96 protein-coding genes (1 of these 96 running past the window's edge) are annotated in these 115,343 nt (G+C 34.3%); 71 read left to right on the top strand and 25 right to left on the bottom strand.

Annotation, left to right across the window (positions count from 1 at the left end; all coding sequences use genetic code 11):
• Positions 1 to 235, top strand: the end of a protein-coding gene (locus APR43_RS15170; RefSeq protein ID WP_053470256.1) for a DUF2130 domain-containing protein. The gene continues 1,046 nt to the left of window position 1, outside the view; only the last 235 of its 1,281 coding nucleotides appear in the window; its start codon lies off the left edge, out of view; it ends in the stop codon at positions 233 to 235.
• A gap of 162 nt (positions 236 to 397) precedes the next feature.
• On the opposite strand, the gene APR43_RS15165 is transcribed toward APR43_RS15170, so the two are convergent.
• A complete protein-coding gene (locus APR43_RS15165; protein ID WP_053470257.1) occupies positions 398 to 829 on the bottom strand; it encodes an META domain-containing protein in 432 nt (143 codons plus the stop codon).
• A 114-nt stretch (positions 830 to 943) separates the two neighbouring features.
• Positions 944 to 1,723 (bottom strand): META domain-containing protein, encoded by a 780-nt coding sequence (locus APR43_RS15160; RefSeq protein ID WP_053470258.1) that lies wholly within the window; start codon positions 1,721 to 1,723, stop codon positions 944 to 946.
• 268 nt (positions 1,724 to 1,991) lie between these two features.
• Between APR43_RS15160 and nirB the strand changes: the two genes are divergently transcribed.
• The 12 genes from nirB (at position 1,992) to APR43_RS15100 (ending at position 15,325) form a co-directional block, all read left to right on the top strand.
• Positions 1,992 to 4,505 carry a nitrite reductase large subunit NirB gene (gene nirB / locus APR43_RS15155; protein ID WP_053470259.1) on the top strand — a complete coding sequence of 838 codons (2,514 nt, stop codon included), beginning with the start codon at positions 1,992 to 1,994 and terminating at the stop codon, positions 4,503 to 4,505.
• A gap of 225 nt (positions 4,506 to 4,730) precedes the next feature.
• Positions 4,731 to 5,108, top strand: coding sequence for a nitrite reductase small subunit NirD (nirD, locus tag APR43_RS15150; protein WP_053470260.1), 378 nt, complete (start codon positions 4,731 to 4,733; stop codon positions 5,106 to 5,108).
• Positions 5,109 to 5,373: 265 nt separating this feature from the next.
• Positions 5,374 to 5,958 (top strand): DUF4202 domain-containing protein, encoded by a 585-nt coding sequence (locus APR43_RS15145; RefSeq protein WP_053470261.1) that lies wholly within the window; start codon positions 5,374 to 5,376, stop codon positions 5,956 to 5,958.
• A 9-nt stretch (positions 5,959 to 5,967) separates the two neighbouring features.
• Positions 5,968 to 7,776 carry an ATP-binding protein gene (locus APR43_RS15140; RefSeq protein ID WP_053470262.1) on the top strand — a complete coding sequence of 603 codons (1,809 nt, stop codon included), beginning with the start codon at positions 5,968 to 5,970 and terminating at the stop codon, positions 7,774 to 7,776.
• Between the two features lie 552 nt (positions 7,777 to 8,328).
• Entirely contained in the window at positions 8,329 to 8,988 is a 660-nt protein-coding gene (locus tag APR43_RS15135; protein ID WP_053470263.1) for a response regulator transcription factor, read from the top strand.
• A gap of 99 nt (positions 8,989 to 9,087) precedes the next feature.
• Entirely contained in the window at positions 9,088 to 10,587 is a 1,500-nt protein-coding gene (locus tag APR43_RS15130) for an MFS transporter (RefSeq protein WP_053470264.1), read from the top strand.
• Between the two features lie 79 nt (positions 10,588 to 10,666).
• Positions 10,667 to 11,932, top strand: a complete 1,266-nt coding sequence (locus APR43_RS15125; protein WP_053470265.1) for an alginate export family protein — start codon at positions 10,667 to 10,669, stop codon at positions 11,930 to 11,932.
• A gap of 141 nt (positions 11,933 to 12,073) precedes the next feature.
• On the top strand, positions 12,074 to 12,439 hold the full coding sequence (locus APR43_RS15120; RefSeq protein ID WP_053470266.1) for a hypothetical protein: 366 nt from the start codon (positions 12,074 to 12,076) through the stop codon (positions 12,437 to 12,439).
• A gap of 155 nt (positions 12,440 to 12,594) precedes the next feature.
• Positions 12,595 to 13,374: a DUF6896 domain-containing protein gene (locus APR43_RS15115; RefSeq protein ID WP_053470267.1), complete on the top strand. Its 780-nt coding sequence runs from the start codon at positions 12,595 to 12,597 to the stop codon at positions 13,372 to 13,374.
• Positions 13,375 to 13,385: 11 nt separating this feature from the next.
• A complete protein-coding gene (locus tag APR43_RS15110) occupies positions 13,386 to 14,099 on the top strand; it encodes an endonuclease/exonuclease/phosphatase family protein (protein WP_053470268.1) in 714 nt (237 codons plus the stop codon).
• Between the two features lie 3 nt (positions 14,100 to 14,102).
• Positions 14,103 to 14,723, top strand: a complete 621-nt coding sequence (locus tag APR43_RS15105) for a class I SAM-dependent methyltransferase (protein ID WP_053470269.1) — start codon at positions 14,103 to 14,105, stop codon at positions 14,721 to 14,723.
• A 221-nt stretch (positions 14,724 to 14,944) separates the two neighbouring features.
• On the top strand, positions 14,945 to 15,325 hold the full coding sequence (locus APR43_RS15100) for a transglycosylase domain-containing protein (protein ID WP_082356350.1): 381 nt from the start codon (positions 14,945 to 14,947) through the stop codon (positions 15,323 to 15,325).
• Positions 15,326 to 15,344: 19 nt separating this feature from the next.
• Here the strand turns inward: APR43_RS15100 and APR43_RS15095 are convergent, their stop codons facing one another.
• Positions 15,345 to 16,049 (bottom strand): Crp/Fnr family transcriptional regulator, encoded by a 705-nt coding sequence (locus tag APR43_RS15095; RefSeq protein ID WP_053470271.1) that lies wholly within the window; start codon positions 16,047 to 16,049, stop codon positions 15,345 to 15,347.
• Between the two features lie 175 nt (positions 16,050 to 16,224).
• On the opposite strand from APR43_RS15095, the gene APR43_RS15090 reads away from it, so the two are divergent.
• The 3 genes from APR43_RS15090 (at position 16,225) to APR43_RS15080 (ending at position 22,568) form a co-directional block, all read left to right on the top strand.
• The gene (locus tag APR43_RS15090; RefSeq protein WP_053470272.1) at positions 16,225 to 19,743 is read left to right on the top strand and encodes a nitrate reductase; all 3,519 of its coding nucleotides are present in this window, start codon (positions 16,225 to 16,227) and stop codon (positions 19,741 to 19,743) included.
• A 291-nt stretch (positions 19,744 to 20,034) separates the two neighbouring features.
• Positions 20,035 to 21,477, top strand: a complete 1,443-nt coding sequence (locus APR43_RS15085; RefSeq protein WP_053470273.1) for a rubredoxin — start codon at positions 20,035 to 20,037, stop codon at positions 21,475 to 21,477.
• A 428-nt stretch (positions 21,478 to 21,905) separates the two neighbouring features.
• The gene (locus APR43_RS15080; RefSeq protein ID WP_053470274.1) at positions 21,906 to 22,568 is read left to right on the top strand and encodes a hypothetical protein; all 663 of its coding nucleotides are present in this window, start codon (positions 21,906 to 21,908) and stop codon (positions 22,566 to 22,568) included.
• A gap of 245 nt (positions 22,569 to 22,813) precedes the next feature.
• On the opposite strand, the gene moaA is transcribed toward APR43_RS15080, so the two are convergent.
• The 16 genes from moaA to APR43_RS14995 all read right to left on the bottom strand — a co-directional run bounded on the left by moaA (position 22,814) and on the right by APR43_RS14995 (position 38,534).
• Positions 22,814 to 23,821, bottom strand: a complete 1,008-nt coding sequence (gene moaA, locus APR43_RS15070) for a GTP 3',8-cyclase MoaA (RefSeq protein ID WP_053470276.1) — start codon at positions 23,819 to 23,821, stop codon at positions 22,814 to 22,816.
• Complete coding sequence (gene moaCB, locus APR43_RS15065) at positions 23,808 to 24,722, bottom strand: bifunctional molybdenum cofactor biosynthesis protein MoaC/MoaB (protein WP_053470277.1); 915 nt, start codon at positions 24,720 to 24,722, stop codon at positions 23,808 to 23,810. Before moaCB ends, moaA begins: the two co-directional genes overlap by 14 nt.
• Before the next feature lie 9 nt (positions 24,723 to 24,731).
• On the bottom strand, positions 24,732 to 25,163 hold the full coding sequence (locus APR43_RS15060) for a molybdenum cofactor biosynthesis protein MoaE (RefSeq protein ID WP_053470278.1): 432 nt from the start codon (positions 25,161 to 25,163) through the stop codon (positions 24,732 to 24,734).
• A 244-nt stretch (positions 25,164 to 25,407) separates the two neighbouring features.
• The gene (moeB, locus tag APR43_RS15055) at positions 25,408 to 26,478 is read right to left on the bottom strand and encodes a HesA/MoeB/ThiF family protein (protein ID WP_053470279.1); all 1,071 of its coding nucleotides are present in this window, start codon (positions 26,476 to 26,478) and stop codon (positions 25,408 to 25,410) included.
• A 10-nt stretch (positions 26,479 to 26,488) separates the two neighbouring features.
• Complete coding sequence (locus APR43_RS15050; protein WP_053470280.1) at positions 26,489 to 26,728, bottom strand: MoaD/ThiS family protein; 240 nt, start codon at positions 26,726 to 26,728, stop codon at positions 26,489 to 26,491.
• Positions 26,729 to 26,730: 2 nt separating this feature from the next.
• Positions 26,731 to 27,519 (bottom strand): uroporphyrinogen-III C-methyltransferase, encoded by a 789-nt coding sequence (gene cobA / locus APR43_RS15045; protein WP_053470281.1) that lies wholly within the window; start codon positions 27,517 to 27,519, stop codon positions 26,731 to 26,733.
• Between the two features lie 5 nt (positions 27,520 to 27,524).
• On the bottom strand, positions 27,525 to 28,097 hold the full coding sequence (locus APR43_RS15040) for a molybdenum cofactor guanylyltransferase (protein WP_053470282.1): 573 nt from the start codon (positions 28,095 to 28,097) through the stop codon (positions 27,525 to 27,527).
• Between the two features lie 253 nt (positions 28,098 to 28,350).
• On the bottom strand, positions 28,351 to 29,097 hold the full coding sequence (locus tag APR43_RS15035; protein WP_053470303.1) for a sulfite exporter TauE/SafE family protein: 747 nt from the start codon (positions 29,095 to 29,097) through the stop codon (positions 28,351 to 28,353).
• A 169-nt stretch (positions 29,098 to 29,266) separates the two neighbouring features.
• Positions 29,267 to 30,439 (bottom strand): gephyrin-like molybdotransferase Glp, encoded by a 1,173-nt coding sequence (glp, locus tag APR43_RS15030; RefSeq protein WP_053470283.1) that lies wholly within the window; start codon positions 30,437 to 30,439, stop codon positions 29,267 to 29,269.
• 162 nt (positions 30,440 to 30,601) lie between these two features.
• The gene (locus tag APR43_RS15025) at positions 30,602 to 30,850 is read right to left on the bottom strand and encodes a DUF6755 family protein (RefSeq protein ID WP_053470284.1); all 249 of its coding nucleotides are present in this window, start codon (positions 30,848 to 30,850) and stop codon (positions 30,602 to 30,604) included.
• Between the two features lie 24 nt (positions 30,851 to 30,874).
• A complete protein-coding gene (locus APR43_RS15020; protein WP_053470285.1) occupies positions 30,875 to 31,387 on the bottom strand; it encodes a ubiquinol-cytochrome c reductase iron-sulfur subunit in 513 nt (170 codons plus the stop codon).
• A gap of 9 nt (positions 31,388 to 31,396) precedes the next feature.
• Positions 31,397 to 31,966 (bottom strand): 4Fe-4S dicluster domain-containing protein, encoded by a 570-nt coding sequence (locus tag APR43_RS15015; protein ID WP_053470286.1) that lies wholly within the window; start codon positions 31,964 to 31,966, stop codon positions 31,397 to 31,399.
• Between the two features lie 18 nt (positions 31,967 to 31,984).
• Complete coding sequence (locus APR43_RS15010) at positions 31,985 to 34,201, bottom strand: molybdopterin oxidoreductase family protein (RefSeq protein WP_053470287.1); 2,217 nt, start codon at positions 34,199 to 34,201, stop codon at positions 31,985 to 31,987.
• A gap of 161 nt (positions 34,202 to 34,362) precedes the next feature.
• The gene (locus tag APR43_RS15005; RefSeq protein ID WP_053470288.1) at positions 34,363 to 35,412 is read right to left on the bottom strand and encodes a hypothetical protein; all 1,050 of its coding nucleotides are present in this window, start codon (positions 35,410 to 35,412) and stop codon (positions 34,363 to 34,365) included.
• A 28-nt stretch (positions 35,413 to 35,440) separates the two neighbouring features.
• Entirely contained in the window at positions 35,441 to 37,033 is a 1,593-nt protein-coding gene (locus tag APR43_RS15000) for a magnesium transporter MgtE N-terminal domain-containing protein (RefSeq protein WP_053470289.1), read from the bottom strand.
• A 25-nt stretch (positions 37,034 to 37,058) separates the two neighbouring features.
• Positions 37,059 to 38,534: an MFS transporter gene (locus tag APR43_RS14995; RefSeq protein WP_053470290.1), complete on the bottom strand. Its 1,476-nt coding sequence runs from the start codon at positions 38,532 to 38,534 to the stop codon at positions 37,059 to 37,061.
• A gap of 1,235 nt (positions 38,535 to 39,769) precedes the next feature.
• Between APR43_RS14995 and APR43_RS14990 the strand changes: the two genes are divergently transcribed.
• The 16 genes from APR43_RS14990 to APR43_RS14915 all read left to right on the top strand — a co-directional run bounded on the left by APR43_RS14990 (position 39,770) and on the right by APR43_RS14915 (position 67,497).
• Positions 39,770 to 42,895 carry a SusC/RagA family TonB-linked outer membrane protein gene (locus APR43_RS14990; RefSeq protein ID WP_053470291.1) on the top strand — a complete coding sequence of 1,042 codons (3,126 nt, stop codon included), beginning with the start codon at positions 39,770 to 39,772 and terminating at the stop codon, positions 42,893 to 42,895.
• 18 nt (positions 42,896 to 42,913) lie between these two features.
• On the top strand, positions 42,914 to 44,386 hold the full coding sequence (locus APR43_RS14985; protein ID WP_053470292.1) for a RagB/SusD family nutrient uptake outer membrane protein: 1,473 nt from the start codon (positions 42,914 to 42,916) through the stop codon (positions 44,384 to 44,386).
• A 4-nt stretch (positions 44,387 to 44,390) separates the two neighbouring features.
• Complete coding sequence (locus APR43_RS14980) at positions 44,391 to 45,959, top strand: arylsulfatase (RefSeq protein WP_053470293.1); 1,569 nt, start codon at positions 44,391 to 44,393, stop codon at positions 45,957 to 45,959.
• Positions 45,960 to 46,191: 232 nt separating this feature from the next.
• Positions 46,192 to 48,087 (top strand): arylsulfatase, encoded by a 1,896-nt coding sequence (locus APR43_RS14975; RefSeq protein WP_053470294.1) that lies wholly within the window; start codon positions 46,192 to 46,194, stop codon positions 48,085 to 48,087.
• Positions 48,088 to 48,147: 60 nt separating this feature from the next.
• Complete coding sequence (locus APR43_RS14970) at positions 48,148 to 50,070, top strand: arylsulfatase (RefSeq protein WP_053470295.1); 1,923 nt, start codon at positions 48,148 to 48,150, stop codon at positions 50,068 to 50,070.
• 292 nt (positions 50,071 to 50,362) lie between these two features.
• Positions 50,363 to 51,430 carry a sterol desaturase family protein gene (locus tag APR43_RS14965; RefSeq protein WP_053471677.1) on the top strand — a complete coding sequence of 356 codons (1,068 nt, stop codon included), beginning with the start codon at positions 50,363 to 50,365 and terminating at the stop codon, positions 51,428 to 51,430.
• Between the two features lie 88 nt (positions 51,431 to 51,518).
• Positions 51,519 to 52,226: a rhodanese-like domain-containing protein gene (locus APR43_RS14960; RefSeq protein WP_053471678.1), complete on the top strand. Its 708-nt coding sequence runs from the start codon at positions 51,519 to 51,521 to the stop codon at positions 52,224 to 52,226.
• A gap of 250 nt (positions 52,227 to 52,476) precedes the next feature.
• Positions 52,477 to 54,090: a sulfatase-like hydrolase/transferase gene (locus tag APR43_RS14955; protein ID WP_053471679.1), complete on the top strand. Its 1,614-nt coding sequence runs from the start codon at positions 52,477 to 52,479 to the stop codon at positions 54,088 to 54,090.
• 115 nt (positions 54,091 to 54,205) lie between these two features.
• The gene (locus APR43_RS14950; RefSeq protein WP_053471680.1) at positions 54,206 to 55,465 is read left to right on the top strand and encodes a YeiH family protein; all 1,260 of its coding nucleotides are present in this window, start codon (positions 54,206 to 54,208) and stop codon (positions 55,463 to 55,465) included.
• 722 nt (positions 55,466 to 56,187) lie between these two features.
• Positions 56,188 to 57,843 carry an arylsulfatase gene (locus tag APR43_RS14945; RefSeq protein ID WP_053471681.1) on the top strand — a complete coding sequence of 552 codons (1,656 nt, stop codon included), beginning with the start codon at positions 56,188 to 56,190 and terminating at the stop codon, positions 57,841 to 57,843.
• Between the two features lie 31 nt (positions 57,844 to 57,874).
• Positions 57,875 to 58,699, top strand: a complete 825-nt coding sequence (gene epsC, locus APR43_RS14940; protein ID WP_053471682.1) for a serine O-acetyltransferase EpsC — start codon at positions 57,875 to 57,877, stop codon at positions 58,697 to 58,699.
• 209 nt (positions 58,700 to 58,908) lie between these two features.
• Entirely contained in the window at positions 58,909 to 59,829 is a 921-nt protein-coding gene (cysK, locus tag APR43_RS14935) for a cysteine synthase A (protein WP_053471683.1), read from the top strand.
• 105 nt (positions 59,830 to 59,934) lie between these two features.
• Positions 59,935 to 60,855 carry a family 2A encapsulin nanocompartment shell protein gene (locus APR43_RS14930; RefSeq protein ID WP_053471684.1) on the top strand — a complete coding sequence of 307 codons (921 nt, stop codon included), beginning with the start codon at positions 59,935 to 59,937 and terminating at the stop codon, positions 60,853 to 60,855.
• A complete protein-coding gene (locus tag APR43_RS14925; protein WP_053471685.1) occupies positions 60,839 to 62,770 on the top strand; it encodes a family 2A encapsulin nanocompartment cargo protein cysteine desulfurase in 1,932 nt (643 codons plus the stop codon). Before APR43_RS14930 ends, APR43_RS14925 begins: the two co-directional genes overlap by 17 nt.
• A gap of 343 nt (positions 62,771 to 63,113) precedes the next feature.
• Positions 63,114 to 66,092, top strand: a complete 2,979-nt coding sequence (locus APR43_RS14920; RefSeq protein ID WP_053471686.1) for a SusC/RagA family TonB-linked outer membrane protein — start codon at positions 63,114 to 63,116, stop codon at positions 66,090 to 66,092.
• A 10-nt stretch (positions 66,093 to 66,102) separates the two neighbouring features.
• The gene (locus APR43_RS14915; RefSeq protein ID WP_053471687.1) at positions 66,103 to 67,497 is read left to right on the top strand and encodes a RagB/SusD family nutrient uptake outer membrane protein; all 1,395 of its coding nucleotides are present in this window, start codon (positions 66,103 to 66,105) and stop codon (positions 67,495 to 67,497) included.
• 206 nt (positions 67,498 to 67,703) lie between these two features.
• On the opposite strand, the gene APR43_RS14910 is transcribed toward APR43_RS14915, so the two are convergent.
• Together APR43_RS14910 and rocD are read right to left on the bottom strand one after the other, a co-directional pair.
• Positions 67,704 to 68,156, bottom strand: a complete 453-nt coding sequence (locus APR43_RS14910; protein ID WP_053471688.1) for a DUF1810 domain-containing protein — start codon at positions 68,154 to 68,156, stop codon at positions 67,704 to 67,706.
• 176 nt (positions 68,157 to 68,332) lie between these two features.
• Positions 68,333 to 69,586: an ornithine--oxo-acid transaminase gene (gene rocD, locus APR43_RS14905; RefSeq protein WP_053471689.1), complete on the bottom strand. Its 1,254-nt coding sequence runs from the start codon at positions 69,584 to 69,586 to the stop codon at positions 68,333 to 68,335.
• Positions 69,587 to 70,321: 735 nt separating this feature from the next.
• On the opposite strand from rocD, the gene APR43_RS14900 reads away from it, so the two are divergent.
• The 7 genes from APR43_RS14900 to APR43_RS14870 all read left to right on the top strand — a co-directional run bounded on the left by APR43_RS14900 (position 70,322) and on the right by APR43_RS14870 (position 78,382).
• A complete protein-coding gene (locus tag APR43_RS14900; protein WP_053471690.1) occupies positions 70,322 to 70,774 on the top strand; it encodes an Lrp/AsnC family transcriptional regulator in 453 nt (150 codons plus the stop codon).
• Positions 70,775 to 70,793: 19 nt separating this feature from the next.
• Positions 70,794 to 72,281: a M20/M25/M40 family metallo-hydrolase gene (locus APR43_RS14895; RefSeq protein WP_082356413.1), complete on the top strand. Its 1,488-nt coding sequence runs from the start codon at positions 70,794 to 70,796 to the stop codon at positions 72,279 to 72,281.
• A gap of 13 nt (positions 72,282 to 72,294) precedes the next feature.
• Entirely contained in the window at positions 72,295 to 73,146 is an 852-nt protein-coding gene (locus tag APR43_RS14890) for a cyanophycinase (protein WP_053471692.1), read from the top strand.
• Between the two features lie 2 nt (positions 73,147 to 73,148).
• On the top strand, positions 73,149 to 75,347 hold the full coding sequence (locus APR43_RS14885; RefSeq protein WP_053471693.1) for a penicillin acylase family protein: 2,199 nt from the start codon (positions 73,149 to 73,151) through the stop codon (positions 75,345 to 75,347).
• Between the two features lie 98 nt (positions 75,348 to 75,445).
• Complete coding sequence (locus APR43_RS14880) at positions 75,446 to 76,219, top strand: dienelactone hydrolase family protein (RefSeq protein ID WP_053471694.1); 774 nt, start codon at positions 75,446 to 75,448, stop codon at positions 76,217 to 76,219.
• A 162-nt stretch (positions 76,220 to 76,381) separates the two neighbouring features.
• On the top strand, positions 76,382 to 77,350 hold the full coding sequence (locus APR43_RS14875; protein ID WP_053471695.1) for a DUF3667 domain-containing protein: 969 nt from the start codon (positions 76,382 to 76,384) through the stop codon (positions 77,348 to 77,350).
• A 9-nt stretch (positions 77,351 to 77,359) separates the two neighbouring features.
• Positions 77,360 to 78,382, top strand: a complete 1,023-nt coding sequence (locus APR43_RS14870) for a M28 family peptidase (protein WP_053471696.1) — start codon at positions 77,360 to 77,362, stop codon at positions 78,380 to 78,382.
• Between the two features lie 186 nt (positions 78,383 to 78,568).
• Here APR43_RS14870 and rho read toward each other — a convergent pair whose 3' ends face one another.
• Complete coding sequence (gene rho / locus APR43_RS14865) at positions 78,569 to 80,359, bottom strand: transcription termination factor Rho (protein WP_053471697.1); 1,791 nt, start codon at positions 80,357 to 80,359, stop codon at positions 78,569 to 78,571.
• 184 nt (positions 80,360 to 80,543) lie between these two features.
• Here rho and APR43_RS14860 point away from each other — a divergent pair, with 184 nt between their 5' ends.
• From APR43_RS14860 to APR43_RS14850, 3 genes are all read left to right on the top strand, one after another.
• The gene (locus APR43_RS14860) at positions 80,544 to 80,960 is read left to right on the top strand and encodes a DUF4293 domain-containing protein (protein ID WP_053471698.1); all 417 of its coding nucleotides are present in this window, start codon (positions 80,544 to 80,546) and stop codon (positions 80,958 to 80,960) included.
• A 160-nt stretch (positions 80,961 to 81,120) separates the two neighbouring features.
• A complete protein-coding gene (locus APR43_RS14855; RefSeq protein WP_053471699.1) occupies positions 81,121 to 81,783 on the top strand; it encodes a response regulator in 663 nt (220 codons plus the stop codon).
• 64 nt (positions 81,784 to 81,847) lie between these two features.
• Complete coding sequence (locus APR43_RS14850; RefSeq protein ID WP_240514957.1) at positions 81,848 to 82,732, top strand: sensor histidine kinase; 885 nt, start codon at positions 81,848 to 81,850, stop codon at positions 82,730 to 82,732.
• A 4-nt stretch (positions 82,733 to 82,736) separates the two neighbouring features.
• Here the strand turns inward: APR43_RS14850 and APR43_RS14845 are convergent, their stop codons facing one another.
• Both APR43_RS14845 and APR43_RS14840 read right to left on the bottom strand, forming a co-directional pair.
• Entirely contained in the window at positions 82,737 to 83,231 is a 495-nt protein-coding gene (locus APR43_RS14845) for a metallophosphoesterase family protein (protein ID WP_053471701.1), read from the bottom strand.
• A 348-nt stretch (positions 83,232 to 83,579) separates the two neighbouring features.
• Entirely contained in the window at positions 83,580 to 85,508 is a 1,929-nt protein-coding gene (locus APR43_RS14840; protein ID WP_053471702.1) for an SPFH domain-containing protein, read from the bottom strand.
• 475 nt (positions 85,509 to 85,983) lie between these two features.
• Here APR43_RS14840 and truA point away from each other — a divergent pair, with 475 nt between their 5' ends.
• From truA to lpdA, 9 genes are all read left to right on the top strand, one after another.
• On the top strand, positions 85,984 to 86,718 hold the full coding sequence (gene truA, locus APR43_RS14835; protein ID WP_053471703.1) for a tRNA pseudouridine(38-40) synthase TruA: 735 nt from the start codon (positions 85,984 to 85,986) through the stop codon (positions 86,716 to 86,718).
• Between the two features lie 83 nt (positions 86,719 to 86,801).
• A complete protein-coding gene (locus tag APR43_RS14830; RefSeq protein WP_053471704.1) occupies positions 86,802 to 88,556 on the top strand; it encodes an ABC transporter ATP-binding protein in 1,755 nt (584 codons plus the stop codon).
• A 13-nt stretch (positions 88,557 to 88,569) separates the two neighbouring features.
• Positions 88,570 to 90,141, top strand: coding sequence for a histidine kinase (locus APR43_RS14825; RefSeq protein WP_053471705.1), 1,572 nt, complete (start codon positions 88,570 to 88,572; stop codon positions 90,139 to 90,141).
• An 85-nt stretch (positions 90,142 to 90,226) separates the two neighbouring features.
• Positions 90,227 to 92,815: a zinc-dependent metalloprotease gene (locus APR43_RS14820; protein ID WP_053471706.1), complete on the top strand. Its 2,589-nt coding sequence runs from the start codon at positions 90,227 to 90,229 to the stop codon at positions 92,813 to 92,815.
• A gap of 21 nt (positions 92,816 to 92,836) precedes the next feature.
• Positions 92,837 to 96,175, top strand: coding sequence for a SusC/RagA family TonB-linked outer membrane protein (locus APR43_RS14815; RefSeq protein ID WP_053471707.1), 3,339 nt, complete (start codon positions 92,837 to 92,839; stop codon positions 96,173 to 96,175).
• An 11-nt stretch (positions 96,176 to 96,186) separates the two neighbouring features.
• A complete protein-coding gene (locus APR43_RS14810; RefSeq protein ID WP_053471708.1) occupies positions 96,187 to 97,506 on the top strand; it encodes a RagB/SusD family nutrient uptake outer membrane protein in 1,320 nt (439 codons plus the stop codon).
• A gap of 530 nt (positions 97,507 to 98,036) precedes the next feature.
• Positions 98,037 to 98,801, top strand: coding sequence for a LytR/AlgR family response regulator transcription factor (locus tag APR43_RS14805; RefSeq protein ID WP_053471709.1), 765 nt, complete (start codon positions 98,037 to 98,039; stop codon positions 98,799 to 98,801).
• A 236-nt stretch (positions 98,802 to 99,037) separates the two neighbouring features.
• A complete protein-coding gene (locus APR43_RS14800; RefSeq protein ID WP_053471817.1) occupies positions 99,038 to 99,622 on the top strand; it encodes an HNH endonuclease in 585 nt (194 codons plus the stop codon).
• Positions 99,623 to 100,260: 638 nt separating this feature from the next.
• Complete coding sequence (lpdA, locus tag APR43_RS14795) at positions 100,261 to 101,649, top strand: dihydrolipoyl dehydrogenase (RefSeq protein WP_053471710.1); 1,389 nt, start codon at positions 100,261 to 100,263, stop codon at positions 101,647 to 101,649.
• A 423-nt stretch (positions 101,650 to 102,072) separates the two neighbouring features.
• Here lpdA and APR43_RS14785 read toward each other — a convergent pair whose 3' ends face one another.
• Positions 102,073 to 102,291 (bottom strand): helix-turn-helix domain-containing protein, encoded by a 219-nt coding sequence (locus APR43_RS14785; RefSeq protein WP_053471712.1) that lies wholly within the window; start codon positions 102,289 to 102,291, stop codon positions 102,073 to 102,075.
• 253 nt (positions 102,292 to 102,544) lie between these two features.
• Here APR43_RS14785 and APR43_RS14780 point away from each other — a divergent pair, with 253 nt between their 5' ends.
• The 20 genes from APR43_RS14780 to APR43_RS14685 all read left to right on the top strand — a co-directional run bounded on the left by APR43_RS14780 (position 102,545) and on the right by APR43_RS14685 (position 115,047).
• Positions 102,545 to 102,733, top strand: a complete 189-nt coding sequence (locus tag APR43_RS14780; RefSeq protein ID WP_053471713.1) for a SymE family type I addiction module toxin — start codon at positions 102,545 to 102,547, stop codon at positions 102,731 to 102,733.
• A 257-nt stretch (positions 102,734 to 102,990) separates the two neighbouring features.
• Positions 102,991 to 103,944: an SPFH domain-containing protein gene (locus APR43_RS14775; protein WP_053471714.1), complete on the top strand. Its 954-nt coding sequence runs from the start codon at positions 102,991 to 102,993 to the stop codon at positions 103,942 to 103,944.
• Complete coding sequence (locus tag APR43_RS14770) at positions 103,944 to 104,186, top strand: hypothetical protein (RefSeq protein ID WP_053471715.1); 243 nt, start codon at positions 103,944 to 103,946, stop codon at positions 104,184 to 104,186. The genes APR43_RS14775 and APR43_RS14770 overlap by 1 nt, the downstream gene beginning before the upstream one ends.
• Positions 104,187 to 104,197: 11 nt before the next feature.
• On the top strand, positions 104,198 to 105,151 hold the full coding sequence (locus tag APR43_RS14765) for a hypothetical protein (RefSeq protein ID WP_053471716.1): 954 nt from the start codon (positions 104,198 to 104,200) through the stop codon (positions 105,149 to 105,151).
• A 27-nt stretch (positions 105,152 to 105,178) separates the two neighbouring features.
• Positions 105,179 to 106,153 carry a DUF6620 family protein gene (locus APR43_RS14760; RefSeq protein WP_053471717.1) on the top strand — a complete coding sequence of 325 codons (975 nt, stop codon included), beginning with the start codon at positions 105,179 to 105,181 and terminating at the stop codon, positions 106,151 to 106,153.
• A gap of 104 nt (positions 106,154 to 106,257) precedes the next feature.
• Entirely contained in the window at positions 106,258 to 107,004 is a 747-nt protein-coding gene (locus APR43_RS14755; RefSeq protein ID WP_053471718.1) for a DUF2314 domain-containing protein, read from the top strand.
• A 127-nt stretch (positions 107,005 to 107,131) separates the two neighbouring features.
• Entirely contained in the window at positions 107,132 to 107,641 is a 510-nt protein-coding gene (locus APR43_RS14750) for a TPM domain-containing protein (protein ID WP_053471719.1), read from the top strand.
• A gap of 56 nt (positions 107,642 to 107,697) precedes the next feature.
• Positions 107,698 to 108,345 carry a suppressor of fused domain protein gene (locus APR43_RS14745; RefSeq protein ID WP_053471720.1) on the top strand — a complete coding sequence of 216 codons (648 nt, stop codon included), beginning with the start codon at positions 107,698 to 107,700 and terminating at the stop codon, positions 108,343 to 108,345.
• A gap of 111 nt (positions 108,346 to 108,456) precedes the next feature.
• Positions 108,457 to 109,359 carry an arginase family protein gene (locus tag APR43_RS14740; RefSeq protein ID WP_053471721.1) on the top strand — a complete coding sequence of 301 codons (903 nt, stop codon included), beginning with the start codon at positions 108,457 to 108,459 and terminating at the stop codon, positions 109,357 to 109,359.
• 101 nt (positions 109,360 to 109,460) lie between these two features.
• The gene (locus APR43_RS14735) at positions 109,461 to 109,835 is read left to right on the top strand and encodes a YdeI/OmpD-associated family protein (protein WP_053471722.1); all 375 of its coding nucleotides are present in this window, start codon (positions 109,461 to 109,463) and stop codon (positions 109,833 to 109,835) included.
• A gap of 60 nt (positions 109,836 to 109,895) precedes the next feature.
• Complete coding sequence (locus APR43_RS14730) at positions 109,896 to 110,327, top strand: GNAT family N-acetyltransferase (RefSeq protein ID WP_053471723.1); 432 nt, start codon at positions 109,896 to 109,898, stop codon at positions 110,325 to 110,327.
• Between the two features lie 11 nt (positions 110,328 to 110,338).
• The gene (locus APR43_RS14725; RefSeq protein ID WP_053471724.1) at positions 110,339 to 110,728 is read left to right on the top strand and encodes a DUF1801 domain-containing protein; all 390 of its coding nucleotides are present in this window, start codon (positions 110,339 to 110,341) and stop codon (positions 110,726 to 110,728) included.
• A gap of 82 nt (positions 110,729 to 110,810) precedes the next feature.
• Positions 110,811 to 111,224, top strand: a complete 414-nt coding sequence (locus APR43_RS14720) for a hypothetical protein (RefSeq protein WP_053471725.1) — start codon at positions 110,811 to 110,813, stop codon at positions 111,222 to 111,224.
• A gap of 142 nt (positions 111,225 to 111,366) precedes the next feature.
• A complete protein-coding gene (locus APR43_RS14715) occupies positions 111,367 to 111,906 on the top strand; it encodes a hypothetical protein (protein ID WP_053471726.1) in 540 nt (179 codons plus the stop codon).
• Positions 111,907 to 111,909: 3 nt separating this feature from the next.
• Positions 111,910 to 112,116 (top strand): helix-turn-helix domain-containing protein, encoded by a 207-nt coding sequence (locus APR43_RS14710; protein WP_053471727.1) that lies wholly within the window; start codon positions 111,910 to 111,912, stop codon positions 112,114 to 112,116.
• An 85-nt stretch (positions 112,117 to 112,201) separates the two neighbouring features.
• Positions 112,202 to 112,798 carry an NAD(P)H-dependent oxidoreductase gene (locus APR43_RS14705; protein WP_053471728.1) on the top strand — a complete coding sequence of 199 codons (597 nt, stop codon included), beginning with the start codon at positions 112,202 to 112,204 and terminating at the stop codon, positions 112,796 to 112,798.
• 40 nt (positions 112,799 to 112,838) lie between these two features.
• A complete protein-coding gene (locus APR43_RS14700; RefSeq protein WP_053471729.1) occupies positions 112,839 to 113,438 on the top strand; it encodes a hypothetical protein in 600 nt (199 codons plus the stop codon).
• A 108-nt stretch (positions 113,439 to 113,546) separates the two neighbouring features.
• A complete protein-coding gene (locus APR43_RS14695; protein ID WP_082356414.1) occupies positions 113,547 to 113,885 on the top strand; it encodes a nuclear transport factor 2 family protein in 339 nt (112 codons plus the stop codon).
• A gap of 58 nt (positions 113,886 to 113,943) precedes the next feature.
• Positions 113,944 to 114,408 carry a cbb3-type cytochrome c oxidase subunit I gene (locus tag APR43_RS14690; RefSeq protein ID WP_053471731.1) on the top strand — a complete coding sequence of 155 codons (465 nt, stop codon included), beginning with the start codon at positions 113,944 to 113,946 and terminating at the stop codon, positions 114,406 to 114,408.
• Positions 114,409 to 114,561: 153 nt separating this feature from the next.
• Positions 114,562 to 115,047, top strand: a complete 486-nt coding sequence (locus tag APR43_RS14685) for an SRPBCC family protein (protein WP_053471732.1) — start codon at positions 114,562 to 114,564, stop codon at positions 115,045 to 115,047.
• The last annotated feature ends 296 nt before the right edge of the window (positions 115,048 to 115,343 follow it).

Below are 115,343 nucleotides of genomic sequence, written 5' to 3'. Positions count from 1 at the left end.
AGAAGGAATTGTAGAAGGTTTTACGCAAATGCAAGGTGATCTTGATGCCGAAAAAAGAGCTATGCAGAGAATCTGGAAACAGCGTGAAAAACAAATCGAAAAAGTAGTTCACAATACTTTAGGAATGTACGGATCGATTCGTGGTATTGCTGGAAATGCGGTTCAGACTGTACGAGCTTTAGAATTGGATTTTATTGAAGGTGATGATGAAGATCCTAAAGAATTATTGGAATAACAATGTGAGATGGCACGCAGATTTAACGGATTCGCTTACGCGAAAACGCGGATGTGCACGGATTTTTTTTATCTTTTTCTTTGCGGAATTACTAGTGCGATTTCTCGTTCCTCGAAAAGACAAAATAAAAAGGCTTCGAAATTAATCGAAGCCTTTTGTGAATTAACCTTTTTTAAAGGACATTGTAAGTCCAAATTGATTAGAAAGATAAAGTTTGTTATTTTCAATAGAATAACCAGAAGTCGTTCTTAATAACTGCATAAATTCACCTTCTTTTTTTGCATCACATTTTTTAGTTTCTGATGTAAGATTAGGGAATTTAAGTTTTCCGGCACCGTCTGATTCTAAACTTCCTTTAATACCGTTGCATCCTGTTGATCCAGAAAAACTTGATGAAGTTAATTCTAATTTTGGAGCACTTGAAAAGTCTTTATCCGTAATTACTTTTCCGTTTAAATTCTCTAAAATCCAGGTTTGCTGTAATTTCTTTTCGATTGAACTTTCGTTAGTCGCAGCTACAGAATTTGTAGTCTTACTTGATTTGCAGCTACAAGCTAATGATACAGCAACAAACAACATTAAAATCTTTTTCATGTAAAATAAATATTTATAAGTTTTATTTTACAAAAGTATTTCAGCTTTAAGTCGTTTTTATATTACTATAAGTTATTTTTAGACCATTATAAGACATTTTAAAAATCAAAATTATTAATCTACTTTCTTAAAAACCAAAAGTTTAGCCGAAGGATTTGACAAAGTCAACCTGTTATTTTCAATACTATATGTAGTCGTATTTTGAAGTGCTTTCGTAAACTCCCCTTCTTTATTCCCCGGCGCACAAGCCATTAAGGTCGAAATAACTTTGGAGAATCGGAGCAAATCCTTTTCATAAAAAATAGTTCCGCTAATCGCATTACAACCACCATAACCCATAAATTTATTTTCAGAAGAGTTGATTTCAATTCTTGGTAATTCTCTTTGAAAATCAGTAACAAAAACTTTAAAACCATTTAATTCTTCTAAAACCCAAATATCATGTAAGCGATAATCTGTATTATATTTTCCGCAGCCGCCAATTTTTTTAGTTTCTAATTCAGTATTATTTTTAATTTCTATCGAAACTTTATAAGGTGAAATGGCACCAGACATTGAATTCTGGCAATCTACCTGCTGAATTGTAATAGTCGCTGTCGAAGTTTCATTAGCAGCTTTATACATCTTAACATTAGCATCCATCGCTTTGATTGCTTCAACTGGCGGAAAAATAAGTTTTTCTTTTCCCGGAATTAATGAAGTAAATATAATCTCCTCATTTCCCATCTTTAAACCCCAAAACGGTTCATTTCCGGTTGCTGTAAAATAATATTTCATCTCATCTTCCTGAGAACCATATTCAGAAATAGTTTGTGTATTTGAAGTTTTGTCTGCTGTAGGTTTACAGCCAGTCATTACAGAAAGTAAGAACAAAAGTGAAAATATATTTTTCATAACGTTTTATTTGAAATAACATCATTTAACAAAATACGAGTAAAATTCTTATGAATTTACGACAATATTTTGAATTTCTTATTTAGAATCTTTTCAAATTTAAAATAATTATCCGTATTCCATTTCATTAAAAACCCGCACTACGTAAAAGATTACGATGAAATACGTATTATTCAAATGTTACATCTACTTAAAAAAATACACGTAATACGTATTTTTATAAGTATTAATACTTATATTTGCGTAGTAATACTTAATTAAAAAAATCATGATTAGAGTAATAGTAGTTGGAAACGGCATGGTTGGTTATAAATTTTGCGAAAAGTTCATTTCAAAATCAGGACAGGAAAAGTATCAAATTACCGTTTTTGGTGAAGAACCAAGACGCGCTTACGACCGTGTTCATTTAAGTGAATACTTTGGAGGAAAAACGGCCGATGATTTATCATTATCTACAACTGAATGGTACACCGAAAACAACATTATTCTCAATACATCAGAATTAATTACAGATATAAATCGTACCGAAAAAACAATACATACCCATTTAGAAAAAACACATACGTACGATTACTTAGTTTTAGCAACAGGTTCATCAGCTTTTGTTCCACCAATTGACGGAGTCGAAAAAGAAGGCGTGTTTGTATATAGAACCATCGAAGACTTAGATGCTATTATGGCTTACGCCAAAAAGATAAAACAAAAAGGCGCAACCGAAGCCGCTGTACTAGGAGGAGGATTATTAGGTCTTGAAGCTGCAAAAGCCGTTAGGGATTTAGGATTGAACCCGCATGTTGTCGAATTTGCTCCGCGTTTAATGCCAAGACAATTAGACAAAGGCGCAAGTGACATGCTTCAATCAAAAATTGAAGAATTAAATATTGGAATTCATCTTAACAAAGCAACACAATATATAGATGGAAAAGAAAGTATAACGGGAATGATGTTTGCTGACGACGAATTGTTAAAAGTAGACATGTTGGTTATATCTGCCGGAATTAAACCTCGCGACGAATTAGCTCGAGTTTCAGGACTTGAAGTGGGTTTACGAGGCGGAATCGTGGTAAACAATCAAATGCAGACATCAGATCCTTCTATTTATGCAATTGGCGAAGCGGCGCTTTACAATCAAAACATTTACGGGCTTGTTGCTCCGGGTTACGAAATGGCCGATGTCGCTGCAGAGCAAATCTTAAATGGTTCTAAAACCATGAGAGAAACCATCGATATGTCGACACAATTAAAATTAATTGGTGTTGAAGTGGCAAGTTTTGGTGATCCTTTTGTTGAAAATGAAAACGTAACCGCCATTATTTATGAGAATAAATTAAGCGGTGTTTATAAAAGAATCAATGTTACCAAAGATTCTAAAACACTTTTAGGCGGAATTTTGGTTGGAGATTCGAGCGATTATAATTCACTTTTCCAGATTTACAGTAACGCAATGGCATTACCTAAAAATCCGGAAGATTTGATTTTAGGTTCTCGTGACGGATCGGAAGGTTCAAGTTTAGGAAGCGTAATGGATTTACCGGATACAGCCGTAATTTGCTCTTGCGAAAATGTTACAAAAGGCGCTATCTGCTGTAAAATTTTAGATGAAAGCTGCGCTAGTTTTTCAGATGTTGTGAAAGCAACTAAAGCTACTTCTGGCTGCGGCGGCTGTAAACCAATGGTTTCAGATTTGGTAAAAGCCACTCAAAAATCACTTGGAAAAGAAGTTAAAGAAGTAATCTGTGAGCATTTCAATTATAACCGTCAGGAATTATTCGATTTGGTAAAAATCAATAAATATGAGAATTTTTATGATGTTTTAGATCATCACGGAAAAGGCGACGGCTGCGAGGTTTGTAAACCAGTTGTAGCTTCTATTTTCTCCAGTATTTATAATGATACGGCAAACAAACACGTTACGACTCAAGATACAAATGATAGATTTTTAGCTAATATTCAACGAAACGGAACTTATTCTGTAGTTCCCAGAGTTGCCGGAGGTGAAATTACTGCCGAGAAATTAATCATTATTGGTGAAGTAGCCAAACAATTCGATTTATACACCAAAATTACCGGAGCGCAAAGAGTCGATTTATTTGGAGCGCATTTGAGTGATTTACCAAAAATATGGAAAATCTTAATCGACAATGGTTTTGAAAGCGGTCATGCTTACGGAAAATCGCTTCGTGCCGTAAAAAGCTGCGTTGGAAATGCCTGGTGTCGTTACGGAATGGACGACAGCGCCGGATTTGCTATTGAACTAGAAAACAGATATAAAGGAATCCGTTCTCCGCATAAATTAAAAGGCGGTGTTTCGGCCTGCATTCGTGAGTGTGCGGAAGCAAGAGGAAAAGATTTCGGATTAATTGCCGTTGAAGGCGGATGGAATTTATACATCGCCGGAAATGGTGGAGCAAATCCAAAACATGCCGTTTTATTAGCAGAGAAAATTGATAAAGAAACAGTTATCAAATACATGGACAGATTCTTAATGTATTATATCCGTACCGCTGGTCCGCTGATTAGAACTTCAACCTGGTTAGAAAAATTAGACGGAGGTTTAGAATATTTAAAACAAGTTATAATCGAAGACAGCTTAGGAATCTGCGAAACACTGGAAGCCGAAATGCAGACTTTGGTAAACACTTTTGAATGCGAATGGAAACAAGTTCTGGAAAAACCAAGATTATTAAAACGCTTTAATCATTTCGTAAACTCAGACGAGAAAGACGAAAATGCTGTTTTTGTTCCGTTAAGAGATCAAAAAGCGCCAAAAGCTTGGACTTAAAAAATATCTTGCCACAAAGGCACAAAGTCACGAAGTCAAGTTATAAAAACTTAAAAAAAAACTTAGCGCCTTTACGCCTTTGTGGCAAAACATCATAAAGCTCCAAAAAACAAAAAATATCAATAACGTTTGCTGTCCTTCTTACCCTCTTTTTTACTGCGCCATCAAAAACTCTCTTGATTGTAAAAAGAGGGCTAAGAAACAGGAAATCAAAACTCAATCAAAATGGAAGAAATCTTAAATCAATACGAAACAGTTCATGCGAGCGATGCAACAATTTGGTTTAAAGCGGGCAAAGTTGAAGATTTCCCTACTAATCGCGGCGGCTGCATTAAATACAAAAACAAGCAGATTGCTATTTTCAATTTCACACGCCGTAATGAATGGTACGCCTGCCAAAACGCCTGTCCTCACAAAATGGAAATGGTACTTTCAAGAGGAATGACAGGATCTACAGATGATATTCCAAAAATTGCCTGCCCAATGCATAAAAAAACATTCTCACTAGTAGATGGTTCTAACTTAAATGGAGACGATTTTAAAATTGCAACCTATCCGATTAAAGTAGTTGAAAACGAAGTTTTTGTTGGATTTGTAGATTAATTTTAAAACCACAGATTTCACAGATTAAAAGGATTAAAAGGATTAAAAGGATTAAAATTGTCTGCCACGAATTTCACGAATTAGCACGAATTAAATTAGTGGAATTCGTGAAATTCGTGGCAAAAAAACTTAACACCAGATTAAATCCAAAAAATCCTTTAATCTGTGGCAAAAAAACAAAAACAATAATTCGTGCTAATTCGTGAAATTCGTGGCGAAAAAAAACTTAATTCCGTATCTTTGAAATCTATTATCAAACCAAAAAATGACTACACCTTTTCAAAAAGCAAGCGAATGGATTGATGCTGAAAACGCACAGGATCCAAACCTCGAAACCGACCAAAACAAAGAATATCCAAAAGAATTATTGTATTCAAACAGGATGTACGAAAGACTGATGCAGTTTGAACCCAATGCTTCTGAAGAAATTCAGATTGCGTCAAAAGCACAGCACATCTGCCGATGGAAAGTTGCTCGTGAATCATATCCAATGGATCGTGTGGGTTATTTGAAATGGAGAGAAGAATTGAAGAAATTCCACGCAAGAAATACAGCCGAAATTCTTGAAAAAGCAGGTTACGATCAGACTTTTATCGATCGCGTTTCTTTTTTAATAGAGAAAAAATTACTTAAAAAAGATTACGAAACACAACTATTAGAAGATGTAATTTGTCTCGTGTTTTTAGAATATTATTTAGACCCTTTCGTTCATAAACACGACGAAGAAAAACTAAAAAATATCATCAAAAAAACCTGGGATAAAATGTCAGACAAAGGACATCAGGAAGCCTTAAAAATCAATTATTCTGAAGAAAATTTAAATCTTATAAAAGCATCTTTAGGATTGTAAACTGACTTTATGAAGAAAAGCAATCAGGAAGAAGATAAAATCACATTCAAAAATTTACGCCGCCTGTATTTTTTTGCACTTCTTACTATTGCCTTAACTATAATTATCAGTCAGTTTTTGGTTCAATACAATCTGAATCAGCAGTTAAGTGATTCTAAAATCATCAACTTTTCCGGAAAACAAAGAATGCTGAGTCAGAAAATCGTAAAAGAAGTTCTTATTCTGCATTATGTTTCTGATACCGCTTCTGCTAAACAAATTTCTCATTTAGATGAAGTTTTAGCTCTTTGGAAAAAAAACCAAAATGCGCTTGAAAACGGCAGTGACAGTTTGGCTTTTCCAAAAGAAAAATCAGAAACACTTTCTAAATTATATCTCGAAATCAATCCCATTTTCAATAAAATTGCGAAAACAACCGATTCTTTTTTATTGAATTTAAAGCAGAAAAAACAATCCGCTGAAAATCAAAAATTGGTAACTATTATTTTAGAAAACGAAGGTGTTTTCCTTTCTAAAATGAATCAAATTGTAACACAATACGATCTTGAAGCACACGAAAAAGTAACTGAACAACGCCGAATAGAATTTTGGATTTTTGGCTTTACGCTTTTAGTGCTGCTTTTAGAATTTTTCTTCATTTTCAAACCTACAAACAAGAAAATCGAAAGATTAATTACAAGACTTTTATCTTCTGAAAAGAAGGCTTTGAAACTGGCTTACGACACTGAAATTATCAGCGAAATCAAAGAAAATTCAGTAAAAGAATTAAAATCGCTCAACTACGCAATGGAGAATACTTTACTCTATTGCCGAATTGCACCCGATGGTTCGATCATACATATTGGAGAAAAATTTGCCAAACTTTTAAACTACACTAAATTTTCATCCAACAAAAAATTCTCTGAAGTTTTAACGATTGACGAAAAAGAACAAATCAATATTGACCGACTTATTTTTGAAAAACAAAGAAGCGGCTGGCAGGGCGAAATCAAAATTTTAAACAAAGAAAATCAAACCATTTGGCTGGATTTATCAATGGTTCCCGTAACCATTAAAAAAGACGAACTGGAACTTTTGATTGTTTGTTTCAACATTACCGAACGCAAAAAAGCACAGCGTGAAGTCGAACGTTTAAATCTTGAAAACACAACCGAAAAAATCAATCAGCAAAAGATTATTTCTAGCAAAATTGTTGAAAATCAGGAAAACGAACAAAACCGAATCGCCAAAGAAATTCACGACGGAATCGGCCAAATGCTTACCGGATTAAAGTTTAGTCTGGAAAGCATCAATTTAGATGACCGAGAAAAATCGGAACAAAAAATTGAATATTTAAAAAAACTTTCACTTGACATTATAAAAGGTGTCCGCACCGCAACTTTCAATTTAATGCCACCGGAATTAAGCGACCACGGAATCGTTTCTTCACTGGCAAAACTAACCCAGGAACTTTCAAAACTTACCGGAAAAGAGATCCTGTTTTATAATAAAACCGATTTCGACCAACGTTTAGATTCCCTAATCGAAATCAATATTTACCGACTTACACAAGAAGCCATAAACAACGCCATAAAATACGCCGAATCCTCACATATTATCGTTCAGCTTTCACACAGCGAGACACTTTTAAGCGTAATTATCGATGATAACGGCAAAGGTTTCGACATCAATTCAGTCGACAAAAAACGAAACAGCGAATCGGGAATGGGACTTTTATTTATGAAAGAAAGAATTCAATACATCAACGGCCGCGTTTTCATCAACTCAATTCCGGGAGAAGGAACGAGAATTACTTTTAATATCCCGATACTTAAATAAGATAATGTGGTAATTGATAATTAGATAATTTACGTAAACATCTAATTTTCCATTTGTCAGGCTGAGCGAAGTCGAAGCCCACGCAAAGTAAATCGCAATTAAAAAAATAAAATAAATCAATTGCCTCCTGCTTTAGCTGGAGGTAAACAAACAAGTATTAAAAAGGCTTTAGCCAAACTTACACATTTGGCTAAAGCCCTTTGTTTTATCTACAAAATCTCCAGCTAAAGCTGGAGACAATTAAAATCAAACTTTGTCAAAGTTCAAAACTTTGACAAAGTTGACCACAATCTTTTAAGGCTGAGCGAAGTCGAAGCCCGCACAATCTTAATCGACAATCTTTGCAGAGCTGCTTACGTGGGCTTCGACTTCGCTCAGCCTGAAAATACTAAGTGCAGAATTGGAATTTATCCTCAATAATTTCTAATGATTTTTTAATATTGGAGTTTGGAATTTGAAAAAATTGGAATTTTAAATAAAAAAAGTACGTATATTAGCGTCTTCTTTATAGATGAATATACGTAAAAATCCAGAATCTAAATTAAGTAAATTATGAGTAATATCATTCGTGTAGTGCTGGCAGATGATCATGTTTTTGTTAGAGACGGAATCAAATCTCTTTTAGAAAACGAAGCAAACATTGAGGTTGTGGGCGAAGCAATTGATGGAGCCGACGCTCTTGACGTGGTAGCGCAAAGCAAACCCGATTTACTTATAGCCGATATTCGTATGCCAAACTTAACCGGTATCGAACTAGTAGAAAAACTTAGAAGCGAAAATAATAACATAAAAATTATTATGCTTTCGATGCACGAATCGGAAGAATACGTATTGAAATCCATAAAAGCCGGAGCCGATGGTTATTTATTGAAAGGTTCAAGCAAAGAAGAATTTTTAAAAGCACTTCATACCGTTTCTGCCGGAGGAAAATATTTCAGCGGAGACATTTCATCTATCTTAATTGGACAATTGACAAATCCATCTAATTCATTAGAACCTAAGCAAAACTTAAGCGACGAAATGATGATTACCAAAAGAGAAAAAGAAATTCTGACTCTTTTACTATCCGGAAAAGGAAACAAGGAAATCGCAGAAGCTCTTGACATCAGCAAACGAACTGCCGAAGTACACCGTTTTAACCTGATGAAAAAACTGAAAGTAAAAAACTTAATGGAACTTTCTAATAAAGCAACTGAGTATTCTTTGATTTAAAAAAAAATACGTATAAATACGTAATTATTTTTCAAAAACTGCGTTTTAGCATGTTTTAACTAAGTTATAGTACTTATTTTTACAAAAAATATAAGTGCTATGAAAACTACAAACTCATTATCTCAATCACACAAAATTTTATTTTTGAACACATTGGCTTTTACCGTGTGTTTTGCCTGCTGGACATTAAACGGGGTTTTAGTAACCTTTTTAGTCGATAACGGAATTTTCCACTGGAGCGTTGTTCAGGTGGGATGGCTTTTAGGTATTCCAATTCTAACAGGTTCCATTATGCGTCTGCCAATTGGAATCCTGACAGACAAATTTGGTGGAAAATATGTTTTTTCACTTTTACTGCTTCTCAGCTCGATTCCATTGTTTCTTCTTCCCTACGCCGATAGCTTTTTTATGTTTGCTTTACTTAGTTTCTTCTTCGGAATGGTTGGAACTAGTTTTGCCGTCGGAATTGGTTATACCTCTATTTGGTATCCAAAAGAATGGCAGGGACGCGCATTGGGAATTTTCGGAATGGGAAATGCCGGCGCAGCCATAACAACCTTTTTAGCTCCTTCCCTATTAAATCATTTTTCGATTGAAGATCCACAAAACGGCTGGAAAATACTTCCTGTCATTTATGCCATTTCTTTAGTAGTAATTGGGATTGCTTTTTTGATTTTCACTCAAAATAAAAAACCGGAAAACAATACTAAAACGGTTTCTCAAATGCTGGTTCCTTTAAAATCTGCCAGGGTTTGGCGTTTTGGAGCGTATTACTTTTTAGTTTTTGGTTGTTTTGTAGCTTATTCACAATGGCTTTTACCAAATTTCATGAACGTTTATCAAACCAGCTTAGTTATGGGCGGTTTATTTGCTACCATGTTCAGTCTTCCTTCTGGAGTAATCAGAGCATTTGGAGGTTACTTATCAGATAAATTTGGTGCCAGAAAAGTTATGTATTGGGTTTTAGGGTCTTCAGTAATTTTGAGTGCTTTATTAGCCATTCCAAAAATGAAAATTACAACTACTGGCCCAGGTGTTTTAGCAACCAAAAAAGGAACTATAACTGCTGTTACCAATGACAAAATTAAGATTGGTGAAACAGATTTCCCTGTCGCACAGAAAAAAGAAAACAATGCCGAAAATGCCATTTTTCCAACTTCAACTTCATGGCAGCAAGTTGTAGTTGCAGAAAACCAGGCTGTTAAGAAAAAAGAGCTTTTAGCAAAAGGAATCACAGTTATTAAGTTTGATGCCAATATGTGGGTTTTCTTAGTTTTAGTAATTCTAATTGGGATTTCATGGGGAATTGGAAAAGCAGCTGTTTACAAACATATTCCCGAATATTTCCCAAATGAAGTGGGTGTTGTGGGCGGAATGGTTGGAATGATTGGTGGTTTGGGAGGTTTCTTTGGCCCTATTATTTTTGGATATTTATTAACTGCAACCGGAATCTGGTCAAGTTCATGGATTTTTATTCTGCTTTTTTCAACCGGATGTTTAGTCTGGATGCATTATGCCATTACCAAAAGTGTGAGCAAAAAACAACATAAAACAGTAAAAACAATTGAAAAACAGCAACTTGTACCTGTAACCAATTAAATTTTAAAATAATGACTTTTATCATTAATAAGGGCTTATTTTTCTTATAAATTTACGCCATCAAAAAATTACAAGTTTTATGAAAAAAATAAAATTAATTGCTCTATTCCTTTTTGGTACTGGCGCAGCGATGCAAGCACAAGAATTAGATGTAAATTTACAAATAAGGCCTCGTTTTGAATACCGAAACGGATATAAACAACTTCTGCAAGAAGGTCAGGAAGGAACTTCACAAATTTCACAGCGTTCTCGTTTGAATTTCAATTATAAACAAGAAGATTTAATTGTAAAATTAACGCTGCAAAATACCAGAACCTGGGGTGACGTTGCACCAACAGCTCCAGCAGATAAAAACGGAGTTGCCGTTTTCGAAGCCTGGGCACAATATAATTTCACTGAAAAATGGAGTGCCAGAATGGGACGTCAAGTACTTTCATACGATAATCAGCGTATTTTAGGAGAACAAGACTGGGGACAGCAGGCACAAAGCCATGATGCACTTACAGTTTCATTTCATACTGAAAAACAAAAATTAGATTTCGGGGGAGCTTATAACTCTACTGCCGAAAATGTTCTTCAGACTCCTTATACTGTTGCCAGTTATAAAGCTTTGCAATATGCATGGTATCATAATCAATTTAATGAAGCTTTTGGTTTGAGTTTCTTATTATTGAATACAGGTTACGAGTATGCTCCTGAGCCTGCTCCTTCTACCAAACTATTAGTAGATTACAAACAGACTTTTGGACCTTATATAGCTTATAAAAAAGGTAAAATCGATACTAATTTTTGGGCATACGGTCAAACCGGAAAAAGCACAGACCAACAAGTAAGTGCCTGGAATGCTGCAGCAAATTTTAATTACAGCATAACAGATTCTTTTAAAGCTGGTTTAGGTTACGAATTTTTATCAGGAAAAGATACAAATGACGGAAGTACTGTTATTAAATCTTTCAATCCTATTTTTGGAACCAACCACGGTTTTAATGGTTATATGGATTATTTTTATGTTGGAAATCACTTAAATAATGTTGGTTTACAAGATGCATTTGTCAAATTGAATTACAATGTAAACAAATGGCAGTTTGCTTTGATTCCGCATGTATTTTTATCTGCTGCTGATGTAGTGACGCCAGTTGAAAAATTAGATTCTTATTTAGGAACTGAAATCGACGCAACTTTTGGCTATAACTTCAAAAAAGACATTACAGTTTCAGGAGGTTACTCTCAAATGTTTGGTTCTAAAACTTTAGAAATTATTAAAAATGGAGATGCCGGTCATACCAACAATTGGGCGTGGTTAATGATTTCTGTAAATCCAAGAATTTTTAGCTGGAAAAAATAATTTTTCTTCAAAATTCACTCAAATATTTTACCCTTTTCCTATTTCGGAAAAGGGTATTTTTTTTATTTACAAAAAAGTTACGATATCTCGCTTAATTAATTATATTTGAATCGATTACGAACCCCAAATTCTATCCCCCAAATGAAACAATTTTTAAAACTATCAATGTTAACCTTCATTGTTACGCAACCTGGTATTGGCCAAAAATACAATGATGCTTTAATTTCAAAAAACTCTGAAATTAATTTCGCAAAAACACAAAAAAGAGGCATTAAAAAAGACAACATTATTTATTATGTTGAAAATGATCTGCAAACCATATCAGCCTACAAAAGAAGCAAATTAAAATGGCAGACTAATGTAATTTCTGTTTGCGGAAAACCAAAAAAAGGAGAACCTGAAATTAGATATGTAGGATATAATTCAAATAAGCTGCTTATCGTTATCGGAAAACATAATTTTGCTGAAATTGACATTAATAGTGGTGAAACAAAATTTGTTGGTTAAGATTAAAAAACAAAGCGATCTTTAATAGAATTTTCTAAAATATACATTTTAAATTACCCTTTTTCAGTTTTGGAAAAGGGTATTTTATTTTGAATGTTTTGGAATATTCTTTAATATATTTGATTGAAATTATTTTCATCATTTAAACTGATATATTGAAAAGAACAACAAAAATAATAACAATAAACTCAATTAATCAAATTCCTTCATTAGAAGAAATTAGAAAAATACCCAGAACCAAAGCCCTAAAAATTATTTTTGAAAATTCAGTCCAAAATCAACGAGAATCTATTGGTCAAAATTTTAAAAAGCAATTACAAGGATTTCAGGTTGGAATTCATCTTTTAAATCCAGAAATTAATATTGCTAAACTAATTACAGATCAAGAAATTGAAGAACACCAACTCTTTTTTGAGAATTGTGCTAAGGATTATAGAGAATTAGGTGAAAAGTTAATCTTCAAACTTGCCGAACAGCTTAAAATTACAATCAATTTAGATTGTCCTTGGATAACATTTAATCAGTTTTTGAGAAACAACAAACAAGCTGGAAAATTTGAAGAATGGAGATACTTTTTTCATGGTTTTCATTGCGGTTTTGAAAACAAAAAAACGGGTCAAATGATTGAAGTTCCACTTGTTTTCGGTCTTGAATTTGGAGATTTAGATCCATACTTTTTTACTAATTTTATAAAATCAACACCTCATTATAAACCTTTGCCTGTGAAGATTTATGAGGATTATGCAGATGGAGTTAGAATAAATGAAAAGATGCTTTCTCTTGGTAAATTTGAACATATCAATTCAAATTTTAAAAATCACACAGGAATTGTAGTTACAGATCGAGAAAAAATAGAAATCAAAGAATATATCCCTGAAGAACAAACTACAAAAAGAAAATTTAGTTTTTGGAAGTTTATAGGACTCAAATTTTAAATTCTTTTCAAATGAAACTCATAGCCTGGAATTGCAACATGGCATTCAGAAAAAAAGCAGAATTCATTCTAGCCCACAATCCTGATATTGCTGTAATTTCTGAGTGTGAAAATCCTGAAAAATTAAAGTTTCCAAACGGAATACAAACACCAAACGATATTCTTTGGTACGGAACAAATCCGCATAAAGGACTTGGCGTTTTCTCTTATAGCGATTATCGATTTCAACTTTTGAATTGCCATAATCCAAACTTTAAAAATATTTTACCAATAGCCGTAACTGGCGGAAAATTAGATTTTATCTTATTTGCAATTTGGGCAAATAATCCTGAAGATAAAGACGGACAATATGTAACCCAGGTATGGAAAGCAATTAATTATTATGAAGATCTAATTAAAGAAACCAAAACTATTTTAATTGGAGATTTCAACAGTAATACGATTTGGGATAAACCGCGAAGAGAAGGAAATCATACAACGGTTGTAAATAAATTAAGCGACAAGAATATTTTTAGCACTTATCATAAATATTTTCATCAAATTCAGGGTAAAGAAGAACATCCAACTTTATATCTTTATAGACACCAAAACAAACCGTATCATCTGGATTATTGCTTTGCTTCAAATGATTTTATTGAAGCCCTGGAAAGTGTCGAAATAGGAACTTATCAAGATTGGACAGCGCTCAGCGACCACAAACCTTTAATAATTAAATTCAATATATAAACCATGAACAACTGGACTCAGCGATGGGACGACCGTTACAGCAGCGAAAAATTTGCGTACGGCGAAGACCCCAACAATTATTTAAAAGAACAATTAGAAAGACTAAATCCTGGCGATATTCTTTTTCCTGCTGAAGGCGAAGGACGAAATGCCATTTTTGCAGCAAAATTAGGCTGGAACGTTTCCGCTTTTGATATTAGTGAAGAAGGAAAAAACAAGGCTTTAAAACTTGCCGAAAACAACAATGTTTCAATTGATTATCAGGTTGGCGAATTAGAAACGTTGGATTTTCACGAAGATCAATTTGATGCGATTGCTTTAATTTACGCTCATTTTCCGGCAGAAATTAAATCCGCAATTCACAAACAGCTGGATAAACTATTACGCAAAAATGGGGTTATTATTTTTGAAGCTTTCAGCAAAAAGCATTTAGAATATCTAGCCGTAAACGAAAAAGTAGGCGGTCCAAAAGATATCGAATCTCTATTTTCTATCGAAGAAATCAAAAGTGATTTTCCGAATTATGAAATCATCGAATTAGAAGAAAAAGAAATTGAACTTAACGAAGGTTTATTCCATAACGGAAAAGGTTCTGTAATTCGTTTTATTGGCAGAAAAAAATAAATTATACTCGACGTGGAGACGCATTGCGGTGCGTCTCTACAAAAAAACCTCTCTTTTTTATGCTCAAAAAATCATTAAAAATACTTTTAGGATTTACAATCTTTTTAATGATCTCAATTATCTATTTACTGAGCGACTTCAATCCTATTTATAAAAATGAAGAGTTTTTATTTATAACCAAAGAATTAAAAAATGCTTAAAAAGAAGATTTCCAAGCTTTTATTTTTACATACAATAAAATTTATAAAAAAATAAAAGAACCAAGTTGTCCTTGTCAAAATGCTGCAAATAATATTCGAACTGATATTAGAAATACATCTTTATTAAAAAGAGCTCTTTATTTGCTAAAAATAAAAAAAGAATTTAGTCATGACGAATGTCTTAAATTCGTTTTAGTACACTACGATTTTGGATTTGATAACATTGGAATAAAAGATGCTTCAAAATTTTACTTCAAAAAAGATTTAGAAAAACTGAATGAAAAACAAATAATAACTTTAGTTGTAATATTTCGAAATTCAGGACTATATAATCCTATCCAAAACAAAAAGAAACTTGATGCTAAAGTTTTATTATTTGAAAAAATCCTGCATAACAAATAAGTACTAATACGTAAATAAATTAGAAATATTTATGCTCCATAATTTCAGATCTCAATTCTGAAACTTCCAAAATCCCAATTCGTTTTCCAACTGTTTTTATCAACTCTTCTTTTTTCAAACTCGAAATAACGCGTATCGCTTGTTCTTCTGTAGTTCCTGCAAAATCGGCAATTTCTTTTCGGGAAAGATCAATATCGATCAAACCATTGATTTGTCCAAACTTACGATGAATATAAAGCAATAAATCAATCACGCGTTCGCGAACATTCATGTGCGCAATTTTACGAATATTGTTCTCGCTTTTGTTTAATTCTTCCGCATAAAACAACATTAAAGCATATGTAAATTCAGGAACTTGTTTTAAAATATCAAGCATAGTTTCATTACTGAAATTACATAAAACGGTATCTTCCAGCGCATAAGCACCAATTAAGTATTTTTTACCCGTTCCAAATCCGCGAAAGCCTATTGTGTCTCCGTTTTTTGTGAGACGTACGATTTGTTCTCGTCCGTTTATTCCGGTTTTTACTGTTTTTGCTTTTCCCTTACAAATAAAGTAAAGTCCTTGCAACGGCGCGCCTTCGGTAATAAATTGATCCGATTTTTTGCAGACAATATTCTGCTTTTTAGAAACAAACTGGCTCATTTGCTCTAAATGCAGGTGTTTCTTGATAAAACAATTTTCATTGGTACAAGAATAACAAGCGGTTTGTTCTTCTTTCATGAGTCCAAATTTTTATCGGATTAAAAACTAATTTGTTGTTACTCATTTGATTTGATCAAAAATAGAAAAATAAATTTAAAAAATACGTATTTATACGTAAAAATACTTATTTTTGTGTAAGTGATTTATCTAAATCCCTGCAGATTCAAGAAATAGTATCTAAAAAAGAACTGTAATGCAAAATACCAAAATCAAAACTACCTGTTCGTATTGTGGCGTTGGCTGCGGCATAATCGTAACCAACGATGCCAAAAACGGCGTAATGGTAGAAGGCGACAAAGATCATCCGGTTAATAAAGGAATGTTATGTTCTAAAGGAATGAATCTGCATTACGTAGTCAACGATACTTCAGACAGAATTTTATATCCCGAAATGCGCGGCAGTAAATCCTACCCGCTGGAACGTGTAAGTTGGGATACGGCGCTTGATCGCGCTGCCGCTGTTTTTTCTTCTATCATAAAAAAACACGGACCAGACAGCGTTGGGTTTTATATTTCGGGACAATGTTTGACAGAAGAATATTATCTCGTAAACAAACTCGTGAAAGGTTTTTTGAAAACCAATAATATCGATACCAATTCCCGACTTTGCATGAGTTCTGCCGTTGTAGGTTATAAAAAGACTTTTGGAGAAGATTCTGTTCCAATTTCTTATGATGACATAGAACTCGCCGATACACTTTTAATTACCGGCGCAAATCCCGCTTGGTGTCATCCTATTTTATTCAGAAGAATTGAAAAACACAAAGAGAAAAATCCGAAAACAAAAATAATCGTGATCGATCCGAGGCGAACAGATACCGCCGCTTTTGCCGATATCCATTTACAGATTATTCCCGGTTCAGACATTATTTTATATCATGCTATTGCGAAACGCATTATCGAAAAAGGTTATGTAGATCATGATTTCGTTAAAAATCACGCAGAAAATTTCAAACAATATAAAGATTTAGTTTTAGGAACTTCTTTAGAAAAAGCTTCCAAACTTTGCGGAATTCCGGTAAACGACATTAAACTCGCCGCAGACACAATCGGAAAAGCAAAAGGTTTCCTTTCGTTTTGGGCAATGGGTTTAAACCAAAGTGCTGTTGGCGTTGACAAAAACACCGCTTTACTTAATTTATCTTTATTAACAGGACAAGTTGGAAAACCGGGTTCAGGACCTTTTTCTTTAACGGGGCAGCCTAATGCCATGGGCGGACGCGAAGTTGGAGGAATGGCAACACTTTTGGCCGCACATAAAGATATCGCAAATCCAGAACATCGGAAGGAAGTTGCAGATTTTTGGGGCGTTGACGAACTTTCAGATAAACCGGGATTGACAGCAACAGAAATGTTCGACGCTTTAGAATCTGGAAAAATGAAAGCCGTTTGGATTATTTGTACCAATCCGCTAGTGAGTTTACCAGATTCCAGAAGAATTGAAAAAGCGCTTCAAAATGCTAAATTCGTTGTCGTTCAGGATATTTCACATAATGCCGATACCGCAAAATTTGCCGATTTACTTCTACCTGCCGCCGGGTGGTTAGAAAAAGAAGGAACGATGACCAACTCAGAGCGTCGTATTTCTTATCTTTCAAAAGGAATAAATGCGCCCGGAGAAGCACTTCCGGATATTGAAATTCTAATTCGTTTTGCTAAAAAAATGAATTTTCACGGATTCAATTTTAATAGTGCCGAAGAAATCTACAAAGAACATTGTGCGCTTACCAAAGGCACAAACATCGATATTTCATTTTTAAATTATCATCGATTAAAAACCGAAGGCACTTTTCAATGGCCCGTTCCAGATTACGGACATCCGGGAACTCCCCGACTATTTACTGATAAAAAATTCTATACGCCGTCACAAAAAGCAATTTTCAACCTTCCGGTTTCAATAGAAAATACATCGGTACAGCCAAATGCAGAATTTCCGTTTATTTTAACAACAGGAAGAATTCGCGATCAATGGCATACCATGACAAAAACCGGAAAAGTATCAAGATTGTTGACTCATATTCCGAGTCCGGTTTTAGAAATAAACCCAATTGATGCTTTTAAAAATGAAATTAAAAATGGTGATATCGTTACCGTTACAAGTAAAAATGGCGAAGTTCGTGTAAAAGCAAAAGTAACCGATTCGATCAAAGAAAAAGTAGTTTTCCTGCCCATGCATTGGGGAAAACAACTCGAAAATGATTTAAACCGAACCAACAATTTAACCAATACCGTTGTCGATCCGGTTTCAAAAGAACCCGATTTTAAATTCACTACCGTTTCAATTACAAAATATGTAAAACCATTTCAAAAAATTGCAATTGTAGGCGCTGGAGCGGCTTCTTTCAGGTTTATTCAAAACTACCGTGAATTCAATACAACCGATGAAATTATTGTTTTTTCGAATGAAATAAATCCATTTTACAATCGTGTTTTACTTCCGGAATATATGACGGGAGAATTCACTTGGGAACAGCTTTTAAAAGTAAAAGACGGCGAAGCTTTAAACAAGCTCAACATTACCATGAAAGCCGGAGTTGCGATTGATAAAATAGACACAGCCAATAAAATTATAAAAGACAGTTTAGGCGAAACTCATACTTTCGATTCTTTAATTCTGGCAACGGGAAGCCGTCCGTTTATTCCGGAAAACGCACAGCTTCATCTTCCGGGTCGATTTACCGTAAGACGCAAAGAAGATGCAGATCGTTTAAAAAAACATCTTGACAGCACTAATCTTCCGCCCGAAGAACAGCATGTTGTGATTATTGGCGGTGGATTATTAGGATTAGAATTGGCCGCCGCTTTAAAACATAAAAAAGTAAAAACAACCATAATTCAAAGAGCTTCTCGTTTAATGGAACGTCAGCTCGATTTAATTTCTAGTAAATTATTGGCAGAAGAAGTTCAGCTTCGTGATATTCAGATTTATTTTGATAATGAAGTCAGCACCGTTTTTGAAACCGATAATCCAAACGAAATTGAAATCGCACTGAAAAGCGGCAGGATCATTACCGCAAATGCCATCGTTTATACCATCGGAACTATTCCAAATATAGAAATTGCAAGAGAGAGCGGTCTTTCCTGCGGACGCGGCGTGAAAGTAAATCAGTATTTACAAACTTCAAATCCTGATGTTTTTGCGATTGGAGAAATCGCCGAATTCAATAATAAATTATTTGGAATCACTTCTGCTGCCGAAGAACAGGCCGATATTCTGGCTAACTTTTTAGCCGGCGATATCAGCAGTTATTATAAAGGTTCGGTTTTAATGAATATTTTAAAACTCGAAGATTTAAATCTTTGCAGTATTGGTGATATTGAAATTCCGGAAAACGACGATTCATTCGAAGAAATTGTTTTTGCCGATTTAAAAAAACGTTATTATAAAAAATGTATCGTAAAAGACGATTTGCTTGTGGGCGCGATTTTAATGGGCGATAAAAACGAATTTGCCGAATTCAAAACGATGATCGAAAGCAAAATCGAATTATCAGACAAACGAAATTTATTATTAAGAGGAAGCTCAAGCGCAAAACCTGTTTTAGGAAAATTAGTTTGTTCCTGCAGTCAGGTTGGAGCCGGAAATATCGAAGAAACAATAAAAAGCGGTGTAAACAATTTCACCGATTTATGCAAAAACACAGGCGCCGGTTTAGGCTGCGGAAGTTGTAAAACAGAAGTAAAAGAGATATTGGCAAAGTGTAAAGTTTAGTTGATTTTGTTAGATTGTGCAGATCTAACCGCAAAGTTCGCAAAGGTTTTTTGTAAAGTTTCGCAAAGATTTATATTCTCTGCTTAAGATTATTTTCTAAAGAAAAAAGTTCACAAAGCTATGCGCTAAATCTTTACTTAATGCTTTGTGAACTTTGGCAACTTACTAAAGATAAAGTAAAAAAGCTTTGCGAAACTTTACAAAAAACCTTTGTGAACTTTGCGGTAAAATTTATCCCCAAAGTAAAGCAACCTGAAACCTGAAACAAAGAAAACCTGAAACAAAAAACAAATGGAGTTAACAAGATTAATAGTAAAAGGAGGCGTTATTTCGCCAGGAGAGTTGAGAGAAGTCGTTAATATGGCTGCAGATCAAGGACTCGATTCTATTTCATTTGGGTCGAGACAAGACATTATTTTTCCTAAAGGCTTTAAATCTTTGGACAAAACAGCTTTAGGAAAACATCATTTTGTTTATCCTGATCAAAAAAGCGGTAATAATATTGTTTCGTCTTATGTTTCGACAGATATTTTCAGAAATACAAATTGGCTTACCGGAAATAAATTCCTTTATATATTGGAACTTTTTAAAGAACAGCCCAAACTTAAAGTCAATATAAACGATCCAAAACAGCAATTGGTTCCGTTGTTTACCGGACATTTAAACTTCATTGCTTCAGAACACGAAGATTATTGGTACTTATATATTCGTTTACCAAAATGGGAACGCATGGAAGTTTATCCCGTTTTGATTTACAGCTGGGATATTGCCAAATTTTATTACGAAATCGAAAAAATTACTGCCGAAGAATCTATAGGAATCGATTTGATTTTTAATCTCGTAAGCGAAGCTTTAGATACAAATAACAGAACAATCGACAAACCTTTAAATATTCCGTTTTATCCGTTTCCTTATTACGAAGGAATGAACAGAATGGGAATCGATCAATATTGGCTAGGATTGTATTGGCGAAATAATTTATACGATCTCGATTTCCTAAAAGAAATGTGCGATTTGTGTTTCGACTGTAAAATTGGGAAAATCTGTATCACGCCCTGGAAATCTTTTATCATAAAAGGAATTCCAAAAGATCGAAAACTAGAATGGGAAAAATTCTTAGGCAAACGTGGAATCAACGTTCGCCATTCGCTGTTAGAACTCAACTGGCATTTACCCGTTGCAATGGAATGGGCATTGAACCTGAAAACATTTTTGGTTCGTACGCTCGATCAATTTGATATCAGTACTTACGGATTGAATTTCGGAATTTCCGAATACAATCGTGATGGTCATTATTTTACTTCTATCGTAATTGAAAAAAACGAACTTCCAGCTGCTTTAGAATCCATTAAAATTCGAGATACCTATAATGTATTGTTTGCCAAGAATTTCGATCCAAATACACGCGAATACATTGTACATTCGCAAGACATTGACAAACTCGAACTGCCAACGATTTTAATTGAATTAAGTCGGAAATATTTTAATGAACTCGGAAATGCAACAACAGAATCCACCGAAAAAACGCAGAAAAAAGAAAAACCACAGCAAGATATTTATCAATGTCAGGAATGCTTAACACTTTATAAACCTGAATACGGAGACGAAAGCCAAGGTATTCCAAAAGGTATTTTATTTACAGATTTAGGCGAAGATTATTGCTGTTCCTTATGCGAAGCTCCAAAAAACAATTTTAAAATTCTGGACACGAGCGATAGCGAACTGACGAAGTAAATTACCGAGAATTAATATTTATCAGAATAATTGGAGCTTATTCCTGCTTTCCGCTATATCTTTTATCTCGTAATGACGAGACCATAAAAGGATGCCGCTCCCATCAGGGCTAGGAAACTCGTTTTCAAAAGAAACAACAAGTAAATACATTTTACATCTTACATTCACAATTCAATTTTACCTCTATCTTTTTAACAATATCAACATTTATACAGCAATTTCCTCTATTTTTTCATGTAGAATTGTTAAGAAATTTTAGTTTTTAATTTTTCTAAAAAAGTCAAACAATTTACTTTCAAATAGTTAAATTAAAATCTCACCAAAAAACTTAACATTGGGAGACTTGTTTTATAGTTATCTTTACTTAACCATAAATTAACAATTTGATCACATTGTTATTAATAATCCTCATTTAAAAGCACATTTATATGGAAAACAAGAACGAAGAAGTAACCCCTGAGAAAATCGATTCACCTACAACTGAAAATATTCAGCCCGCAGCAGAAAGTGTAAAAGCTGAAGAAAAAACACCAGCAAAAGCACCTGTTCGTAAAGCTGCTCCAGTTAAAACTGCGACAACGGCTAAACCAGCATCAACAACTGCAAAACCTGCTGCAACAGCTGTAAAAAAACCAGCAGCTACAGCAAAAGCTCCGGCAGCATCTGTTTCAAAAACAGCTGTAACTACACCAAAACCGGCTGCACGCAGAACAACTGCTAAAAAAGTACTGACTCCAACTATTAAACCTGAGGCAGCAAAAACAGTCGTTACAGAAACTGCTGTTTCTGATGCAAAAAAAGAAAGCACAAATGAAGCAGCTACAACTGTAGAAACTGCTAAAAATAAATCTGATAAAAAAGTAAAGAAAGTGAAGGACAAAGAAAAGGACAAAGCGAAAAAGAAATTAGCTAAGAAAAAAGAGAAAGCTAAAAAAGACAAAAAGAAAGAAAAAGCTAAAAAAGCAAAATTAAAAGCTGCAGCTAAGAAAAAAGAAAAAGCGAAAAAAGCAAAGGATAAAGCGAAAGCAAAAAAAATTGCTAAAAAGAAAGTGAAGTCTAAAAAGAAGGCTAAAGCTAAAAAGAAAAAATAATATTTAAGAAAGGTTTGACTTTAATAAAGTTGAACCTTTTTTTATGCGTTCCAGTCATTGCGAGGAACGAAGCAACCGCACTAGCAATAGGTACGTTACTCATAATAGTGAGATTGCTTCGTTCCTCGCAAGGACATACTGTGCGAAGAGCTTCGAATTCGCTCAGCCTGACAATCGTAATTGTTATGTCACCCTGAGCGAAGTCGAAGGACTTATAGTAATGTGTTACAATTAACAATTGACTTTTACCCCCCAATCGCAATCATACTGCGATTATCAAAATGTTTCGCAGGATCATTCATTTCATCAATTGTAGCCATTCCGGCGCGGACTTTCTTTTTATTTTGAACAGATTCAGAAATCAAATTCGTAATCGATTCGCCATTTCTAAAAGGCGTTAAAAGATCGGTTTCTGAATTCGAAAAAAGACAGTTTTTAATTTTTCCATCGGCAGTTAAACGAATTCGGTTACAGCTGTCGCAAAACGGATTTGTAATTGAACTAATAATTCCGAAATCACCTTGAAAACCTTTTATTTTATACGTTCTGGCCGTGAAGTTTTTTTCATCTTCCAGTTTTTGAATTTCATCTTCTAAAAAAGCATCTCCAACTAAAGATAAAATCTCATTTTGCGAAACCATTTTGCTTCTGTCCCACTCATTTCCGGCAAAAGGCATAAACTCAATAAACCTAACCGAAATAGGCAGAAACTGCGTTAGTTTAACGAAATCAACAATTTCGTTATCATTAAAACCTTTCATTAAAACGACATTTACTTTTACCTGAAAATCATGATTCAAAAGCAAATGCAGATTATCGACAACCTTCTCAAACTGATTTCTGAGCGTTACAGAATGAAATTTAGACGAAACCAACGTATCTAAACTCAAATTGATTTTTTTGACTTTAAACTGTTTTAAAACATCTATATGCCGATCGATTAAAATTCCGTTTGTCGTTATGGAAAGTGAAATATTTAAATCAGCTAATTTTGAAATTATCTCAGGAAAATCTTTTCGTAAAAGCGGTTCTCCGCCTGTTAATCTAATTTTGTCAACACCATTTTGTGCGAAAGTCTGGGCGATACCAAAAATCTCGTCAGCCGTCATTAAACTTGCTTTAGGAGAAAGCGCAATTCCGTCGGCAGGCATGCAATACGTACAACGCAGGTTGCATTTTTCCAGCAGCGAAATTCGCAGATAGTTGTGTCTGCGCCCAAAAACATCCGTCAAAATTGTGTTAGAGGCTGTCATGATTTTTTCCTTTTAAAATATGAAAGACGTGCATTACATGCGGAAAAATAGCGTCCATCGATTCTCTCGCTCCGTTTGTGGAACCAGGCAAAGCCAAAACTAAACTTTTACCCAAAGTTCCGGCCACAGTTCTCGAAAGCATTGCGTATGGCATTCTCTGCTGTCCGTAATCACGAATTGCTTCCTCGATTCCTGGAATTCTGCTTTCTAAAATTGGCGACAAAGCTTCCGGCGTTACATCTCTTGGAGATAATCCGGTTCCGCCCGTAAAAATTACCAGCTGATTATCTTTTGCGTAAGCTTTTGTTTTTTCCTGAATAATATCCAATTCATCAGGAATAATTTCATAATGAGAAGTTTCGACTCCGTAAGAATCTAATTTTTCTACAATAACTTTTCCTGAACGATCTTCTTTATCTCCTGCAAAAATCGAATCAGAACAAACAAAAACCGCTGCTTTTATCGCATACGGAAATTTATTTTTGAAAGAAGATTTCCCGCCTTCTTTATTAATCAATTTGATGGTTGAAATTTCGATTTCTTTATCAATTGGTTTCAGCATATCGTACATTGTCAATGCGACAATCGATGCGCCGTGCATGGCTTCAACCTCAACTCCGGTTTTATAAACGGTTTTTACATTGAAGATAATCTGAATCTCCAATCCTTCAATTTTATATTCAACCGATGTAAATTCAATTGGAAGCGGGTGGCAATCCGGAATTGATAAATGCGTGTTTTTTACCGCAAATAATCCTGCCGTTTTTGCCATTTCGAGCACATTCCCTTTCGGAACCAAATTGTTCACCACAGCGTCAATCGTTTCTTGTCTGCTGACTTTTACAATTGCCGTTGCGGTTGCTTTTCTTAATGTGCTTATTTTATGCGTAATATCTACCATTTTGTTTTATTAGGTATTTTGTTTCCAGGTGAATGTATCGTTTTCAAACATTTCTTTACCAAAAATCGGCACATCCGTTTTAATCCAGTTTACAATAGCTTCTGTTGCTTCATAAACTTGTTTGCGACGTGTTGACGAAACAAACACAAACAAACAAATTTCGCCTGCTTTTACAACGCCTAAACTGTGGTAAATGTGCATACAGGTTAAATCGAATTTAGCGAAAGCTTTTTCGCGAATGGTGTGCAAAGCTTCATTCGCCATATCAGTGTAAGCTGAATAATCAATCGCCACGACTGTATTGTCGTGAATTACATCAGCACGAACTTGTCCTAAAAAAATATTGTGCGCCCCAATGGTATGTTTCGATTGATGTTTCGCAATCGACTCGGCTATAAATTCAGGAGATATTGGCCCTTCTACAAATACATTTTTACTCATTTTTTATGTTTTTTTTGCCACAGATTTTATGGATTAAAATGATTTTTTCTTTTGCCACGAATTACACTAATTTCCACTAATTAAAATCTGTCGCAAAGAATTAACCTCAGTATTGTCATTTCGACGAAGGAGAAATCTTCGCAAGAAACTCCGCACAGTAATTCGCTAATCTTTGTCGAGCTACTTACGAAGATTTCTCCTTCGTCGAAATGACAAACTATAACGAACATTTTAAAGTTTGTGGCTATATTTTTATTTCTTCTTTCAATATATCTTTCATTGCTAAAACACCGCCAGCAATACTTTTTATATTTTTAAATTGATACTTTTGAAGCAATTCTGCTGCGACTTTACTTCTAATTCCAGATTGACAGAAAACATAAATCTTCTGGTTTTTATCCAGTTTTTCAATTTCATTTTCTAGATACAGCAAAGGAATCTGAATTTGATTTTTTAAACTGATTTTTGGCAATTCGTCCGCGTTTCTAACATCCAGAAATAAAACGGAATCATTATTTATTTCATCCAAAATCGATTCAAAATCGACTTCTTCAACTTCAGATTTATTATATTTTTCTTCGAATGATTCTCTGCTTGTTAACTGAAAATCACTTTTATCGAAATCGTATTTTTGTTGTTCGTTGTTGAGAATATTATAAACCAATATTTTACTGCTTAAAACTTCTCCAATTCCCAGAATCATTTTCAGGACTTCATTTGCCTGAAGCATTCCGATAATTCCAACCGAAATTCCAATTACTCCGGCATCTTCACAGTTTAATGCGTTATTGTTTTCATCTGGATATAAACATCTGTATGTTGGCCCGTTTTGATAATTGAAAACCGAAATTTGTCCCTGAAACCTGAAAATCGATCCGTAAACCATTGGTTTATTGGTTGCCAAACAAGCATCATTTATTAAATATTTAATCGAAATATTATCTGTTGCGTCAACAATAATATCATAATTTTCAAATAACGAAATGGCATTTTTGCCTGATAATTTCTCCGCAAAAGCGTTGACTTTTACAAGCGGATTCAATTCTGAAATCATCAGTTTTGCTTCTTCAACTTTGGATTTCCCAACAGCCAAAGTTTTGTAAATCACCTGGCGATGTAAATTCGAAATCTCGATATCATCATCATCTACAATCCCAATTTCGCCAACTCCGGCTGCAGCCAAATAAGGCAGAATCGCCGAGCCCAAACCTCCGGCACCAATAACCAAAACTTTAGCTTTCGATAATTTGTACTGACCATCCTCTCCTATTTCAGGAAGAATCATTTGTCGGTTATATCGGTTTGATGCACTCATAAATTAATTTTTATCCTCCGGCAAACGGCGGTAATAAAGCCACAATATCACTTGTTTGCAAATTGTAATCTGCTGCTTTTGAAACTATTTTTTGATTTACTGCTACGCTGAAAGAAAGCGATTCAAATTGGTATTTTTCGTTTAAATCCTGCAATAGTTTTTGCAGAGACAATTCTTCGGAAAAAGATAATTTTTCGAATTCACATTTTGTCTTTTCGGCAACGGCTCCAAAATATTTAATCTCGATCATTTTTATAAATTTAAATTCTGAAAAATGAATTCATCTTCAAAATGTTCCTGAAAATAGGAAATCCAGCTTGAAGTGTTTCTTACTACTTCGCCAATCACAATAATTGCGGGCGATGATATATTTTTTTCAGCAACCAATTTAGTGATTGTATTGATAGTTCCAATCACTTTTTGTTCTGAATTTTTTGTTCCGTTTTGAATAATAGCGATTGGTAAATCGTCATTTCTGTTTTCCTGATAAATAGAAATTATTTCGTCCAATTTATGCATTCCCATCAAAATAACCACCGTCGCCGCCGATTTTGAAGCCAAAAGAACATCTTTAGACAATTTATGATCTGAAGTTGTTCCGGTAATTACCCAGAAACTTTCGGCTACTTTTCGCTGTGTTAAACTAATTCCAACCGAAGCAGGAACGCCCAAAGCAGATGAAATTCCGGGAACAATTGCGGTTTCAATTCCGAATTCTTCTGCAAATTCGATTTCTTCGCTTCCTCTTCCAAAAACAAATGGATCGCCGCCTTTTAAACGCACTACATGTCCGTGACTTTTAGCCATTGAAACAATCAAATCGTTAATTTGGTCTTGTGTGTAGGCGTGACAGCCTAAACGTTTTCCAACAAAAATAATTTCTGCATTTGATGCATATTCTAACAATTCTTCGTTGACCAAAGCATCATACAAAACTACATCGGCACTTTTTAAAGCTTTAATCGCTTTCATCGTAATCAATTCAACGTCGCCCGGACCTGCGCCAACAATCGTTAATTTTGGTGTTTTTAAGTTTTGCATAATCTTTAACTTAAATTGATATTCAGATCATTTAATTCGTCGGCCGAATTAATATTTGTCAAAGGAAAGTTTTCACTTTCTTCTATATTCAAAATTTGATGCGGCACTTTTGCCAATAAATCCATCATTTTTAATTCATCTGAATCAATCGCATTTTTAATAATCGGAACAATCTTTTTTGAATAAATTCCAATTAAGGGATGCGTTTTATTTTCTGAAGCAAAAACGGTTATTCCGGCTTCTTCTGTATGTTTTGAAATTAATTCGGTTAACAATTCGGTTGAAATCAACGGAATATCACAGCTTAAGATCAAATTAAATTCGGTTTCAGAATGCGATAAAGCGGTATAAATTCCGCCTAACGGGCCTTTATCTGAAATAATATCGGGTATTTTTTCATACGGCAGATAATCGTATTCTTTTGATGCCGTAATCAGTTTTATTTGTTCTGTAATGGGCAAAATTGCCTTAATTATATGTTCTATAAATGGCTTTTCCTGAAACAGCACTAATCCTTTTTCAGACTGCATTCTGGAGCTTTTTCCACCGCAAAGAATAAATGTTGTTAATGTTTCCATATCTTTTTTGTTTCAGGTTTTATTTTATTTATTCTGCCACAGATTTCACTGATTAAACAGATTATTTTAAAATGCTTTGTCTTGATTCTTTTGCCACGAATTACACAAATTTCCACGAATTGATTTTTTGATTTTGCGAATAAAAATTTGTGCTAATTCGTGCAATTCGTGGCAAATAAAAATCCTTTTAAATCTGTGAAATCTGTGGCAAAAACTCTGCAAACAGAAATTTCAGACTTTCATTTTTTATATTTCAAGGAAAAATCAATTTGACGCTTGCCATCAAAATAACCGTTCCTAAAACCATTTTTAATGTTCTGTTAGAGAAAGAACCACTTCCATAAAATCCGCCTAACATTCCTCCTACAACTGCAATTGGAACCAGATAAAAACTTTCCATCGGAATTGTTTTACCTCCTAAAAAGAATCCTAACATTCCAGCTGTTGAATTCACAAAAATGAATAAACTCGAAACTGCAGCCGATTCTTTTACTGATGCCCATCCTAAAAACAATAAAATAGGACTCAGGATAATTCCGCCGCCTATTCCTAACATTCCTGATAATAAACCTATTGCAAAACCAATTACCAAGGCAATTGGAAGGTTGATTTTTACTTCTTCTTTTTCTTTAAAATTAAAAACTCCAAACAATCTCAATGCTGCAAAAACCAATACTATTCCTAAAATTATTTTATAAATCGCATTATCTAAAGTTATAAATCCGCCGATAAATGCTGCCGGAATTGAGGCAATCGCAAACGGATAAAAAAGTTTTGGTTTGAAATAATTCTTTCGATAATAAAACAAAAATGAAATACTCGAAACAAACAAATTCAATAACAAAGCCGAAGGTTTCATAATCGAAATTGGGAAAGCAAAAATGCTCATCAAAGCCAAATACCCCGATGCGCCGCCATGACCAACGCTGGAATATAAAAATGCGATAACGATTAGTGCAAAACTGAATAGTAAAATGTTTTCGGAACTTAATAGGTTCATTTTTGTTTGTTTATTTTGTTTCAAGTTTCATGTTTCAAGTTGCCAAGCTATATGTTTAAAATTACACACTGCTTTTCATCCTTAATAACAAAAATCTATTTTCTATACTCTTTATTCTATTTTCTTATTCTAAAAATCTAAAATCAACAATCTAAAATCTAAAATCCTCTCAATCTATCGGCAATAATTTAACTAATTGCCCTTTTTTATATTCCTGAATATCTTCTGGGACAATAAGTAAACTGTTGGCTACGGCAAAAGTGTTGAGCATTGCGGAACTTTGTCCGTCGAGAACGGTGACTTTTGTTTCGTCGTATTTGGCTTTTAAGAATAATGTTTTTCCTGTAGTATTCTTAATATCCGAATTTAATTTTCGAACTACTTTTGTTTTATGAATTTCTGAAAATCCTAATTTGTTTTTAATTGCGGGCGAAACGTAAATGTAAAAATTCGTCAGCGATGAAGCTGGGTTTCCGGGTAAAGCGAAAACTAAGGTTTCATTTTTTGATCCAAAAAACATTGGTTTTCCAGGTCTCTGATTGATTTTATAAAACAATTCCTGAACGCCGTTTTGCAATAAAGCTTCTTTTACAAAATCATAATCGCCAACTGAAATTCCGCCGGAAATTAAAACAACATCGTATTTTTTCAGAATACTTTTAAGCGCATTTTTTGTCGCTTTTAAATTATCTTTTACTCTGTAAACTTTTGTCTTTTTGATTCCGATAGTTTCAAGAGCCGCTTCCAGCATAAATGAATTACTTTCGAAAATTTTTCCTTTTTTAAGCTTTTTTCCCGGTTGTACTAATTCATTTCCGGTAACTAAAATCGCTACTTTCGGTTTTTTGTAAACCTCTACTTCTGTAATTCCTAAACAGGCCAGAAATCCAATCGCTGCGGGCGTTATTAAAGTATTGGCTTCAAAAACTATATCATCTTTCGCAATTTGTTCTCCTTTTGGGCGAACGTTTGAAAGTTTTTCAGGCATTGTGGCAATCAAAATCGAATCTTTATTTGCCATTACATGTTCCTGCATTACAACTGTATCTGCATTATCGGGGACAAACGCGCCTGTAAATATTCGAATTGCTTCGTTTGCTTTTAATTTTACATTTGAATGATCTCCAGCCTGTGAAGTCCCAACAATATCATATTGATGTTTGATGCTGTGCGTAAAGGCATATCCGTCCATAGCCGACTGGCGAAACGGCGGCATGTCGATTGGCGAAATTACTTTTTCTGCCAAAACATAACCTAACGCTTTGCTAACCGGAATTAGCTTTGTGGACATTTTTTTGCTGTTCGCCTCAATAATCGCTATAGCATCTTCTACTTTAATCATTCGTGTTATTTTTATAAGCAAAAAATACTTATTACAAATATAAGTATTTTTACTTAGTTAAATCAATTAAGTACCTAAATTTTTTAAAAATATAAATTTAGCTTAATTCTTTTAAATACCGAGCGAAAAAATCAAATAGCTTTTAAAGTTGAAGTGTTTGATTTACTTTCTTTTAAAATTACCTTTTGGAAGATAATATAACCACGCAAAACCAATAAAAAATAGTATTGCAGAAGCTATAAAGGCTGGAATTAATATTTCCTTGTTATTTTCTAATGCATTATTTAAGGACGCATATAAAAGCCAGATTTGTATGCTGACATTTAAAATCAAAATAAAAATAAGTGTCGAAAGTATATTGTTCAGCTTATTAGGGTTAGCGCGATTCTGGCTTCGTCTAAAAGTACTCATATCTATAAATTTAAATTATACAATCTAACTGTCTTTTTTTTCTATCATTGCTTTTACAAAAACAGCATTTTCTTTAAATATCACTTCTAACTGTGGTAAAGCTCTTGGCGGCGGGCCTGCAATTACATCGCCAGTCATGGCATCAAATGAACCTTCATGGCAGGGACAATGAATGATTCCGGTTCCGGGTTTATAAAATACGGAGCAGGAAAGATGTGTACATTTTTGCTCGTAAGCCCTAAAATCACCACTTTCTAAGTGAATTAATATATACGGAATTGTGCTTCCTTCTAACACAAAACCACGAGTTCCGCCTACGGGAACATCTTCTTTATTACAGATAAAATGTTCGCCTTGTACTTCTTCTTTTGGTAATAAAAAAGCTTTTGCGGTTACGAATCCGCTTCCTACCATTAATCCGCCGGAAACAAAAGTCAGGAATTTAGCAAAATCGCGTCGGCTGACCTGAGTTGATTCCTGTTTTTTTATGGGGAAATCTTTTTTCCAGTTTTGATTTAAATTATCTTCTTTTGACATGATTCTGTTTTAATAAATTCTTAATTCTGTACTGCCTTTTGGCATCATGATATTGACTTTTGTTTTGACTTTTTCCTGTCCAAAAATAAAGTTGTTGACTGGCGTACTATTTGGTCTCATTTCTTCAATTTGTTCTCTTGTTCCGTAAAACAATGCTCCGCTTGGACAAACTGTGGCACACATTGGTTTTTTACCCACACTTGTTCTGTCGTAACACATCGTGCATTTCATCATTAAATCGTATTCTTCTACTTTTTTAGGTACACCAAAAGGACAAGCCATTACACAGTTTGAACATCCTATACATCTTTCCGTATTAGCAGTATGTACCACACCAAATTCATCTTGTGAAATAGCATCAGCGGGGCAGACATTCGCACAAACCGGGTCTTCGCAATGCATACAAACCTGAACTGTGGTTTGAATTGTCGAAGCACGATCTACATAATTTACGCTTATTAAAGTTTGCTGGCCGTTGGTTTCACATTCGGCACAGGCCATTTCGCAGGCTTTGCAGCCAATGCAGCGCTGCATATCTACAAAAAACTCTTCGTTTGTATTAAAATTGGTCAAATTCATAACTTCACTTTTTATAGATTAAACACTTGCATACGCTTCAGATTCTTTGGCTGGCGGTGCTATTTTTCCTTGCGGATCTAATAAACAGGCGCAGACTTTAAATTCCGGAATTTTAGAAATTGGATCTAAAGTTCCCGGCGTTAATTGATTGGCAGATTTGTGTCCCGGCCAATGATACGGTATAAAAACGGTATCTTTTCTAATCGTTTCAACAATATTGGCAGGGAAAGTTCCTTCGCCTCTTCTTGTTGCAACTCTTACTAATTCTCTTTGTTTGATTCCGTATTTCGCTGCTAATTCTGGATGAATTTCTAACATTGGTTCCGGAAATTGATCTACCAGTTTTCCAATTCGGCGTGTTTGAGTTCCGCTTAAATATTGTGAAACGACACGACCTGTTGTTAATGTTATTGGATATTCTTCATCTGTAACTTCGCCAGGAAGTTTATACGGTGCAGGATTAAAATGCGCTTTACCGTCTGGCGTTTTAAACTTTTTATCTTCCCATAATCTTGGCGTTCCGGGATGATCTTCGGTTGGACAAGGCCAGAAAACGCCCATATTATCTTCTACTTTTTTATACGTAATTCCGAAATAATCTGCTGTTCCGCCTTTTGAAGCAACACGCAATTCATTGAAGATTTGTTCACTATTATCATAATTGAATTTATCTTCTTCTCCCAGTCTTTTGGCAATTTCTAATAAAATTGAAGTATCGGTTCTGGCTTCTCCCGGAGGCGTAACAGCTTGTCTGATTCTGATTACTCTTCCTTCAGCAGAAGTTGTTGTTCCTTCTTCTTCTTCCTGTAAAGATCCTGCCAAAACAATATCAGCGTGTCTTGCTGTTTCATTTAAAAAGAAATCAATACAAACGTAAAACTCTAGTTTTTCTAATGCCGAACGCACATAATTATTGTTTGGAAGCGAAACCAGCGGATTGAAACAAATGGAAATTAATCCTTTGATTTCGTCTCTGTGAATGGCTTCTATAATTTCATAAGCGGTAAGTCCTTTTCCAGGTAAATCTTTTTCATCGATTCCCCAAACTTCAGATATGTATTTTCGGTGTTCAGGATTTTCAATATCTCTGTTTCCGGGCAATTGATCACATTTATGTCCGTGTTCTCTACCGCCCTGACCATTTCCTTGTCCGGTAATTGTTCCGTAACCGCAATAGGGTCTTCCAATTCTTCCTGTTGCTAAAACCAGATTAATACAGCCTAAAACATTATCAACACCTTTTGAGTGATGTTCGATTCCTCTTGCATGCAGTAAAAAGCTTGTTTTTGCTTTTCCCCATAATTCAGCGGCTGCTTTTATCTTTTCTTTGTCGATTCCGGTTACTTCTTCTGCCCATTCCAGCGTATAATCTTTAACGGCATCAATTGTTTCCTGAAATCCTGATGTATAATTATCTATAAAATCATGATCCAGCATATCGTGATCTACTAAATATTTTAGCATTGCACCGTATAATGCAGAATCTGTTCCGGGTTTTACATCTAAGTGAATATCCGCTGTTCTTGCCAACGGAATCATTCTTGGATCAATCACAATTAATTTTGCACCACGATCTCTGGCTTTCCAAATCCAATGTGTTAGCGTTGGGAAGGTTTCACTGATATTGGCTCCGGCTACAATAATAACTTCGGCATATTCTAAGTCCGAATAATTATTTGAAGCCCGGTCTAAACCAAATGCTTTTTTATTTCCGGCTCCGGCGCTTACCATACACAGCCTTCCGTTATAATCGAGGTTTCTTGTTTTTAAGGCAACACGAGCAAATTTTCCAACTAAATAACTTTTTTCGTTGGTTAATGAAACTCCGGATAACATAGAGAAAGCATGTTTTCCGTATTTTTCCTGAATCCTTTTTATTTCAGAAATGGTTTTATCCATCGCATCATCCCAAGAAACTTTTTCAAAACCTTTTCCTTCTACTCTTTGTATTGGATGCAAAAGTCGGTCTGGGTGATTATTTTGAAGATACCTTTGAACTCCTTTTGGACACAAACGTCCTTCGTTAAACGGAAATTCCATCCACGGTTCAAAACCTACTACTTTATTTTCTTTCACTAATAATTGAATTCCACACTGCATGCCGCAAAAGCAGCAATGTGTTTTTACAACGTCATCTGGTTCGTCTCTTCCGTCGTAACCATCTACAGGCGCATAATTTAAATGCGGACCAAATTGTTCAATTATTTTTTCAGTTGATACGGGTAGTTTTGCCATTTTTTTTTGTTATTTTTTGTTTCAGGTTTCATGTTTCAAGTTTGCTTATAGAACATGAAACTTGAAACCTAAAACTTTTATAATTTTATTTGTTTTGTTTCAGGTTTCACGATCTGTGTGGAACTTGAAACTTGAAACCTCAAACTTGAAACTTTTATAAATTATCCAAATAAATTTCCGCCTTCTAGTCTGGCTTTTAGGTGTGCTTGAGCAAGGCGTGATCTTTTTCCTTCGGGGCTTAAATCGAGGTGAGAAGTTCCGTCTTCGTGGGTAAAATCAAAACCTAATTCTTTGGTTACGATTTTTAAATCATTGATATGAAGCTGGGTTGCAAATTCTTCTCCGGTATGCGGACAAACTGCCATTCCTTTTTTTATTCCTTCTTGTTTATAGATGTGTGCTCCAATTTGCGCCGGACGCTGGATGATATGAAAGAATTTTCCAAACGGAATCCAGATCAAGAACATAATTACGGTTACGGCATGAATCACGGCTAAGAAATCATACGCAAAACCTTTCATGAATTGATACGAATACGTCAGGCATAATCCGGTTACTGATATTGCAATTAATAGAATTAAGGGCAATAAATCACCTTCAAAAGTCTGTGTTGCGATTAATCCGGGATTTGTTAATCTTCTTCTTAAATAATAAACGGAACCAATTATAACTAACCACGATGACCAGTTTAAGGCATGAAAAATTAAAAACGCCAAAAAAGAATTTATCTGAAAATCCATCATTTTAAATCCAAAGAAATGTGCTTCGTAAATGGAAATTGAATTTGGTGCGAGCGTAAAGTGAATCCATCCAAATGTAAGCGGAATTGTGATGGCAAAAGCCGATAAACATCCTATTGCAATACAAAAATGGGCAAACCAGCGCCATTTGCTTCTTGGGTAAATAAACTTTTGAACGACAATATTTTGTACTGATTCTTTTCCCAGAAACCATAAATGAGAAATTATTTTTCCTGTAAAAAGAAATTTAAGGCTTCTTTTAAAATACATCCACGTTGGAGGTCTTTGCAGCCAAACGGTATAGCGATACACGATTCCAAAGAAGGCAAAAACAGTTCCGAATAAATAAGTGACTAATGCTGCATCAAAATTTTGTAATTGTCTTGATCCGTAAAACACTAGCACAATTGTAAGTATAGAAACTAGTGTTGCAACAAGTAAGGCTTTGGTATTAAATGTTTTATCTTTCATCCTTAATTTTTAATTTAATGATTACTTCTTAACTTGGTTTCTCACAATTTTTACGATTGTAGAACCACCAATTGATACCTGTAGCTAATATAGTGAAAAAACAAACGCCTATAAAGAACTGATTTACAGTTCCATTAGCAGAAATATTATTCCCTATTAATTTAGAAAAGATAAAAGGTCCAAAAGCAGCTATTGCAGCTGTCCAGCCAATAACTCCGGCTGCCTGACGCGGATTTTCTTTAAATATTATTGGATATTGTCTAAAAGTACCTGCATTGCCAATTCCCGTAAAAAAGAACATTACTAAAATAACTGTAACAAAAAGAGGAAATTGGTCCATACTTGTTGGTGCGACCAATCCTTGTGTTACCAATATAATGGCTCCACACAAAATCCCTAAACCTGTAATGGTTGTTAAGATTGCTCCTCCTACTTTATCAGCTACAAATCCAAAAGCAATTCGACTTGCAGAGCCTAATAATGGGCCATAGAACGCATACACTAAAGGATCTGGTGCATTGGGAAAATCTCCGTATAAAAATTTAATCATTAATGGAAAAGCCGCAGATAAACCTGCAAAAGTTCCAAAAGTCATTAAGTAAGTAATCGTACAATACCAGGTATGTTTATTTGAAAAAATGTCCATTTGTTCTTTTACAGAGGCCATCATTGGAATACTTTTTAAATAAAACCAGCTTAAAATTGCCATGATTAGTAAAAATGGAACGTACCAAAATGCTGCAGACTGTAAGTAGATCTCTGATTTTTTAACGGCTGTATTTTCAGGATTAATGTTGTCTAAGATTTTTTCGGCTAATTTTGGATTTGCATTTGCAATGGCTTTTGCTTTTGCTTTTACTGGTAATGCATTAAAAATAATAACGTTATCAGTAGAGTTTACCGCAGCACTTACAGAATCAATTACGCTTTTCTTTACGTTAGAAAGTATTTTAGTCTGAACTTCTGCATCAAATGTTGCAAAAACTTCTTTTTGTTTTTCCAGACTGGATGTTTGTAAAAGGGTTAATGTTTCTTTAGGATCAACGCTTGTAAAACCAGATGCAGCACCATAAATACCAACACTAATTATAAGAGGCGTTACAAATTGCGCGATCGAAACCCCAAAATTTCCTATTCCTGCCTGAATTCCTAATGCGGTTCCTTTTAATCTTTGAGGAAAAAATAAACTTGTACTTGGCATATAAGATGAAAAATCTCCTCCGCCAAAACCTGTTGTAAAAGCCAAAACTGCAAAAACCCAAAATGGTGTATTTACATTCATAATGGCAAAACCAATCCCTATAACTGGAATTAATTTAATTAATGTTGCAAAAGATACAATATGTCGTGTCCCGAAAATGGGTAATAAAAAAGTATGAATAATTCGTAATAATCCCGCCGCTAATCCCGGAATTGCTGTTAACCAGAAAAGCTGATCTTTAGAAAAACTGAATCCTAATCCGGGTAGTTTAACTGCGATTACGCTCATCATAAACCAAGAGGCAAATGATAATATTAATGTTAATGTTGTTATTGTTAATGTTCTCCATGCAATTTTACTTCCGCCAGAGTTCCAAAACGCTTCATCTTCCGGTTCCCATTTGTCTAACCAAGTTTTCATATATCTATTGTTTAATTTTTATTTTTTAATGATTACTTTCTATATCTCTTGTAAAGTTTGGCAGTTTAGTTCGTGTTGCATTTATAATTGTTCGATGCATCCACAATAAACAAAGCACAGAAACTAAAAAAATGAATATCCAAGAGCTGGTCCAAAGTCCTGTATAGTTTAATAAATAACCAAAGATTATAGGCCCCACAAATCCGCCTAAACCTCCTATTAATCCAACCATGCCGCCCACAACTCCTACTTCATTTGGGAAATACTCCGGAATGTGTTTATAAACAGCCGCTTTTCCAATTCCCCATGAAATTCCTATTAGAATTACCAGAACCAGATATACCCAAAGATTTGCACTGAATTTAATTTGAGTTATTCCCTGTGCTAACAATTCTTTCTTTTTAACTTCTTGATTTTGTTTGACAATAATTTCCTGCCAAGAGCTTTTTTCGGGAAAAATTGACGTTTCGCTATGCTGCAATATTTCTTTTTTATTTATGGAATGTATTTTTTCGCCAACCATAATTTTATCAGCCGAAACTTCTGTTACAATTCCATTATTCATTGCCAAAACGCCAGGACCTGCGGTGTAAATTTCCATTTTTGGAAACATTAATAAAAAGCTGATTACGATTGATGAGCCTAAAACCCAATACATTACTTTTCTGGCTCCAAATTTATCTGAGAGATATCCGCCAAAAGCTCTGATTACACCAGATGGTAAACTGAACATTGTAGCAAACAAACCGCCCATTACTAAGGTTGTATGATATACATTCATGAAATTAGGAAGAAGCCATTGTGAGTATGCCACGAAGAAACCAAATACTAAAAAGTAATAAGCTCCAAAACGCCAGACACGTACATTTTTGAGCGGAGAGATTAATTGTGTTATTGTTTTTGAAACTGTTGGGTTCTTTTTATTTTTAGCAAAAACAATAAAAAGCAACCCTATGATAACAAGTATAACGGCGTAAATAACAGGAAGCATTTTCCAACCGTTTATTGGATCTTTTTCGGATAAATGATTTAGTAAAGTTGGTGCAATAAAAGTAGTAATTGCTGCGCCTGCATTTCCCATTCCGAAAATTCCCAAGGCTCTTCCCTGCCATTCTTTTGGATACCAAATTGATGTATATCCAATACCGACTGCAAAGCTTGTTCCAACTAATCCGAAGAAAAAGCTTAAAACAGCAAAACTCCAGAACGAATTTGCAAAAGGCAGTAAAAAAAGTGGTACGGAACATAATAAAAGCAATATAGAAAATACAATTTTACCTCCATATTTATCTGTCAAGATACCTATTGGAAGTCTGAAAATCGAGCCCGAAAGAATTGGAATTCCTAATAACCATCCTGTTTCTACAACAGTAAAATTAAATATTCCTTTGTCTGCTAAATACGTAATTAAAACACCATTTAGCGTCCAGCAGGCAAAACATATTGTAAAGGCCAGTGTATTTAGAAATAGAATTCTGTGAGATTGAGAAAGATTACTCATATAAAAAATTTAAAATAGTATTAAACTAAATATGCTTCAGTAAAACGACAAAATTAAAATCTTCAAAACTGACAAAAAATGACATATATCATATTAAAGACCAATAAGTCCTCAATACAACAATCACAATAAAATATTATTAATTAGGTAGTTATAAAAATATATAAATAATATTTTTATCAAATAAAGGCTTATAGCTGAAATTTTATTTGTAAGAATTATGTTTTTAATTCTTTAAGGGGTGGTCTTTCTTTTTTTCTCTGTATTAATAGCCAAGAAATTAGGTTCTAAACTACTAATTCAAAATTGATTCTCTAAAATTATAAAAAATACAAACACTAATATGTTAATTATTAATATTTTACATATTAATTTTTATTAAAAAAACTGCTAAACAAATTTGATAGCCATAGTTGGGAATTTTATTTTAATAAGTGAAAATTTTTTGCTGCATCAACTAAAATTTCCACATGCAGACGTTTTTTAATCTTTTTCAGGTCTTTTTATGTCCGATTTTTAATTTGCTAAGGATTTAAAAACGAGTAAATTAAATGTAAAATACTACATTTTTAAGTCTTCTAAAAAAATAATTTAACATATTCAAAAGCCTATAAATCTATTTTAAATAATTGAAAATCAATAATTTAATTAAATTTAAAATTTTTAATAAAAAAAATATTTTATGCTTTTCTAAAAAAAGTTTACTAAACTTTTGGTTTTTATTATATTAAAATTAACTTTGTCTATAGGATTAGTAGAGTTATAAAATAATATTCGAAACCAAAAAAGCTATATTTTGAAAACAACCGAAAGCATATCGTATTATATTCTTCCAAAAAATGATACTTATAACAATTGTTGTTATATGTGCTTCTGTTGTTAATTACCAACGCAATCCGTTCGTTATTAGATTAAATTCTAAATCTAAAAAACGAAATCTCAATTTCACCACCAAGATTACTTTTATTGAAAATACAATCATCTAATTGATGCATAAACTGCAGCAAAAGGATTTTTGAATATACCTATATTTTAAAAGAAAACAATTAACCAACTAAAAAATAACTAAAATGAAAACAATGCAAACCTGCTGCTGTAAATAAAAAAAGCCATTTCTGCGGCAACAGAAATGGCGAGGCTTAAAGAACATTTATCACTAAATCAAGGAAACAATCAGAGTGCTGAAAATTCAGCTCTCAGGGCGCCTTGTTAATTACTTAAACCATTACAAAGAAATGAAAAAAAATATAAACCTCATTTTATGGGTTACAATTTTGTTAACATCCCTGCAATTTCAGGCACAAAATACAACACCGCTTATTCAATCTAAACTCGACGGAACGGTAGTCGATGATATTACAAATCAGCCAATTATAGGCGCATCAGTAACAATTAAAGGTACAACTCACGGTGTACAGACAGATGCTGAGGGAAAATTTTATTTTCAAACGGGTCAGAAATTTCCTTACACCTTAATCATAAGTTACATAGGATATAAGAAACTAGAATTTATAGTAGAGAAAAATCCGGTTACGATTCATTTAAAGGAAGAAAGACAAGAACTGGACGAATTAGTTGTTGTGGGTTACGGAACTCAAAAGAGAAAAGACATTACGGGTTCTGTAGCTTCTGTTCCAAAAGCCAACTTATCCCAGGTAACTTCATCGGCAGATAACTTATTACGAGGCGCTGTTGCCGGTGTGGTAGTTACACAAAGTTCTGGTCGTCCGGGTGCCTCTTCAAGTGTACGTATACGTGGCGGAAACTCAATCACAGCGGGTAACGAGCCTTTATATGTGGTAGACGGAATTTTAATTTATAATGACAATAATAACAGTTCTGCCGGAATATCAAATGCCGGAGCAAGCTTAAATGTTTTATCTACTATAAATCCTGCTGATATTGAATCTATTGAAGTATTAAAAGATGCCTCTGCAACTGCAATTTATGGTTCTCGCGGTGCAAATGGAGTTGTGATTATTACAACTAAAAAAGGAACAAAAGGACAGGATAATATTTCATACCAAGGTTATTTTGGATTTCAAAATGTTTCAAAAAGACTTCACGTAATGAATGCCAGCCAATGGGCAAGTTTACGAAATGATGTTCAGGCAAGTATTGGTCAGGCTCCGTCTTTTTCTGCAGCGCAGATAGAGGCTTTTAAAACTTCTGGAAGTTATGACTGGCAGGATGCAGCATTTAGAACTGCGGCTCCGGTTCAAAATCATCAATTATCATTTTCAGGCGGAGACGAAAGATCAAGATATGCCGTTTCTGCAGGATATTTTGATCAGGAAGGTACTGTTCTGGGATCTGATTTTAGACGTATCTCTCTTCGTATCAATTACGAAAGAAACTATTCTCAAAATTTTAAATTTGGTATTAATGCCAATTACAGCAACTCACTTTCTAATGGTATAGCTAATAACGGAAGCGGAGGAAGAAATCCAAACCCTTTAGTTAGTGTTTTATTGACTGCTCCTGTAGTGCCAATTAGAAATGAAAACGGAAGTTATAATGTAACTAACAATCCATATGCAACTTCTGTAAACGGTTATATTCCAAACCCTATTAATGATTTGGAAAATACAATTAACGAAACTAAAATCAATAGAATCCTAACCAGCTTATTTGGTGAATATAAAATCACTAAAAAACTGACTGCTAAAGTTGCTGTAAGCGGTGACGTAATCAATACAAAACAAAACTATTATGCGCCTGCAAATACTTCAAATGGTGCAGGAACAAAAGGTTCAGCAGCTGTTGGAGACAGATTGGTAAGTTCTGTATTGAATGAAAACACTTTAAATTATAATACCAACTTCGGTGAAAACCATAAATTCTCAGCTTTAGGAGGTTATACACTTCAATATACCCAAGGTGAAGTCGTTACAGCTGGAGCTAATACATTTGTAAATGATGCCAATACGTATAATGCACTTCAGGATGGTGTTGCGGTAAAACCTGGCAGTGATGCTTTTGAAAGTGTTTTAAAATCATGGCTGGCGAGAGTTAACTATTCTTATAAAGGAAAATACAACTTTACACTTTCTGCCCGTGCCGATGGTTCTTCAAGATTTGGTTCAGAGTCACTTTGGGGTTATTTCCCTTCAGCAGGTTTCTCATGGAATATTACCGATGAAGAATTTGCAAACAACATTAAAGGTGTAACAGAAGCTAAACTTAGACTTACTGCCGGAACAACAGGAAACCAGGAAATTGGAAACTATCTGGCTTTAGCTCAAATGGGTTCTGTAAACTATTCTTTTGGAGGAACATTATACACAGGTCTTGCTCCTACCCGATTGGCAAATCCGGATTTGAAATGGGAAAAAACAACGCAATATAATGTTGGTTTAGATTTATCATTATTAGAAAGAAAAATCAATTTTGTTTTTGATGTGTATTACAAAAAAACAAACGATTTGTTAATCAGCGTTCCGGTGCCGTTAACTTCAGGATATGCAAGTGTACTTCAAAATATTGGAGGTGTTGAAAATAAAGGTATCGAGATTGGTTTAACAACTGAAAACCTTAAAACAGAAAATTTCTCTTGGAATTCAAATGTAGTTTTCTCTGCTAACAGAAATAAGGTTGTAGCTATAGGAAACGGAGTAAATCAGTTTTTCCCTGTAGTACCAAACGGTTCTTTATTACAGCAGCAGCCGGTTACGGTAAAAGTGGGATTACCATTAGGAACTTTTTGGGGATACAGAACAAATGGAATTTTCCAGACTCAGGAAGAAGTTAATACACAGCCAAAAATCAACAGTTTAGCGAACACAAAAGTGGGGGACAGAAAATATGTTGACACAAATGGAGACGGTGTAATTACTGCTCTTGATAAAGGAAATTTAGGTTCATCTCAGCCAAAATTTGTTGGAAGTTTCAGTAACACGATTTCTTATAATGATTTTGATTTGAATTTCTCTTTTCAAGGTTCTTACGGCGGAAAAATCTTCAACGCTTTAAACCAGCAGTTAGAAATTTCAACTCTTGGAACAAATGCTAATGTTACGTTAGAAGATCGTTGGACACCAACAAATCCAAGTAATGAAATTCCAAGAGCAACAAGTTCACCGTTAGGAATTGTTTCTGAGCGTTATGTAGAAGATGCTTCTTTCTTGCGATTAAAATTAATCACGCTTGGTTATACATTACCTAAAAGTACCTCTAAAAAACTGGGAGCAAAAAGCGTAAAATTCTATGTTTCTGCAGAAAACCTTGTTACATGGACAAAATACACTGGTTATGATCCAGAGGTAAGTTCATACGAACAAAACAACTTATATCCGGGAATTGATTTTGGTTCTTATCCAAACTCAAAAACATTCATCTCGGGCTTGAACGTAACTTTCTAAGTAAAAAAATATATCAAAATGAAAAAGATTATAATAACATTCCTTTTAAGTGCCGGACTATTTGTATCGTGCACGGATCTGGAGGTAACACCAACCTCTTTTGTAACCGAAGATAAATACTTTATAACCCAAGATGACGCCGTTGCGAGTGTAACTGCAGTTTATGCTTCTTTAAGCCTTGATCCGGGAGAGCAGAGTTTATTCGGAAGAAACCTTTATTTCCTTACAGATATGGGTTCTGATTATGCTGCGGCCGGAGTTTCTGCAACAAACCCACAAGTTAGAGCAATGAGCAGTTTAACGCATGATGCAACAAATGACCGTGTACAAGTCGCGTGGAGACAAATTTATGCAGGAATCAACAGAGCCAATATTTCTATTGATAATATCCCAAAAGTATCTGGTTCTGAAGTTGTAAAAACAAGATTAATTAATGAAGCTAAATTTATCCGCGGATTACTTTATTTTCAGGCTGTTCGTATTTGGGGCGGCGTTCCAATTGTTTTACACGAACCAACTTCAATTCAGTTAGAAAGTTTAAAATCAAGAAGAGAAACTGTAGATAATGTGTATGCTCAAATTATTTCAGATTTAACTGCTGCCGAAAGTTTACCTGCAGCTTATTCTGCTGCAGATGCGGGACGTGCCACTTCTGGAGCTGCAAAAGCAATTTTAGCAAAAGTGTATTTGACAAGAAAAGATTGGCCAAATGCTATTTTAAAAGCAAGAGAAGTAATTAACGGTGGATATGGTTATGCTTTGTTCGAAAACTTTCAGGACATTTTTACGAAAACAAAAAAGAATGGAAAAGAACATATTTTCTCTGTTCAGTTTGAGCCAAACCAAGCCGGAAACGGATCTAGCGGAAGCACATTTCAATCTACCTCATTTACTGGATTTACAGCAACTGAACCTGCAGATATTATTTCAGATGTAGCCTTGTTTTATGATATTTATCAACCTGGAGATACTCGTAGAGATGTAAGTTATGCTAAACAATTACTTAATCCAACAACCGGAACGCTGTATACTTTTCCTAAACCTATTTTCAAAAAATATTTGGATTTAACCAATTTAGCAACTCCAGGAAACGTAGCTATCAATTTCCCTTTAATTCGTTATGCAGACATTTTATTGTCTTTGGCGGAAGCCATAAATGAGCAAGGTGCACCAACTGCAGAAGCTTATGAATTGATTAATCAGGTAAGAAGAAGAGCTTACGGAAAACCAATTGCAACACCAGATGCAACTGTAGATTTAGTTGGATTAAACCAAACCACTTTTAGAGCTGCAATCCAAGAAGAACGTAAAAAAGAATTTGTTCAGGAAGGACAACGCTGGTTTGACTTAGTTCGTTGGGGAACTCTAGTTACTGAAGTGAAAAAAGTTACGGCTAAAAACTCGGTTTCAGAGAGAAACAATTTATATCCAATTCCGCAAAGCGAAAGAAATATTGATCCGGTAGGATTGCCACAAAATCCAGGTTATTAATAAAATGATTAAAAAACTGTTCATCCTTGCCCTTTTGGTTGCTGCACAATCTCACCTATTTGCACAAAAAAAGCAACCTAACATCATCGTGATTTTGGCGGATGATTTAGGTTTCTCAGATATTGGTGCTTTTGGCTCAGAAATTAAAACTCCAAACCTGGATAAACTTGCTAAAAACGGGCTTATTCTAAACCAGTTTTATAATGCAGGCCGCTGCTGTCCTTCGCGAGCTTCATTGCTCACAGGTTTGTATTCCCATCAGGCAGGTGTTGGAGACATGGTTCAGGACAAAGGAGTTCCAGCTTATCAGGGATATTTAAACGAACATTGTATCACTATTGGGCAAGCACTTAAACAGGCAGGTTACAGTACAATTGTTTCAGGTAAATGGCACGTTGGTTTAGTGCCATCAGCCTGGGCGGTTAACAGAGGATTTGATGATTCTTTTACTTTACAAAACAACGGGAGCAGTTATTTTAACTCGGAACCTTTATATAATGACGGAAGAAAAGTTACTTTTTTGAAAGGAGATAAAGAAATTATCCGCACGGATACTTCAACTTATCTGACTCAGGAAATTACCAATTTTGCCATTAGTTCTTTAGAAAAACAGCACAATCAGCAACAACCATTTTTTCTGTATGTTGCTTATAATGCTCCACATTGGCCCATTCAGGCATTGCCGGAAGATATTGCAAAATACAAAGGCAAATACCTGGGAGGTTGGGATAAATTGAGAGCAAGCCGTTTTAAAAAATTAAAAGAACTGGGAATCATTGATAAAAACTGGGACTTATCCAATCGTTTTGAAAAAGTACCGGATTGGGAAAAACTAAGTGTCGAAGAAAAAGACAAATGGGATACCCGAATGGCAATTTACGCTGCCATGATCGACAGAATGGATGCCGGAATTGGAGAAATCCTGCAGAAAGTCAAATCGTTGGGAGAAGAAGATAATACACTTATTCTTTTTCTTTCGGATAATGGCGGAAGTGCCGATGATGTAAAAAACTGGAATTATGTTACACAAAAAAATGGAACACCAGGATCAGCTGCATCAATTGATAGTTACGAAAGTCCGTGGGGAAATGTGAGTAACACGCCTTTTCAATTATTCAAAAAGAACACGCACGAAGGCGGAATTGCTTCTCCTTTTATTGCTTACTATCCAAAGCATATTAAGGCCGGAACAATAAGTAACAGAGTAAGTCATGTGATTGATATTTTCCCGACTTGTCTGGAATATGCCAATTTTCAATATCCTGATGCTTTTCAAGGAAAAAGTCTCACACCTTTAGAAGGAATCAGCTTAAAAAAGGAATTTGAAGGACAACAATCTAATGCGCATGAAGCTCTGTTTTGGGAACATGAAGGCAGCAAAGCAGTTAGAAAAGATAATTGGAAGGCTGTAGCCGAAAACAATCAGCCCTGGGAATTATACAATCTTGCTGAAGACCGAACAGAAACAAAAAACGTAGCAAAATTAGAACCGAAAATACTCGAAACCCTAATTGAGTTACATCAAAAATGGGCAGTAAAAGTAGGTGTCGAAGATTGGAATAAAATAAAATAACTCGCTGGGTATAATATTTAAACACATAGAAACATAGATTTTATAACTAAAAAAGAATGCAAAAAGAAACACATTTCTTTCACATAGTTAAACTCTGTGCATTTAAACTAAGTGAAACGCCTTTTTTGAGAGGACAGAAGCTATGTTTCTATGTGTTAAACATTAACATCAACGAGTCAAAATAGCAGAGTTAAACAGTGATTACGAATTAAATAACTTAAAATTTAATCTAATGAAAAAGTTTAAAAATAACATTGCAATCAAAAGTCCGCAAAAAGGCCTTTTGATTACTGCATTGCTTCTTGCACAATTGAGTTTTGCGCAAACAAAACCAGAAGAATTTAAAGGAGTTATTGGCAAAACCTTAGCCGAATCAAAAGAATATTGGCCGGAACCGGTTACAGCTCCTAAAGGCGCGCCAAATGTCGTTTGGATTATTCTGGATGATGTAGGTTATGGCGCTTCAAGCGCTTTTGGAGGTCAAATCGAAACTCCGGTTTTAGAGAGTTTAGCCAACAACGGATTGCGATATACCAATTTTCATACAACGGCAATTTGTGCTCCTACCCGTTCCGCTTTACTGACCGGAAGTAATTCGCATAAAGTACACGTTGGAGGATTCTCACACACCATAATGTCCGCAGGATTTCCGGGTTGGGACGGAAGATTACCTTCTAAAAACGGAACCGTTGCTGAGATTTTACGTGATAAAGGATACAATACTTTTGGCGTAGGTAAATATGGGATAACGCCTGACGAAGAAGCAACAGATGCCGGACCGTTTGATCATTGGCCAACCGGAAAAGGATTTGAACATTTCTACGGATTTTTGGGTTCTGCAACAGATCAGTACAAACCTGATTTAATTGAAGATCAAGCTCATATTACGCCTGACGGAAGACATCTTAGCGAACAAATAACCGATAAAGCAATTAGTTATATTCAGAAACAACAAAAAGCAGCGCCGGGAAAACCATTCTTTTTATACTATTCTCCCGCAGCCGTTCATGCACCTCATCAGGTAGCTCAAAAATGGAGCGATACTTATAAGGGAAAATTTGACGATGGTTGGGACGCTTACCGCGAAAAAACACTAGCCAATCAAAAGAAATTAGGAGTTATTCCTGCTGATGCTGTTTTACCGGAACGCAACTCACTTATTGCAGACTGGAAAAAATTAACTCCTGATCAAAAGAAAGTATATTCAAAATTCATGGAAGTTTATGCCGGATATTTGACTTATACCGATTACGAAATTGGAAGATTGATTACTTATTTAAAAGAAAGCAATCAACTGGAAAACACTGTTGTTTTTGTTTTGATTGGCGATAATGGAGCCAGTAAAGAAGGAACTTTACAAGGAGCTGTAGACAGACAAACCTATGTAAATGGAGATACGGAAGAAAAAGTATTCCAAAATAACTTAAATAGAATTGGCGAAATTGGAACAGCTCAAACCTACACCAATTATCCTTTGGGTTGGGCGCAAGCTACAAATACACCTTTCAAATATTGGAAACAAGATGCCAATTCTGAAGGAGGAACACATAATCCGTTGATTGTTTATTATCCAAAGGCAATCAAAACTCCGGGAATCAGAACGCAATACAGTCACGTAATTGATATTTTACCAACAACTCTTGATATTTTGGGCGTAAAAGCACCGGAATCTATTAGAGAAGTTAAACAAGACACGATTCAGGGATATTCATTTTACAATTCCTTGAATGATGCAAAAGCCGTTTCCTTACATAAAATTCAACATTATTACATCTTTGGATCAAGAGCCATTTATAATGACGGTTGGAAAGCAGCCGCCGCACATCATCCCAATTCAATTGAAGTAAAAGAAGCTTTGAATAATAAAGTAAATCTTCCTCCAAGTGATTTTGACAAAGATGTTTGGGAACTATACAACATCAACGAAGACTTTAACGAAAGAAAAGATTTGGCTAAAAAATACCCTGAAAAAGTAGCCGAATTAAAAAAACTTTTCGATCAGCAAGCCAAGAAAAACAATTTATATCCTTTAATAGACTGGCAGGATGTTTACCTGAGAAAAATACACAAAACGCCGTCTACCGAAGGAAAATCTGCTCAGGAATTATTAACCAAAGCAAACAAGTAAAAAAATTTACTTAAAAACTCTACTAAATCCATAGATAAATAAATATTAAAAAAAGAAATAATGAAAAAATTTGAAATTAACTCAAAAATCAAAAGCTCCGGAAAAGGGTTTTTGATTACTGCACTGCTGGCTGCACAATTTGGCTTTGCACAAGATACTCAAGAGTTCAAAGGAACAATTGGTAAAACATTAGCCGATTCTAAAGAATATTGGCCAGAGCCTGTAAAAGCGCCAAAAGGTGCACCAAATATTGTCTGGATTTTATTAGATGATGTTGGATTTGGAGCTGCAAGTGCTTTTGGGGGTTTAATCCAAACGCCTACTTTTGAAAATCTGGCAAATAACGGTTTACGTTATACTAACTTTCATACAACCGCAATTTGCGCTCCAACGCGTGCTGCATTATTAACCGGAAGAAATTCTGGAAGAGTGCACGAAAGCGGATTTTCACACACTATTTTATCGGCTGGTTTTCCGGGCTGGGACGGAAGAATTCCTTCTGATAAAGGAACAATTGCAGAGATTTTACGTGAAAACGGATACAACACTTTTGCCGTTGGTAAATACGGTGTAACTCCAGATGAAGATGCTACAGATGCAGGTCCGTTTGACAGATGGCCAACCGGAAAAGGTTTCGATCATTTCTACGGATTCCTTGGTTCTCAAACAGATCAATACAATCCTGATTTAGTGGAAGATCAGGCGCATGTGAAACCAGACGGACGTCACTTAAATGAATTAATTACAGATAAAGCAATCAGCTATATTCAAAAACAACAAAAAGCGGCACCTGGAAAACCATTCTTTTTATACTATGCGCCGGGAGCTGTTCATGCACCTCATCAGGTGGCTGAAAAATGGATCGAGCCTTACAAAGGAAAATTTGACGAAGGTTACGATGTGTACCGTGAAAAAGTATTAGCAAACCAAAAGAAATTAGGTGTTGTTCCTGCGAATGCGGTATTACCAGAGCGTAATGCACTAATTACAGAATGGAAAAAATTAACTCCGGATGAAAAGAAAGTATACGCAAGATTCATGGAAGCTTACGCTGGTTTCCTGACTTATACTGATGCTGAAATTGGAAGAGTGGTTAATTATCTAAAAGAAAGCAACCAGCTTGACAACACTTTGATTTTTGTTGCTATTGGCGATAACGGAGCAAGTAAAGAAGGAACTTTACAAGGAACAATCAACCAAAGTTTATTCTCTCAAGGAAAAACAGAAGCAGAAAATCTTCAAAGTAATTTAAACAATATTGGAGAAATTGGAACTGCAAAAGGTTTAAATACAAACTATCCTTTAGGATGGGCGCAGGCAACAAATGTTCCTTTTAAAAACTGGAAACAAGATGCACATTCTGAAGGTGGAACTCGTAACCCGTTAATTGTTTTTTATCCAAATGGAATTAAAGACAAAGGCGGAATTAGAAATCAATACAGCCACGTAACCGATTTACTGCCAACAACTTTAGAAATTGCAGGAATCAAAGCTCCGGAATATATCAAAGGAATTAAACAAGATATTATTCAGGGATCTTCTTTCCAGGCTTCTTTAGATAATCCAAAAGCAGAATCTTTGCACAAAGTTCAGTATTACTACATCTTTGGAAACAGAGCTATTTATAAAGACGGATGGAAAGCGGCTGCGGCACATTTACCAGATTCATTTGCTGTAAAACAATCTTTAGGTAAAAACGAAAAACCTGTTGCAAGCAATTTTGATACTGATGTTTGGGAATTATACAACTTAAACGAAGATTTCAACGAACGCAACAACCTTGCTAAAAAATATCCTGAAAAGTTAGCTGAACTTCAGAAATTATTTGATGAGCAGGCAAAAGAAAACAATGTATATCCATTGATTGACTGGCAGGATGTTTACAACAGAAGAATCCACAATACTGGAGCTGACAAAGGTAAAACGTTACAGGATTTAGTAAAACAAGTAACTAAACCTGCAGATACAGAAACTGCAAAATAATCATTTACACAAACCTGCAAGGTTTTCAAAACCTTGTAGGTTTTTCAATAAAAACAGAAGATTCTAACAAATTAGTGAAAAAATAAAAAATAAAACTCTACTATATCCATAGAATTAGAAGTTAAATTATTTATTTTTACATTAACATATTAAAATTCAAAAAGATATGAAACGAGTAGATTATGAAATCATAGGAAAAAAAATTGTCGTTGGGGCAATTGTATTTTTAGTTCCGCTGGTAATATTAGCCGGGGGTTTAGCATTAATTAATCAATTTTTAAAATAAGAAATCATGGCAATAGTTCAAAAAGAAAAACTAACAAGAGATTTAAGTATCAGTTTATTAATTTACAGTTTGCCTGTAGTGGCAATTTTCCTGTATTTTAAATTAACAGGCGGAGCGGTAAGCGAATCGCATATTGCACTTCCTTCATTTTTAGAATTCGCAAAACCGGCATTCGAAAACATCCGCACGTGGGGATTAACCGTTTTTATGGTGGTTTTGGGAATTATAGAATTTGCAGCAGGTCTTTACGATGACGAATGGACAGGCGAAGAACGTAAAGTAGATATCGTTTGTTTCTTAGCTCCAAAATTACTTTTACCTCCTGTAATTGCATTTTTCAGCTTAACAGCTTTACCATATTTATTACCAAATTTAGCTAACACACTTTCATGGGTTCCGTTTTGGGGAGGATTTTTCCTAATCGCAATTGCCGATGATTTAACACAATACTGGTACCACAGATTACACCATCAAGTTCCGTTTTTATGGCGTTTTCACAGAACACACCACTCTGCTCCATATATGGGAATGGCGATGGCTTCAAGACAAAACTTTATTTACACGGTTTTCTTTTCTCAAATTTATTTGACTGCAACTTTAACCTATTTAGGTTTAGGATTACCGGCTTTATTTGTTTTGGTAATTAAAAGTTTCATCACTTTAGGCGCACATTCAAGCATTGCATGGGACAAACCATTTTACAAATACAGAGTTTTACATCCAATTGCATGGGTTTTAGAAAGATTGATTTCTACTCCGGCAACACACCACGCACACCACGCAGATACAAGCGGTGACGGTGTTGGACACTTTAAAGGAAACTTCGGAAACATGTTTTTCATTTGGGATATGATTTTTGGAACTGGATTAATCACTCGTAAATTCCCGGAATCTTACGGAACAAAATCATACAAACAAGAAGAATGGTACGCACAATTTTTATGGCCAATATTCAAATCTAAAAAAGAAGGAAGTTCTCTTGCCGAAGGTGTATTAGCATTTCCTCTAAAAGCAAAACCTGTAGAAAAAGCAGCAGAAACTGTTGAACAAACTCCGGTTTTAGAACAAGCTTAATCTTAAAAAGCAATAAAAATATAAAGTACGGCAGTGTATTCAAATTAACCTTGAATACGCTGCCAGCTTTTATCAAAACTATACTGTTATGAAAAATAAAATAAATATTATTACACTAATCCTGCTGTTTACAATAGTAGGTTTTTCTCAAAATAAAAGTTCAAATACCGTTTCATTAGATGTTTATTACAGTAAAATTCAGGCTGAAAAAAAACCGCAGATAATTGATGCCCGAGGTGCAGAAGAATTTGCCCTAAACCATATTAACGGCGCAGTAAACTTCAATTTAGAGTCAAAAGATTATGCCGAACAAGTTGCAAAACTAGACAAATCAAGACCTGTTTTCACTTACTCGATTGGTGCAGGAAGAAGCGTTTGGTTAGCAGACGATTTATTAAAAAAAGGTTTCAAAGAAGCCTACAGTTTAGAAGGCGGAATTGCGAACTGGATTGGAAATGGAAAACCTTTTTATGCCAATTCTAAAAGCAAATTAACCTTAGCCGAATACAATAAAATCATTGCCGATAATAAAACTGTTTTGGTTGATATTGGTTCAAAATATTGTGGTGCTTGTATAAAAGTAAAACCAGTTCTGGAAACCATTAGAGCACAATACGGAGAAAATTTAAAAATCGTAGAAATCGAATTAGAAACCAGCCCTCAGGTAATTGCCGATTTAAAAATCGTAAAGGTCTTCCCTACTTTGATCTTATATCAAAATGGTAAAATCGTTTTCAAAAAAGACGGTTTAGGCGATTTAAAAAATGATGTTGATGTTGCTTTGGCTTCGAAATAAATTCAAATCATCATTCTTAAAATACATGAAAACTTTGTCAAAGTTTCAAACTTTGACAAAGTTCGCTACAATCGTGTCAGTCTGAGCGAAGTCGAATGTCAGGCTGAGCGAAGTCGAAGCCCGCGCTAGAAACTCTACAAAGATTGAATTTTCGTGACGGAGCTACTTGTGTGGGCTTCGACTTCGCTCAGCCTGACAAACTGTACATGAAAAAATTAAACAACACAAACCAAAATATAACTAACCCATAATGGCAAACTATAAAAAAATAACCAAGATTATTCTACCCATTTTATTAGTGCTTCTTATCCTCGCAGCATTTTTATTCTGGCCCATAAATACAGACGGAACATTAATTAAAGCTGATGAAAAACTAGAAGAAGGAAAAACAGCATTTCTGTCTCAAAAAGATACAACTTCAGCAAAAAAGCCAAACATTATCATTCTCGTTGCCGATGATTTAGGCAAATATGATATTTCTCTTTATGGAGGAAAATCAACTCCAACACCTCAAATTGATTCGCTTGCAGCTTCTGGAGTAACTTTTACAGATGGATATGTTTCGGCATCGATTTGTTCGCCATCGCGTGCGGGATTATTAACCGGACGCTATCAGGAACGTTTCGGGCATGAATATCAGCCGGGAGATCGTTATCCGAAAAACAATTTAGAATATTATGCTTTCAAATATTTAATCAACACAAACAGCTGGCGATTAAATGATAAAATAAACTATCCAAACGAAGCTTCAATTGCAACGCAGGGTTTACCAAAATCTGAAATTACATTTGCTGATTTAGCCAAAAAACAAGGTTACAACACCGCAATTATTGGAAAATGGCATTTAGGTCATAATAAAGGATTTTTTCCTTTAGACAGAGGTTTCGATTACCATTACGGATTTTATCAGGCATTCTCGCTTTACACACCCGAAGATGATAATCCGGATATCATTAATCATCATCATAAAGATTTTACTGATAAAACGATTTGGGGTAATGGCCGCGTTGGAATTGGTCAAATCCGCCGCGACACCACCATCATAAAAGATAAAAAATATTTAACCGAAACTTTTGCAGATGAAGCTGAAGCTTTTATTGATAAAAATAAAAACAAACCGTTTTTATTGTATGTTCCGTTTAATGCGCCGCATACGCCATTTCAGGTTCGAAAAAAATATTACGATCGTTTCCCGAATGTAAAAGACGAAAACAAACGCGTTTATTTTGCCATGATCAGCGCACTTGACGATGCCATTGGAAGAATCAGGGAAAAAGTAAAAAAAGAAGGTTTAGAAGAAAACACCTTAATCTTTTTTATAAGCGATAACGGCGGTGCCGATTATACTTTTGCGACAACAAACGCACCATTAAAAGGCGGAAAATTTTCTCATTTTGAAGGTGGAATAAATGTTCCGTTTGCACTTTCGTGGAAGGGAAAAATCAAGCCGCATACTGTTTATAAAACTCCTGTAAGTTCTTTGGATATTTTTAGCACAATTGCAGCCGTTACTCATTCTGGTTTACCAAAAGACAGAGTTTATGACGGAGTTGATTTAGTAGATGTTGTAAACAGCAATAAAGAAGCACACAAAGATTTATACTGGCGTTCGGGCGATGCAAAAGCCATTCGAAGCGGTGACTGGAAATTAATCATCAGCGGAAAAACGCATGAAAAATGGTTGTATGATTTATCAAAAGACAAATCTGAAACGACAGATCTGGCCGCAAAAAATCCTGAAAAAGTAAAAGAATTACAAACTGCTTTACAAACTTGGGAAAAAGGTTTAATCAAACCACTTTGGCCTAATTTGACTTATTATGAATTCGACTTTGGTAAACAAAAATACTTTGTTGATTTATAACAATTACAACAGTCCTGCAAGGTTTCCAAAACCTTGTAGGTCTTTCATTTTAAATACTATATCACTAACTAATACCTACAAGGTTTTGAAAACCTTGCAGAAAATCAAAAAATAAATGTCAACTCAACCTAAACAATTTAACATACACGAAGACTGGACAGTCGTAATTTTAGGATTTATAATCATCGGGATTTCCCTTTTTATATTTCTTCCCGAAGTTCCTGTTTTCGGCTGGTCAAACACTTCCGATTTATTTACGAAAGTATTTGATTTAGCCAATCTTAAAATCCTTTTAATTCAGTTTTTATATCTCATTTCAATTGGCACAATTGGAGCTTTTTTAATTGGAAGATCCGTAAAATATTTTCTATTGACTTTTCCGATAGTTTATCTTTTAACCTTGATTGCACTTATTCTCGCAGGAAATTCCGCCATAAAATCCATCAATTTAGAAGCCGTAATTTTTAGTTTGATAATTGGTTTAGCAATTGGAAATTTCTTCAAACTTCCGGAATGGTTTCGTTCATCGCTTTCCACAGAAATTTTTGTAAAAATCGGATTGGTTTTATTGGGAACCGGAGTAATTTTTTCAGATATATTAAAGGCAGGTTCATTAGGCTTAATTCAGGCATTGGTTGTTGTGATATCCGTCTGGTATTTTGCCTTTTGGCTTTGCCGAAAATTAAAAGTCGACGATGAACTAACGATGATGATTTCGAGTGCCGTTTCTATCTGCGGCGTTTCGGCAGCCATTGCAACTTCAGGCGCAATCAAAGGCGATTCAAAGAAATTATCCTATGTCATTTCGATTGTTTTGGTAACAGCAATTCCCATGATGATTTTCATGCCGATTATTGCCAAATATTTCAATTTTCCCGAAGAAGTAACCGGAGCCTGGCTTGGCGGAAGTATTGACACTTCTGGAGCCGTTGTTGCGTCTGGAACTTTGGTTGGCGAAACCGCTTTAAAAATCAGTACAATTGTAAAATTCTCTCAAAACGTTTTGTTAGGATTAGCTGCTTTTGCCATTTCGGTTTATTGGACGTATTCGCATAATACTACTTCAGAAGCTGTGGAATCAAAACCAACTTTAAAAGTAATTTGGGAACGTTTTCCAAAATTCGTAATTGGTTTTATCGGTGCTTCTTTAATCTTCTCCTTTTTAATTTCTCCCGAAACCAGAGACGGCGTAAAAGACAGTTTAAAAAACCTGCAGGGAATTTGGTTTGCATTAGCTTTTACAAGTATTGGTTTAGAAACTAATTTTAAAGATTTATTGAGTAATAATAGTCGTAAACCATTGTACGCTTTTTTAATTGCACAATTATTCAATGTGATTGTTACGTTGATTATTGCCTTTTTGTTATTTGGTTAATTTTTTTTTGCCACGAATTACACGAATTTGCACGAATTAATTTGTGTAAATTCGTGTAATTCGTGGCAAAACCATTTAGTATGTCATTGCGAGTAACGAAGCAATCTCATTAGCTAAATCAAACTTTATGTCTCATTGTTAGTGTGGTTGCTTCGTTCCTCGCAATGACTCAAGTATTTTTTTTATTTTTAGACATAAATTTCAAAATGCTAAAAATCAACAAACTAAACCTAAAACCAAAACCCACACCCTATTATATCACATCTTTTTTTCAAAAAAAGCAAAGATTAATTTGGATATTACAATATTAAATATAACTTTGTCTATAGAATTAGTAGAGTTTAAAATTAAAAACTTACATTTTGAAAACAACAGTCAATAATACGTATCACATTCTTCGTAAAAAACACACTTATAACGCCTCTTGTTATATGTGCAGCTGTTGTTAATTCCTCCTTATACGTTCGTTTTGAATCGGTTTAAAATTAAAATCGGAAACTATGAATCGAACAGTGTTTATTCCCAAATTATACTGAAATATTCCTTTGATGCTTTTGCATCAGAAAATATCACGTTATACTAAATCAAAATGAAAATGGAGACGACAAACTAACATTCTTTTTGATTACCAAAGGTCATTTCTGCGGCAACAGAAATGACCTGATTTTAAGAACATTTATCACTTACAAAAACAAAAAACAAACAACAAAAAGTACATTGCAATGAATACAAAAATTACAAAACTTCTTTTTTCTATTCTCTTAACCGGAGTTGCAACTTCTCACGAGTTACATGCTCAAACAGAATCAAAACCTAATATTATTTTGATTTTGGTTGACGATATGGGTTATTCAGATTTAGGAAATTATGGTTCAGAAATTAAAACACCAAATCTGGATAAGCTAGCTACAGAAGGTTTACGCTTACGCGAATTTTACAATAACTCAATTTGTGCGCCAACACGAGCTTCCCTCCTAACCGGACAATATCAGCATAAAGCCGGAGTTGGATTTTTTGATGTCAATTTAGGATTACCAGCTTATCAGGGTTACTTAAACAAAGAATCTTTGACATTGGGAGAAGTTTTCCGTTCCGGAGGTTACAGCACGCTTTTATCGGGAAAATGGCACGTTGGTTCTGAAGACCAGGCGCAATGGCCCAACCAAAGAGGTTTTGATAAGTTTTACGGAATCTTAAAAGGAGCATCGAATTATTTTGATACAAAACCACTTCCGTTTGGAAAAACGCCATATCCGGTAAAATTAATCCGCAATAATGAAGAATTACATCCAAAAGACGATTCGTATTATTTTACAGATGAAATAGGAAATAATGCCGTCACTTTCCTTGACGAGCAAAACAAAGAAAACAAGCCTTTCTTTTTATACTTAGCTTTTACGGCGCCACACTGGCCGCTGCAGGCAAAACCAGTTGATATTGCTAAATACAGAGGGAAATTTGATGAAGGCTGGGATGTTTTAAGAGAAAAGAGAATCCAGAAACTAAAAGCCAGCGGAATTTTACCTGCCGATCAAACTATATCGCCAAGAGATCCTGAAGTTCCGGAATGGAATAAGTTAAGCTACGACGAAAAACAATTCTGGAAAGCTAAAATGGAAGTATACGCCGCTATGGTCGACAATATGGATCAAAACGTTGGCAAAGTTCTGGACAAATTAAAAGCGCTTAAAAAAGACAAAAACACATTGATTGTTTTTATTTCAGATAATGGCGCTCAAGGCGGATTCAATACGTATAACCCGCTAGGAAGAGGCTTGGTTCGAAATGACGGACCAGTTGGAACGTCAGGTTCATTTGATTATCAGGAACAAAACTGGGCTTATTTATCAAATACTCCGTTGCAGCAATATAAAAATAATATGCACGAAGGCGGTTTTAGTTCTCCGTTTATTGCGTGGTTTCCATCCAAAATAAAAGCAGGCAGAATCGAAAAAGGAACCGGGCATATTATTGACCTCGCTCCTACTTTCTACGAATTAGCCGGAATAGAATACCCAAAAGAATATAATGGTGTGACGACAAACGCTTTGGTTGGAAAAAGTTTGTTGCCTGTTTTATTTAATAATGTTTCTCAGGTCGATAGAGGCGCACCATTATTTTGGGAAAGAGCAGGAAACAGAGCAGTTCGCGACGGGAAATGGAAATTGGTTTCGATTTATCCTTCTTACGAATGGGAATTATACGATCTTGAAAAAGACCGAGGCGAAACTACTAACGTAGCACAGCAAAATCCGGGAATTGTAAACAAACTTTCGGCTTCTTATTTTGAATGGGCAGACAAAACTGGAGTGGTTGAATACAGTAAATTCAAACTAAAACCAGAGACAATGCCGGGCGGTGCGGCGTTGAAAAAATAAAATTATTTTCTAACCATAAAATTAAATCAATATGAATTCATTTTATCAGGAAATTGCAAGACAACATCAGGAATTATTAATACTTCCTGAAAAGAAATTAATCCATCAGTTTATAGATGAATTGTTTTCGATTTTGTTTTCGAATACTTCAAAATCCTACGGTATTGTGGCTATAATTGAAAATAAATTTGACGGATTAGAAAAACAATTTGATGAGCTGGTTTTAGACTTTGCTCCTAAAAATCAAAATACAAAAAGGCAGACGGAAACCTTTTTTGAAGCCCTGCCCTATTTACATAAAAAAGCGTTGAATGACGCTCAAACTATTTTTGCAAAAGATCCTGCAGCCAAATCTTTAGAAGAAGTATTATATTCGTATCCAGGTTTTTTCGCTATTGCCGTTTATCGATTTTCTCATCAGCTTTGGAAGCAGGATTTAAAATTATTAGCCAGAACAATTTCAGAATATGCGCATATTAAAACCAGCATCGAAATTCATCCGGGAGCCAAAATAGGAAATGATTTTGCAATTGATCACGGCACCGGAATCGTTATTGGCGAAACCACAATTATTGGCAATAATGTTCAAATTTATCAAGGCGTTACGCTTGGTGCTTTGAGCGTTAAAAAAGAGGAAGCTTTTATCAAAAGGCATCCTACAATTGAAGACAACGTTATTATTTACGCCAACAGCACAATTCTTGGCGGACAAACAACTGTAGGCAGAGATTCTATTATTGGAGGAAATGTATGGCTGACGTATTCTGTACCTTCCAATTCGGTTGTTTACCATAAAAATGAGATGAAGGTTAAGGACAATAATCCTTTTCCCGAACCCATTTTTTATTCTATTTAAAATTGAGTGAATGTTTTAACACATAAACCGTCTTGTAAACTTTGTCAAAACACAAAGTTTGTCATTCCGAGGAACGAGGAATCGCACTCGAAACTCGACAAAGATTGGCGATTTTGTTTGCGGAATTACTTGTGCGATTCCTCGTTCCTCGGAATGACAAAAAAAGTGTTTAAACTACTCAATAATTGAAGCATAAAAATATCAAACACATGAAATATCAGAACATTTTAGAAACCATTGGCAATACGCCGCACATCAAGCTCAACAAGCTTTTTAAAACCCACGAGGTATGGATTAAATTAGAAAAAGCAAATCCGGGATCGAGTATCAAAGACAGAATTGCACTGGCAATGATTGAAGATGCGGAGAAAAAAGGACTTTTAAACCCCGATTCTATCATTATTGAACCAACATCCGGAAATACCGGAATCGGACTTTCGCTTGTGGCAGCCGTAAAAGGTTACAAAGTAATTATTGTAATGCCGGAATCGATGAGCGTGGAACGCCGAAAAATTATTGAAGCGTATGGTGCTGAATATGTTTTGACGCCGAGAGAAAAAGGAACTTCCGGAGCGGTTGAAAAAGCAAATGAACTGGCTTCAACAATTAAAAACTCTTTTCTGCCTTCGCAATTTACCAATCGTGCTAATGTTGAAGTTCACGAAAGAACAACCGCACAGGAAATTTTAGCCGATTTCCCGGACGGAATTGATTATCTAATTACTGGAGTTGGAACAGGCGGTCACATTACCGGAGTTTCTAAAATATTAAAACAGCATTTTCCAAATTTAAAAACGATTGCCGTTGAGCCTGCGCTTTCGCCTGTTTTAAGCGGCGGTATTCCTGCTCCTCACCCATTACAGGGAATTGGTGCCGGATTTATTCCTGAAGTTTTTAACAGAGAATATATCGATGAAATTGTTACTATCGAAAAAAATGACGCTTTTTCATTCGCAAAAAAATTAACCAAGGAAGAAGGAATTTTTGGAGGAATTTCAACCGGAGCTGCATTAGCTGCCGTTTCTAAAAAACTGAAAAATATTCCCGAAGATGCCGTAATCCTGACTTTTAATTATGACACTGGAGAGCGTTATCTTTCTGTTGAAGAATTATTCGATTTTTTCTCCTAAAAAACAACAAGTCAAAATCTTACAATAAAATAAAACCCGTAATTTTAAGAAATAAATCTTAGAATTGAATAAAAATAAAATAATTAACCGAAAAACCTTAAAACTATGGCAGAATTAGAAAAACAACAGACCGCATTAGGCGATGTTGCTGCAAGACAGTTAGCAATTGCAACTCGTACCGTTCCTCAAATTGGAACTATTACTCCACGCTGGTTAACGCATTTACTACATTGGGTTCCGGTAGAATCGGGTGTATTTCGTTTGAATAAAGTAAAAAATGCCAATCATATCGAAGTAGATTGTTCGGCACGTGATGAAAGAGTTTTACCAAATACTTTCGTTGATTATATCGAAAATCCAAGAGAATACAATCTGGCTGCTGTACAAACAATTGTTGATGTACATACGCGTGTTTCTGATTTATACAGCAAACCATACAACCAGATTTCAGAACAGCTTCGTTTAGCTATCGAAACTATTAAAGAACGTCAGGAAAGCGAATTAATCAATAATAAAGATTATGGATTATTAAGCAACGTTGCACCTTCGCAAATTATAAAAACAAGAACGGGCGCACCAACTCCGGATGATTTAGATGAATTGTTGACAAAAGTGTGGAAAGAACCAGGTTTTTTTCTTTTACATCCTTTAGCAATTGCAGCTTTTGGACGCGAATGTACACGTCGTGGAGTTCCGCCGCCAACAACTTCTTTATTTGGATCACAATTTTTAACATGGAGAGGGATTCCGCTTATTCCATCTGATAAATTACCAATCGTAAAAGGAAAATCAAAAATTATTCTTTTAAGAACAGGTGAAAGCCGTCAGGGCGTCATCGGATTAATTCAGCCAGGTTTACAAGGCGAACAATCTCCTGGATTATCAGTTCGTTTTATGGGAATTAATGAAAGAGCCATTGCTTCTTATTTAGTATCTCTTTATTGTTCTTTGGCTATTTTGGTAGATGATGCTATTGCTGTTTTAGAAGATGTAGAAATAGGAAAGTATCATGAGTACAAGTATTAATAACAGCGGTTTACCAAACATCGACGATTTGCAAAATTTGGCAAACGAGTTGTTTAAAGCTTTACCTAATGAATTTCCAAAAGAAATCTCATTAAGTCCGGATAAAGCCGAACATCCTCGTGCAACAAAAATTGCAGAAACGATTTTGCATGCCGGAAATGTTGATCAGTTTGGTCAGTTTCCTGTCGCAAGTCCGTCGAGTACGGTACCTTCTCCGCCTGCATTTAGCGGATTTGGAGCTTCTCCATCTGTAATAAATTACGGAAATGGAGCTTCAGCTTTGTACCCAAATGCCGGAGCAGGATTTGATCCGCAAAACAGAAATTCATCTTCAGGAGTTCAGGAAAACCACGATTTAAATATCAATGATCCGCATACGGGATTTCATGATATTAATTTGAAAAACGGAAAATCTCCACAACTCAATGAAGAAAGTCTTTTTTCGGGTTTTTCTTTGAATCATCAATATTTGCCATTTCAAACAGAGAATTCTTCTTTTGAGATTGAATTACAAGCTGCTTTGGCATCTGTTGATACACAATTTAGAAAACGTGAAGATTTTCCGTTAAACGGAAATGAAACAACCAATTCATACTATTTTTTAGGTCAGAATCCTTTTGCTTTTGATAAAAGAAGTACGGATATCATTGTTGGAAATTCATTCGAACATAAGGAAATCAATCTTTTTAAAGGTCATCATTTTGATGCTGCATTGGTAAAAAAGGATTTTCCGATTTTAAGAGAAACCGTAAACGGAAAACCATTAGTTTGGTTTGATAACGCGGCAACAACGCAAAAACCACAATCGGTTATTGATAGAATTGCATATTTCTACGAACATGAAAATTCAAACATTCATCGTGCGGCACATGAACTGGCTGCCCGCGCCTCTGATGCGTATGAAGCCGCTCGTGAAAAAGTAAAAGCTTTTTTAAATGCTTCTTCTGTAAATGAAATTGTGTTTGTGAGAGGCGCAACTGAAGGAATAAATCTGGTAGCTGCAACCTGGGGCGAGCAGAATTTAAATTCGGGAGATGAAATTATTGTGAGTAATCTGGAACATCATGCTAATATTGTTCCGTGGAAACGTCTTGCTGATAAAAAAGGCTTGAAATTAAGAGTAATTCCTGTTGACGATGACGGTCAGATTCTGCTTGACGAATATGCAAAACTACTGAACTCAAAAACACGTTTGGTTGCTTTTACACAAGTTTCAAATGCATTGGGAACGGTAACTCCGGCGAAAAAAATAGTTGAAATGGCACACGCTGCCGGAGCAAAAGTTTTGATCGACGGCGCACAATCTGTTTCGCACATGAAAGTTGACGTGCAGCATTTAAATCCGGATTGGCTGGTTTTCTCAGGACATAAATTATTTGGTCCAACGGGAATTGGAGCATTATACGGAAAAGAAGATTTACTAAACGAAATGCAGCCGTATCAATCTGGCGGAAACATGATTCAGGACGTAACTTTTGAGGAAATAAAATACCACAAAGCTCCGAATCGTTTTGAAGCCGGAACCGGAAATATTGCTGATGCCATTGGTCTTGGCGCAGCAATCGATTATGTAACCAAATTAGGAATTGAAGCTATTGGTCAATACGAGCATTATTTGTTAGAATATGCCACAAGACTTTTAAAAGAAATTCCGGGTGTACGATTAATTGGAACTGCAAAAGATAAAGCAAGTGTATTGTCTTTTAATTTACAAGGTTATTCAAACGATCAGGTTGGACAAGCTTTAAATAAAGAAGGTGTTGCTGTAAGAACCGGACATCATTGTGCGCAGCCTATTTTACGCAGAATGGGAGTTGAAACAACTGTTCGCCCTTCATTAGCATTTTATAATACAACCGAAGATGTCGACACTTTTATTAAAACCATTTGGGAGCTTAAAAAAGTTAGATTCTAAAAAAATAGAGAGAATGTATTTGATACATTCTCTCAAAAAAGATAATTGCTTTTTTTGATATTTTAAGTAATTATACCCTGAAAGCGATTGTTTTATAACAGTCGCTTTTTTTATTAAAACTACGTTTTTTTGCGCTAAAAAAACAGCATTTTTTTTAACGAAAATATTCTGCCTTACATTTTTATCAAAAAATCAAACAATTTTCATCAAAAACCAACAAACACGTATAGAAAAGTTATCAATATCACAAAACTGGTTATAATTGTTATTTTTAGTGTTAAATTATCACTAAAAATTAACATTAAATTAGGATATTTGAGAGACTAATTTAAACGAAATGAATATGAAAATTAAATTAAAACATTACTTGTGGTTGTTTTTACTATTTGTACAAATAGCTGCAGCACAAGAATCGATTTCCGGAAAAGTAACAGATAAAAAAGGCCTGCCAATTCCCGGAGCAAATATTGTAGTACAGGGAAAAAATATCAGTTCTCAAACTGATTTTGACGGTCTATTTAAAATCGCCGCTAAAAAAGGCGAAATATTGGTTGTAACTTATGTAAGTTATAAAACTGTAGAAGTTCCTGCTTCTAATAATATTACAATCCAACTCGATGAAGTTCAAAATGAACTTGAAACCGTAGTTGTTGTAGGTTACGGAACACAATCGAAAAGAAATCTAACGGATAATATCGCGCGTGTAACTGCAAAAGATATCCAGCAGATTCCGGTTTCAAACGTACAAAATGCTTTGGTTGGAAAATTGGCCGGAGTTCAAATTACGCAGACAAACGGTAAGGTAGACGGAGGTATTAATATTCGTGTGCGTGGTGCGGCGAGTATTAGTGCAGGCACGCAGCCTTTGTATGTTCTTGACGGAATTCCGTTAATTAATGATGATGAATCAAGCAACGGTGCGCCAACCAACCCGTTATTGACTTTAAGTACTAATGAAATTGAATCTATAGACGTTTTAAAAGATGCGTCTTCGGCAGCAATTTATGGTGCACGTGGAGCAAACGGAGTTGTTTTAATTACGACTAAAAAAGGACGCGAAGGAAAAGGTACTTTCACCGTAAACCTTTCGCAAGGAGTTAGTGAGGCTACACACAAAAGAAAATGGCTAAACGCTAAGCAATACGTTGAATTATTGCAGGAAGCCGGAAGAAATGTCAATGACTTAGAATCTGTTGAAGATGAGTTAGAATATCTATCTCAGGGAACAGACTGGAGAAATGGTGAGGTCGATACAAACTGGCAGGATATTGCTTTGAGAACAGGCTATACTACAGACGCTGATTTTTCAGCTTCTGGAGGAGATGAAAAAACAAAGTATTTCTTTTCTGGCGCGTACAATAATACAACGGGTATTGTAGACAGTAATACGTTAGAAAGATTTACAGCCAGAACAAACGTATCACATAAAGTTACAGATCGTTTAACTTTAGGAATGAACCTTGGTTTTTCGAGATCTTTAATTCACAGGGTTCAGGATGATAATTCATTTTCTTCTCCACTTCAATCTGTTGCTCAGGCGCCAATTTCGCCGGCAAGATTAGAAGACGGAAGTGCAAACCCTAATACAGAATATTCAAACTACCTTTTAGCAAAAGATAATACGTTCTGGAAAACGATTATGCGCAGACTTACAGGTAAACTTTTTGCTGAATTTAGAATCCTTAATTCATTAAAATTTAATTCTGATTTCTCATACGATCTTTTATCACAAACAGAAGATTACTGGCAAGGTAAAAATGCTCCTTTTATGGCAACTGACGGAGCTGTATTTGCGACTTCTGTAAATACAGAAAATTATGTTTCGAGTAACTATTTTACATTTGATAAAACATTTGCAGAAAAACATACTTTTAACGTTGTAGCTGGTATGGAATTCAACAAATACAACAGAAGATATCAGGATGTAAATAGTATTTATTTCTCTAGTGATGATTTTCAAACTGTTGACGGTGGTGCTGAAGTAAATGAAGGTCACGGAAATGAAACGGATTATGCGTTTGTTTCTCAATTTGGAAGATTGAATTATTCTTTCCAGAATAAATATCTTTTAAAAGCCAGTATTCGTCGTGATGGTTCATCTCGTTTTGGTAAAAATGAACGCTTTGGAGTTTTCCCAGCCTTCTCTGCAGGATGGGTTATTTCGCAGGAAGAATTTTTAAAGGATAGTAAAGCGATTTCAAACTTAAAAATAAAAGGAAGCTGGGGTAAATTAGGAAATGCCGAAATCGGGAATTTTGCTTCTCGTCAGCTTTACAGACCAAATCCTTATAATTTGAAATCAGGGCTTACTTTCGATCAGCCTGGTAATGATGATTTGACTTGGGAAAAATCAGCTCAAACAGATTTTGGTTTTGAAATTGGTTTTATAGACAGATTTTCTATTGAAGCAGATTATTACCAAAAAGATACTGACGGGTTATTATTTGAAGTTCCATTACCTATAAGTTCTGGAGCTGCTTCTATCAATAAAAATATTGGAAAAATAAGAAGTAATGGTTTTGAGCTTACTATCAACACTAAAAACATCGACACTGAAAACTTTAAATGGAATACCAGTTTCAATTTGACAACAAATGAATCAAAGGTTAAATCGCTTCCAAACGATAACAGAGACATTATAGTTGGATACAATATAAACAGAGTTGGAGAAAACATTTCCTCTTTCTATTTAGTTGAATATGCAGGGGTTGACCCAGATAATGGAGATGCTTTATTTTACAAAAACACTAAAAAAGCCGATGGTACACTCGACCGTACTACAACAAGAAATTATAGTGAAGCAGAACGTATTATTGCAGGAAACCCTTTCCCTACTTTAATGTCTGGTTTAACAAACACTATTCTTTACAAAGGTTTTGATTTTACCTTTACATTTCAGGGAGAATGGGGTGCGAGTATTTATAATTCAGCAGGGATTTATCAATCAACTGCGGCTGATTATTTTGACAACCAAACAGCTGATCAGTTAAACAGATGGCAAAAACCAGGAGACATAACAAATGTTCCTCAAGCCAGATTTGGAGGTTCAAATGGTACACAAGATTCTTCTCGTTACCTTGACAAAGCCGATTTTGTTCGTTTAAGAAATTTAACTTTAGGTTACACACTTCCTAAAGATGTTTTGAAAGATTTAGGAATGAGTAGTTTAAGAGTTTACTTTACTGCTGTAAACTTATTGACCTTTACAAACTACAAAGGAAACGATCCAGAAGCAAGAAGAGATGACAGCGGAATTGGAGAAGATTTTTATTCAGCACCTCCAGCGAGAACAACAGCAATTGGTGTAAACTTTAATTTTTAAAAAGAAAAAGATGAAAGCAAATAAACTAATCCTATTTATATTTTTCGCTGCGTTTTTTACAAGCTGCGAAAATGAATTAGACATAGAACCTAAACAGAGAGAAGATGCTAATACAACATTAAGTACCGAAACCGGAGTAACAAATGTACTAACCGGAACTTACGCTCTGGCAGCAAATGGAAATGCTTACGGCGGAAGGGTTTTACTTTACGCAGACTTACTTGGTGTAACAGGAGTTTTAAGCACAACCGATTTAAGATGGCGCGGTACTTTTGGAGAATTAAGACAAATGTATAGTAAAAACATGTTGTCTGATAACGTAATTATCGAAGGCACATATGCGAGATTATATGAAATTATAAACGCATCAAACACGGTTATCGAAAATATCGACAAAGTAAAAGATCCGGACAGACAAGCAGTTATGATTGGCGAAGCTAACTTTTTAAGATCATTGGCTTATTTTGATTTGGTTCGTTTTTTCGCAAAACCTTATGAAACGGGTCAGACAAATAATCAGCTTGGAGTTGTAATAAGACCAAATGCTATTTACGACTTTAGCGTAGATTTATCAAAAGAAAGAAGCACGGTTGAAGAAGTTTATAAAGTTATTATAGACGGTTTAAATCTTGCTTATACAAACTTACCGGAAGATAATGGTTTTTATGCCGATAAATATGCAGCACAAGCTTTATTAGCAAGAGTGTATTTACAACAAGGCCGATACGATTTAGCCAGAGATGCGGCAAATGACGTTATTGAAAACAGCGGACATGCATTGTCACAAAATTACGCAGCTGCTTTTAATCATGATACAGATCAGGCTGAAGATGTTTTCTCAATTCAAATTACCAAACAAACGGGTGTAAACGATGCTGTAACTTTTTATGCCTCTGAAGGTAACGGAGGACGCGGTGGAGATTTTTCTATTCGTGATGCTTATTTGGAAAAATTCAGTGATCCTGATGACAGAGCTGAGTTTATTTATGAAAATGAAGATAATGGCAGAATTTTAACTTCTAAATTTACAGATCAGTTTGCTAATGTTGGAATTATTCGTCTGGCCGAAATGTATTTAATTAGAGCAGAAGGAAATTTTGAAGAAGGAACTGCAATTGGGAATACTCCTGTTGATGATATTAATATTATCAGAGAAAGAGCTCATGCTGATGATTTGGCAACAGTTACAATCGATGATATTTTATTAGAAAGAGAATTAGAACTTGGAATGGAAGGATTTTTAATTCACGATATTAAAAGAACCAAACGTTCAATTTTGACAGAAACCCCAGATGGAGATCCGTTATTATTAACTTATGATGCTGATAAATTAGTATTCCCAATTCCGTTAAAAGAAACAGATGCTAACAAAAAAATCACTCAAAATCCCGGGTATAGAATTTAATTGAAGGTTTCTTAAATAAAAAAACCATTCGTTTTCACGAATGTTTTTTTTATTTAAGAACATTTCTCATTTTAGATATATAATTTTAGTACAAACACTTATGTAATAAACCAAAAAAGCCATTCTCCCCACAGAATGGCTTTTTCATTTAATAACAGATTCTAAGTAATATATAAAAGGTAATTTTTAATCAATAATCATCCCAATTATGCTTCAGCTGGTACTTTCATTAATTCCTGAGCAATTGTCAATGTAACCGGATCTAAATGCCCCGAATAAAAAGTATCTAAAAGTTCCTGAAATATTGGGTTTGCATTTTCTACTTGCGAAAACAAACTCAAAGATGAACGCAATTTACGTGCATCCAAATCTCCCAAAATAGTTTCAATAGATTTGGTCTTAAAGTTTAAAAGAAGCTGTGCAATCTCAACTAAATGTTTAGCTAAAATTGGATGATTCAAATAAGCTTGTGCTTCTTCAAGATCAGCAATGGCGTAATATTTAGCAATATCACTTTTTCCTAATCCTTTTATCTGCGGAAAAATGAACCACATCCAGTGTGTTTCTTTTTTACCTTTTTTCAATTCAGAATAAGCAGTTAGGTAAAGTTTATTTTGTGCATCCAAAAAGCGCGTTAAATCATTATTTGCGTAAGCCATCTGTAATAAATTTATAAAGGTTCAACAAATATTTGCCGTCTTAAATTCTACAGTCAAAACTACTCAGGAAGTTAATTTTTAAATTACATAATTTTCGTCTGTTGTTATATAATTTATACCTCATAAAAAAAGCTGCATCATAAATGCAGCTTTCATTAATAACAAATTGTAACCTTTTATAATTTAAATTCATTTAAAGATTTCTCAATAATTTCAAGACATTCTTTAATTTGATCTTCTGTCATAACTAATGGCGGAGCAAATCTAATTTTATTTCCGTGAGTTGGTTTTGCCAATAATCCGTTGTCTCTAAATTTTAAGCAGATTTCCCAGGCTAAATCAGAATCTTCACCGCTGTTAATCACAATTGCATTCAAAAGACCTTTACCACGAACAAGCGTAATTAAGTTATTTCTCTCAGCAATTTCGTTTAAACCTTTTCTTAAAATAACACCTAAACGTTCTGCGTTTTCAGCCAGTTTTTCTTCTTTAACCACTTCAAGAGCCGCAATCGCAACCGCCGCCGCAACAGGATTTCCTCCAAAAGTAGATCCGTGCTGACCCGGTTTAATAACATTCATGATTTCGTTATTACATAAAACTGCCGAAACCGGATAAACACCGCCAGAAATTGCTTTACCTAAAATCAAAATATCAGGCTGTACATTTTCGTGGTGAACCGCTAATAATTTTCCCGTACGTGCAATTCCGGTTTGAACTTCATCGGCAATAAATAAAACATTATGTTTTTCGCACAATTCTTTTGCTTTCGCCAAATAACCTTCTGACGGAACATAAACTCCAGCTTCACCCTGAATTGGTTCCACTAAAAATCCCGCTATATTTTTTGATGATTCTAAAGCTTTTTCAAGCGCTTCAAGATTATCATATTCAATTTTTATGAATCCATCAGTAAATGGCCCAAAGTTTTTACGAGCCGTTTCGTCATTTGAAAATGAAATGATTGTAGTGGTTCTTCCGTGAAAATTGTTCTCGCAAACAATTACCTGCGCTTGGTTTTCTGGAATTCCTTTTACTTCATACGCCCATTTTCTACATACTTTCAAAGCTGTTTCAACAGCTTCTGCACCCGTATTCATTGGCAGTACTTTATCAAAACCAAAATACTTCGTGATATATTCTTCGTAATTTCCTAATTTATCATTGTAAAAAGCACGAGAAGTCAGTGTTAAAGTCTGTGCCTGATCAACCATTGCTTTTACAATTTTAGGATGGCAGTGTCCTTGGTTTACTGCAGAATAAGCCGATAAAAAATCGTAGTATTTTTTTCCGTCAACATCCCATACATAAACGCCTTCTCCTCTTTCTAAAACCACAGGAAGCGGATGATAATTATGAGCTCCGTATTTATTCTCTTTTTCAATCAAAATTTCTGATTTTGACGAAAGGGTGTTTTCTGTATGTGTCATGATATTTAACTTTAAAAAAGCAAAAGTAATAAATTTTTCAAATCTACAAGCTCAAAAAGTATATTTTGACTCCATATTAACGATTAAAAAGTCAAAATATCAGTTTTTAAAACAATATAGAATCAAATTTAATTTTTAGAAATTTTAACTTTATAATCTTTTATTCAAAAAAATGGCTACTTTTATGGTTATATAGTTTTGTCCCTACGGGACAATTTGTTGGGGGCGCTATATTTAATGCTACCGATATTTTATCTCTACGAGATATTTTTGAAATAATGGATAAATATCATGAAACGGTAATATCATCAATAATCCATGATATGATTATTAGAAATTAAATCAATAGCAACGTAACTCCGTTAGGAGTTAAATATCGGTAGAAAAAAGAATAAGACAACGGTAAAATGTCCCGTAGGGACTATACAGTAAAACACGAATTTATTTCAAACAAAATATTAAAAAAATAAAACGTTTAGCAACTTAACTCCGGTAGGAGTTACAGATCGGTAGAAAAAAAAGAATTTAATCACGCTAAAATGTCCCATAGGTACTATATAATAAAACACGAATTCATAATATTTTAAAAAAAACGTATAGGGATTTAACTCCGTTAGGAGTTGCGGATCGGTAGAAAAAAATGATTTAATTACAGTAAAATGTCCCATCGGGACATCTGAAAAAAACGTATTTATTTTTAAACAATATTTGAAAAAATAAAATTAACATCACAAAATGGATAGTTTAGACGAATTTGATATCAACATAATTAAAGAATTAGAAAAAGACGGAAGAATGGCTTTTTCTGCCATTGCGGCCAATTTAAAAATATCAAATACAATGGTGCATCAACGGATTAACCGATTAATGGAACAAGGAATTATTGGCGGTATAAAACCCATTATTCAGGAGAAAAAAATAGGATTTGACTGGGCATCTTTTACCGGAATTACTTTAAACAAAGATTCTGATTCGGATAGAATTATCGAAGAACTAAAAAATATTCCCGAAATTACAGAATGTTATTATGTAACGGGTTCGTTTACGCTTTACATCAAAATTGTGGCAAAAAACCACGAACACATGCGAAGAATACTTTACGAGAAAATCGACAATATTCCCGGAATCGCAAAAACAGATTCTATTATTGAATTAGGCTGTGCTTTTAAAAGAAATATCATTTTATAATTAATTTATCTGGTGAAATATGCATCTACGTATATTGCTTTTATTTACCCTTTTTTGCTGTAAATCTTTGCTGTTTTCTCAGACTGCAGTTTCAAATCCATCTAAAAGTGATTTTACAAGAACACTTTCTATTTTAGCTTCTGACTGGCTGAAAGGACGTGGTGCAACTCAAAAAGGCGGTTATATGGCCTCAGAATATATTGCGTCGATGATGGGTTTATATCAGCTGAAACCTTATAGTCCTGACAGGTATTTTCAAAATTTTAAAGTTTTAGAACATACCGTAAAAAAAGCGTCTTTTGAAATCAAAAAAGGAAACAAAACTATTGCACTTTCAGAGAATGATTTTGAATTAACACCAATCTCACAATCTTTACAAAAAAATACTCAAGTCGTTTTTGCTGGTTACGGATTGAGCGTTCCTGAGGAAAATTACGACGACTATAAAAATCAAAATGTAAAAGGCAAAATAGTTGTTGTTTTGAGAGGTTTTCCAAATCATAATGACACAACTTCGGCCGTATATCAGAAATTTAAAAAATTATTTCCAGAAGAAAATAATTTAGAAGAAATGAAACTGAAAAATGCAATAAATAAAGGCGCTGCTGCTTTAGTTATTATCGATTATAATCAAAACTTTAGACTAAAAAATTCAAATCAAAATGATGTTTTTCATTCTTTAAAAAATGAATCTAGTGTTTCGATACCGGTTTTCAGATTGAGCAAATCAACAGCTGAAAAACTTTTATCAGACAATAAAATTTCATTAGAAACATTCGAAAAAAAAGCACAAAACCTTCAAACGGCTTCTGCTCTATTAAAAAACACAATTATTAATTTCTCTATTGATTTGCAGACTAGAACTTTTTCTGTTCGAAATGTTTTAGGAATGCTTCCCGGAAAAGACACCACAAAAACTATTATTGTTGGTGCACATTACGATCATTTAGGAATTAAAAATGACTCTATTTATTATGGCGCAGATGATAATGCTTCGGGAACATCAGGAATGCTGGCTTTGGCAAAAAACTGGTCAGAATCTAAAATACAGCCAAAATATAATATTCTCTTCGCATCCTGGACTGCCGAAGAAATTGGGCTTTTAGGAAGTGAATATTTTGCTCAGAATTTAAAAAATCAAAAAATCCTGCTCTGCATTAATATGGATATGATTTCTAGAAGTGCTCCCGAAGATAAAGCGCGTAGAATTCTCAGTATCGGAACTCAAAAAGAAACCGAATACTTAAAGAAAATCGCCAGAGAAAGCAACGCTAAACTTCAAAATCCGTTTAATTTAGATTTATGGGAAACTAACGGACATTCTGGAAGTGATTATGCATCTTTTACCGCAAAAGGAATTCCGATTATGACTTTTTTCAGCGGTTTTCATGAAGATTATCATACGCCCCGCGATATTGATTCAAAAGTAGATTTAGATAAAATACAAGATGTATTATTTATTGTCAACAATTCTCTTTTAAAATTTATAGAAAACCAGCCAAACTAAACCAGGATAAACCATGAAAAATAAGCTACTTCTCAAATCGTTTACAATTCTTACTTTGCTATTAACGAGCTGTTTTGTTCAGGCGCAGAATCCGAAAGGAAAATTATTTATTATTGGCGGCGGCGATCGTTCTGATGATTTAATGAAACAGGTTTTAGATGTAGCAGAATTAGGCAAAAAAGATTATATCGTGGTTTTACCCATGTCAAGCGAAGAACCGGACAGTTCGTTTATCTTTTTTAAAACACAAATGGTAAAATTAACTTCAAATCCAATTGTGATGCTGAATTTCAACAAAGAAACAGCACAAAATAAGACTCTGACAGATTCCGTACAAAATGCCAAACTGATTTTTATAAGCGGCGGCGATCAAACCCGTTTTATGAAAGTCGTTCATAATACTCCCATAAAAACAGCAATTTTAAAAGCGTATGAAAACGGAAGTACAATTTCCGGAACAAGCGCCGGAGCAGCCGTAATGTCTGAAAAAATGATTACCGGAAACCAAAAATTGCAAAAAGAATATACAGGAACTTTTTCTGTTATTAAATACGATAATCTCGAAACTGATGAAGGTTTAGGTTTATTAAAAACTGTTGTTATTGATCAGCATTTTTTAAAGAGAAACCGTTACAATCGCTTACTTTCTGCCTTGATTGAATTTCCTGATTTAACCGGAATTGGAATTGACGAAGCAACCGCCATTATTGTTAGAAATAATAAAGTTGAAGTTGCGGGAGAAAGTGAAGTGATTGTTTTCAAAAATCCAAAAGGCATTGTAAAAGCTAAAAAAGACAATCTAATTTCGATTGAAAAATTAGAAATGAGCATTTATACTGCCGGACAAAAATTTAATATCAAATAAACATGTTTCCGTATTCTAAAATCTTAAAAATAACTTTTTTAATCTGTTTTGGTTTTCAGCTTTCGGCACAAAAAATCAGTACAAAAGAAAGCAGCCGATTAGAAAAACTGGCAGAAAAAGTTACCATAATCCGTGATAATTGGGGAATTCCCCACGTTTATGGAAAAACCGATGCCGACGCTGTTTTTGGATTATTGTATGCGCAATGCGAAGATGATTTTAAAAGAATCGAAATGAATTATATAGAAAAACTAGGCCGTCTTTCTGAAATTAAAGGCGAATCGGTTTTATATAATGATTTAGAAATTAAACTTTTAATTGATGTTGATGAAGCCAAAGCTGATTATAAAAAAGCACCGGACTGGCTTAAAAAACTTTTAAACAGTTATGCCGATGCTATCAACTTTTATCTCTACAAACATCCGGAAATAAAACCTGCACTTTTAACGCATTTTGAACCGTGGTTTCCGCTGCTTTGGACAGACGGAAGTATTGGCGCTATTAGCACCGGAGATCTTTCTACCGGAGAATTAAAAGCTTTTTATTCTGGGAATACTGATAAAGTGGCGTATGTAGAAAGAGAAAAATATGTTCAAACGGGTTCCAATGGTTTTGCTTTTGCACCATCAAAAACACAAAGCGGGAATTCGATTTTATATATTAATCCGCATACAACATTTTATTTCAGACCAGAAGTTCAAATTTCAAGTGAAGAAGGTTTAAATGTTTATGGCGCCGTAACGTGGGGTCAGTTTTTTATTTATCAGGGATTTAATGAAAATTGCGGCTGGATGCATACTTCTTCAAACGTTGATGTTGCTGATATGTATGCCGAAAAAATTACCAATAAAAACGGAAAACTTTTCTACGAATTCGATTCTAAACTTTTACCTGTTATCGAAAAAGAAATCACGATAAAATATCTGGAAAAAGGAAAGCTAATTCCAAAGAAATTCAAAACCTACGCTACGAATAACGGTCCAATTATGGCCAAACGCGACGGGAAATGGATTAGTTTAAAATCGAATAATCGCTCGATGACAAGTTTGATTCAGAGCTGGGTTCGAACTAAATCGACCAATTTTGATGATTATAAAAAAGCAATGGATTTAAAAGCCAATACTTCTAATAATACGGTTTATGCTGACAGCAAAGGAAATATTGCATATTGGCACGGCAATTTTATTCCAATTCGGGATAAAAATTTAAATTGGGCAAAAGTTATTGACGGCTCAATTTCTGCAACACAATGGAAAGGATTGCATGATGTAAATGAAACTGTTCATTTGTACAATCCAACAAATGGCTGGCTTCAAAACTGTAACTCTAGTCCATTTTCTGTCGCAGGAAATAATAGTCCGAAAAAAGAAAATTATATTCCATATATGGCTCCTGATGGAGAAAATTTTAGAGGTGTAAATGCCGTTAGAATTTTCAGCAACAGCGAAAAATATACTTTAGACAAAGTTATCGCGAATGGTTATGATACTAAATTATCCATTTTTGAAATATTAATTCCGAGTTTGATTGAAGTTTTCAAAAAAAATATAAAACCGGAATCTGTTGAATATGCAGAATTAGCTGAACCTATTTCAATTCTAAAAAACTGGGATTATTATGCCAAAGAAAATTCCTTCGCCACAACTTTAGCCGTTGAATGGGCATATAAATTAGACCCAATTATTCAGAAAGCTTATATAGATGAAGGAGAATTAGATCAGGTTGAAAACACTAAAAACTTTGCGAAAAATGCGACTGCAGCACAAATGATTCCGCAGCTGCAAACGGTTATAAAAGAATTGAGCTCAAAATGGGGAACCTGGAAAACCGCTTGGGGTGAAGTCAATCGTTTTCAGCGTTCAAGTGGCGACATTGATTTAAAATATGATGATAACCAACCGAGTTTACCAATTGGTTTTGGTCCCGGTTCGTGGGGAAGTTTGCCTTCTTTTAAAGCGAATTATCAAAATAATTCTAAAAAACGATACGGTTATAACGGAAACAGTTTTGTTTGTGCGGTTGAATTTGGTTCAAAAATAAAAGCAAAATCATTATTGGCAGGCGGAAACAGCGGCGATATCAATTCAAAGCATTTTACAGATCAGGCAGAAATGTATCGAAACGGACAATTTAAAGATGTTTTGTTTTATAAAGAGGACGTTCTTAAAAATGCCGAACGAACTTATCATCCAGGAAAATAATTTTGTTTGATGAAATGTGTTAAATAAACCTCGCGAAATAGCTTCCGAGGTTTTTTTGTAACATAATATTTCTGATATTTGTTAAAAATTGTAAAAAAATGAAAAATTTAGCCACCCTTATTTTTGCTGCAATATTGTTTTCAACTACTATGAATGCACAATTAAAACCCGTAAAATATTCTGAAGGAAGCCAGGCATTGAATGGCTTATTTATAAAATCTGCTAAAAAGAGCGCTAATAATCCCGGAATCCTGCTTTTACCAGCTTGGTTAGGAATCGATAATGCTTCAAAAGGAATTGCTGAAGAGTTATCTAAATTAGGTTACCATGTTTTTATCGCTGATATCTATGGGGAAGGAAATTATCCAACAAACACTTCTGAAGCAGGAAAACAAGCAGGCTTCTACAAAAGCAATCCTGAAGCTTACCAAAAACGAATTAATGCAGCTTTGCAGGAATTAGTAAAATCCGGAGCAAATGCAGATAATATTGTTGCTATTGGTTATTGTTTTGGAGGAACCGGAGTTCTTGAAGCAGTACGTGGACATCTTAACGTAAAAGGAATTGCTTCATTTCATGGAGGCTTAGGTAAAGATGCTTCGAGAAAAACTGAACCAACTTCAGTTAAAGTTTTAATTTGTCACGGAGCAGATGATCCGTTTGTTCCAAAAGAAGAAATTGCATCATTTCAGCAGGAAATGCGTGATGCAAAAGCTGATTGGCAAATGATTTATTATGCAAATTCAGTACACTCTTTTACAAATCCAGAAGCCGGAAATGACAATTCAAAAGGGGCTGCTTATAATCCAGTTGCAGCAAAAAGATCTTTTGAGCATTTACAGCTTTTTTTAAACGAAGTTCTTAAAAAATAATACTATTTATGGCGCACGGATGACACTGATTAAACAGATTTACGCTGATTATAATAAAATTAATTCGTGTAATTTGTGGCAAAAAACCAGTGCAAACCCGTTCAATCAGTATAATCCGTGGGCCAAACCAATAACCAAAATCAAATCAACCAAAAATAACCAATGTCACACAACAAAATTAGAGAAGACAAAACCTGTTTAAACTGCAGGCATGTTGTTGAGCAAAAATTTTGTCCAAACTGCGGACAGGAAAATTCAGATTCCAGAAAAACTTTTCATCATTTGTTTATTCACTTCTTTGAAGATTTAACGCATTATGAAAATGCTTTTTGGAAAACAATACGAAACCTTCTTTTTAAACCGGCAACACTAACAAAAGAATACCTTTCAGGAAAAAGATTATCTTATCTGGCACCGGTTCGTCTTTATATTTTTATCAGTTTTATTACTTTTCTTTTAATTGCCATATTTCCGAGTAAAGTAGGCGATCAAATTAGTAAGGGTGAAAAAGAAATTTCTACAAAACTCATTAATCAGGATAAAAAAGGAACTAAAGGTGCCTACAAAACACATTTTGAATTAAAAACGATGAAAGAAATCGATTCAATTCAAAAGTATGGCAAGGAAGATGAAAAACTCTCAGAGCTTGAATACTGGCTATATGAAAAATCAGTTCATGTTACAGAGAATAATTCTAAAAGAGAAATTGTAGAAAAATTCATTGAATCGTTTTTCCATAATATTCCCAAAATCCTATTTATAATCATGCCATTTTTCGCTTTCTTTCTATGGATTTTCCATAACAAAAAGAAATGGTATTATTTTGATCACGGAATTTTTACGTTGCATTATTTCTCGTTTTTACTGCTCATTTTCCTCATTATGTTTATCGTAGAAAGAGTCGTTGGATTATTTGGAGAAGACAGCCCCATTAGCTTTATTGCAAGTATAGTCAATGTTGTGGGTACAATTTGGATGTGTTACTATTTTTATCCGGCGCATCATCGTTTTTATGGAGAAAGCAGAATAGTATCGTTTGTTAAAAGCGTAATATTATTCTTTATTAATTTCTTTTTTATTCTATTTTTACTAACATTTTATGTTTTATACACATTTATCAATTTACACTAATATACTATAATGAAAAAAATTGTAATTCTATTATTAATTGCTTCGGCTTTTTCATGTAAAAATGCGCAGTCTGTTGCTTCGAAGGATAATTCAGATCCAACGAAATACGTGAAACTTATCTCTGAAAAAGACCTTAAAAAAATGCTTTATACGGTTGCTTCTGATGAAATGCAAGGTCGTGAAACGGGTTCTGCAGGTCAGAAAAAAGCGGGTCTTTATATGATTGAGCAATACAAAAAAAGCGGTGTGTCATTTCCTAAAGGCGCATCTGATTATTACCAGCATATTCCTGCATCCTATTTAAATGCAAGACGCAATCAAAATTTACCTGATTCTGAGAATATCTGGGCTTATATCGAAGGTTCTGAAAAACCGGATGAAGTTTTAGTAATTTCTGCTCACTACGATCACGTTGGTATTAAAGATGGTGAAGTGTATAACGGAGCCGATGATGATGGTTCTGGAACTGTAGCGGTTATCGAAATGGCTAAGGCTTTCGCGAAAGCTAAAAAACAAGGCCACGGACCAAAACGTTCAATCTTGTTTTTACACGTAACTGGCGAAGAGCATGGTTTACACGGATCTCGTTTTTATTCTGAAAATCCTTTGTTTCCTATTGCCAATACGATTTCAGACATCAACATTGATATGATCGGACGTCGTGATGTTGAACACGCTAACACAAACAATTATGTGTATGTAATTGGTGCCGACAGATTATCATCTGACTTACACAATGCGGTTGTGGCTCAAAATGAAAAATTCATCAAAATGGACTTAGATTTTAAATTTAATGATCCGGCAGATCCAAATCACTTTTACGAGCGTTCTGACCACTATAACTTCGCAAAACACGGTATTCCAGCAATTTTCTTCTTCAACGGAGTTCACGAAGATTACCACGGCAAAGGCGACGAACCTCAAAAAATCGAATACGACGCTTTAACAAAAAGAACAAAACTGGCTTTCGTACTAGCTTGGGAATTAGCGAATAGAGAGAATAGACCGGTGGTTGATAAACCGATTAAATAAGATTCTAAGTTACTGAGATGCTAAGATTCTAAGATTTTTTTAAAGATTCTTAGTTACTGAGCTTCTAAGATTCTAAATAAAAACAAAAAGGGATGAGTTTATAAAACTCATCCCTTTTTTATATTGTGAACTAAAGTCAAAGAAAAAACTTAGAATCTTAACATCTCAGAACCTTAGCAACTTCCTCTAGTCATTCATAGAAATCAAAAACTCCTCATTATTTTTTGTTTTCTTGAAACGATCATTTACAAAATCCATAGATTCTACCGGGTTCATATCTGAAAGATATTTACGCATGATCCACATTCTCTGTAAAGTTTTCTCGTCCAATAATAAGTCGTCACGACGTGTACTTGAAGAAGTAAGATCGATTGCAGGGAAAATACGTTTGTTTGCAATTTTACGATCTAACTGAAGTTCCATGTTACCTGTTCCTTTGAATTCTTCAAAGATAACCTCATCCATTTTAGAACCCGTTTCTGTCAATGCAGTTGCGATGATACTTAACGAACCTCCGTTTTCTACATTTCTAGCCGCTCCAAAGAAACGTTTTGGTTTTTGCAATGCATTTGCATCAACACCACCACTTAACACTTTTCCAGATGCCGGCTGTACTGTATTATAAGCACGTGCTAAACGTGTAATCGAATCTAAAAGAATAACAACATCGTGTCCGCATTCAACTAAACGTTTTGCTTTTTCAAGAACGATATTAGCAATTTTCACGTGTTCTTGTGGTTCTCTGTCAAAAGTTGACGCGATAACTTCTCCACGAACACTTCTCTGCATATCTGTAACCTCCTCTGGACGCTCATCAATCAAAAGAACGATCAAATAAACTTCCGGGTGATTAGCAGCAATTGCGTTGGCAATGTCTTTTAAAAGCATTGTTTTACCCGTTTTTGGCTGTGCAACGATCATTCCACGCTGCCCTTTTCCAATAGGAGAAAACAAATCAATAATACGGGTTGATATAGAACTGCCTTTTTCGGCTAATTTGAATTTTTCAGAAGGGAAAACCGGGGTCAGGTGTTCAAAAGAAACTCTGTCACGAACCACCTGCGGATCATGTCCGTTGATTTTTAATACACGAACAAGAGGGAAAAATTTCTCGCCTTCTTTTGGAGGACGAACCACACCTTTTACAGTATCTCCGGTTTTTAAACCAAATAATCTGATTTGTGAAGTTGATAAATAAATATCATCCGGTGAAGCTAAATAATTATAATCAGAAGAACGTAAAAATCCGTAACCATCAGGCATCATTTCAAGAACACCTTCACTTTCGATAATTCCGTCAAATTCAAAATCTGAATCCCTGAAATTATTGTTCTTTTTATTTTTATTGTTTTGGTTTTGATGATTCCCATTATTTCCGTTTCCGTTCCCATTTTGGTTTGGGTTTTGGTTTTGATTCGGATTTTGGTTTTTATTCTGATTAGGATTAATCTTTTTAACCGGGGCAGTATTTTCAGTTTTTTCAGCAACTGGTGCTGTTGTATCATTTTCTGTAACTTCTTCAGCAGCAACTACTTCTTTTACAGTTTCTTTTTCCTTTTGCAGAGCGACCTTTTTTTCATAAGCTGACTTATTGAATTTTACAATTTTAGGTCCTTTTTTCTCCGGAGTTTTAGTTTCGACAGCTTCTTCAGCTTGTGCTGTCTGCTTTTCTTCTACAGCCGCAGGAGTTTCAATTTCCTTTGGAGCTTCCTCTACAGTATCAAATTCAAGAACAGGGGCATTTTTACTGACTGTTTTTTTAACCGGAGCAATTCGGGCTCTTTTTGGCTTGTCATTATTTGCTTCCTTTTCTGCAATAGTTTCTGCAGGCGGTGCTGATGCCGCCTCCTGGTGCGCTAATATCTGAGTAATCAGATTATCTTTTTTAACGCCATTAATCTTTATTGTTTTAGCTAATTTAGCTATTTCTTGAAGCTCAGAAAGCTTCATTTCTTTTAATGCAGAAATATCAAACATGAATTGTTCTATGAGTTTAATTATTTTAAAGGAAATACTGTAAAAAGAATAGGTAGATATTTTTTTTCAATTGCCCGCAGTATGAAGTGCTTACGGTATTATGATGCAATAATACGAATAAAATTTAATCATACAATAGTATTTTAAAAAAAGAAAATATATTTTTGTAAAACAATTTTAGATCATGATACAAAGAATTCAAACCGTATATCTAATTCTTACCTTTGTTGTTACAGGGGTTTTAATGTTTTTTATGCCGCTTTGGACATTAAATACTGGGAAAGCTTTCTATTTTATGCAAGACCAGTTTTACACAATTTTACTAGGCTTAAGCACAATGCTTACGATTGTTAGTATTATTTCATACAAAAAGAGACAAAATCAGTTTGTGATGAACCGACTGAACATAATATTAAATTTAATTTTATTAGGATTATTTGTTTACCGCTCTCTAAATTTATCTGGAGACACAACAACAATTGTGTCAGAGAAAGGTATTGGGATGTTTCTTCCTATTGTTGCTATCGTGTTATTAGTTCTTGCTAATAAGGCCATCAAGAAGGACGAAGATCTTGTAAAATCTGTAGATCGTTTGAGATAAACCTATAAACTTAATTTTTTTGTGCGAAGAGAACCCGAATTTATATTCGGGTTTTTTTGTGCCTAATTTTTAAAACAAAAGGTAAAATCTGAAATGATTTTCAAAAAACAATTTTGTAAGATAATTTATTCATAAATTTGCTTTTTGTTCTAAACTACTTATGGCAGATAAAATAAAGATACACCTTGCCGATGATCATCAGGTTCTTATTGATGGACTGACCAATTTACTGCAGACAGTTCCAAATTTTGAAATTGCCGGCAGTTCTTTGAATGGTCTCACTATATATGATGATGTAGTCCGTAATAAGGCTGATATTTTAGTTTTGGATATCAGTATGCCGCAAAAAGACGGAATTGAGGTTTTAAAAGAATTCAGTCAAAAAGGATTTCCTTGTAAAGTAATTATTTTATCCAGTTATGATGATTTAAAAATCATTAAAGAAGTAATGAAATTGGGTGCCAAAGGCTATTTGACTAAAAAATGTGCCGGTGAAAACATCATTGAAGCTATCGATGCTGTATATCAGGATCAGGAATATTATTCTGATGCGGTACGGGAAAAAATCTTTAGCATGTTTTCTCAAAATAATCCCAAATTAAGCAAGAATGTTTATACTGAAAATCCAATTTTAAGTCCGAGGGAAATGGAAATCATAACACTCATTTGCTTAGAATACAGTGGAAAAGAAATAAGCGAGCAGCTTTTTATCAGTATAAATACAGTCGAAACGCATCGCAAAAATATTATGAAAAAACTCAATATAAAAAACACCATTGGGCTTGTAAAATATGCTTTAAAAAACAACCTAATAAACCCATAAATTAAAAATCAAGAGAATAATATCCCGAAATATGTTTTTTATTAGAATTTTAATATCGCTTATTATGCTTATCTCTACTGGAGATAAGGTTTTCAGCCAGCAAAATGCTACACCAAAAGAATCTAATATTTCTATTGTAAAACCAGCAAAAAAAGAGTTTTCAGAGCAATCAAAAAGAGAACAATTACGAAACAAAAAAATTGTAAGTCTATTTGTTGTTCTAGTCGTTATTTTATTTTTTCTTTTTTATCTCGTTTATCAAAACAATAAACTAAAGCAAAAAATTAAGCGAAAAGACACCAAACAAAAAATCCTTTTAGATGTAATAAATGCAGGGATTGACAGTCAGGAAACTGAACAAAAAAAGATCGCAGCTTTTTTACATGACAATATCAATTCGCTTCTCTCTTCTGCCGGATTACATTTGAATGTTTTTACAACCAAAAACAATATACAATCTGAAGAAATTCAAAAGGCAAAAGCTATTTTATCAGAAGTTCACGATCTTTTGCGCGATATTTCACACGATCTTGTACCTACACTTTTAGTTCGTTTTGGATTGATTTATGCTTTAGAAGATTTATGCGAAAGAAACTCCAATTCGAGCATTCAATTTGAGTTTACAAATTCTGTTGCAACAGATACGCGATATTCTGAAAAATTTGAAACCAAATTGTATTTCATTGTTTCTGAATTATTCAACAATATTATAAAACACAGCGAAGCGCAAAAAGCCCAAATTTCAATACATGAAAACAACAACCAGTTAATCATTATTATTCATGATAACGGAATAGGTTTTAGTGCCGAAAAATTAAATGAAATTGAAGGTTTTGGTTTAAACCGAATTCGGGTGAGAATTAAAAAATTAAAAGGAAGTTTTTCTATTATTTCAAGAGCAGATGAAAATACGGGAACATCTATTAAAATAAAAGTTCCGATTTCATAAAGCCTTATTTTTTCCCAATCTCGATAATTTCCAAATCCTTTATTTTATCATCGTCAATAACAAAACGAAGCATGGTTCGCATTTGATGAAAACCGCTTTTTCCTGCCGCTCCGGGATTCATGTGCAATAAATTATTCTTTTTATCAAACATTACTTTTAAAATATGCGAATGTCCACAGATAAATAACTTTGGCGGGTTCGAGGCCATTTCTTCCCTAATACTAGGATTATACTTCCCCGGATAACCGCCAATATGCGTAATCCAGACTGAAACATTTTCGCATAAAAACCTGTTATGAAGCGGAAATTCTAATCTTGCCTGCGCATCATCAATATTACCATAAACACAGCGAAGTGGTTTTAGCTTTTTTATAGTATCTGTAACATGTAAATCGCCAATATCTCCGGCATGCCAGACTTCATCAGCCTGATTGACATATTTTAAAATAACATCATCAATATGAGAGTGGGTATCGGAAAGCAGGAGGATTTTTTTCATTCTTTTTTTTAAAGGGACAAAGGTTCAAAGAAACAAAGATACAAAGGTTTTTTAAAAGGGGCTAAGATGCTGAGTTGCTAAGATTCTAAGTTTTTTACGTCTGTATTTATGTAGAGACGCACAGCAGTGCGTCTTACGCCAGATTGGTTTTAAAAGATACAAAGGTTTTTCTTTAGAGGCGCACCGCAGTACGGCTTTCGTATGGTTTTCATTTCTTTTAAACATAAAAAAAAACCGATCTGCTGGTGCAAATCGGTTTCAAACTATGTGTTAGACGCACTGCTGTGCGTCTCTACGATATACGATGTCTTTTACATTTCACATCTAACGTTTAACATTTTATAATAATTATTTCTTCGGATTTTGATTTTTAACTTCTTTCAAATCCTTAGAGTCTTTGGTATCCATCATTTCCATTAGTTTTAATCCTAATAAACCACTGATAGAACCATCAGAACCACCGTTTCCAGTAATTAAAACATCTGGAATTACTTTGATATTTCCTTTACCAATTTCCTCAGTAACTTTATATCTTGTAAAGTTATCGCCGCCCATTGCGCTAACCTGAAGTTGGTAAGCTTCGGCAGTAGATTTACCAATTGCCATAATCTTTTCAGCTTCTGCAAGACCGGTTTTTGAAATTCTTTCCGCTTCGGCACTAGCATTTAATTTAGTTGCTTCTGCCTGTGCTCCTGCTCTTGCTTTTGTTGCTTCTGCTTCTGCATTGGCACGCATTTTTGTAGCTTCTGCTTCTGCGTTTACATTCAGTTTTAAACTGGTTGCATCCCCTTCTGCTTTCTTAACTGTAGCATCTGCAGTACGCTGAGCAATTTCAACACTTTGAGAAGCACGTACAATTTCTTTCTGCATATCCGCAATTGCCGTTTCTTTCTCCATTCCCTGACGCTGTTCTTGCGCCATTCTTTGGGTTTGATATGTTTTTTGCTCTTCTTCTGCCAGTTTTCTGTCTGTCAAGGTTTTCATTAATGAATCTGGCGGAACGATATCTCCAATCAGGGTATCAACTGCATTTACGTTATATTCATCAAGTACTAATTTGATATGATTTTTAGCCGATTCCTGACGCTCTTTTCTGGTTGTCAAAAACGAAATCACATCGCTGTCCTGAGCCGAGTTTCTGAAATAGTTACCAATTGTAGGCTCTAAAACCTGAGAAACCAGATTGTTCATGCTTCCGAAACGTGCAATCACTTTTGGAGCTTCTGCTGCCGGCACGTGAATAATCTGCGCTACGTCAAGATTGAACGGGAAACCGTCTTTTGAACGAACCGTAATTGTAGAAAGATTTTTATCTAAATCATGTGATTCGCTGCGCGCGTTTGCCCAGTTTAAAACTAAGTTCGTTGTTGGTACTGCTTCTAATTTTGTGGTGTATTTATTCAACGCATATTTTCCAGGCCCAAAAGGTTCCATCCAAACACCACGCTGTCCTTTTGAAACAATATTACCGTGTTTAAAAGTATCTCCGGTTACATCTTGTCCGTCTTCTCCAATATAAGAAATCACAACTCCAACATAACCAATTGGCACATCTGTCATTGGGTTTTGCTCAATTAAAACTCCCCATGTATTGATATAATAAGAACCGGCTAACATAACCTGAGGCTGTAAACCACGATTTCCGCCATGTTCCAAAAACTTATCAAAATCCTGAAAGTTATTATGATCGTTAACAAATTTACCCGCAATTTGTCCCTGCGGAATTGGTTCACCGTCCAGAGCGGTTACAATACCAATCATGTTTTCAAAAATTTTAATTTGATCTGCAATTACAATCTCAAACAAAAATGTATTAATACGGTAAGAACCCGTTGTGATAAAAGCTGTCTGACGTCCTTTTTGACCTCCATTGTCTAAAAAAGCAGTTGCATCCTGAAAATTATCACTTTCTACTTTTCTGGCTAAGATTCTTCCGGTTGGAATTTCTTTTCCGTCTTTACTTAAAACCAGTCCAATTTTTCCTTCCGGAATTAATGTGAAACCAGTCATATCTATTGAATACTGCCAAATCCACATTCCCCAGTATAAACCCGGAGCAAGTGTTTTTGCCTGATAACCGGCTTCACCTTTTGTAGCGATAATTCGGCCATCTGGTAATGATTTGTCCGTGCCAAACAAAACGAATTTTTTGGTCACTAAACCAATTTTATCTTCTGGAACTATTACCATTCCGAAGAAAACACGTAAAATAAATTTGTAAAAAAGAATGGCAAATACAATTAAAAGTATCCACCAATAAGAGGTAATTTCATTCATAGTTTTAGATATTTAATGGTGCAAACATAGGAGAAATATGAAGTGTTAAAATGAAAAATTTTAAAAATTAACATTTGGAATTTTCTGACCAAAAATGTTAAAAAATGATTTTAATTATATCGTTGGAATTGTCAATTTGTGACACGATTTTTAGCTGGGCAAACTATGATTTGCATTTTGGGTTTTAAGGGATTTTAACAAAGATTCTGAGATTCTGAGAAGCTAAGGTTCTAAGTTTTGTTTTTAGATTTTTATTGAAATGGATATTTATCGATTTTAAAATATATCGGAAATATTATACCTATAATATATAATGCATTTCCAATCTGGCGTTAGACGCACTGCTGTGCGTCTCTACCCATTAATTGAGGATAAAAAAACTTAGTCCCGATAACTATCGGGATAGCAACTCAGAATCTTAGCATCTTCAAAAAAACCTTTGTACCTTTGCACCTCAAAACCTCTGTACCTCACAATGAGATATTTTATTCATTTTGCTTATAACGGAACTCATTATCATGGCTGGCAGTTTCAGCCCAACGCTTCATCAGTTCAGGAAACTTTAAATAAAGCGCTTTCAGTTTTATTGAATTCGGATATAAATGTGATGGGTGCCGGAAGAACAGATACCGGAGTTCATGCCGAAGAAATGTACGGGCATTTTGATTTAGAAAAATCAATTGACATTCCGGTTTTGGTACACAAGCTGAATTCGTATTTACCAAAAGATATTGCAGTTTATAATCTTATTCCCGTTCACGACGATGCGCATTGTAGATTTGACGCTACAAAACGAACGTACGAATATCATATCAATACGGTAAAAAATCCGTTTTTAGAGGAATTGAGCTGGTATGTAAATCAAAAGCTAGATATTGATTTAATGAACGAAGCAGCGAAGATTTTATTAAACCATACCGATTTTCAGTGTTTTTCGAAAGTGAATACAGATGTTAATACTTTTGACTGCACGATTTTTGAGGCGTATTGGAAAAATGAAAACAACAAACTGGTTTTTACAATTTCGGCGAATCGTTTTTTACGAAATATGGTTCGGGCAATTGTGGGAACTTTAATTAATATAGGATTACACAAAATTACGCTGGCTGATTTTGAAAATATTATTGCCAGCAAAAACAGAGAAAAAGCCGGATTTTCGGTTCCGGCGCATGGTTTATATTTAACCAAAATTTATTACGATTATTTATAGCTGTAGGCTATAGGCTTTAAGCAGTAAGCTTCAAGCACTTTATTAAAAGCCTATTGCCTAAAGCTTAAAGCATCAAAAAAAAAATGAAAGCAAAAGCATTTGATACTGGTTTATTTAAAAGAATTTTAAAATATACGAAACCTTATAAGTGGCGTTATTACGGCGTTATTATTTTTGCGGTTTCGCTTTCCATATTTGCTGCACTTAGACCTTACTTATTAAAGCAAACGGTCGACGGCTATATCAAGACACACGACAAAGAAGGTTTACTATTATACATTATTTTAATGGGAGGCGTTTTGTTGATGGAAGTTTTCTCTCAGTTCTATTTTGTGTATTGGGCGAATTGGCTTGGACAGGATATTGTAAAAGATATTCGGAACAAGCTTTTCAAACATATTCTAAGTTTTAGAATGAAATATTTTGATTTGGTTCCGGTTGGACAATTGGTTACCAGATCCGTTTCAGATATTGAATCGATTGCACGTATTTTCAGTCAGGGATTATTTATGATTATAAGTGATTTGATGAAAATGCTCGTGGTTTTGATTTTTATGTTTTACATGAACTGGAAACTGACTTGGATTGTCGTTGTTGCCATGCCAATTCTGGTTTATATCACCCGAATTTTTCAGCGTAAAATGCAGGTTGCTTTTGAAGAAGTGCGAACGCAGATTGCTAATATGAACTCGTTTGTTCAGGAACGTGTAACGGGAATGAAAATCGTTCAGCTTTTTAACCGTGAAAAAATCGAAGCCGAAAATTTCAGGGTTATCAATGACAAGCACAGAGTTGCATGGATTAAAACCATTTTGTACAACTCAATCTTCTTCCCTATTGCCGATATTATTTCATCTATCACTTTAGGTTTAGTAGTTGTTTTTGGTGGATTCAAAATTTTAAACGGCGATAACTTTACCACGTTTGGAGATTTGTTTTCTTATACCATGTTTATCGGGATGCTTTTTAATCCGCTGCGTCAAATTGCAGATAAATTCAACGAGATGCAATTGGGAATGATTGCTGCCAATCGTGTTTTTGATATTATCGATACCGAAGATCATATTCAGGATACTGGAAAAATTGAAGCTCCGGTTTTTGACGGAAGCATCGAGTTTAAACAAGTTCGTTTTAGCTATATTCCGGAGGAAGAAGTAATAAAAGGGATTGATTTATCTGTAAATTCCGGACAAACCATTGCAATTGTAGGTTCTACCGGAGCCGGGAAATCTACAATTATCAATTTGCTGAACCGTTTTTATGAAATCAACAGCGGAACAATTTACATTGACGGACAAAATATTGAAGATTATACTTTGGCTTCTTTACGAAAACAAATTGCGGTTGTTCTACAAGATGTCTTTTTGTTTGCCGATACGATTTACAATAATATTACACTTCATAATCCTGAAATTACCCGCGAACAGGTTTTAGATGCTGCAAAGAAAATTGGCGTTCATGACTTTATTATGAGCCTTCCTGATAATTATGATTTTGATGTAAAAGAACGCGGCGTTATGCTTTCGTCTGGACAAAGACAATTAATTGCATTTTTACGTTCGTATGTAAGTAATCCGAGTATTTTGATTTTAGATGAGGCAACTTCGTCAATTGATACGTATTCTGAAGAATTAATTCAGCGTGCGACGGAAACGATTACAAAAGGAAGAACTTCGATCATTATTGCGCATCGATTGGCAACAATTGTAAATGCTGATAAAATCGTGGTTATGGACAAAGGTTTAATTGTGGAACAAGGAACACATCAGGAACTATTAACAAAAACTGATGGTTATTATAAAAACTTATACGATTCTCAATTTTCGGTTGCGAATTAATTTATAAAACAATTTGAGATTTAGATTAAAAAAAATAACATCCCGACGTGCTTTCGTAATTTACGTCATCGTTTCGATTCTTGTTACGGTTTTTTCTGTATACATATTAAGTAACTTAATTACTGATCTTACCGAAAAAGCAAATGAAGAGTCAGCACAGCGTAACTTTATTAAAAAGCAGGAATTTTTGTCGCAGGAATTCTCAAAACTTCTGGAACAGGAAAACAGAATAAAGCATGTTTTAAAAATAAGCCGACCGGAAGAACTCGCGTCTAACTTACATGTTTTATCTTCAGTTCAAAACACCAATGTATTAGTAGCTGATAATTGGTTTCAGATAAATGATAATAAAATTCAGTTTGGAACCGATTCTATTTCGGATGACCTAAAAAAAGATGCAGAAGATTTTATCCAAAAAAATAAAGATCAGGATCATATCAATGTTATTATTCCGCAGGGACAAGAATGGGTTTGGAGAATTTATTTCAGACTTACTTCAAAAAACACAGTTGTTCGTTATGGTTACGATATTAACTTAAAAAAACTTGTTGATTATTTTTCCAGTATAGATGTCAAATCGACTAACAATTATGCTTTTATTTTTGATAAATCAGGAAGATGTATTTATCATCCCGAATTGAATTTTATAGGAAAAAATATTTATGAGATTTCCTCTACCCGCGCAATTGATACCATATTTACTAAAAAGCAGGATTATGCAAAAAGAGTTGCTATGTCTGAATATTTAGGGCTGGATGTTATTCGATTTACAAAAAAATTAGACCTTAGAAATACACATTGGTTTATATGTGTTAATTTCCCAAAAAATGTTAGTGACGAAAATGTAGCGTTGATTAATAAATATTCAACTTGGATTTATTCGATTACAACGGTTATGCTTTTGCTGATTTTCTATTTATTCTCATATGCAAACAGGCGCGCGTATAGAGAAAAAGGAATTGCAATTAAAGAAAAAAACCGACTTCTGGTAGAGAACGAAAAAATTATAAAAGAAAAAGCGCTTATTCAGCTTCAGCATTTAAAAGAACAGATAAATCCGCACTTTTTATTCAATTCGCTTAACTCCTTATATATGTTAGTGGGAAGTGATGTAAAAACGGCGCAGAAATTTACGCTGAATCTTTCTCGCATTTATCGTTATTTAATTGATCCGCCAGAAAAAAATGTCGTTTCACTAAAAGATGAATTATTATTTATTGAGAAATATATCTTTTTACAGCAAACCCGTTTTAAGGAAGAATTGTTCTTTTCGATAAAAATCGAAGACGAAAAAGCTTTAGAAAAATTTATTCCATATCTGGCATTTCAGGTAGTGGTTGAAAATGCTATTAAGCATAATATGGCAACGCAGGAAAATCCGTTGACTACAGAAATCCTGATTCAAAAAGATCAGGTAATTATTAGTAATAATCTTCAAAAAAAGGCTCACAGTGAACCCAGCACTAATTTTGGTCTAAAATACCTGTCGAGCATCTATACTTTCTACTCCAGAACCAATTTAAAAACCTCAGAAAAAGACGGCAATTTCGTTTGTATTTTACCTTTAATATCCATTCACTCCTAAAAAAAAGCCATTCACTCCGTTTTGTTTTTTTTCTGAACTAAATTCGAATAGTTTCGATGAAAATTAACTTAAACTTAACACCAAAATGAGGGAAAAGGCATTCCTACATAATGTAAAATTACTTTGCTTATTAATTTTATTATTATTCATTCCTGTTACAGTTCTTTCGCAAAAGAAAAAGAAAAAAGAAACAGAGACTGAAGTTGTAAAAGATTCTACTGATTCCAAAAAAGGAAAAAAATATAGTGATCTTATAAAAAAGGGTACATTAAAAAAAGGGCTGTTCAATATCATTCAGGTTAAGACTGATGTTTATTTTGAAATTCAGGATAGTTTGTTTAAAAGAGAATTTCTGATTGTAAACAAATTATCACAAGTTCCTTTTCAGATTAATGAAGCTGGTTTAAATAAGGGAATGAATTATGAAAACAAAATCATTTCCTTTTATAAAGATACAATTGCAAAGAAAGTTTGGGTAAAAACATATGTTCCTAAAGTTTCTTCACCAAAAGAAGATGCCATTACAGCATCTGTAATTGACAATTTCTCTGAATCTATTATTGAAGTTTTTGATATTGAAACCAAAAACAACGATTCGAGCGCTGTAGTAATTAAAGTAAATAAGATTTTTGACGGAAAACAAAAAAGCTTCAATGATGTTTTGAGTAACACTGGTATTGGAGGTTCTGTAAAATCTGATTTATCGTATATAGAAAGTTTAAAAGCTTTCCCAAAAAATATTGTAGTAAAATCGCAGCTTTCAACTTCTTTCGTCGAAGGCACATCGTCATTACCAATTACTCTTGGTGTGACAAGTAATATTATTTTATTGGATAAAACTCCAATGAAACCTCGTTTTTCTGATAACAGAATTGGTTACTTCTCTGAAAAGCATTGGTATTTTGCCGATGCACAGCAGGCAATGCTTGAAAAAGAATTGATTACCCGCTGGCGTTTAGAACCAAAGAAAGAAGATGAAGAACGATATTTGAAAGGTGAATTAGTAGAACCTAAAAAACCAATCGTGTATTATATTGATCCATCGACCCCAAAACAGTGGAGAAAATATATCATTGAAGGTGTACACGATTGGCAGGTTGCTTTTGAAAGAGCGGGATTTAAAAATGCAATTATTGCTAAAGAACCTACTGAAAAAGATTTAGACTTTGACATTGATGATGTACGTTATTCGGTTATTACCTATGCGGCATCACCACAATCCAATGCTATGGGCCCTTCGGTTGTTGACCCAAGAAGCGGAGAAATTATTGAAGCCGACATTATTTGGTGGCACAATGTTATGACTTCGCTTCAAAGCTGGATGCGTATTCAAACCGGAGCAATCGACCCGAAAGCAAGAGGAAATGTATTTAGTGAGGAACATATGGGCGAAGCAATTCGTTTTGTATCGTCTCATGAAGTTGGACACACATTTGGATTAAAACATAATATGGGCGCTTCTTTCGCTTATGATGTTGAATCTTTACGTTCTAAAGAATTCACGGAAAAAATGGGCGGCACTGCTCCTTCTATCATGGATTATGCCCGTTACAATTATGTAGCACAACCGGAAGATAACGTAACTGCAATTACCCCAAAAATTGGTGAGTACGACAAATATGCAATCGAATGGGGTTACAGATGGTACGGTCCAAACGAAAATGAAACGGCAAGACTAAACGAAGCTATTACAAAACATCAAAACGACCCAATTTATTTTTACGGTGAGCAAGGCTCCCAAATCGATCCTCGTTCGCAGTCTGAAGATTTAGGAAATGATGCTGTAAAAGCAAGCGAGTACGGATTGAAAAACTTAAAACGTGTTGTAGATAATATCTTAAACTGGTCTTACGATAAAGATAAGTCTTATTACGAAACTGGTAAACTGTATATTGGAGCTATCGGACAATGGCAAACGTACAATGGTCATGTATTAACCAATATTGGCGGTGTTTACTTAAACCCAACAGTTCACGGCGATAACAAACAGAGTTATGTTCCGGTTCCTGCAGCAATGCAAAAAAGAGCAGTAGATTATTTAGTAAAAAATGTAATTACGATTCCACAGTGGTTGTTTTTTAATGACGTTTTAGACAAAACAAATCCACTGAAAGATTCTCCTTTTGGGCCTTATGAGTACACACCATATACAATGTCAAGAGCATTACAATATGATGTTATATATAGTTTATTTAGCGATGACCGTTTACTTCGAATGACAGAAAATGAATTATACCAGCGAAATAAAACCACCGAGAAGGTTTTTACCGTAAATGAATTGTTTAAAAAAATGCATCAGAATGTATTTGCAGGAACTATCCAAAACAAATCACTTACTATTCTGGAGCGTATGACACAAAAGAATTATGTAGATGTTTTAATTATTTCAACAAATAAATTATTTGAAAAAACGGATGTTAAAAAAACAATCCAAATACAAGAAACATTACAAATGCCTCATTTATGTTCTTTAGATGATGCACATATGGCGAGAAACATTAATAATTCTTTCTTAAAAAGAGTTACAGAAGTAACATCAGATAAAAAAGGGGAATTAACAAAAGTACTTCAACTATTAAGAACAAAAAGAAGTACCGGAGATGAATCAACCCAAAATCATTACCGCGATTTAATACAACGAATCGACAAAGCTTTGAACAATACAACCTTTTAATACATAACCCAAACCCAAAACATGAAAAAAATTCTACATGCCCTACTGCTGTTCCTGGCCATCGCAGGATATGCGCAGGAAACCCGAACTATTACGGGGATCATTCAAGATGAAGCTGACTTGTCGCCAATTCCTGGTGCATCGATCTTTGTTGAGAATAATTCGATCTCAAACAAAACTGCCATGGCAGGTATTATTCAAAGTGAAGGAATCGGAACTACTACTGATTTCGACGGTAAATTCTCTTTGAAAATTTCTAAAAATATTACTTCTTTGAGAGTTACATTCATGGGATACAAATCGTATACTCTTGAACTTTCTGCTCAAAAAAATTATACGATCAACTTAACGTCTGAAACTGCAAAACTTCAGGAGGTTGTTGTAACAGGTTACCAAAAAATTGAGAAAAGAAAACTTACTGCAGCGGTTTCTAAAATCGACATGTCTGCAATTCAGCAGACTGGAGTTTCTAGTATTGACCAATTATTAGTTGGACAAATTGCCGGAGTTGCTGTAAGCACACCATCTGGAGCACCTGGAGCGCCTGCGAAAATCAGAATCAGGGGTACAGCTTCTCTTAATGGTACACAAGATCCTTTATGGGTACTTGATGGATTGCCATTAGAAGGAAATGAAGTTCCTAAAAACTTTGACAAAGACAATATCGACATATTAGGCAACTACTCTATTGCTGGTTTAAATCCAGACGATATTAAAGATATCACGATTTTAAAAGATGCTGCTGCAACTGCTATTTACGGTGCGCGTGCTGCAAATGGTGTAATCGTGGTAACTACTAAAAAAGGTAGAGCTGGTAAAATGGTAGTAAGTTTCAATACGAATACATTTATCACACAAAGACCTGAGTTTTCTAAATTAAACTTGATGAACTCAAACGAGAAAATTGATTTAGAACTTAACATGGCAAGCCGTGCAGACTTGACTTACAGAGATACTGGCGGAGATATTTCTCGTATCCTAAACGGAACTGGTGAACTAGATGCTTACAGAGCTGGAGGATTTTCTGCTTTAAGCCCTGCATCACAACAATCTATCAATTCTTTAAGAGGAAACAACACAAACTGGGGTAACTTATTATACCAAACAGCTATCAACACGCAACACGGTTTAAGTTTATCTGGTGGTGGAGAAAAATCAGATTATTATTTCTCTTTAGGATACTATGATGAAAAGGGAGCAACTATTGGAACTGGTTTCAAACGTTACAACTTAACATTAAAAAACAACTATCAAATAACAGATAAATTTAAAGTTGGTGTTGGAATTTTTGGTTCTGAAAACAAAACTACATCTTACCTTACAGATACAGATGCGTTTACAAACCCATCAAATTACTCAAGAAACGTAAATCCATATTTAACTCCATACAACGAAGATGGAAGTTATAAATATGATCCGGATATCGCTGGTTATTCTGGTCGTTATGTTCCTTTTAACATCTTAGAAGAAAGAGCAAATACTTCTTACGATTTAAAAACAAGAGCTATTAAAGCATTATTAGATGCTGAATATAAAGTTACTAAAGACTTAAAAGTAACGTCTCAATTAGGTTTACAATTAGACAATACTGCTAGCGAAAAATTTGCTGGAAAAGAAACTTATTACACAAGAAAGCAAAAAGAAAAATCACGTTATTTTACTAACGGAGCTTACAATTATTTCCTTCCGGAAGGTGGAATTATTCAAAACTCAAATACAGACTTTTTTCAGTATAACTTAAAAACAATGATAAGTTACAAAACTGAAATTGCTGAGAAACACGAAATCGAAGCAATGGTTGGTAATGAGTTAAGAAGAAACTACACAACATCTGTTTCAACTAAAGGATTTGGTTTTGATGAGAAAAATTTAACTACACAGCCAATTCTTTTCCCTAACGCTGGTTTCGCTAAGGAATCTGATTATAAACAATATGCTAAAAGTGAAAATGAAAATGCTTTTGCTTCTTTCTTCGCTACAGCAGCTTATACTTACAACAGAAAATATAGTGTATTTGGAAGTGTGAGATACGATGGTTCAGATTTATTTGGTGTAGATCCTAAATACAAATATTTACCACTTTGGTCAACATCTGCATCTTGGGCAGTGTCTGAAGAAGATTTCTTAAAAGATAACTTAACACTTTCTAACTTAAGACTTCGTGCTTCTTACGGTTTACAAGGAAATATTGACAAAAATACTTCTCCTTACGTAATGGGTACTAATGGTACAACTATTATTTTACCAGGACAAAATGAGCAGATTATTGATGTTCAGAGCCCGCCAAATGAAAAATTACGTTGGGAAAAAACAAGTAATACTAACGTTGGTGCTGATATAGGTTTATTCAACAATCGTATTAGCCTTGTAACAGATTTATACGGAAGAAAAAGTTCTGACTTAATTGGTTTAAGAGCACTTCCATTAGAAAATGGTTTTGAGTATACAAATATGAACTGGGCACAAGTAAGCAACAAAGGTTACGAGATTACTTTGTCTACAAAAAATATTGACCGTCCAAACTTTCAATGGAATACAAGTATTAACTTTTCTCATAACAAAAGTAATGTAGACCGTATCGAAGTTCGTGATACTGATTATTTACCAAACAGAGAAGGACGTCCGGTAAATGCTGTATTTGGATTTAAAACAAACGGAATTGACGAAAATGGATATCCTTTATTTATCAACAAAAAAGGAGAAACTGTAAACTCTCAAACATTCTTTGGTTTATATGACCCATTTGCTGATATTTTCCCAGGAGAATTAGCGCAGTCAAATTTATCAGCTGCTGAATTTAGAGACTTATTTGTTTATTTAGGAGACAGAGATCCTAAGTTTACTGGAGGTATTACCAATACTTTTAAAGTAAGTAATTTTGATTTAACAATTGCTGCTTCTTTCAACATCAAACAAACTGTAACAAGAACTCCTCCATACAATGGAACAATCGTAGACAGAGGACAAAATTACAGTAGAGATATTTTAGATGCATGGTCACCAACTAATACATCTTCTAACTTACCAGGAATTACAAGTAAAGATTCAGGAACAGGAGATTCTTATATGGCATACCTATGGTATTCTGGACAAAATCAAATTACAACCTACAATTATTTAGATACATGGGTTAGCGAAATGAGTTATATGAGATTAAGCAGTTTGCGTTTAGGTTATACATTCCCTAAAGCATTTACAGATCAAATTAACATTTCAAGCATCAGACTTAATGTTGAAGCTAGAAACTTATTCGTAATTAGTTCTGATTACAAAGGTTACTTTGACCCTGAAACTTTCGGAAACATTTATGCACAACCAGTTCCTAAGTCATTTACTTTAGGATGTAATGTAACTTTCTAATAAAAATAAAGATGAAAAAATTCTCAAAATATATACTACTTTTTGCTGCAGCACTTGCAGTAACAAGCTGTGATGACTATCTGGATATCCAACCAGTTGGTCGTGTTATCCCGGAAACATTAGAGCAGTACCGCGCAGTTTTAACAAAAGGATACGACGTATATCCTGAACACAAATCATTAACGGCAGTTCGTACAGACGAATTAACGATGAATGAATTTAGTGATGACGTAACATACTATAGAGATATTTATATTTGGAAAGATGCAAATCCGGATCGTATTACAACTACTTTTCAATATGCAGATTTATACAAAACTATCTTTTATACGAACGTAATCATTAACGAAGCGTCTAAAAAATTAGATGTATCTCCAGAAAGAAACCAGTTAGTTGGAGAAGCGTACGCTTTAAGAGCAATGGCTTACTTTGATTTAATTAACCTTTTCGGAAAACCTTACAATGCAGCAACAGCAGGTTCAGACAAAGGAGTTCCTTTAGCGTTAGAGATTGATTTAGAGCAGGCTTTCGTACCTCAGACAGTAGAAGTGATTTACAATCAAATTATTTCTGATACTCAGGAAGCTGAAAAATTCATCAACAAAGATTCTCAAACAAAAGGTTTAAACTACCGTTTCTCTAAAGTTGCTTTATACAGTTTAGAAAGCCGTATTTATTTATATGTACAACAATGGCAAAAATCGCTTGACGCTGCAAACAAAGCGTTAGCAATTAACAACGCTTTAGTTGATTTAAAGGCTACACCTGTATTTGCAACAAAATATGATTCAAAAGAATCTATTTTAGCTCTTGAAGATGGTTTAATAAACAACTTAAAAGGTGCCGTTTATGCTTCGCCAGATTTAATTGCTGCTTACAGCAAAACGACTGATTTACGTTTTCCTCTTTATTTCTTAGCAAGCGGAAGCCGTTACAGAATTCAAAAAGGTGGAAATATTGATCAAAAATGTTCTTTCAGAACTTCTGAGTTATATTTAACAAAAGCAGAAACTTCATTAAAGCTGAACAATATTGCTGATGCTAAAACAACTGTTTTAAGTTTCATCAAAAACAGATATACAGCAGCTGCTTATGTACAACTTGAAATTGAAGTTAACGCAATGAATGCTGCAGATTTAACAAATTTCATTTACGAAGAAAGACACCGTGAGTTTGCTGTTGAAGGACAGCGTTGGTTTGATTTGAGAAGAACATCTCAAAAACAAATCGTTCACACTTTTGACGGTGATAATTATACATTGATACAAAACGATCCGCGATATACCATTATTTACCCGGCAGACGCGAGATTAAACAATCCCAATCTATAAATACCTATTGTTTTTTTTAAAAGAGGTCCAGTTGCAAAGCTGGGCCTCTTTTGCATTTATTTACATCAAGAACATTGTGAACGGTTTCAAACGTTAGAACACAATAAATCACGGTTCGTTTCCTGTGGTTGAAACCACAGGCTATATTTAAAATAAAAATTAAATTTTGATTAAAGCTTAAATAAACATAGCCCGTGGTTTCAATCACGGGAACACGATATAATCACAATCCATATCCCATAGTTGAAACCACAGGCTATATTTGAAATAGAAACATTGAATTTTCATTAACAATTTAATAAACATAACCCGTGGTTTCAACCACGGGAACACAATATAATCACAATCCATAACCCACAGTTGAAACCACAAGTAATATGTGAAACATAACAAAAAAGATTAAATAACAACAAAACTGCAAACTCCTATAAAAACTTGTTGTAAAAAAACTATAGACAATTATATTTGCAAAATCATTTAAGAGCTTCTCACTTAAAAATGAAACTTTTTAACTTTATCTCAAAAGGAAAATGAAAATTGCCATTGTCGAAGACGAATATCTTGCATCCACTTACCTAAAGTCAATTTTAGAGCAGCAGGACATTTTACAGATAGCCGAAATTGCAGTTTTAAAATCTGTAAAAGAAGCAGTCGATTTTTTTAAACAAAACAATGTCGACTTAGCCTTTATGGACATTCATTTGGGCGATGGAAAAAGTCTTGAAATATTTGAGAAAGCCACAATCTCCTGCCCTGTCATTTTTGTTACCGCTTATGATTCTTATGCCATTTCGGTTTTCAAACACTTTACAATTGATTATCTTTTAAAACCTTTTGAAGAACAAGAACTATTAGAAGCCCTAACCAAATTCAAAAAAATAAAAGACAGTTTTAATGCCGATGCAACCCTGCAATCTTTAGTTGCTATCGAAAATCCTGAAACAAATAAAATTCAGCGTCATTTTTTAGTAAATCACGGTTATAAACTAATTTCAGTAAACGAATCTGAAATTACTTATTTTGCTGCATCAGGAAAGCACTTATTTATATATGTAAAATCAGGAAACAGTTATTTATACAATAGCACGATTACTGATATTATAAATAGCCTCGATCCTTTTATCTTTTTCAAAATAAACAGAAAATATATCGTACACCGAAATATTATAAAAGAAGTTGTAAAACATTCACATCAAAAAATCGAACTCATTCTTACCGTTCCTCCTATCGAAAACGACCCGATAATCATCAGTAAAAAAGAAATAAATAATTTCAAAAACTGGCTCGATCAATAAAAATTATTATTTCTTAAATACTAAAAATGCTAAAATTTACGCTTTCGTAGAAGATTGAAAACTGCATAATTCACAATTTGAAGTTTTAAACTGACCAAATAAGTGTCAAAATCATTCTAAAAAGTTAAAATAGCGTTATAAGAATCATAAAGTTGATATTATGTAACTTAGAGTATAACTTTCTTCATTTCATAATTCTTTATCTTTGAGAGACAAAAATTTAAATGAAAAAGAAAATGCCACACAACAGATTTTATCCTAACGAAGAATTCAAAGAAATAGAAATAAACGCATCATTACAACTTAAATACGCAATTTCAAACAGAGGAAGATTAATAAGCTTTACAGACGAAATTGAAAACGGCCGAATCCTTAAAGGCGGTTTAAGCGATGGATATCCTACTTTTAGATTTAAGGTTAAAAAAGATGACAAAATCATTAACAAATATTTATTTCTCTACAAATTAGTTGCCCAATATTTTCTTCCAAAACAATCAGAAGATCAAACCTATGTTCTGCATCTCGATTACAACCGAAGCAACGATGATATCAGCAATTTACGCTGGGCAACAAAACAAGAAATGATGGCGCACAGCCGCAAAAGTCCGCGTGTGATTCAGGCGAAGAAAAACCTGATCGAACACAACTTAAAAGCCGACGGACGAAAATTAACAACGACAAAAGTCATGTTGATCAAAAAAATACTGGCAAGACCAGAACAAAAAACACGTCTTAAAATGATCGCTAAACAATTCGGCGTAAGCGAAATGCAGATCCGCAGAATTGCCAGCGGCGAAAACTGGGGACACGTGAAGGTTTAATTATTAATTGTAAATGGTGAATTGTTAATGGCTGATAATGCTTAATTAATAATTTACAATTAACAATTCACCATTTATAATTTACAATTATTTTGTCAGGCTGAGCGAAGTCGAAGCCCGCGCAAAGCTCTTCCATATAGTTTCATAACAACAAAATATATAGCCACAGATTATACAGATTAAACGGATTTTAAAAATCTTTTTAATCCTGATAATCTGTGGCCTTTATTATTATTTAATAATTTCTGTCACTCTGAGCGAAGTCGAAGCCCCGCGCAAAGTACTTCCATATAGTTTCATAACAACAAAATATATAACCACAGATTACACAGATTAAACGGATTTTAAAAATCTTTTTAATCCTGATAATCTGTGGCTTTATTATTATTTAATAATTTCTGTCACTCTGAGCGAAGTCGAAGAGCTTTTTTACAAGGAGCAGGGCTTCGACTTCGCTCAGCCTGACAAATGAATCAATATTTCAAATTTTCCACATTTTACCTTTTTACTTTTTTACATGATACTCTTTTTAAAATAAATCATTAAATTCGCAAGCACAAATAACAAAAGAAAATCGACAAGTGAGTTTCGGAATCTATAAACCTCATTTTCGATAGTTAATACTAAAAACACAAAAAATGAAATACGACGTTATTGTTTTAGGAAGTGGTCCTGGAGGATATGTAACAGCGATTAGAGCTTCACAATTAGGCTTTAAAGTAGCTGTAGTTGAAAAAGAAAACCTTGGTGGTGTATGTTTAAACTGGGGATGTATCCCAACAAAAGCATTATTAAAATCAGCTCAGGTTTTTGATTATTTAAAACACGCTTCTGACTACGGATTAAAAGTTTCTGAATTCGATAAAGATTTTCCTGCTGTTGTTCAACGCAGCCGTGGTGTTGCAGAAGGAATGAGCAAAGGTGTTCAATTCCTAATGAAAAAAAACAAAATTGACGTTATCGAAGGTTTTGGGAAACTAAAACCAGGAAAAAAACTTGACGTTACAGATAAAGATAATAAAGTTACTGAATACAGCGCTGATCATATCATCATCGCAACCGGAGCTCGCTCTCGTGAGTTACCAAACTTACCTCAAGACGGTGTAAAAGTAATTGGTTACCGTCAGGCAATGACATTACCAACACAGCCAAAATCTATGATTATTGTAGGTTCTGGAGCAATTGGAGTTGAGTTTGCTCATTTCTACAACTCAATGGGAACAGATGTTACTATCGTAGAATTTATGCCAAACGTAGTTCCTGTAGAAGACGAAGATATCTCAAAACAATTTGAGCGTTCTTTGAAAAAAGCCGGAATTAAAGTAATGACAAGCTCATCTGTTGAGCGTATTGACACAACTGGTGCAGGAGTAAAAGCATTTGTTAAAACTGCAAAAGGAGAAGAAGTTCTTGAAGCTGACATCGTACTTTCGGCAGTTGGAATCAAAACAAACATTGAAAATATTGGTTTAGAAGAAGTTGGAATCGCTGTTGACAAAGATAAAATCTTAGTAAACGCTTACAACGAAACTAACATTCCTGGATACTACGCAATTGGAGACGTTACTCCAGGTCAGGCTTTAGCTCACGTAGCTTCTGCAGAAGGAATTAACTGTGTAGAAAAAATTAAAGGACTTCACGTACAGCCAATCGATTACGGAAACGTTCCGGGTTGTACTTACGCAACTCCAGAAATTGCTTCTGTAGGTTTAACAGAAAAACAAGCAAAAGAAAAAGGTTACGAATTAAAAATTGGTAAATTCCCATTCTCAGCTTCAGGAAAAGCAAAAGCTGCAGGAACTCCAGACGGATTCGTAAAAGTAATCTTTGATGCTAAATACGGAGAATGGTTAGGATGCCACATGATTGGTGCTGGTGTTACAGATATGATTGCAGAAGCAGTTGTAGCTCGTAAACTAGAAACTACAGGTCATGAAATCCTTAAATCAATCCACCCTCACCCAACAATGAGCGAGGCAGTTATGGAAGCTGTAGCAGATGCTTACGGCGAAGTAATTCACTTGTAAAAATATACCGTTTTACGGTCATATATAATTTTCAATTTAAAAATCCGATTTGTGAAAGCAAGTCGGATTTTTTATTTTGTCATTTCGACCGAAGCGAAAAATCGCACAAGAAATTCCGCAAAGAAACTCTACAAAGTAAATCCCCCAATCTTGTCATTTCGACGAAGGAGAAATCTTCGCGAGAAACTCCGTATAGAATATCCTCAATCTTTGTCGAGTTACTTGCGGAGATTTCTCCTTCGTCGAAATGACAATACTTTGTCTTAAAATCAGATTTGTAAAAATAAGTCGTTTCTTTATGGCGTGTCCCTCCGGGTCAGGCTGTCCGCTATATCTTTTATGGCGAACCCCGCCATAAAAGGATGCCGCTCCCATCCTTCACGCACAGTAGTTTTCAAAAGATAAATAATAAATTATAGGTAATTATGATACATCAACAAGCTTTGATAAAGAAATCTCTAAAGCTGTTGCAACTTCCAACAAAGTATAAAGTGTCGGATTAACTTTTCCGTTTTCTAATTTTTCTATAGATTGACGGTCTTTATTACATGCTCTAGCCAAATCTGACTGACTCCATCCCTTAACTTCTCGTAATTCAATAATTCGTTGACCTATTTTCTTTTTTAGTATATCACGTGTCATAAATCAAATGTCATATAATTTGCTGACAATTTTGTCATATAAAAAGCTTACAGCTTAATTTTTATGCATATATTTGTCGTATAATTATATGACAATAGGAAATTCTAGAAACTAATATCTGAGTTTTGTAATTTCGACCGAAGGGAGAAATCGCACAAGAAACTCCACAAAGCAAATCGCCAATCTTTGTCGATTAACGAGTGCGATTTCTCGTTCCTCGAAATGACAATACTTTATCTTAACAACAACAACAATGAACAACGAGAGAAAACTAAAAATTCACACCAAATTCCAAAAAAGAACATACAAACACATTACAATTCCATCAATAATACTGGAAGGCAAATGGCTTGAAAAACTTGGATTTAAAAAAGGCGAAATTGTAATTGTTGAGCAAGAAGAAAATAAACTCATAATTACTAATGGAAATAAGAAAAACTAAATTCAATGTTTTGTCATTCCGAGGAACGAGGAATCGCACTCGTATATCCACAAAGAAGCTCCGTAAACAAAATCGCCAATCTTTGGCGATATACGAGTGCAATTTCTCTCCCGAAGTTTCGGGATCGAAATGACAATACTTTAACTAAAAATCATAAACTTTAAAATTTATAAAGAAAAATTTGTTAAAAACTTCACATTAAAAAATATTGAAGTCGTCTTATAATTCTTATTTTTATTCTTTATAAATAAGATTTTATGACATTACCTTTTATAGAAATAATTGAAGCCACAACAAGTGATCCTAATTTACTAATGTGGAAATTTTATGATGAAGATAAAGAAATAAAAAACGGAGCAAAACTAACCGTTCGCGAAAGTCAGCATGTAATGCTTTTAAACGAAGGTCAGCTTGCCGATATATATTCGCCGGGACTTCACACTTTATCTACAGAAAATATCCCGATTTTAAGCAAGCTGAAAGGCTGGAAATACGGCTTTGAAAGTCCGTTTAAAGTCGATGTTTATTTTTTCAACACGCATCAATTCATCAATAATAAATGGGGAACTCCCGCTCCTATTCTGTTAAACGATCCACAATTTGGGCAAATCAGAATTCGTGCTTTCGGAAGTTTCGACATTCAAATTGTCGACGTTGCCAAATTCTTCCGTCAATATGCCGGAACGTATCAGCAGCTTACCATTTTTGAATTGCAAAACCAATTACGAGATTTCGTTGCACCAAAATTTGGAGAAGTTCTAGCAAACGAAAACATCACCGTTACCGACATTGCCGGAAATATTACCCAATTGGGCAAAAAAATCGAACCGTATCTTAAACCTTATTTCCTTCAGTTTGGGATTGAATTAACGCAGTTTGTAATCACCAGCGTTACATTGCCTGAAGAAGTTACGGCACATTACGACAAAATCACCAATATGAATATGGTAACCGATATGGATAAATTTACCAAATTCAATACTGCAACCGCAATTGGCGATAAAGGAACCGCGCTTCACGATGCAACCCAAAACGCATTAAGCATGGGAATTCTTCTCAATCAATTACAGCAAAATAAAGAAACACCAAAAGAAGAAGTAAAAGACGATTTAACATCTAAGCTTCAAAAACTAAAATCTTTATTTGACGCCGGTTTAATCGACGAAGACGAATTCAAAACAAAAAAATCCGAATTATTAAGCCAATTATAATGGAAGAGAAAAAAGTCAATTCGTTTTTAGACAGACTAAAACAAAAAGCTCAAAACCAAACTAATTATGGCGGTGAAATGGAAATCAACGATGCCAAAATGAATGCAAAGGACTGTCCAAACTGCGGCGCCGGAAGAGCAAAACAAGACGGCGTAACGCATTGTGCTTATTGCGGATTTGAGTTTATAACCGTAAAACTTACGGACGGAGTTTATATCAAAAAAGAAGATAATTCAATTTAAAATCATATCACGTGTTCGGACTATTTAATAAATCAAAAGACCCAGAAAAAAACGAAGGAAGTAAAGAAACATTTCCAGAATGGTACGCAGAACTTCAGGAATCACAACAAAGATGGTTTGCGTTTTTAGAAAAACTCGAAGCAAAAATGGAAGAACTGGCAACAGCCTCAATTCCAGAATTGAAACAGCTTTTACAAGAAGATGAAGATCTTTATAAAAGAACTTTTCACAGAGTTTTTTCCGGTATAAATGGCCAGTTAAACAACATTAGAGACAAAGCCAGAGATACATACGAAGAAAAAATAAGCCGTATTTATTACGATCTCGATTCACAGATTTCTGTTTTAGATAAACATCATGATTTACTTTCAGATTTTAGAAGCGCTTGTTCAGATCGATACAATGATTTTGACGACAAATTTGATTATTGGAGAAAACAAATCGAAAAAACTCAGGAACGTGATCTTGAAATCGAATACAAAAAAATATTAGACGAATACGAAGCCATTAAAAACAAATTCAGCTGTACACAATGCGGCGGAAATATTGAAATCGAAAAAATCTTTTTAATCGAAACCTATATTTCATGTCCGTATTGTCAAACGCAAAATACGTTTGCGCCAAGTACACAAGGCCGAAATTTACAAAACATTGCACGAGGACTTGCTGAACAAAGAACCGCTCATTTATACGAAGCTTTTGAAACCGAAGATAAAAAAGAGCGTGAATTGTATCACCAACGTCACGAATTAAGTCTGAGCAAAATACACGAATCAGACAAAAAAGTGCTGAGTGAAATTCAGGCAAAAATGGACGATCTCGAAGAACAAAGGCAATTTGTAATTAAAAATGCTCCAAAACTTTATCAGGTTTATCTGCGCGCCATGTATGACGAGTGGAATAAAATTACGCCAGATTTAAAAGAGCACAACGAAAAAATGTATCAAAATCAAGTACCCAATTAATAATTATTAATCCTTAAAAATCAACAAATGTTTAAAAAACTTTTTGGAGCTCTAACTGGAGACAACAAACAAGAAAATCAAAATTACGAGCAGACACAAACATCAAATGAAAGTCATGAAGATAATTATGAAGATAACTACGAAAATGAATATCAGGAAGTAGAATACGATCCGGAGACTTTACACGGAACGCATTATGATGTTGAAGATTTTGATGCCGAAGTTGCAGAAAGAGCCGAAGCATGGATTGCAGACGAACGCGCAAGCGGAGAAAACCTTGACGAAAAAGACATTCAAAACATATATTTCAATTACAGAAGAACGGTTTATACAGAATGGAACAATTGCGACTCAGACCAAATGATTCGTTTTGAGCACGCAAATTCTTTAAAATACAGCGGAGTTCAAACTTCGGGATTTGTAAAAGTAGACGAAAACAATCCGTTTCTTGAGCCAGTTCACGGTGTAGATTTAAGAACCTATACAGCAATGTGCCTTAAAATTAGTGCAGGAGTTGATTATCTTGAAGTTTGCAAAGCAATGGGCTTCGAATCTGTAGTTTGGGAAGAATTAAACACAATCTGGCCGCAACGTATGGGCGAAGATACTTCGTTTACCGTTACAACTTTATTCGGACAATATTATGCTGAAAACGTAACTGTTCCGCAATTAGAAAACCTTAAAGCTGAAATTTCAGAAGAAGGAGCAGCAAATTTGGAAAGAATTAGAACAGACCGCTATTTCTACGAAGAATTGGCCGGAGCAAGACAAGCTGCTTACGAATACGGAATCGATGGTGCACAATGGATTTTAGAGAACTTTGGAATCAACCTTGCCGATTTCCAATCGGTAGCAATGCAGTGGATGACAGAACAAAACCAAAACTGGAATTCAGCAGATATCACAGAATTTCATGATTATCAACAAGCAAAACAAAAAGAATATGCTGCAAAATTTGCTGCAGAACAAGGCGGAAATATCGCAGATGATGTGAATTTCTAAATTGATTTCTTTTAAGTATAAAAAAACCGATTTGCCAAAACAAATCGGTTTTTTATTCGTTTAAATTTAACTGTATTTCAAAAGTCACTTTAAAAATATATACAATGGAAAACACACCCATTTTTTTCGCCGATGGAGAAAATCCAAAAATGATCGAAGCTTTCAAAAAAGCGCAGGAAACCTTTAAATATTTCTGGAGAGAATTATCCTGGGAATACCGCAGAATAATTCCCGGACTAGATGTTGCTTGTGTAAAACTGGCTTTCACTCAGGAAATAGACGGAGAAACTGTAGTGGAACATATGTGGATTAACGATGTGAATTTTGATGGCGAAACTATCTATGGCGTTTTGGTGAATCAGCCAAGTGAATTAACCAATGTCAATAATGGAGACGAAGTACAAATTCCAATCAACCAAATCAGTGACTGGCTATTTGCAATTGGAGGAAAAACATATGGAGCATTTACCATTCAGGCAATGCGTTCCGAAATGAGCGACGACGAAAGAGAAAGTCATGATGAAGCCTGGGGATTAGATTTTGGAGATTTCAACGATATTTTAGTCGTTAACGAGCAAAAAGAAAAACCGGAGAATCTTATAGAACATCCTATGAGCAAAAACATGAAAGACAGTCTTATTGACTTTGTAAAGAATAATCCCGAAGAAGTGAGCGCGCAAGATGAATTAGGTTATACTTTTTTACATAGAGAAGCAGTTGCAGGAAATCTTACTTCGGTAGAAATATTATTAGAATCAGGAGCAGATAAAAATGTAAAAACTGCCAGCGGAAAAACAGCACTCGATTTTGCAAAACAATTAAATTGGGAACATTTAATTCCTGTATTATAATATTTTTATTCAAAATCCGATTTGTAAAACAGATCGGTTTTTTTCTTTACATAAATATTAATTTATCTTTTTATCCTAAACCAATAATGTGGTATTTTTGCAGCACCAAATCTAATCTTCGCCTGCGATGAAAAAAATATTTTTCCTTATAATAATCTTGTTCCCCGCAAGTATAATATTTTCTCAAACAAAAAAAGAAAACACAGTTACTGAAGCTCAAAATGTTTTTTCAAGACCTTATGACTATGTAAATGATTTCGAAAAAATCTTAAATCCAGATCAAATCACAAACCTCACAAATACTTTAAAGGCATTTGAAAAACAATTTCTGTACAAAATTACAGTTGTAACAACTTCCACAATACAGCCTTATACCTCTTTCCCTGATTATTCATTAGAATTAGACAAATATCTGGCAAAAGATCCAAAACTAGATCCAACAATTCTAATCGTAGTAAGCAAAGAATTAAGACAAATTCAGGTTCAAAGTATTGATCTTATTCGTTATAAACTAAGCGATAACGATACCCAAAATATCATTACAACCTATGCCGTTCCCGAATTTAAAAAAGGAGATTATGGCAAAGGTTTAGAACTTGCCGTCGATCAAATTATGAATAAATTAAAAACATATTAATTATTCTTTTAACGAAAAATCTTATATTGTATTCGTTTTAATCATAAAAAGAAAGTATGACATTAGAAGAATACAAAAAACAATTTTCAGAAGATGATGCTGTAGGATGGCTTGAAATCGATAAAGAATTTGAACGTCTTTATCCAGATCAGGAACCTAAACATTTTGCTCCGGCCATAAGTTATATGATTGGCGGAGAACATCCGCTGGACGGCGTAAGCATTTACGAAAGCAAAAAACAAACAGATCATTTTCACTTTGTAACCTACGGATTTTCTGAATTGTATTATGACGAAAATAAAATCGAAGATGAATTTAGCAAATGGGGATTTGAACTTACTTTTAGGCTAAAACCTTTTGCAGAAGACAACGGAAACCCAAGCTGGGTAATTGCTCTTTTACAAAACATTGCAAAATATGTTTTTGACAGCGGCAACTGGTTTGAAGAATTTCATTATATGCCCGCAAACGGCCCTATAAGACTCGATACCGAAACGGATATTACAGCTTTAGTAATAGTTGCCGATCCTGAAATCGAAAAGAAACAAACTCCGCACGGTGAACTTTCGTTTTTACAAATAGTGGGAATAACTTCTGCTGAATACGAAGCCATAAAAGAAAATCCCGCAACGGTCGAAGAATTGGTAAACAAACTAAAAGAAAACAATCCGCTGTTAATTACAGATTTAACGAGAAAATCATAAAATATCAAAAATCCGATTGGTGAAAACAAATCGGATTTTTTGATTTCCGTCTGTTAAAAATAATCTACACCAGCATTAATTTTAATAACTTTATCGGTAAATAATAACGCTATGAAAGAAATATGCATTGTTGAATTCACTTCTAATTTAGGCTTAAAAGAACCCCAAACAGGAAAAGAACCAGGCGTAAATCGTTTGCCGGATTGGTTATGGAAACATAATCTGCATAAAGCAATTAATCCCAAAAACATCATAAGGGTTGACCCTCCAAAATATTCCAATATAAAAGATCCCGAAACCAATATTCTCAACGCAGATTCATTAGTTACCTACGCCAGAGAACAAGCCTATTTAATAAACAATTTACTGAGTGCCAATAAATTCCCGTTTATTTTGGGCGGCGATTGCAGTATTCTTTTAGGCCCCGCAATGGCTTTAAAACAAAAAGGCAATTATGGCTTATTTTATCTTGACGGTCATACTGATTTTATGGATGTTTCGCTGTCTGAAACCGGCGGCGTTGGCGGAATGGCAGCTTCAATTGTTACCGGAAACGGACATCAAAAACTAACCAATATCCTTAATTTATCTCCTTATATAAAAGAAGAAAATCTTTGGTGCGTTGGCAATCGCGAATACGATGATGAATACGAAAACGAAATTAGAAAATCTTCTGCAACATATATAAGTCTTCAGGAATTGAGAAAACAAGGTATTAAAAATGCTGTGAAAACATTTCTATCAGAAGTTGAAAACAAAAACTTAGATGGTTTCTGGCTTCATATCGATGTCGATGTTCTTAACGACGATGTTATGCCGTGCGTAGACAGCAGAACACCAGACGGTTTGACCTATAATGAATTTAATGAACTTACCTCCTATTTATTTGAAAGTAAAAAACTAAGCGGACTTGAAATTACGATTCTCGATCCGGATTTAGACGAAACCGGAAAACATACCAAAGATTTCGTAAACAATATCACGGTTACTTTTAACAAACATTTCAATACTTGATTTAAAAACATAAACACCAAATAATCAATATTTTAATATTATTTTTACTACTGACAAACCGTTGTCACAATGCCATTTTACCTTTACTAAAAATAAGATTTATGGAAACGAAAGACGGAAAATTAGCAGTTTATGCCGAAACCAGAGCAGACTGGCGCAAATGGCTGACAGAAAACAGTGTAAATGAAAAATCAGTTTGGCTGATTTTATTTCATAAAAAAAGCAAAACTAAAAGTGTAAATTTAATCGAAGCTACAGAAGAAGCCCTTTGTTTTGGCTGGATCGACAGTTTGTGCAAAAAACGCGACGGCGAAAGTTATTATCTTACTTTTTCGCATCGCAGCCCAAAAACCAGCAAATGGAGCAAACCCAACATAGAAAGAGCCGAACGCATGATTAAAGAAAACTTAATGACCGAATACGGACAAAAGTTAATCGACATTGCCAAAGAACAAGGAAAGTGGATAACGGATTAATAGAATAATTTGGGTGTTCCTATGGATCATTTTTAAAACAAAATTCAACAACCCGATTTGATGAAAATAACAGAAATTACAAAAAGTGATTTTGAACCTTTAAAAATCCTGTTTTTAAAAGAAAGACAAAGAACATTTTCGTGGCTTGATACATCAGAATTTAAATTAGACGATTTTGAAAAACATACGCAGGGAGAATATATTTTAGTGGCACATATTAATGAAATTCCGGTTGGTTTTATTTCGATTTGGATGCCAAATAGTTTCATTCACCATCTATATGTTGACCAAGAATATCAAGGCCAGAAAATTGGAACCGAATTATTGAAAGCAGCCATTCAAAAAACTAAATTTCCGCTCACTTTAAAATGTTTAGAAAACAATATCAAAGCCGTTGAGTTTTATAACAAAACAGGATTTATAGAAAAAGAAAAAGGACGCTCTGAAAATGGAACCTACATTTTATTTGAGCTTTCAAAAGATATTAATTAAAATTCAAAACCATGAATAAGGAAATCCAGGCATACAACGACTCACAAAACGCTGAAGACAAAAAAATATGTGATATTTTAAGTGTAGAAATTAACGATTTCCTGCAAGAAGCCGAAAGCAAAATCTGGCATAGGCATCCGGTTTGGTTTTTAGACGGAAATCCTGTTGCTGGTTACAGTAAATTAAAAGATTCTGTGAGACTGCTTTTTTGGAGCGGACAATCTTTTGAGGAAAGCGGACTTCAAAATGAAGGAAGTTTTAAAGCCGCCGAAGCACGTTATACAAACTCAGATCAAATCAATATCGACGATCTAAAAAGATGGCTTGATAAAGCCAGAAACATTCAATGGGATTATAAAAATATCGTGAAACGCAAAGGTGTTTTAATTCGGTTGAAATAACTTTAACCATTCTTAAAATACTTTAACGCAACCTTTTAACATTTTTTTCATCTATAAATAAATTAATCTAAAATTAAAACCGATGAAAAAATATTTACTTCTCCTTATTTTAATTGCATTCTCTTCCTGTAATGATAATGATGATAATCACTCTGCCGAAAATCGCTTAGAAGGCAAATGGAGCTGGGTTCGCACTTATGGCGGATTTGGAGGACCAACTAGTTCAGAAACATCAGATCAAAAAGTTATAATTGAAATCTCAAATTCTACAATTAAAACCTATATAAATGGAAATCTGTCCCAACAGCAGAAATTTTTTATCATAACAAAAAAATCTGTTTTTGGCGGAGACAGAAAAATGATTGTTATTGATAAAGGCGACTTCATTACGCAAGAATATTATTTTGACAGGTCATTTGAGTTTCATGGCAATAAACTGTATTTAATACAAGAATGTATTGATTGCTCTACATCAGAATATGAACGCGTCAAATAATTGTAATTTGTTAATTATGAATTGTTAATTCAAAACTCAATTAAGTTAATAATCAATAATTAACAATTAATATTTAATAAATTTTTATCGATAAACAATAAATTACTATATTTGTTGCATACTTATTTTAAATCAAAATATTATGTCAACAAGATCAACTTACATTTTAAAGCTCCTATACGTAGTGTCATGGATTGCTTTTATTGGGCTTTGTATAAAAGCAGGAACACTTTTAGCCTCTTACGGGATTAGTATGTTTATCAGCGAAGTTGGAGCAAAAAACCTGCAGTTAGGTTTAGATTTATCTTCCTTAAAAGCGTACGACGTTGTCGATTACTCTATTATGGTTTTCTCTATTACGGTAATTACAATTTTAGAAGCTTTGGTGTTTTATTCTGTCATTCAAATTTTCCTGAAGATTAATTTTGTTAGTCCGTTTCATGAAACAATTGGAAAACTGATCCAGAAAATGAGCGGATTCTCCTTACTTGTTGGCATCTTTAGCAACATAACCGTTAATTATTCCCAAAAATTTACTGCAATGGGAATTCAGCTTCCCAATCTTACCGAACATATTGGTCTTGGAGATGCGTTCTTCTTTTTTGCCGGAATTTTATATTTTATCTCACAGCTTTTTGCAAAAGGAATCGAACTTCAAAAAGAAAGCGAATTAACCATATAAGTTATGCCAATTATAGTAAATTTAGATGTAATGATGGCGAAACGAAAAATGTCATTAAATGAACTTTCAGAAAAAGTTGATTTGACCCTATCCAATCTTTCCATATTAAAAACTGGCAAAGCAAAAGCCGTTCGTTTCAGTACACTCGAAGCAATCTGCAAAGTTCTGGAGTGCCAGCCGGGAGATATTTTAGAGTTTGTCGAAGAATAAGGAATTTATATTTTATTCGTAATTTCGTATCAAAGAGAACTTTAGGTTCTCTTTTTTGATTTAATAACTTTCTAAAACCATCAAAATGAATATCTTAATCGTATACAGCCATCCGAGTAAAAAGTCTTATACATTTCAGGTTTTAGAACAATTAAAATCTGCAATAGCAAAACAAAACTGGAATTTTGAAGTTTCAGATTTATACGCTTCTAATTTTCAAAGCGATATGTCTGAAGAAGAATATGAAAGAGAAGGTTTTGCAAAACTTAATCTTCCCATTCCTAAAGACGTTTTAGCAGAACAGCAAAAAATCGAAAAAGCCGATTGTATTATTTTTCTATATCCCGTTTGGTGGAGCGATTGTCCCGCAAAACTAAAAGGCTGGTTCGACCGCGTTTTTTCGGTTGGATATGCTTACGGACAAACCGACGATTTTCCGAAAATGAAAATAATTCCGTTTGGACTTGTAATCTGCACCGCCGGACATCCAAATGCTTTTTTAACCGAAATTAAAATGGCACAAAGTATGGAAACCATAATGCTCGAAGATCGTTTGGGAAAACGTTTTGAAAATAAAGAAATGCTGATTCTGGGCGGAACTTTAGATTTGGAAAATGTGATGGAAAATCATTTTTTGCAGATCGAAAATATATGTAAGATAATAAAGCAGCATCTCATTTAAATCAATTATTTTAGAACCCAAATTAAAAATTAATTTAAGAATGGCAGTAAAGAAAAGTGTATTAGAAAAGATGTCTGATGCTGAATTAGAAAAATATATTAAACCACAAACTACATTTGTTCCCGAAGCCACTAAAATTGCCTTTGAAATACTTAAAAAAAGAGGGCATCAATTTTCAGAAAAAGAAATAGATTCGATTAATTTACTGATTAATAAAAAGGAAGAAAAAAAAATACGTCCTATACATGAAAATCATATAAAATCATCAAATTTTATTTTTTTTTCAATAGCCATAGGGGCAATAAACTTACTTTTAGCTATGAAATATGCAGAAACAAAAACTGAATTTATTTCCTCTATCGTAGCTTTTATTTTTGTTGCAATTCTCGGATACTTAGTTCGAAAAGGTTATAATTTAAAAGTGTTTCTTTTAGTAATGTTCTCTATTGGATTACTAGGCTCAATCCCTAGTTTAATTTCTGATTTGACCTATTTTCCATTGAACGGGATTTTAAGTCTTTCTCAAACAATATTGCAACTTTGGGCTATAATTTTTCTATTTATGATTCCAAAGGAATTTGAAAGTATAAAAAATAACGAATTTGAATTATGGCTTTCTGGCAAAAATGAAGAAGATTAGAAAATCTGAAATGCCTAATTGTAAACAATTATCAATGAACCAAAGATAAATGCTGATAAAATTTTAGATGAATTAAATAAAGTTGAAAATAAAATAGAACCTTAAACAATGACAATAGAAGAAATAATGGACATTCAAATGTCAGCATTTAACAATAGATCCATACAACACATGATGCCTTTGTACAGTGATGATATTAAAGTTTATAATTTTCAAGATCTTACATTAGCTATAAACGGCAAAAAAGAATGTGAAGAAATGTTTATCAACCTTTTTAAACAATCTCCAAATTTGAATGCCGAAATAATAAAATCCATTTTTTTTGATAACAAAGTAATACTTCACGAATATGTTTCGGGCCGAAATGGAGATGAAACTAAAAAAGAACAAGTCGTTATTTTTGAAGTAACAAATCAAAAAATAAGCAGAATGGATATAATGAGATAATTATCTTTTTTATATTCGTTTAAGATAAAAAATATTTTCTATAAAACCAACTTATTTTATGACTTTTCAAAAAATAAAAGCTTACCACCTATTCTGGATTACTGCTACAATAATTTTATTAATCGGAATAGCTGGGATAAATAATCCAGACAGCACTTTAGATATTAATGTTCATGACACATATTTTGTAATTGCTCACATTCATATTGCCGTTGTTCTTTCTTTGCTCTACTTTTTAATGGGACTTGGATATTGGTTTATTCAAAAAGTATTTAAAAAACAACTTATAAAATATTTAACCGCAATACATATTGTTATTTTGATAGGAAGTTTTATCAGTTACTGGCTTTTAATGCTTTATTTTAAACTATTTCCAACAGATGCTTTTCCATTATTTGACGATTACCAATTAGTGAATATGCTTTTAGTAAGCCAGCTTTTACTTATTATTTTTATTGCCACGCCGCTATATATTATTAATTTACTAATTGCATTATTCAGCAAAAAGAAAGTGAATAATTAACCATAAAGTTGAAAAATCTAAAATCAACAATCTAAAATCAACAATCTAAAATCAAAAACATCTGTCCGAAATACACCTCACAATTGTCTTATTAAAACCTAACTTATTGATTTTTAAAGAATAAATTTGATATACAACTTAAAAACCATAAAAATGAGTGCATCAGATTTTACTACAGCAATATTAGTCAATCAATCTCCGGAGGAAGTTTTTAATGCCGTTACAAACGTGCGCGGCTGGTGGTCTGAAGAAATTGAAGGAAATACAGCCAAACAAAATGATGAATTTAATTATCATTATGAAGATATTCACCGTTGCAAAATTAAATTGACAGAAGTAATTCCGAATCAAAAAATTGTCTGGCTGGTTGAAGAAAACTATTTCAAATTTACCGAAGACAAAACCGAATGGACCGGAACAAAACCAACTTTTGAAATCACAGAAAAAGACGGAAAAACAGAACTTCGTTTCACCCATTTTGGTTTAAACCAAGAATACGAATGCTTCGAAATTTGCCGTGACGCCTGGACAAATTATATTCAAAACAGTCTTAAAAAACTAATAGAAACCGGAAAAGGCGAACCAAACGCAACCGGAAAACCCCAAACCGAAAACGAAAAGAAATTATCTCAAAATTAAGGGATCAATTTGGCCCGCGGATTTTACGGATGAAACGGATTTTCGCAGTTTATTTTAAAATATGCCACAGATTAAAAGGATTAAAATGATTAAAAAAAATCTGGGCTAATCCTTTAAATCTGTGGCAAAAAAAAAAAAAGCAACCAGTGAAAACCCGTTTCATCCGTAAAACCCGTGGGCAAAAGCAAAACATTAAAAACTTAGCATCTTAGTAACTTAGAATCTTAGCAACTCTTTAGGCTACAACAATAGTAGATTTGGCTACATCCATCTTTTTGATGTTACGCAACTTTGTA

Source organism: Flavobacterium sp. NLM (assembly GCF_002210235.1).
In the GTDB taxonomy this organism is placed as follows: Bacteria; Bacteroidota; Bacteroidia; order Flavobacteriales; family Flavobacteriaceae; genus Flavobacterium; species Flavobacterium panici.
The sequence above is the reverse complement of the archived record's forward strand: the minus strand, read 5'-3'. Positions and strand labels throughout refer to the sequence as shown.

Bases quoted from the DNA above. Each gene is read 5' to 3' on its own strand.
- APR43_RS15165 (WP_053470257.1), bottom strand. From the start codon at position 829: ATGAAAAAGATTTTAATGTTGTTTGTTGCTGTATCATTAGCTTGTAGC.
- APR43_RS15160 (WP_053470258.1), bottom strand. From the start codon at position 1,723: ATGAAAAATATATTTTCACTTTTGTTCTTACTTTCTGTAATGACTGGC.
- nirB (WP_053470259.1), top strand. From the start codon at position 1,992: ATGATTAGAGTAATAGTAGTTGGAAACGGCATGGTTGGTTATAAATTT.
- nirD (WP_053470260.1), top strand. From the start codon at position 4,731: ATGGAAGAAATCTTAAATCAATACGAAACAGTTCATGCGAGCGATGCA.
- APR43_RS15145 (WP_053470261.1), top strand. From the start codon at position 5,374: ATGACTACACCTTTTCAAAAAGCAAGCGAATGGATTGATGCTGAAAAC.
- APR43_RS15140 (WP_053470262.1), top strand. From the start codon at position 5,968: ATGAAGAAAAGCAATCAGGAAGAAGATAAAATCACATTCAAAAATTTA.
- APR43_RS15135 (WP_053470263.1), top strand. From the start codon at position 8,329: ATGAGTAATATCATTCGTGTAGTGCTGGCAGATGATCATGTTTTTGTT.
- APR43_RS15130 (WP_053470264.1), top strand. From the start codon at position 9,088: ATGAAAACTACAAACTCATTATCTCAATCACACAAAATTTTATTTTTG.
- APR43_RS15125 (WP_053470265.1), top strand. From the start codon at position 10,667: ATGAAAAAAATAAAATTAATTGCTCTATTCCTTTTTGGTACTGGCGCA.
- APR43_RS15120 (WP_053470266.1), top strand. From the start codon at position 12,074: ATGAAACAATTTTTAAAACTATCAATGTTAACCTTCATTGTTACGCAA.
- APR43_RS15110 (WP_053470268.1), top strand. From the start codon at position 13,386: ATGAAACTCATAGCCTGGAATTGCAACATGGCATTCAGAAAAAAAGCA.
- APR43_RS15105 (WP_053470269.1), top strand. From the start codon at position 14,103: ATGAACAACTGGACTCAGCGATGGGACGACCGTTACAGCAGCGAAAAA.
- APR43_RS15095 (WP_053470271.1), bottom strand. From the start codon at position 16,049: ATGAAAGAAGAACAAACCGCTTGTTATTCTTGTACCAATGAAAATTGT.
- APR43_RS15090 (WP_053470272.1), top strand. From the start codon at position 16,225: ATGCAAAATACCAAAATCAAAACTACCTGTTCGTATTGTGGCGTTGGC.
- APR43_RS15085 (WP_053470273.1), top strand. From the start codon at position 20,035: ATGGAGTTAACAAGATTAATAGTAAAAGGAGGCGTTATTTCGCCAGGA.
- APR43_RS15080 (WP_053470274.1), top strand. From the start codon at position 21,906: ATGGAAAACAAGAACGAAGAAGTAACCCCTGAGAAAATCGATTCACCT.
- moaA (WP_053470276.1), bottom strand. From the start codon at position 23,821: ATGACAGCCTCTAACACAATTTTGACGGATGTTTTTGGGCGCAGACAC.
- moaCB (WP_053470277.1), bottom strand. From the start codon at position 24,722: ATGGTAGATATTACGCATAAAATAAGCACATTAAGAAAAGCAACCGCA.
- APR43_RS15060 (WP_053470278.1), bottom strand. From the start codon at position 25,163: ATGAGTAAAAATGTATTTGTAGAAGGGCCAATATCTCCTGAATTTATA.
- moeB (WP_053470279.1), bottom strand. From the start codon at position 26,478: ATGAGTGCATCAAACCGATATAACCGACAAATGATTCTTCCTGAAATA.
- APR43_RS15050 (WP_053470280.1), bottom strand. From the start codon at position 26,728: ATGATCGAGATTAAATATTTTGGAGCCGTTGCCGAAAAGACAAAATGT.
- cobA (WP_053470281.1), bottom strand. From the start codon at position 27,519: ATGCAAAACTTAAAAACACCAAAATTAACGATTGTTGGCGCAGGTCCG.
- APR43_RS15040 (WP_053470282.1), bottom strand. From the start codon at position 28,097: ATGGAAACATTAACAACATTTATTCTTTGCGGTGGAAAAAGCTCCAGA.
- APR43_RS15035 (WP_053470303.1), bottom strand. From the start codon at position 29,097: ATGAACCTATTAAGTTCCGAAAACATTTTACTATTCAGTTTTGCACTA.
- glp (WP_053470283.1), bottom strand. From the start codon at position 30,439: ATGATTAAAGTAGAAGATGCTATAGCGATTATTGAGGCGAACAGCAAA.
- APR43_RS15025 (WP_053470284.1), bottom strand. From the start codon at position 30,850: ATGAGTACTTTTAGACGAAGCCAGAATCGCGCTAACCCTAATAAGCTG.
- APR43_RS15020 (WP_053470285.1), bottom strand. From the start codon at position 31,387: ATGTCAAAAGAAGATAATTTAAATCAAAACTGGAAAAAAGATTTCCCC.
- APR43_RS15015 (WP_053470286.1), bottom strand. From the start codon at position 31,966: ATGAATTTGACCAATTTTAATACAAACGAAGAGTTTTTTGTAGATATG.
- APR43_RS15010 (WP_053470287.1), bottom strand. From the start codon at position 34,201: ATGGCAAAACTACCCGTATCAACTGAAAAAATAATTGAACAATTTGGT.
- APR43_RS15005 (WP_053470288.1), bottom strand. From the start codon at position 35,412: ATGAAAGATAAAACATTTAATACCAAAGCCTTACTTGTTGCAACACTA.
- APR43_RS15000 (WP_053470289.1), bottom strand. From the start codon at position 37,033: ATGAAAACTTGGTTAGACAAATGGGAACCGGAAGATGAAGCGTTTTGG.
- APR43_RS14995 (WP_053470290.1), bottom strand. From the start codon at position 38,534: ATGAGTAATCTTTCTCAATCTCACAGAATTCTATTTCTAAATACACTG.
- APR43_RS14990 (WP_053470291.1), top strand. From the start codon at position 39,770: ATGAAAAAAAATATAAACCTCATTTTATGGGTTACAATTTTGTTAACA.
- APR43_RS14985 (WP_053470292.1), top strand. From the start codon at position 42,914: ATGAAAAAGATTATAATAACATTCCTTTTAAGTGCCGGACTATTTGTA.
- APR43_RS14980 (WP_053470293.1), top strand. From the start codon at position 44,391: ATGATTAAAAAACTGTTCATCCTTGCCCTTTTGGTTGCTGCACAATCT.
- APR43_RS14975 (WP_053470294.1), top strand. From the start codon at position 46,192: ATGAAAAAGTTTAAAAATAACATTGCAATCAAAAGTCCGCAAAAAGGC.
- APR43_RS14970 (WP_053470295.1), top strand. From the start codon at position 48,148: ATGAAAAAATTTGAAATTAACTCAAAAATCAAAAGCTCCGGAAAAGGG.
- APR43_RS14965 (WP_053471677.1), top strand. From the start codon at position 50,363: ATGGCAATAGTTCAAAAAGAAAAACTAACAAGAGATTTAAGTATCAGT.
- APR43_RS14960 (WP_053471678.1), top strand. From the start codon at position 51,519: ATGAAAAATAAAATAAATATTATTACACTAATCCTGCTGTTTACAATA.
- APR43_RS14955 (WP_053471679.1), top strand. From the start codon at position 52,477: ATGGCAAACTATAAAAAAATAACCAAGATTATTCTACCCATTTTATTA.
- APR43_RS14950 (WP_053471680.1), top strand. From the start codon at position 54,206: ATGTCAACTCAACCTAAACAATTTAACATACACGAAGACTGGACAGTC.
- APR43_RS14945 (WP_053471681.1), top strand. From the start codon at position 56,188: ATGAATACAAAAATTACAAAACTTCTTTTTTCTATTCTCTTAACCGGA.
- epsC (WP_053471682.1), top strand. From the start codon at position 57,875: ATGAATTCATTTTATCAGGAAATTGCAAGACAACATCAGGAATTATTA.
- cysK (WP_053471683.1), top strand. From the start codon at position 58,909: ATGAAATATCAGAACATTTTAGAAACCATTGGCAATACGCCGCACATC.
- APR43_RS14930 (WP_053471684.1), top strand. From the start codon at position 59,935: ATGGCAGAATTAGAAAAACAACAGACCGCATTAGGCGATGTTGCTGCA.
- APR43_RS14925 (WP_053471685.1), top strand. From the start codon at position 60,839: ATGAGTACAAGTATTAATAACAGCGGTTTACCAAACATCGACGATTTG.
- APR43_RS14920 (WP_053471686.1), top strand. From the start codon at position 63,114: ATGAAAATTAAATTAAAACATTACTTGTGGTTGTTTTTACTATTTGTA.
- APR43_RS14915 (WP_053471687.1), top strand. From the start codon at position 66,103: ATGAAAGCAAATAAACTAATCCTATTTATATTTTTCGCTGCGTTTTTT.
- APR43_RS14910 (WP_053471688.1), bottom strand. From the start codon at position 68,156: ATGGCTTACGCAAATAATGATTTAACGCGCTTTTTGGATGCACAAAAT.
- rocD (WP_053471689.1), bottom strand. From the start codon at position 69,586: ATGACACATACAGAAAACACCCTTTCGTCAAAATCAGAAATTTTGATT.
- APR43_RS14900 (WP_053471690.1), top strand. From the start codon at position 70,322: ATGGATAGTTTAGACGAATTTGATATCAACATAATTAAAGAATTAGAA.
- APR43_RS14895 (WP_082356413.1), top strand. From the start codon at position 70,794: ATGCATCTACGTATATTGCTTTTATTTACCCTTTTTTGCTGTAAATCT.
- APR43_RS14890 (WP_053471692.1), top strand. From the start codon at position 72,295: ATGAAAAATAAGCTACTTCTCAAATCGTTTACAATTCTTACTTTGCTA.
- APR43_RS14885 (WP_053471693.1), top strand. From the start codon at position 73,149: ATGTTTCCGTATTCTAAAATCTTAAAAATAACTTTTTTAATCTGTTTT.
- APR43_RS14880 (WP_053471694.1), top strand. From the start codon at position 75,446: ATGAAAAATTTAGCCACCCTTATTTTTGCTGCAATATTGTTTTCAACT.
- APR43_RS14875 (WP_053471695.1), top strand. From the start codon at position 76,382: ATGTCACACAACAAAATTAGAGAAGACAAAACCTGTTTAAACTGCAGG.
- APR43_RS14870 (WP_053471696.1), top strand. From the start codon at position 77,360: ATGAAAAAAATTGTAATTCTATTATTAATTGCTTCGGCTTTTTCATGT.
- rho (WP_053471697.1), bottom strand. From the start codon at position 80,359: ATGTTTGATATTTCTGCATTAAAAGAAATGAAGCTTTCTGAGCTTCAA.
- APR43_RS14860 (WP_053471698.1), top strand. From the start codon at position 80,544: ATGATACAAAGAATTCAAACCGTATATCTAATTCTTACCTTTGTTGTT.
- APR43_RS14855 (WP_053471699.1), top strand. From the start codon at position 81,121: ATGGCAGATAAAATAAAGATACACCTTGCCGATGATCATCAGGTTCTT.
- APR43_RS14850 (WP_240514957.1), top strand. From the start codon at position 81,848: ATGCTTATCTCTACTGGAGATAAGGTTTTCAGCCAGCAAAATGCTACA.
- APR43_RS14845 (WP_053471701.1), bottom strand. From the start codon at position 83,231: ATGAAAAAAATCCTCCTGCTTTCCGATACCCACTCTCATATTGATGAT.
- APR43_RS14840 (WP_053471702.1), bottom strand. From the start codon at position 85,508: ATGAATGAAATTACCTCTTATTGGTGGATACTTTTAATTGTATTTGCC.
- truA (WP_053471703.1), top strand. From the start codon at position 85,984: ATGAGATATTTTATTCATTTTGCTTATAACGGAACTCATTATCATGGC.
- APR43_RS14830 (WP_053471704.1), top strand. From the start codon at position 86,802: ATGAAAGCAAAAGCATTTGATACTGGTTTATTTAAAAGAATTTTAAAA.
- APR43_RS14820 (WP_053471706.1), top strand. From the start codon at position 90,227: ATGAGGGAAAAGGCATTCCTACATAATGTAAAATTACTTTGCTTATTA.
- APR43_RS14815 (WP_053471707.1), top strand. From the start codon at position 92,837: ATGAAAAAAATTCTACATGCCCTACTGCTGTTCCTGGCCATCGCAGGA.
- APR43_RS14810 (WP_053471708.1), top strand. From the start codon at position 96,187: ATGAAAAAATTCTCAAAATATATACTACTTTTTGCTGCAGCACTTGCA.
- APR43_RS14805 (WP_053471709.1), top strand. From the start codon at position 98,037: ATGAAAATTGCCATTGTCGAAGACGAATATCTTGCATCCACTTACCTA.
- APR43_RS14800 (WP_053471817.1), top strand. From the start codon at position 99,038: ATGCCACACAACAGATTTTATCCTAACGAAGAATTCAAAGAAATAGAA.
- lpdA (WP_053471710.1), top strand. From the start codon at position 100,261: ATGAAATACGACGTTATTGTTTTAGGAAGTGGTCCTGGAGGATATGTA.
- APR43_RS14785 (WP_053471712.1), bottom strand. From the start codon at position 102,291: ATGACACGTGATATACTAAAAAAGAAAATAGGTCAACGAATTATTGAA.
- APR43_RS14780 (WP_053471713.1), top strand. From the start codon at position 102,545: ATGAACAACGAGAGAAAACTAAAAATTCACACCAAATTCCAAAAAAGA.
- APR43_RS14775 (WP_053471714.1), top strand. From the start codon at position 102,991: ATGACATTACCTTTTATAGAAATAATTGAAGCCACAACAAGTGATCCT.
- APR43_RS14770 (WP_053471715.1), top strand. From the start codon at position 103,944: ATGGAAGAGAAAAAAGTCAATTCGTTTTTAGACAGACTAAAACAAAAA.
- APR43_RS14760 (WP_053471717.1), top strand. From the start codon at position 105,179: ATGTTTAAAAAACTTTTTGGAGCTCTAACTGGAGACAACAAACAAGAA.
- APR43_RS14755 (WP_053471718.1), top strand. From the start codon at position 106,258: ATGGAAAACACACCCATTTTTTTCGCCGATGGAGAAAATCCAAAAATG.
- APR43_RS14750 (WP_053471719.1), top strand. From the start codon at position 107,132: ATGAAAAAAATATTTTTCCTTATAATAATCTTGTTCCCCGCAAGTATA.
- APR43_RS14745 (WP_053471720.1), top strand. From the start codon at position 107,698: ATGACATTAGAAGAATACAAAAAACAATTTTCAGAAGATGATGCTGTA.
- APR43_RS14740 (WP_053471721.1), top strand. From the start codon at position 108,457: ATGAAAGAAATATGCATTGTTGAATTCACTTCTAATTTAGGCTTAAAA.
- APR43_RS14735 (WP_053471722.1), top strand. From the start codon at position 109,461: ATGGAAACGAAAGACGGAAAATTAGCAGTTTATGCCGAAACCAGAGCA.
- APR43_RS14730 (WP_053471723.1), top strand. From the start codon at position 109,896: ATGAAAATAACAGAAATTACAAAAAGTGATTTTGAACCTTTAAAAATC.
- APR43_RS14725 (WP_053471724.1), top strand. From the start codon at position 110,339: ATGAATAAGGAAATCCAGGCATACAACGACTCACAAAACGCTGAAGAC.
- APR43_RS14720 (WP_053471725.1), top strand. From the start codon at position 110,811: ATGAAAAAATATTTACTTCTCCTTATTTTAATTGCATTCTCTTCCTGT.
- APR43_RS14715 (WP_053471726.1), top strand. From the start codon at position 111,367: ATGTCAACAAGATCAACTTACATTTTAAAGCTCCTATACGTAGTGTCA.
- APR43_RS14710 (WP_053471727.1), top strand. From the start codon at position 111,910: ATGCCAATTATAGTAAATTTAGATGTAATGATGGCGAAACGAAAAATG.
- APR43_RS14705 (WP_053471728.1), top strand. From the start codon at position 112,202: ATGAATATCTTAATCGTATACAGCCATCCGAGTAAAAAGTCTTATACA.
- APR43_RS14700 (WP_053471729.1), top strand. From the start codon at position 112,839: ATGGCAGTAAAGAAAAGTGTATTAGAAAAGATGTCTGATGCTGAATTA.
- APR43_RS14695 (WP_082356414.1), top strand. From the start codon at position 113,547: ATGACAATAGAAGAAATAATGGACATTCAAATGTCAGCATTTAACAAT.
- APR43_RS14690 (WP_053471731.1), top strand. From the start codon at position 113,944: ATGACTTTTCAAAAAATAAAAGCTTACCACCTATTCTGGATTACTGCT.
- APR43_RS14685 (WP_053471732.1), top strand. From the start codon at position 114,562: ATGAGTGCATCAGATTTTACTACAGCAATATTAGTCAATCAATCTCCG.